The sequence below is a fragment of the Streptomyces sp. SCSIO 30461 genome (assembly GCF_037023745.1).
Taxonomy (GTDB): Bacteria; Actinomycetota; Actinomycetes; order Streptomycetales; family Streptomycetaceae; genus Streptomyces.
In genome coordinates this window covers 7,222,909-7,338,251 of sequence record NZ_CP146101.1, presented here as the reverse complement: position 1 = coordinate 7,338,251, position 115,343 = coordinate 7,222,909, and the positions used below count along the sequence as shown (strand labels likewise).

General features: G+C 70.5%; 96 protein-coding genes, 2 pseudogenes and 1 riboswitch (2 of these 99 only partly in view). Of the genes and pseudogenes, 71 read left to right on the top strand and 27 right to left on the bottom strand.

Features of this window, described 5'->3' with window-relative positions:
* The 3 genes from V1460_RS32885 to truA all read left to right on the top strand — a co-directional run.
* Positions 1-24, top strand: the 3' portion of a protein-coding gene (locus V1460_RS32885; RefSeq protein WP_023587013.1) for a DNA-directed RNA polymerase subunit alpha. The gene continues 999 nt to the left of window position 1, outside the view; 24 of the gene's 1,023 nt are visible here — the last part of the coding sequence; its start codon lies off the left edge, out of view; its stop codon occupies positions 22-24.
* 119 nt (positions 25-143) lie between these two features.
* Positions 144-638 carry a 50S ribosomal protein L17 gene (gene rplQ / locus V1460_RS32880; protein WP_338677239.1) on the top strand — a complete coding sequence of 165 codons (495 nt, stop codon included), beginning with the start codon at positions 144-146 and terminating at the stop codon, positions 636-638.
* Positions 639-723: 85 nt separating this feature from the next.
* The gene (truA, locus tag V1460_RS32875; RefSeq protein WP_338677238.1) at positions 724-1,599 is read left to right on the top strand and encodes a tRNA pseudouridine(38-40) synthase TruA; all 876 of its coding nucleotides are present in this window, start codon (positions 724-726) and stop codon (positions 1,597-1,599) included.
* Between the two features lie 128 nt (positions 1,600-1,727).
* On the opposite strand, the gene V1460_RS32870 is transcribed toward truA, so the two are convergent.
* Entirely contained in the window at positions 1,728-2,651 is a 924-nt protein-coding gene (locus V1460_RS32870; protein ID WP_338678309.1) for a UTP--glucose-1-phosphate uridylyltransferase, read from the bottom strand.
* 237 nt (positions 2,652-2,888) lie between these two features.
* Positions 2,889-3,824: a hypothetical protein gene (locus V1460_RS32865; RefSeq protein WP_338677237.1), complete on the bottom strand. Its 936-nt coding sequence runs from the start codon at positions 3,822-3,824 to the stop codon at positions 2,889-2,891.
* 55 nt (positions 3,825-3,879) lie between these two features.
* Here V1460_RS32865 and V1460_RS32860 point away from each other — a divergent pair, with 55 nt between their 5' ends.
* From V1460_RS32860 to V1460_RS32840, 5 genes are all read left to right on the top strand, one after another.
* The gene (locus V1460_RS32860) at positions 3,880-5,499 is read left to right on the top strand and encodes an ATP-binding cassette domain-containing protein (RefSeq protein ID WP_338677236.1); all 1,620 of its coding nucleotides are present in this window, start codon (positions 3,880-3,882) and stop codon (positions 5,497-5,499) included.
* Positions 5,500-5,896: 397 nt separating this feature from the next.
* The gene (gene rplM / locus V1460_RS32855; protein WP_338677235.1) at positions 5,897-6,340 is read left to right on the top strand and encodes a 50S ribosomal protein L13; all 444 of its coding nucleotides are present in this window, start codon (positions 5,897-5,899) and stop codon (positions 6,338-6,340) included.
* A 41-nt stretch (positions 6,341-6,381) separates the two neighbouring features.
* Positions 6,382-6,900, top strand: a complete 519-nt coding sequence (gene rpsI, locus V1460_RS32850) for a 30S ribosomal protein S9 (RefSeq protein ID WP_338677234.1) — start codon at positions 6,382-6,384, stop codon at positions 6,898-6,900.
* Positions 6,901-7,114: 214 nt separating this feature from the next.
* Positions 7,115-8,473, top strand: coding sequence for a phosphoglucosamine mutase (gene glmM, locus V1460_RS32845; RefSeq protein WP_338677233.1), 1,359 nt, complete (start codon positions 7,115-7,117; stop codon positions 8,471-8,473).
* A 117-nt stretch (positions 8,474-8,590) separates the two neighbouring features.
* On the top strand, positions 8,591-9,994 hold the full coding sequence (locus V1460_RS32840) for an alpha/beta fold hydrolase (protein WP_338677232.1): 1,404 nt from the start codon (positions 8,591-8,593) through the stop codon (positions 9,992-9,994).
* A 24-nt stretch (positions 9,995-10,018) separates the two neighbouring features.
* Here the strand turns inward: V1460_RS32840 and V1460_RS32835 are convergent, their stop codons facing one another.
* Positions 10,019-10,261, bottom strand: coding sequence for a hypothetical protein (locus tag V1460_RS32835; protein ID WP_338677231.1), 243 nt, complete (start codon positions 10,259-10,261; stop codon positions 10,019-10,021).
* Between the two features lie 14 nt (positions 10,262-10,275).
* Entirely contained in the window at positions 10,276-11,268 is a 993-nt protein-coding gene (coaA, locus tag V1460_RS32830) for a type I pantothenate kinase (protein ID WP_338678308.1), read from the bottom strand.
* 67 nt (positions 11,269-11,335) lie between these two features.
* Between coaA and glmS the strand changes: the two genes are divergently transcribed.
* From glmS to V1460_RS32795, 7 genes are all read left to right on the top strand, one after another.
* A complete protein-coding gene (glmS, locus tag V1460_RS32825; RefSeq protein WP_338677230.1) occupies positions 11,336-13,183 on the top strand; it encodes a glutamine--fructose-6-phosphate transaminase (isomerizing) in 1,848 nt (615 codons plus the stop codon).
* Complete coding sequence (locus V1460_RS32820) at positions 13,180-13,548, top strand: holo-ACP synthase (RefSeq protein ID WP_338677229.1); 369 nt, start codon at positions 13,180-13,182, stop codon at positions 13,546-13,548. Before glmS ends, V1460_RS32820 begins: the two co-directional genes overlap by 4 nt.
* 68 nt (positions 13,549-13,616) lie before the next feature.
* A complete protein-coding gene (locus V1460_RS32815) occupies positions 13,617-15,050 on the top strand; it encodes an NAD(P)H-hydrate dehydratase (protein WP_338677227.1) in 1,434 nt (477 codons plus the stop codon).
* 210 nt (positions 15,051-15,260) lie between these two features.
* Positions 15,261-16,418 carry an alanine racemase gene (gene alr, locus V1460_RS32810; RefSeq protein ID WP_338677226.1) on the top strand — a complete coding sequence of 386 codons (1,158 nt, stop codon included), beginning with the start codon at positions 15,261-15,263 and terminating at the stop codon, positions 16,416-16,418.
* A 43-nt stretch (positions 16,419-16,461) separates the two neighbouring features.
* Positions 16,462-17,688, top strand: a complete 1,227-nt coding sequence (locus tag V1460_RS32805) for an alpha/beta hydrolase (RefSeq protein ID WP_338677225.1) — start codon at positions 16,462-16,464, stop codon at positions 17,686-17,688.
* The gene (gene tsaE, locus V1460_RS32800) at positions 17,663-18,217 is read left to right on the top strand and encodes a tRNA (adenosine(37)-N6)-threonylcarbamoyltransferase complex ATPase subunit type 1 TsaE (RefSeq protein WP_338677224.1); all 555 of its coding nucleotides are present in this window, start codon (positions 17,663-17,665) and stop codon (positions 18,215-18,217) included. Before V1460_RS32805 ends, tsaE begins: the two co-directional genes overlap by 26 nt.
* Positions 18,218-18,422: 205 nt before the next feature.
* The gene (locus tag V1460_RS32795; protein WP_338677223.1) at positions 18,423-18,644 is read left to right on the top strand and encodes a hypothetical protein; all 222 of its coding nucleotides are present in this window, start codon (positions 18,423-18,425) and stop codon (positions 18,642-18,644) included.
* Between the two features lie 84 nt (positions 18,645-18,728).
* On the opposite strand, the gene V1460_RS32790 is transcribed toward V1460_RS32795, so the two are convergent.
* Positions 18,729-19,292, bottom strand: coding sequence for a L,D-transpeptidase (locus V1460_RS32790; RefSeq protein WP_338677222.1), 564 nt, complete (start codon positions 19,290-19,292; stop codon positions 18,729-18,731).
* Between the two features lie 104 nt (positions 19,293-19,396).
* Here V1460_RS32790 and tsaB point away from each other — a divergent pair, with 104 nt between their 5' ends.
* From tsaB to V1460_RS32765, 5 genes are all read left to right on the top strand, one after another.
* Positions 19,397-20,050 (top strand): tRNA (adenosine(37)-N6)-threonylcarbamoyltransferase complex dimerization subunit type 1 TsaB, encoded by a 654-nt coding sequence (tsaB, locus tag V1460_RS32785; RefSeq protein ID WP_338677221.1) that lies wholly within the window; start codon positions 19,397-19,399, stop codon positions 20,048-20,050.
* A gap of 62 nt (positions 20,051-20,112) precedes the next feature.
* On the top strand, positions 20,113-20,649 hold the full coding sequence (gene rimI / locus V1460_RS32780) for a ribosomal protein S18-alanine N-acetyltransferase (RefSeq protein ID WP_338678307.1): 537 nt from the start codon (positions 20,113-20,115) through the stop codon (positions 20,647-20,649).
* Positions 20,642-21,811, top strand: a complete 1,170-nt coding sequence (tsaD, locus tag V1460_RS32775) for a tRNA (adenosine(37)-N6)-threonylcarbamoyltransferase complex transferase subunit TsaD (RefSeq protein WP_338677220.1) — start codon at positions 20,642-20,644, stop codon at positions 21,809-21,811. Before rimI ends, tsaD begins: the two co-directional genes overlap by 8 nt.
* A complete protein-coding gene (locus V1460_RS32770) occupies positions 21,808-22,077 on the top strand; it encodes a hypothetical protein (RefSeq protein ID WP_338677219.1) in 270 nt (89 codons plus the stop codon). The genes tsaD and V1460_RS32770 overlap by 4 nt, the downstream gene beginning before the upstream one ends.
* Positions 22,078-22,164: 87 nt before the next feature.
* Positions 22,165-23,040 (top strand): polysaccharide deacetylase family protein, encoded by an 876-nt coding sequence (locus V1460_RS32765; protein ID WP_338677218.1) that lies wholly within the window; start codon positions 22,165-22,167, stop codon positions 23,038-23,040.
* A 166-nt stretch (positions 23,041-23,206) separates the two neighbouring features.
* Here the strand turns inward: V1460_RS32765 and V1460_RS32760 are convergent, their stop codons facing one another.
* A complete protein-coding gene (locus V1460_RS32760) occupies positions 23,207-24,436 on the bottom strand; it encodes a THUMP-like domain-containing protein (RefSeq protein WP_338677216.1) in 1,230 nt (409 codons plus the stop codon).
* 118 nt (positions 24,437-24,554) lie between these two features.
* Between V1460_RS32760 and V1460_RS32755 the strand changes: the two genes are divergently transcribed.
* The 3 genes from V1460_RS32755 to groL all read left to right on the top strand — a co-directional run bounded on the left by V1460_RS32755 (position 24,555) and on the right by groL (position 27,909).
* Positions 24,555-25,463 carry a polysaccharide deacetylase family protein gene (locus tag V1460_RS32755; RefSeq protein WP_338677215.1) on the top strand — a complete coding sequence of 303 codons (909 nt, stop codon included), beginning with the start codon at positions 24,555-24,557 and terminating at the stop codon, positions 25,461-25,463.
* A 373-nt stretch (positions 25,464-25,836) separates the two neighbouring features.
* Entirely contained in the window at positions 25,837-26,145 is a 309-nt protein-coding gene (gene groES / locus V1460_RS32750; protein ID WP_190121666.1) for a co-chaperone GroES, read from the top strand.
* 141 nt (positions 26,146-26,286) lie between these two features.
* On the top strand, positions 26,287-27,909 hold the full coding sequence (gene groL / locus V1460_RS32745; RefSeq protein WP_338677214.1) for a chaperonin GroEL: 1,623 nt from the start codon (positions 26,287-26,289) through the stop codon (positions 27,907-27,909).
* Between the two features lie 151 nt (positions 27,910-28,060).
* Here groL and V1460_RS32740 read toward each other — a convergent pair whose 3' ends face one another.
* On the bottom strand, positions 28,061-28,753 hold the full coding sequence (locus V1460_RS32740) for an ester cyclase (protein WP_338677213.1): 693 nt from the start codon (positions 28,751-28,753) through the stop codon (positions 28,061-28,063).
* A gap of 73 nt (positions 28,754-28,826) precedes the next feature.
* Positions 28,827-29,600, bottom strand: a complete 774-nt coding sequence (locus tag V1460_RS32735; protein WP_338677212.1) for an SDR family oxidoreductase — start codon at positions 29,598-29,600, stop codon at positions 28,827-28,829.
* A 646-nt stretch (positions 29,601-30,246) separates the two neighbouring features.
* On the opposite strand from V1460_RS32735, the gene V1460_RS32725 reads away from it, so the two are divergent.
* Positions 30,247-31,143: a LysR family transcriptional regulator gene (locus V1460_RS32725; RefSeq protein ID WP_338678306.1), complete on the top strand. Its 897-nt coding sequence runs from the start codon at positions 30,247-30,249 to the stop codon at positions 31,141-31,143.
* Positions 31,144-31,261: 118 nt separating this feature from the next.
* On the opposite strand, the gene V1460_RS32720 is transcribed toward V1460_RS32725, so the two are convergent.
* Entirely contained in the window at positions 31,262-31,594 is a 333-nt protein-coding gene (locus V1460_RS32720; protein ID WP_338677211.1) for a WhiB family transcriptional regulator, read from the bottom strand.
* A 381-nt stretch (positions 31,595-31,975) separates the two neighbouring features.
* On the opposite strand from V1460_RS32720, the gene V1460_RS32715 reads away from it, so the two are divergent.
* The 4 genes from V1460_RS32715 (at position 31,976) to V1460_RS32700 (ending at position 36,498) form a co-directional block, all read left to right on the top strand.
* Positions 31,976-32,587, top strand: coding sequence for a response regulator transcription factor (locus V1460_RS32715; RefSeq protein WP_003948568.1), 612 nt, complete (start codon positions 31,976-31,978; stop codon positions 32,585-32,587).
* A gap of 391 nt (positions 32,588-32,978) precedes the next feature.
* Positions 32,979-33,566, top strand: coding sequence for a sigma-70 family RNA polymerase sigma factor (locus V1460_RS32710; protein WP_338677210.1), 588 nt, complete (start codon positions 32,979-32,981; stop codon positions 33,564-33,566).
* 187 nt (positions 33,567-33,753) lie between these two features.
* Positions 33,754-35,256: an IMP dehydrogenase gene (guaB, locus tag V1460_RS32705; RefSeq protein WP_338677209.1), complete on the top strand. Its 1,503-nt coding sequence runs from the start codon at positions 33,754-33,756 to the stop codon at positions 35,254-35,256.
* Between the two features lie 117 nt (positions 35,257-35,373).
* Positions 35,374-36,498, top strand: a complete 1,125-nt coding sequence (locus V1460_RS32700; protein ID WP_338677208.1) for a GuaB3 family IMP dehydrogenase-related protein — start codon at positions 35,374-35,376, stop codon at positions 36,496-36,498.
* Positions 36,499-37,027: 529 nt separating this feature from the next.
* On the opposite strand, the gene V1460_RS32695 is transcribed toward V1460_RS32700, so the two are convergent.
* Entirely contained in the window at positions 37,028-38,269 is a 1,242-nt protein-coding gene (locus tag V1460_RS32695; protein WP_338677207.1) for a nucleotide sugar dehydrogenase, read from the bottom strand.
* A 221-nt stretch (positions 38,270-38,490) separates the two neighbouring features.
* Between V1460_RS32695 and V1460_RS32690 the strand changes: the two genes are divergently transcribed.
* From V1460_RS32690 to V1460_RS32660, 7 genes are all read left to right on the top strand, one after another.
* The gene (locus V1460_RS32690) at positions 38,491-40,206 is read left to right on the top strand and encodes a glycerol-3-phosphate dehydrogenase/oxidase (RefSeq protein WP_338677206.1); all 1,716 of its coding nucleotides are present in this window, start codon (positions 38,491-38,493) and stop codon (positions 40,204-40,206) included.
* A 303-nt stretch (positions 40,207-40,509) separates the two neighbouring features.
* Entirely contained in the window at positions 40,510-42,864 is a 2,355-nt protein-coding gene (locus tag V1460_RS32685; protein WP_338677205.1) for a serine/threonine-protein kinase, read from the top strand.
* A gap of 123 nt (positions 42,865-42,987) precedes the next feature.
* Entirely contained in the window at positions 42,988-45,693 is a 2,706-nt protein-coding gene (locus V1460_RS32680) for a serine/threonine protein kinase (protein ID WP_338677204.1), read from the top strand.
* A gap of 230 nt (positions 45,694-45,923) precedes the next feature.
* Positions 45,924-47,642 carry a serine/threonine-protein kinase gene (locus V1460_RS32675; protein ID WP_338677203.1) on the top strand — a complete coding sequence of 573 codons (1,719 nt, stop codon included), beginning with the start codon at positions 45,924-45,926 and terminating at the stop codon, positions 47,640-47,642.
* A 223-nt stretch (positions 47,643-47,865) separates the two neighbouring features.
* Positions 47,866-49,491, top strand: coding sequence for a succinic semialdehyde dehydrogenase (locus V1460_RS32670; RefSeq protein ID WP_338677202.1), 1,626 nt, complete (start codon positions 47,866-47,868; stop codon positions 49,489-49,491).
* A gap of 81 nt (positions 49,492-49,572) precedes the next feature.
* Positions 49,573-51,492: a GMC family oxidoreductase gene (locus tag V1460_RS32665; RefSeq protein WP_338677201.1), complete on the top strand. Its 1,920-nt coding sequence runs from the start codon at positions 49,573-49,575 to the stop codon at positions 51,490-51,492.
* Between the two features lie 412 nt (positions 51,493-51,904).
* Positions 51,905-53,635 (top strand): peptidase, encoded by a 1,731-nt coding sequence (locus V1460_RS32660; protein ID WP_338677200.1) that lies wholly within the window; start codon positions 51,905-51,907, stop codon positions 53,633-53,635.
* A 299-nt stretch (positions 53,636-53,934) separates the two neighbouring features.
* Here the strand turns inward: V1460_RS32660 and V1460_RS32655 are convergent, their stop codons facing one another.
* Positions 53,935-54,228 carry a chorismate mutase gene (locus V1460_RS32655; protein WP_338677199.1) on the bottom strand — a complete coding sequence of 98 codons (294 nt, stop codon included), beginning with the start codon at positions 54,226-54,228 and terminating at the stop codon, positions 53,935-53,937.
* Positions 54,229-54,571: 343 nt separating this feature from the next.
* Between V1460_RS32655 and guaA the strand changes: the two genes are divergently transcribed.
* The 5 genes from guaA (at position 54,572) to V1460_RS32630 (ending at position 59,834) form a co-directional block, all read left to right on the top strand.
* Complete coding sequence (gene guaA, locus V1460_RS32650; protein ID WP_338677198.1) at positions 54,572-56,185, top strand: glutamine-hydrolyzing GMP synthase; 1,614 nt, start codon at positions 54,572-54,574, stop codon at positions 56,183-56,185.
* A gap of 113 nt (positions 56,186-56,298) precedes the next feature.
* Positions 56,299-56,883 carry a Uma2 family endonuclease gene (locus V1460_RS32645; RefSeq protein ID WP_338677197.1) on the top strand — a complete coding sequence of 195 codons (585 nt, stop codon included), beginning with the start codon at positions 56,299-56,301 and terminating at the stop codon, positions 56,881-56,883.
* A gap of 58 nt (positions 56,884-56,941) precedes the next feature.
* Positions 56,942-57,772 carry a class II aldolase/adducin family protein gene (locus V1460_RS32640; RefSeq protein WP_338677196.1) on the top strand — a complete coding sequence of 277 codons (831 nt, stop codon included), beginning with the start codon at positions 56,942-56,944 and terminating at the stop codon, positions 57,770-57,772.
* Positions 57,773-57,949: 177 nt separating this feature from the next.
* Positions 57,950-59,206 (top strand): hypothetical protein, encoded by a 1,257-nt coding sequence (locus V1460_RS32635; RefSeq protein WP_407077646.1) that lies wholly within the window; start codon positions 57,950-57,952, stop codon positions 59,204-59,206.
* Between the two features lie 91 nt (positions 59,207-59,297).
* Positions 59,298-59,834 (top strand): DoxX family protein, encoded by a 537-nt coding sequence (locus V1460_RS32630; protein ID WP_407077566.1) that lies wholly within the window; start codon positions 59,298-59,300, stop codon positions 59,832-59,834.
* Positions 59,835-59,843: 9 nt separating this feature from the next.
* On the opposite strand, the gene V1460_RS32625 is transcribed toward V1460_RS32630, so the two are convergent.
* Positions 59,844-61,235, bottom strand: coding sequence for a PspC domain-containing protein (locus V1460_RS32625; RefSeq protein WP_338677193.1), 1,392 nt, complete (start codon positions 61,233-61,235; stop codon positions 59,844-59,846).
* A 150-nt stretch (positions 61,236-61,385) separates the two neighbouring features.
* Between V1460_RS32625 and V1460_RS32620 the strand changes: the two are divergent.
* Positions 61,386-62,657, top strand: a pseudogene (locus V1460_RS32620) (PspC domain-containing protein); the annotation flags it as partial.
* 77 nt (positions 62,658-62,734) lie between these two features.
* Positions 62,735-63,430 (top strand): response regulator transcription factor, encoded by a 696-nt coding sequence (locus V1460_RS32615; RefSeq protein ID WP_338677192.1) that lies wholly within the window; start codon positions 62,735-62,737, stop codon positions 63,428-63,430.
* 31 nt (positions 63,431-63,461) lie between these two features.
* Here V1460_RS32615 and V1460_RS32610 read toward each other — a convergent pair whose 3' ends face one another.
* The gene (locus V1460_RS32610; protein ID WP_338677191.1) at positions 63,462-64,514 is read right to left on the bottom strand and encodes an NlpC/P60 family protein; all 1,053 of its coding nucleotides are present in this window, start codon (positions 64,512-64,514) and stop codon (positions 63,462-63,464) included.
* A gap of 252 nt (positions 64,515-64,766) precedes the next feature.
* Here V1460_RS32610 and V1460_RS32605 point away from each other — a divergent pair, with 252 nt between their 5' ends.
* On the top strand, positions 64,767-65,120 hold the full coding sequence (locus V1460_RS32605) for a hypothetical protein (protein ID WP_338677190.1): 354 nt from the start codon (positions 64,767-64,769) through the stop codon (positions 65,118-65,120).
* Positions 65,121-65,214: 94 nt separating this feature from the next.
* Here V1460_RS32605 and V1460_RS32600 read toward each other — a convergent pair whose 3' ends face one another.
* On the bottom strand, positions 65,215-66,351 hold the full coding sequence (locus tag V1460_RS32600; protein ID WP_338677189.1) for an NlpC/P60 family protein: 1,137 nt from the start codon (positions 66,349-66,351) through the stop codon (positions 65,215-65,217).
* A gap of 6 nt (positions 66,352-66,357) precedes the next feature.
* Positions 66,358-66,548: riboswitch (cyclic di-AMP (ydaO/yuaA leader) on the bottom strand.
* A 251-nt stretch (positions 66,549-66,799) separates the two neighbouring features.
* Here V1460_RS32600 and pcrA point away from each other — a divergent pair.
* Positions 66,800-69,295: a DNA helicase PcrA gene (gene pcrA, locus V1460_RS32595; RefSeq protein ID WP_338677188.1), complete on the top strand. Its 2,496-nt coding sequence runs from the start codon at positions 66,800-66,802 to the stop codon at positions 69,293-69,295.
* An 86-nt stretch (positions 69,296-69,381) separates the two neighbouring features.
* Here pcrA and V1460_RS32590 read toward each other — a convergent pair whose 3' ends face one another.
* Both V1460_RS32590 and V1460_RS32585 read right to left on the bottom strand, forming a co-directional pair.
* On the bottom strand, positions 69,382-71,019 hold the full coding sequence (locus tag V1460_RS32590; protein ID WP_338677187.1) for a M23 family metallopeptidase: 1,638 nt from the start codon (positions 71,017-71,019) through the stop codon (positions 69,382-69,384).
* A gap of 226 nt (positions 71,020-71,245) precedes the next feature.
* Positions 71,246-72,124, bottom strand: coding sequence for an alpha/beta fold hydrolase (locus tag V1460_RS32585; RefSeq protein ID WP_338677186.1), 879 nt, complete (start codon positions 72,122-72,124; stop codon positions 71,246-71,248).
* A 390-nt stretch (positions 72,125-72,514) separates the two neighbouring features.
* Between V1460_RS32585 and V1460_RS32580 the strand changes: the two genes are divergently transcribed.
* On the top strand, positions 72,515-72,928 hold the full coding sequence (locus tag V1460_RS32580; RefSeq protein ID WP_338677185.1) for a cobalamin B12-binding domain-containing protein: 414 nt from the start codon (positions 72,515-72,517) through the stop codon (positions 72,926-72,928).
* 210 nt (positions 72,929-73,138) lie between these two features.
* Here the strand turns inward: V1460_RS32580 and V1460_RS32575 are convergent, their stop codons facing one another.
* Together V1460_RS32575 and V1460_RS32570 are read right to left on the bottom strand one after the other, a co-directional pair.
* Positions 73,139-74,779, bottom strand: coding sequence for a DUF5691 domain-containing protein (locus tag V1460_RS32575; protein ID WP_338677184.1), 1,641 nt, complete (start codon positions 74,777-74,779; stop codon positions 73,139-73,141).
* A gap of 207 nt (positions 74,780-74,986) precedes the next feature.
* Entirely contained in the window at positions 74,987-76,351 is a 1,365-nt protein-coding gene (locus V1460_RS32570) for an SWIM zinc finger family protein (RefSeq protein WP_338677183.1), read from the bottom strand.
* Positions 76,352-76,557: 206 nt separating this feature from the next.
* On the opposite strand from V1460_RS32570, the gene V1460_RS32565 reads away from it, so the two are divergent.
* From V1460_RS32565 to sucD, 7 genes are all read left to right on the top strand, one after another.
* Positions 76,558-77,670 carry an AAA family ATPase gene (locus V1460_RS32565; protein ID WP_338677182.1) on the top strand — a complete coding sequence of 371 codons (1,113 nt, stop codon included), beginning with the start codon at positions 76,558-76,560 and terminating at the stop codon, positions 77,668-77,670.
* Positions 77,667-80,045 (top strand): DUF5682 family protein, encoded by a 2,379-nt coding sequence (locus tag V1460_RS32560; RefSeq protein WP_338677181.1) that lies wholly within the window; start codon positions 77,667-77,669, stop codon positions 80,043-80,045. Before V1460_RS32565 ends, V1460_RS32560 begins: the two co-directional genes overlap by 4 nt.
* A complete protein-coding gene (locus V1460_RS32555) occupies positions 80,042-81,226 on the top strand; it encodes a VWA domain-containing protein (RefSeq protein WP_407077565.1) in 1,185 nt (394 codons plus the stop codon). The genes V1460_RS32560 and V1460_RS32555 overlap by 4 nt, the downstream gene beginning before the upstream one ends.
* Positions 81,227-81,323: 97 nt before the next feature.
* Entirely contained in the window at positions 81,324-82,355 is a 1,032-nt protein-coding gene (locus V1460_RS32550; protein WP_338677180.1) for a hypothetical protein, read from the top strand.
* Positions 82,356-82,439: 84 nt separating this feature from the next.
* Entirely contained in the window at positions 82,440-83,351 is a 912-nt protein-coding gene (locus V1460_RS32545) for a hypothetical protein (RefSeq protein ID WP_338677179.1), read from the top strand.
* Between the two features lie 312 nt (positions 83,352-83,663).
* Positions 83,664-84,842: an ADP-forming succinate--CoA ligase subunit beta gene (sucC, locus tag V1460_RS32540; RefSeq protein WP_338677178.1), complete on the top strand. Its 1,179-nt coding sequence runs from the start codon at positions 83,664-83,666 to the stop codon at positions 84,840-84,842.
* Between the two features lie 25 nt (positions 84,843-84,867).
* On the top strand, positions 84,868-85,752 hold the full coding sequence (sucD, locus tag V1460_RS32535; protein ID WP_338677177.1) for a succinate--CoA ligase subunit alpha: 885 nt from the start codon (positions 84,868-84,870) through the stop codon (positions 85,750-85,752).
* 134 nt (positions 85,753-85,886) lie between these two features.
* Here the strand turns inward: sucD and V1460_RS32530 are convergent, their stop codons facing one another.
* Positions 85,887-87,404, bottom strand: a complete 1,518-nt coding sequence (locus V1460_RS32530) for a sigma factor-like helix-turn-helix DNA-binding protein (RefSeq protein ID WP_338677176.1) — start codon at positions 87,402-87,404, stop codon at positions 85,887-85,889.
* A 130-nt stretch (positions 87,405-87,534) separates the two neighbouring features.
* On the opposite strand from V1460_RS32530, the gene V1460_RS32525 reads away from it, so the two are divergent.
* A complete protein-coding gene (locus V1460_RS32525; RefSeq protein ID WP_338678303.1) occupies positions 87,535-89,259 on the top strand; it encodes a DUF6350 family protein in 1,725 nt (574 codons plus the stop codon).
* Here the strand turns inward: V1460_RS32525 and V1460_RS32520 are convergent, their stop codons facing one another.
* Entirely contained in the window at positions 89,260-90,093 is an 834-nt protein-coding gene (locus tag V1460_RS32520) for a hypothetical protein (RefSeq protein ID WP_407077564.1), read from the bottom strand. It abuts the gene before it with no gap.
* Positions 90,094-90,355: 262 nt separating this feature from the next.
* On the opposite strand from V1460_RS32520, the gene purN reads away from it, so the two are divergent.
* On the top strand, positions 90,356-90,979 hold the full coding sequence (gene purN, locus V1460_RS32515) for a phosphoribosylglycinamide formyltransferase (RefSeq protein ID WP_338677175.1): 624 nt from the start codon (positions 90,356-90,358) through the stop codon (positions 90,977-90,979).
* A gap of 11 nt (positions 90,980-90,990) precedes the next feature.
* A complete protein-coding gene (gene purH / locus V1460_RS32510) occupies positions 90,991-92,541 on the top strand; it encodes a bifunctional phosphoribosylaminoimidazolecarboxamide formyltransferase/IMP cyclohydrolase (RefSeq protein WP_338678301.1) in 1,551 nt (516 codons plus the stop codon).
* A 94-nt stretch (positions 92,542-92,635) separates the two neighbouring features.
* On the opposite strand, the gene V1460_RS32505 is transcribed toward purH, so the two are convergent.
* Positions 92,636-93,364 (bottom strand): RDD family protein, encoded by a 729-nt coding sequence (locus V1460_RS32505; RefSeq protein ID WP_338677174.1) that lies wholly within the window; start codon positions 93,362-93,364, stop codon positions 92,636-92,638.
* A gap of 221 nt (positions 93,365-93,585) precedes the next feature.
* Between V1460_RS32505 and V1460_RS32500 the strand changes: the two genes are divergently transcribed.
* The 10 genes from V1460_RS32500 to V1460_RS32455 all read left to right on the top strand — a co-directional run bounded on the left by V1460_RS32500 (position 93,586) and on the right by V1460_RS32455 (position 106,559).
* Positions 93,586-94,452, top strand: a complete 867-nt coding sequence (locus V1460_RS32500) for a bifunctional methylenetetrahydrofolate dehydrogenase/methenyltetrahydrofolate cyclohydrolase (RefSeq protein WP_338677173.1) — start codon at positions 93,586-93,588, stop codon at positions 94,450-94,452.
* A 6-nt stretch (positions 94,453-94,458) separates the two neighbouring features.
* The gene (locus V1460_RS32495; protein WP_338677172.1) at positions 94,459-95,148 is read left to right on the top strand and encodes a DUF3017 domain-containing protein; all 690 of its coding nucleotides are present in this window, start codon (positions 94,459-94,461) and stop codon (positions 95,146-95,148) included.
* A 716-nt stretch (positions 95,149-95,864) separates the two neighbouring features.
* The gene (locus V1460_RS32490; RefSeq protein ID WP_338677171.1) at positions 95,865-96,902 is read left to right on the top strand and encodes a helix-turn-helix domain-containing protein; all 1,038 of its coding nucleotides are present in this window, start codon (positions 95,865-95,867) and stop codon (positions 96,900-96,902) included.
* Between the two features lie 313 nt (positions 96,903-97,215).
* Complete coding sequence (locus tag V1460_RS32485) at positions 97,216-98,205, top strand: malate dehydrogenase (protein ID WP_338677170.1); 990 nt, start codon at positions 97,216-97,218, stop codon at positions 98,203-98,205.
* 112 nt (positions 98,206-98,317) lie between these two features.
* Positions 98,318-98,863 carry a histidine phosphatase family protein gene (locus V1460_RS32480; protein ID WP_338677169.1) on the top strand — a complete coding sequence of 182 codons (546 nt, stop codon included), beginning with the start codon at positions 98,318-98,320 and terminating at the stop codon, positions 98,861-98,863.
* A gap of 426 nt (positions 98,864-99,289) precedes the next feature.
* Positions 99,290-100,771, top strand: coding sequence for an aldehyde dehydrogenase family protein (locus tag V1460_RS32475; RefSeq protein ID WP_338677168.1), 1,482 nt, complete (start codon positions 99,290-99,292; stop codon positions 100,769-100,771).
* Positions 100,772-100,797: 26 nt separating this feature from the next.
* Positions 100,798-102,345 (top strand): GMC oxidoreductase, encoded by a 1,548-nt coding sequence (locus V1460_RS32470; protein ID WP_338677167.1) that lies wholly within the window; start codon positions 100,798-100,800, stop codon positions 102,343-102,345.
* Positions 102,342-103,490, top strand: coding sequence for a glycine betaine/L-proline ABC transporter ATP-binding protein (locus V1460_RS32465; protein ID WP_338677166.1), 1,149 nt, complete (start codon positions 102,342-102,344; stop codon positions 103,488-103,490). The genes V1460_RS32470 and V1460_RS32465 overlap by 4 nt, the downstream gene beginning before the upstream one ends.
* A 64-nt stretch (positions 103,491-103,554) precedes the next feature.
* A complete protein-coding gene (locus V1460_RS32460) occupies positions 103,555-105,537 on the top strand; it encodes an ABC transporter permease subunit (protein ID WP_338677165.1) in 1,983 nt (660 codons plus the stop codon).
* Between the two features lie 50 nt (positions 105,538-105,587).
* The gene (locus V1460_RS32455; RefSeq protein WP_338677164.1) at positions 105,588-106,559 is read left to right on the top strand and encodes an ABC transporter substrate-binding protein; all 972 of its coding nucleotides are present in this window, start codon (positions 105,588-105,590) and stop codon (positions 106,557-106,559) included.
* A gap of 75 nt (positions 106,560-106,634) precedes the next feature.
* Here the strand turns inward: V1460_RS32455 and V1460_RS32450 are convergent, their stop codons facing one another.
* Together V1460_RS32450 and V1460_RS32445 are read right to left on the bottom strand one after the other, a co-directional pair.
* Entirely contained in the window at positions 106,635-107,027 is a 393-nt protein-coding gene (locus V1460_RS32450) for a VOC family protein (protein WP_338677163.1), read from the bottom strand.
* Between the two features lie 111 nt (positions 107,028-107,138).
* Positions 107,139-107,330, bottom strand: a pseudogene (locus V1460_RS32445) (carboxymuconolactone decarboxylase family protein); the annotation flags it as partial.
* Here V1460_RS32445 and V1460_RS32440 point away from each other — a divergent pair.
* A complete protein-coding gene (locus tag V1460_RS32440) occupies positions 107,317-108,597 on the top strand; it encodes an MFS transporter (RefSeq protein ID WP_338677162.1) in 1,281 nt (426 codons plus the stop codon). The pseudogene V1460_RS32445 and the gene V1460_RS32440 sit on opposite strands and share 14 nt — an antisense overlap.
* A gap of 12 nt (positions 108,598-108,609) precedes the next feature.
* Here V1460_RS32440 and V1460_RS32435 read toward each other — a convergent pair whose 3' ends face one another.
* Positions 108,610-109,119, bottom strand: a complete 510-nt coding sequence (locus tag V1460_RS32435; protein ID WP_338677161.1) for a hypothetical protein — start codon at positions 109,117-109,119, stop codon at positions 108,610-108,612.
* A gap of 214 nt (positions 109,120-109,333) precedes the next feature.
* On the opposite strand from V1460_RS32435, the gene V1460_RS32430 reads away from it, so the two are divergent.
* A complete protein-coding gene (locus V1460_RS32430) occupies positions 109,334-111,649 on the top strand; it encodes a hypothetical protein (protein WP_338677160.1) in 2,316 nt (771 codons plus the stop codon).
* A 189-nt stretch (positions 111,650-111,838) separates the two neighbouring features.
* Here the strand turns inward: V1460_RS32430 and V1460_RS32425 are convergent, their stop codons facing one another.
* Both V1460_RS32425 and V1460_RS32420 read right to left on the bottom strand, forming a co-directional pair.
* The gene (locus V1460_RS32425) at positions 111,839-112,045 is read right to left on the bottom strand and encodes a hypothetical protein (protein WP_338677159.1); all 207 of its coding nucleotides are present in this window, start codon (positions 112,043-112,045) and stop codon (positions 111,839-111,841) included.
* Positions 112,042-112,296, bottom strand: coding sequence for a hypothetical protein (locus V1460_RS32420; RefSeq protein ID WP_338677158.1), 255 nt, complete (start codon positions 112,294-112,296; stop codon positions 112,042-112,044). The genes V1460_RS32425 and V1460_RS32420 overlap by 4 nt, the downstream gene beginning before the upstream one ends.
* A 104-nt stretch (positions 112,297-112,400) precedes the next feature.
* Between V1460_RS32420 and V1460_RS32415 the strand changes: the two genes are divergently transcribed.
* The 4 genes from V1460_RS32415 to V1460_RS32400 all read left to right on the top strand — a co-directional run bounded on the left by V1460_RS32415 (position 112,401) and on the right by V1460_RS32400 (position 115,187).
* Positions 112,401-113,240, top strand: a complete 840-nt coding sequence (locus V1460_RS32415) for a helix-turn-helix transcriptional regulator (protein WP_338677157.1) — start codon at positions 112,401-112,403, stop codon at positions 113,238-113,240.
* A complete protein-coding gene (locus V1460_RS32410; RefSeq protein WP_338677156.1) occupies positions 113,237-113,449 on the top strand; it encodes a DUF397 domain-containing protein in 213 nt (70 codons plus the stop codon). Before V1460_RS32415 ends, V1460_RS32410 begins: the two co-directional genes overlap by 4 nt.
* Positions 113,450-113,491: 42 nt before the next feature.
* Positions 113,492-113,704 (top strand): DUF397 domain-containing protein, encoded by a 213-nt coding sequence (locus V1460_RS32405; protein ID WP_338677155.1) that lies wholly within the window; start codon positions 113,492-113,494, stop codon positions 113,702-113,704.
* A 70-nt stretch (positions 113,705-113,774) separates the two neighbouring features.
* A complete protein-coding gene (locus V1460_RS32400) occupies positions 113,775-115,187 on the top strand; it encodes a PLP-dependent aminotransferase family protein (RefSeq protein WP_338677154.1) in 1,413 nt (470 codons plus the stop codon).
* A gap of 110 nt (positions 115,188-115,297) precedes the next feature.
* Here the strand turns inward: V1460_RS32400 and V1460_RS32395 are convergent, their stop codons facing one another.
* Positions 115,298-115,343 carry the 3' end of a hypothetical protein gene (locus tag V1460_RS32395; RefSeq protein WP_338678299.1) on the bottom strand. It continues 800 nt past the right edge of the window, so the window shows 46 of its 846 coding nt (coding positions 801-846); its start codon lies beyond the right edge, outside the window; it ends in the stop codon at positions 115,298-115,300.

Sequence of the window (115,343 nt, the reverse complement as noted above, 5' to 3'; positions counted from 1 at the left end):
TTCGTCGAGACCGAGCAGTACTGAACCGGTGCTGCTCGGGTCCGAGCAGCACCGAATCGCTGATAGCTGCCCGCAGGCGTCCGCCTGCGGGGTCCTGACACCGGTACCTGATACGGCCGGTGCAGATCTCAAGGAGAAACACCATGCCGAAGCCCGCCAAGGGTGCCCGTCTGGGCGGCAGCGCCGCGCACGAGAAGCTGCTCCTCGCGAACCTCGCGAAGTCGCTCTTCGAGCACGGCCGCATCACGACGACCGAGGCGAAGGCGCGTCGTCTGCGTCCCGTCGCCGAGCGTCTGATCACCAAGGCGAAGAAGGGCGACATCCACAACCGTCGCCTGGTGCTGCAGACGATCACGGACAAGGGCATCGTCCACACGCTCTTCACCGAGATCGCCCCGCGCTACGCCGAGCGTCCGGGTGGCTACACCCGGATCACGAAGATCGGCAACCGTCGTGGTGACAACGCCCCGATGGCCGTGATCGAGCTCGTCGAGGGCGAGATCGCGAAGAAGGCGACCGTCGCCGAGGCCGAGGCCGCCACCAAGCGTGCGGTCAAGGAGGCCGATGAGGCCAAGGCCGATGAGGCCAAGGCCGAGGACGCCGCTGAGGCTCCGGCCGAGGAGTCCAAGGACGCCTGAACAGCCTGAGCGTTCTGACTGAGGCCGTGGAACGGGCCCGCCCCCTCATGGGGGCGGGCCCGTTTCCCTTGAGAGGATGTGACATGTGAGCGACGACGTGAAGCCCGGGTTCGTACGGGTGCGCCTGGACCTGTCCTACGACGGCAAGGACTTCTCGGGTTGGGCCCGGCAGACCCGCGGTCAGCGGACGGTGCAGGGCGAGATCGAGGACGCCATCCGTACGGTGACCCGCTCGTCGCAGTCTTTTGAACTGACGGTCGCCGGGCGTACGGACGCAGGCGTGCATGCCCGCGGCCAGGTCGCGCATGTCGACCTTCCCGACGAGCTCTGGCAGGAGCACCGCGACAAGCTGCTGCGGCGGCTCGCGGGTCGGCTCTCCCACGACGTGCGGGTGTGGAAGGCCGAGGAGGCTCCGGCGGGCTTCGACGCGCGCTTCTCCGCGATCTGGCGGCGCTACGCCTACCGGGTGACCGACCGCCCGGGGGGTGTGGACCCGTTGCTGCGCGGCCATGTGCTCTGGCATGACTGGCCGCTGGACCTGGACGCGATGAACGCCGCCGCAGAGCGCCTGCTCGGTGAGCATGACTTCGCCGCGTACTGCAAGAAGCGCGAGGGCGCCACGACCATCCGCACGCTTCAGGAACTGCGCTGGGAGCGGGAGGCGAGCGGGATCCTCACGGCCACCGTGAAGGCCGACGCCTTCTGCCACAACATGGTGCGTTCCCTGGTGGGCGCGATGCTGTTCGTCGGTGACGGGCACCGGCCGGTCGACTGGCCGGGGAAGGTGCTGGCGGCGGGTGTACGCGACTCGGCGGTGCATGTGGTCCGCCCGCACGGTCTGACGCTGGAGGAAGTCGGCTACCCCGCCGACGAACTGCTGGCTGCGAGGAACCGCGAGGCCCGCAACAAGAGGACGCTGCCCCTCGCGGGCCCTGCCGCGGGGGCCGGGGGCTGCTGCTGACACGCCGCCGCCGAACGCTCTGACACGCCGTGAGCATCCGGGTCGGCGTCAACGTGCCCACGGCAGTGCGCGATACGGCCCTCTCCCGGGAACTCCCGGGAGAGGGCCGTACGCGTCCCGGGATCGGGTCAGAGCCCGGCGGCGTACTTGCGCAGCCAGTCGGTGAACGCAGGTCCCAGCTCCGGGTGCTCGCAGGCCAGCCGTACCTGGGCGCGCAGATAGTCGCCCCGGTCGCCCGTGTCGTAGCGGCGGCCCTCGAACACCACACCGTGCACCGGGCCGTAGCGCTTGTCGGAGGCCAGTGTGTGCAGGGCGTCGGTCAGTTGGATCTCGCCGCCCCGGCCGGGTGGGGTCTCGTGCAGCACCGCGAAGATCTCCGGGTCGAGCACATAGCGGCCGATGACCGCGAGGTTGCTCGGCGCGGTGCCGGGCGCGGGCTTCTCCACGAGGCCGGAGAGTACGCGCACGTCGCCGTCGGAGCCGGTGTCCCCGGCCGCCGGCTGCCTGACGATCGCCGAGCCGTAGAGATGGATGCGGTCCTCCGGCACCGGCATCAGCGCCACGACACTGCCGCCGAACCGGCGGCGTACCTCCACCATGCGGGCCAGCAGCGGATCGCGCGGGTCGATCAGGTCGTCGCCCAGCAGCACGGCGAAGGGATTGTCACCGACGTGCGCCTCGGCGCAGAGCACCGCGTGGCCGAGGCCCTTCGGGTCGCCTTGGCGCGCGTAGTGGACGGTGGCGAGCGTGCTGGACGCGCGGACCAGGGCCAGCCGGTCGGCGTCGCCCTTCGCCTGGAGGAGGGACTCCAGCTCATGGGCGCGGTCGAAATGGTCCTCCAGCGCCCTCTTGTTACGCCCAGTGATCATCAGTACATCGGTCAGACCGGCTGCGGCGGCCTCTTCGACCACGTACTGGATGGCGGGTTTGTCGACCACCGGGAGCATTTCCTTGGGGGTGGCCTTGGTCGCGGGAAGGAAGCGGGTGCCGAGTCCGGCCGCGGGTATGACCGCCTTGGTGACGGGTGCGGTGGCGGTGTGGTGCAGGTGCATGTACGTGTTCACGGCCACTGGCGGGGCCGTGGTTCCCCCCATCTTTCTTGTGGTGCCCGCACATGATAGGGACCGCAGCCCCCAGTTCAGGCGGTACGCCGACATTCAGACGACATCGGATATGAATCAGACAGGTCTCTGATTCATATCGATCGCCGGTCGACGTCCATCGGCGTCTTGTGACCGAGATGGACAGGGGGCAGGAGACGGGGGTCGGGCTTCACGGGGCACCCGGACTCACTGAGCCGCCGCGGCCTCCGCCTGCTGCGCACCGCGCGCGACGATCTGCCGGAAGGTGAACTCGGCGAGATCGTCACCGAGCTGGAACGCCTTGCGGTCACCCTTGGTGATGGACTTCCCGTTGAGGTTCCCCGTCGTCGTGAAGTAGGCGTACCTGCCGTAGGAGTTGCCCACGAAGCGGCAGACCGGGCCGCCCTTGCAGAAGGCGCCCACGCCCGATCCCGACAGCGGGACGATGCTCCTGGCCGACTTCCTGACCGCGGCCTGGGCCTTGGCCTCGGTGGGGAAGACGGCGACCCCGACGGTGACGGCCACCCCGTCTTTGGTGTAGGTGGCGCGGATCACCTGGTCGCAGCCGTTGCCGGTGAGGGCGGCACCGAGTGAGCCCTGAGCGACCGACGCGCAGGAAGCGGTCCGCGCCGTGGGGCCCTTGGCGTAGACCCGTCCGCTCATCGTCAGCTTCTTGCCGGGGAAGAGGGTGTCGGCGCTGAGCGGCGCCGTGTCCTTCCTCGCGTCGGAGACGAACTCCTTGGGGTTGGGCGGGGGCGGCTGTGCGACCGAGGAGAACGACGGCTCGGCGCCCTTCTCGCCAGGCAGCGCCGGGGCACTGGGCAGTTCGCTCGCGCTCTTGCCGGACGCGTTGACGCCGCCTTTGCCGTTGTCGCCGTCGTCAGAGACGACGGCCGTGGCCACAAGCGTGGCTATCGCCGCGGTGGCGAGCACGCCGCCGCCCGTCAGCAACCACCTCCTGCGCCGCGTGCGCGCCGCGGAGGCGTCGGCCAGCGCGGCCCAGTCCGGTGTCTGCGACTCGTGGTCCGGCCGGCGGTACTGCTCGAACGGTTCGAAGGCGCCGAACGACCCGGGCCCCGACTGACCCGACTGACCGGACTGCCGGCGTGGCTCCTGCGGCCACTGCGGTCCCCCATAGCTCATGCCGCGCATCCTAAACCTGTTGGGCGAGAGCGTGTCCGACGGTGACAATCCCCGCATGGGACATCTTGAGGCCGGACATCTGGAGTACTACCTGCCGGACGGACGGCCACTGCTGGGCGACGTCTCCTTCCGGGTCGGCGAGGGAAGCGTGGCCGCGCTGGTCGGTGCCAACGGCGCGGGCAAGACCACCCTGCTGCGGCTGCTTTCCGGCGAACTCAAGCCGCACGGCGGCACTGTGTCGTCCAGCGGCGGCCTCGGGGTGATGCCGCAATTCGTCGGCTCGGTACGGGACGGGCGAACGGTCCGCGACCTGCTGGTCTCGGTTGCCCCGCCGAGGATCCGACAGGCCGCGCTGGCGGTGGACGAGGCAGAGCAGCTGATCATGACCGTGGACGACGAGTCCGCGCAGATGCGGTACGCGCAGGCGCTCAGCGACTGGGCCGAGGTGCAGGGGTACGAGGCCGAGACGGTCTGGGACATGTGCACCACGGCCGCGCTCGGCATCCCGTACGACAAGGCTCAGTGGCGTCTGGTGCGCACGCTGTCGGGCGGCGAGCAGAAGCGGCTGGTGCTCGAAGCGCTGCTGCGCGGCCCCGACGAGGTGCTGCTGCTGGACGAGCCGGACAACTACCTGGACGTCCCGGGCAAGCGCTGGCTGGAGGAGCGGCTCGCCGAGACCCGGAAGACTGTGCTGTTCGTCTCCCACGACCGGGAGCTGCTTGCGCGGGCCGCGCAGCGGATCGTGGCGGTGGAGCCGGGACCCGCGGGCAGTGACGTATGGGTGCACGGTGAGGGCTTCGCCACGTTCCACCAGGCGCGGCGTGAGCGGTTCGCCCGCTTCGAGGAGCTGAAGCGGCGCTGGGAAGAGGAGCACGCCCGGTTGAAGGCGCTGGTGCACAAGTTGAGGCAGCAGGCGGCGATCAGCCCCGACATGGCCTCGCGCTACCGGGCGATGCAGACCCGGCTGCGGAAGTTCGAGGAGGCAGGCCCGCCTCCCGAGCCGCCGCGCGAGCAGGACATCCGGATGCGGCTGCGCGGCGGCCGTACCGGAGTCCGGGCCGTGACCTGCGAGGACCTGGAGCTGACAGGGCTGATGAAGCCCTTCTCGCTGGAGGTCTTTTACGGCGAGCGGGTGGCGGTCCTCGGCTCGAACGGCTCCGGCAAGTCCCACTTCCTGCGGCTACTCGCGGGCGAGGACGTGGCGCACAGCGGGCTGTGGAAGCTGGGTGCCCGGGTGGTGCCCGGCCACTTCGCACAGACCCATGCCCACCCCGAGCTGATGAGCCGCACCCTGGTCGACATCCTCTGGACGGAGCACGCCAAGGACCGGGGCGGGGCGATGAGCGCCCTGCGCCGGTACGAGCTGGAGCGGCAGGGCGACCAGACCTTCGACCGGCTCTCCGGCGGGCAGCAGGCCCGGTTCCAGATCCTGCTGCTGGAACTGCGCGGCACCACGGCGCTCCTGCTGGACGAACCGACGGACAACCTGGACCTGGAGTCGGCCGAGGCGCTCCAGCAGGGCCTGGAGGCGTACGAGGGCACGGTGCTGGCCGTCACCCACGACCGCTGGTTCGCGAAATCCTTCGACCGCTTCCTGGTCTTCGGCTCAGACGGCCGGGTCCGCGAGACGGCGGAACCGGTCTGGGACGAGCGGCGGGTCGAGCGGGTGCGGTAGCCGGGCGGGGTGCGGTACGCGGTGGTCGGGCGGGTGAGTCAGCGCAGGACCGCTGTGCGGTGACCGGGCGGTCGCGCACCGCGTCCGACCGCCCCGCTTCCCCGTGTTCCCGGGCCTCGCCGCGCCGCTCCGTGCCACCGGGGCCGGGGCGTTTTGACCCGTGCGGGGGACGATGGGTATTCTGCTGGTTCGTTATGCGTATCGGCTTGCTCTATCTCACGTGAGGGGCCCTTACGCAGGTCCGCCGGGCCGATGACCAGCGGTCTGCACTTGGGTTGCGTCGCCCGATGTGCGGCCAGGGCTGTCGTGATCGTCCGGGTGGCCTTGTCAGGACCCCCGTCCTCCGTCCCTCGCGGGCCGGTGGACCCCCATCACTGAAGAAGCGAAGGCTACGACCGTGCGTACGTACAGCCCCAAGCCCGGCGATGTGACGCGCCAGTGGCACGTCATCGACGCTCAGGACATCGTCCTGGGACGTCTGGCCACCACTGCTGCCACCCTCCTGCGGGGCAAGCACAAGCCGATCTACGCCCCCCACGTTGACGCTGGCGACTTCGTCATCATCATCAACGCGGACAAGGTGCACCTGTCCGGCAACAAGCGGACCCAGAAGATGGCGTACCGCCACTCCGGTTACCCGGGTGGTCTGCGTTCCGTCCGCTACGACGAGCTGCTCGACAAGAACCCTGAGAAGGCGATCGAGAAGGCCGTCAAGGGCATGCTCCCCAAGAACTCCCTGGGCCGTCAGATGCTCTCGAAGCTGAAGGTCTACGCGGGCGAGAACCACCCGCACGCTGCTCAGCAGCCGGTTCCGTTCGAGATCACCCAGGTCGCGCAGTAAGTCCGGCCACCCCCTAAGACGAAAAGAATCTGAGGAGCATCGTGGCCGAGACCACCGCTGAGTACCCCGTCGAGGGCGAAGAGACCTACGCCGAGGTCACCACCTTCGAGTCGGAGGTGCCCGTCGAGGGCGAGTACACCTCCGAGTCCCTCGCGTCCCGCTTCGGCGAGCCGCAGCCGGCCGCCGGCCTGGGCCGCCGCAAGAACGCCATCGCCCGCGTCCGGATCGTCCCGGGCACCGGCAAGTGGAAGATCAACGGTCGCACCCTTGAGGACTACTTCCCCAACAAGGTGCACCAGCAGGAAGTCAACGAGCCCTTCAAGGTGCTCGAGCTCGACGACCGCTACGACGTCATCGCCCGTATCGCGGGTGGCGGCGTCTCCGGCCAGGCCGGCGCCCTGCGCCTCGGCGTGGCCCGCGCCCTGAACGAGGCGGACGTGGAGAACAACCGCGGCCCGCTGAAGAAGGCCGGCTTCCTGAGCCGCGACGACCGTGCGGTCGAGCGCAAGAAGGCCGGTCTCAAGAAGGCCCGTAAGGCCCCGCAGTACAGCAAGCGCTAATCGGCTGCTTGTACGGCATACGTTCGCCCCGGCGGCACTCGGTGCCCGCCGGGGCGTTCTGTTTCAGCGGCTCTTCGGGGATGCTTCTCCGGAGCCGCACCGGGGGTACAGCCCGGCGATCCCGGGCGTATAGACGGCAAGAAGGCACGGAGCTCCAAGCGGCTCGCGTTCTCGGAGCGACCGGAGCCATCCGGAGTGATTTCGGAGGAAACCAGTGGGACGACTCTTCGGCACGGACGGTGTACGCGGTGTCGCCAACGCGGATCTGACGGCTGAGCTCGCGCTCGGTCTCTCGGTCGCTGCGGCGCACGTGCTCGCCGAGGCGGGCACGTTCGAGGGCCATCGGCCGACCGCGGTGGTCGGGCGTGACCCCCGCGCGTCCGGGGAGTTCCTGGAAGCCGCCGTCGTGGCGGGACTCGCGAGTGCGGGCGTGGACGTCCTGCGGGTCGGCGTGCTGCCGACCCCGGCGGTGGCGTACCTCACCGGCGCGCTCGGCGCCGACCTCGGCGTGATGCTGTCCGCGAGCCACAACGCCATGCCCGACAACGGCATCAAGTTCTTCGCGCGCGGCGGCCACAAGCTGGCCGACGAGTTGGAGGACCGTATCGAGTCCGTCTACGAGGAGCACCGCACTGGCGCCCCGTGGGACCGGCCGACCGGCGCGGGCGTGGGCCGGGTGCGCGACTATGACGAGGGCTTCGACAAGTACGTCGCCCATCTGATCGCGGTCCTGCCGAACCGGCTCGATGGACTCAAGGTCGTCCTGGACGAGGCACACGGCGCGGCTGCCCGGGTGTCGCCCGAGGCGTTCGCCCGGGCGGGCGCCGAGGTCGTCACCATCGGGGCCGAGCCGAACGGCCTCAACATCAACGACAACTGCGGCTCGACCCACCTGGACCTGCTCAAGGCCGCGGTCGTCGAGCACGGCGCGGACTTCGGCATCGCCCACGACGGCGACGCCGACCGCTGCCTCGCCGTGGACGGCCGGGGCAACGAGATCGACGGCGACCAGATCCTCGCCGTGCTGGCACTCGCGATGCGCGAGGCGGGCACCCTGCGTGGGAACACCGTGGTCGCGACCGTCATGTCGAACCTGGGCTTCAAGCTGGCCATGGAAGCCGAGGGCATCGAGCTGGTGCAGACCGCCGTCGGCGACCGGTACGTCCTGGAGTCGATGAAGGAGCAAGGCTACGCACTCGGCGGCGAGCAGTCCGGCCATGTCATCGTGCTCGACCACGCCACCACGGGCGACGGCACCCTGACCGGACTGATGCTGGCGGCGCGGGTCGCGGCGACCGGGCGCTCGCTGGCCGAGCTGGCCGCGGTGATGGACCGCCTCCCGCAGGTCCTGATCAACGTCCCGGATGTCGACAAGTCGCGCGTCTCGACCTCCGCCGAGCTGGCCGCCGCCGTGTCCGACGCCGAGCGCGAGCTGGGCACCACCGGCCGGGTGCTGCTGCGCCCGTCCGGTACGGAGCCGCTGGTCCGCGTGATGGTCGAGGCGGCGGACATCGAGCAGGCCCGCGCGGTCGCGGGCCGCCTCGCCGACGCGGTGAAGTCCGCGCTGGGCTGATCCGGCGCACGGGAGTTCCACGGGGTGCCCGCGCCCCGTGGAACTCTGACCCCGTTCGGGGGAAGCGCGGGTGTCGCGGAGCGGAGAGCGACCGCGCCGGTCGTACCTTCGGCCGGTATGACGTACGACTCCGCATCGGGTCCCAGCCGCCGCGCCGCGCTCCTCGGTGGCGCCGGCGCCCTGATGGCCGCCTCGGGGTGCACCTCGTCGGGCGGTGCCCCGCCCGCTCGGGCGCCGACGCCGAGCCGTTCCGGGCCGTCCTCTCCGCCGACGGGTGTCGACGCGACGCCGGGGGCGATGACGCTGTTCAAGGACCCGGGGTACAACTTCAACGGACTGCTGGCGCTGGGCGGAGCCGGGTTCGGGGCCGGTGAGGTGGGCGAGGTGCTCACCGCCGTCAACGCGATCAACGAGGCGGGCCTCTCCGCTCAGACGTACGTCGAGACCTTCAAGAAGCTCGGTGACCGGCTCAGGAAGGCGCCGCCGGGCAGCAAGGCCGACGCCCAGACCACCCGCTTCCGGGCGTTGCGGGCCGCGCAGTACTACGGCCAGGCGCTGTTCTTCGTCCTCGGCTCCGACGATCCCGGCAGCGAGGAGCAGCTCTACAAGGCCGGACGCGCCGCCTGGGACGCGTTCTGCGACGGATGCCGGCCGCCCCCGGTCACGGCGGACATCCCATACCAGAAGACCCCGCTGCCGGTGTGGTTCTTCCGGCCGGACACCGCCGACGAGCGCCGCCCGACCGTGATCCTCACCAACGGCAGCGATGGGCAGAACGTCGACATGTGGACGTACGGCGTCTCCGCCGCCATGGACCGGGGCTGGAACGCGCTGGTGTACGACGGCCCGGGCCAGGGCCAGATGCTCTTCGTGGACCAGGTGGTCTTCAGCCCCACCTGGGAGAAGGTCGTGACCCCGCTCGTGGACTGGTTGGTCGCCCGTCCGGATGTGGACCCCGGCAAGATCGCCCTCACCGGCCTCAGCATGGGCGGCGACCTCGCGCCCCGTGCCGCGGCCTTCGAGGAGCGGATCGCCGCGCTGGTCGCGATGCCCGGCTGCCTGGAGCCGTGGCTGGGATTTCCCCCGCAGATCCGCGAGATCCTCACCCCCAGCAAGGAGGAGACCAACAACATCTGGAACAAGGAGGTCGTCCCCGAACTGCCCCCGGACGCGGCGGCGGTGATGAAGAAGCGCATCGAGCCGTTCTCGATCCCGGCGATGCTGGCGGCCCGCCAGGGCAAGATGTTCACCGACTTCTACACCCCCGCCACGCGCATCGAGGCGCTGACGATCACGGGCATCGTCGGCCGTATCAAGGCGCCGACGCTGGTGCTGGACTACGACGACGAGCAGTTCTATCCAGGCCAGCCGCGTGAGATGTACGAGAAGCTCACGGCCCCCAAGGACTATCTGAAGCTGACCAGGGCCGAGGGCGCCCAACTGCACTGCTCGCCGATGGCCCCGCAGACGCACTGCGAGGTCGTCTTCGACTGGCTGGGCGAGACCTTGTCGGTGAGCTGAGGGCTTTCCGTGATGCCCGGCGGATCAGTGAGCGGGGCGCCCGAACACGGCCTTCATCCACCGCCCCGACGCGTTCTCGTTCGTCTTCGCCGTGCTCGCGGGCATCGCCGGCACGTTGTCGCCGGCATCGCAGAGCACCGGATCAGCCGCTCGGAGTGCGTGCGGCGCCCGGGACCACGGCGAGGTGGGTCGTGCCGACCGTCTTCTCCAGGTGCGGACCGCGTCGTCGGTCCGCTCGGGCGGGACGATCATGCGCGGATGCAGCACGCGGGGGCTCCTCCTCAGAGTTTGCGCAGGGAAAGCCGCTGGACCTTGTGGTCAGGACCCTTGCGTACGACGAGCGTGGCACGGCCCCGGGTGGGTGCCACGTTCTCCAGCAGATTGACCTTGTTGATCGTGCGCCACATGGTGCGGGCGTACTCCAGCGCCTCGTCCTCCGAGACCTGGGTGTACTTCCTGAAGTACGAGAACGGGTTCTGGAACGCCGTCTCGCGCAGCTTCCGGAAGCGGTTGAGGTACCAGCGCTCGATGTCCTCGGGGCGGGCGTCCACGTAAACCGAGAAGTCGAAGTAGTCGGCGAGGCCGACCCTGGTGCGGCCGTCCTGGCCGGGCAGGGCCGGCTGGAGCACGTTGAGGCCTTCCACGATCAGGATGTCAGGACGGCGCACGGTGAGGCGCCGGCCCGGCACGATGTCGTAGATCAGGTGGGAGTAGACGGGTGCGCTGACCTCTTCCCTGCCCGCCTTGATGTCGGCGACGAATCGGGTCAGGGCCCGTCGGTCGTAGGACTCGGGGAAGCCCTTGCGGGACATCAGCCCGCGGCTCTCCAGCTCCTTCATCGGGTATAGGAACCCGTCGGTGGTGACCAGTTCCACCCGCGGGTGCTCGGGCCAGCGGGCCAGCAGGGCCTGGAGCAGTCGGGCGACCGTGGACTTGCCGACGGCGACCGAGCCTGCCACGCCTATGACGAAGGGGGTGCCGCGCTGGGTGCCGTGGCCGTTCCCGGCTTCGCCGAGGAAGGTGTTCAGCGCCCCGCGGAGGTTCGCGGTGGCGCCCACATACAGATTGAGCAGCCGGGACAGCGGCAGGTAGATGTCCCTGACCTCGTCGAGGTCGATGACATCCCCGAGCCCGCGCAGTTGCTCGACTTCGGCCGCGGTCAAGGGCAGCGGCGTCCTCTCGCGCAGCGCGCTCCATTCCGCGCGGGTGAGGTCGACATACGGGGACGACTCGGCCCGGTCGGTCTTGCGGCTTCGTGGCGGCGAGGTGATCACATGCTCATTGTCGGTGCAGCGGCGTCCGAACGCGGCGTGGTATCGCTCACGCCGTAGGCTGCGGGGCATGTGCGGAATCGTGGGTTACGTGGGAGCGCAGTCCGCGCTCGATGTCGTCATCGCCGGACTCAAGCGGCTGGAGTACCGGGGCTATGACTCGGCCGGCGTCGCCGTGCTCGCCGACGGCGGTCTCGCGGCAGCCAAGAAGGCGGGCAAGCTGCTCAACCTGGAGAAGGAGCTGACCGGCCGGCCGCTGCCCAGCGGGACGACCGGCATCGGGCACACCCGGTGGGCCACCCACGGCGGCCCCACGGACGCCAACGCCCACCCGCACATCGACAACGCGGGCCGGGTCGCCGTCGTCCACAACGGCATCATCGAGAACTTCGCGGCGCTGCGCACCGAGCTGGCCGACCGAGGCCACGAACTGGAGTCCGAGACCGACACCGAGGTGGTGGCGCATCTGCTCGCCGAGGAGTTCTCGTCCTGCGGTGAGCTGGCCGAGGCCATGCGGCTGGTGTGCAAGCGGCTCGAAGGCGCCTTCACTCTGGTCGCCGTGCACGCGGACGACCCGGAGGTGGTGGTGGGCGCCCGCCGCAACTCGCCGCTGGTGGTCGGGGTCGGGGAGGGCGAGGCGTTCCTGGCGTCCGACGTGGCCGCGTTCATCGCGTACACCCGTTCGGCGATCGAGCTGGGTCAGGACCAGGTCGTCGAGCTGCGCCGCGACAGCGTGGCGGTCACCGACTTCGAGGGCTCCCCGGCCGAAGTCCGCTCGTACCACGTGGACTGGGACGCGTCCGCGGCCGAGAAGGGCGGCTACGACTACTTCATGCTCAAGGAGATCGCCGAGCAGCCGAAGGCGGTCGCCGACACCTTGCTCGGACGGATCGACGCGGGCGGCTCGCTCACCCTGGACGAGGTGCGGATCCCCGCCTCCGTGCTCAGGGAGGCCCAAAAGGTCGTGATCGTGGCGTGCGGTACGGCGTTCCACGCCGGGCTGATCGCCAAGTACGCCATCGAGCACTGGACCCGTATCCCTTGCGAGGTGGAGCTGGCCAGTGAGTTCCGCTACCGGGACCCGATCCTGGACCACCGCACCCTGGTGATCGCGATCTCGCAGTCCGGCGAGACCATGGACACCCTGATGGCCCTGCGGCACGCGCGCGAGCAGGGCGCGAAGGTGCTGGCCATCTGCAACACCAACGGATCCACCATCCCCCGCGAATCGGACGCGGTGCTCTACACCCACGCGGGCCCCGAGGTCGCCGTCGCCTCCACCAAGGCGTTCCTCACCCAACTGGTGGCCTGCTACCTGGTGGCGCTCTACCTCGGGCAGGTACGCGGCACCAAGTGGGGCGACGAGATCCGCGCGGTGATCCGCGACCTCTCCGAGATCTCCCGCGAGGTGGAGCAGGTCCTGGAGACCATGGAGCCGGTCCGCGAGCTGGCCCGCTCACTCGCCGACAAGAACACGGTGCTGTTCCTCGGGCGGCATGTGGGCTATCCGGTCGCCCTGGAAGGCGCGCTCAAGCTCAAGGAGCTCGCCTATATGCACGCGGAGGGCTTCGCGGCGGGCGAGCTCAAGCACGGCCCGATCGCGCTCGTCGAGCAGGACCTGCCGGTCGTGGTCGTCGTCCCGTCCGCGCGCAGCCGCTCGGTGCTGCACGACAAGATCGTGTCGAACATCCAGGAGATCCGGGCCCGGGGTGCCCGCACCATCGTGATCGCCGAGGAGGGCGACGAGGCGGTCGTGCCGTATGCGGACCATCTGATCCGCATCCCCGCGACGCCCGCGCTGCTCCAGCCGCTGGTGGCGACCGTGCCGCTGCAGGTGTTCGCCTGTGAGCTGGCCACGGCCCGGGGCAACGAGGTGGACCAGCCGCGCAACCTGGCGAAGTCGGTCACCGTCGAATGATCATCGGGGTGGGGATCGACGTCGCCGAGATCGACCGTTTCGGTGAGGCGCTGCGCCGCACACCGGCACTCGCGGACCGTCTCTTCCTCGACAGCGAGCTGCTGCTGCCCAGCGGTGAGCGCCGCGGTACGGCCTCCCTCGCGGCTCGCTTCGCCGCGAAGGAGGCTGTCGCGAAGGCGCTGGGCGCGCCTGCCGGACTGCTGTGGACCGACTGCGAGGTCTACGTCGAGGAGTCGGGACAGCCGCGGCTCAGGGTCAGCGGCACCGTGGCGGCCGCCGCGGCGAAGCGGGGGGTGCGGAGGTGGCACGTATCGCTGAGCCACGACGCGGGTGTCGCCTCCGCGATGGTGGTGGCGGAGGCGTAGGTGTGGTGGCGTGACCGGCCCGGCATGGGCCGGCCGCCAAAAACCCGTACACGGGGGAGACTCTGAGCATGCGTCATGCGTACCGCGTGGACACCGTCCGCCAAGCCGAAGCCGCCCTCATGTCCCGCCTCCCCGAGGGCGCGCTCATGCAGCGCGCCGCCGCGGGCCTCGCCGCCGCGGTCGCCGGGCTGCTCCAGCGGGTGTACGGGGCCCGTGTCGTCCTGCTGGTGGGCAGCGGGGACAACGGGGGCGACGCCCTCCACGCGGGGGCCAGGCTCTGCCGCAGGGGGGCCCGCGTGGATGCCGTGCTCCTCGCGCCCGACAAGGCGCACAAGGGTGGGCTCGACGCGCTGCTGAAGGCCGGTGGCCGGGTCGCGGACGACCCGTACCAGGTGCTCGCCTCCGCCGACCTGGTGCTCGACGGCGTCACCGGCATCGGTGGTCGCGGCGGCCTGCGCCCCGACGCGGTCCCGCTCGCCCGGGCCGCTCGCGGCTGCGGCGCGCCCGTTGTCGCCGTCGACCTGCCCAGCGGTGTCGAGGCGGACACGGGGGAGGTCAGGGGGGAGTCGCTGCGGGCCGACGCGACGGTCACGTTCGGTACGTACAAGCCCGGGCTGCTGATCGATCCGGCCCACGAGTACGCGGGTGCCGTCCGGCTCATCGGCATCGGCCTGGAGCCGTACCTGCCATCGGTGCCCGATGCAGAGGCGCTGCAACACGCGGACGTGGCCCGGCTGCTGCCGCGCCCCACCGCCGAGAGCGACAAGTACCGCCGTGGCGTCATCGGCGTGGTCGCCGGGTCCGTCCGCTATCCCGGCGCGGCCGTGCTCGCGGTTGCCGGCGCACTGCGCGCCGGTGCCGGTGCGGTGCGGTACGTGGGCCCGGCGGCGGACGCCGTCATCGCCCGTTTCCCGGAGACCCTGGTGCACGGCTGGCCCCCCGCGAAGGCGGGACGGGTGCAGGCCTGGGTCGTGGGCCCCGGCCTGGGCGACGGACCCGGGGTCGCGGAGGTACTGGACACGGATGTGCCGGTGCTGGTGGACGCCGACGGGCTGCGGGCGCTCGACCCGGCGGCGGTCCGGGCCCGAACCGCCGCCACCCTGCTCACCCCCCACGCGGGCGAGGCCGCCGCGCTGCTCGGCGTGTCGCGTGAGGAGGTCGAGGGCGCCCGGCTCGCCTCCGTTCGGCGGCTGGCGGAGACCTACGGCGCGACGGTGCTGCTCAAGGGCTCGACCACCCTTGTCGCCGACCCGGATCCGCGCCGCCCGGTCCGGGTGAACGCGACGGGCACGTCGTGGCTGGCGACCGCCGGCAGCGGGGATGTGCTGTCCGGGCTGACGGGCTCTCTGCTCGCCGGGGGCCTCGAACCGTTCGACGCCGCGTCGGTGGGCGCGTATCTGCACGGGCTCGCGGGCCGGATGGCTTCCCGCGGCGCCCCCCTGTCGGCGCATGACGTGGCCGATGCGATCCCCCGGGCGTGGCGTGACACGGCCGCGCCGTGACCGCCGCGGACCTCTTCGCGCGATGAGGCGCGACACGACCTGGCCGTGGAAGCGGCCCGCGCGCTGCGCGGGCCGATGGCACCCCGAGGCGTGAAACGACCACAGTTCGCCGGGCGGCGGGACCACATCCTGATACGCGCGGGTGACCAGCACCACTCGCGGTCGTTGCCGTACGAACTATGCCGGGGGCCTCTGAGACACTGGGCCGCGATGAACCAGAACGCACCCTTCCGAGCCCGGGCCGAGATCGACCTCGCCGCCCTGCGCGACAACGTCCGCGCACTGCGCGCGAGGGCGCCCCGTGCCGCCGTCATGGCCGTGGTGAAGTCCGACGGGTACGGGCACGGGATGGTGCCCTGCGCGAAGGCCGCGCTCGCCGCGGGCGCGACCTGGCTCGGCACCGCCACCCCGGAGGAGGCGCTTGCCCTGAGGGCCGCCGGGATCGACGCCAGGGTGCTGTGCTGGCTCTGGACCCCGGGCGGGCCTTGGCGCGAAGCCGTCGAGGCGGATGTGGACATGGGGGTGAGCGACCCCTGGGCGCTGGGTGAGGTGGTGCGGGCCGCGCGTGAGGCGGGCCGTACGGCCAGGATCCAGCTCAAGGCCGACACGGGGCTCGGCCGGAGCGGCTGCCAGCCGGCGGACTGGGCCTCGCTCGTCGCCGAAGCTCGCGCCGCCGAGGCGACGGGCAGCGTCAGGGTCACCGGGCTGTGGTCGCACTTCGCCTGCGCGGACGAGCCTGGCCACCCCTCCATCGCCGCTCAACTGTCCGTCTTCAGAGATCTGGTGGCCTACGCGGAGAAGGAGGGAATCGAGCCGGAGGTGCGGCACATCGCCAACTCCCCGGCCACGCTGTCCCTGCCGGAGACCCATCTCGACCTGGTGCGTACGGGGATCGCGATGTACGGCATCTCGCCCAGCCCGGAACTCGGCACACCGGCCGACTTCGGTCTGCGGCCGGTGATGACGCTCAAGGTGTCCGTGGCGCTGGTCAAGGGCGTCCCCGCAGGCCACGGGGTCAGTTACGGGCACCACTACATCACCGACACGGAGACCGCGCTCGGCCTCGTCCCCGTCGGTTACGCGGACGGTATCCCGCGCCATGCGTCGGGCCGCGGCCCGGTCCTGGTGGGCGGTGCCTGGCGGCGAGTGGCCGGCCGGGTCGCCATGGACCAGTTCGTGGTGGACCTCGGTCCGGACGGCGCGGCCCGGGTCCAGGAGGGGGACGTCGCGGTGCTGTTCGGCCCCGGCGACCGGGGCGAGCCCACCGCGGAGGACTGGGCGGAGGCGGCGGACACGATCGCGTACGAGATCGTGACCCGGATCGGGGCGCGTGTAACGCGCGTCCATCTCAACGAGCTCGACGGGTAACGGGCAAGCGACCCCAACCGACCGACCTATAGGAGCAGGCACGGTGAGCGAGAGCAGCGCGGGGGACGTGGCGGCGGCGGTGACCGACGCGGCCACGGGCAACTGGCGCCGGGCGGGCTTCGCCGGCGCCGCCATAGGGGTGATCGCCGCCGGTGCGGCGGCGGGCGTCGCCATAGAGCGGATGACCGTGGGCCGCGGGATGCGACGCAAGGCACGGCTCGCGCTGGACGCCTCGGGCCCCTATGGGTCGCTGCGCGGCACACCGGGCCGGGCCACGTCGGACGACGGTACGACCCTCTACTACGAGACCGACGAGGTCGATCCGGACGCGGGAGGTGTCGGACCGCGCAGGCGCAGGCTGTTCGGCCGCAAGTCGCCGGCGCCGGTCACCGTCGTGTTCAGCCACGGCTACTGCCTCAGCCAGGACTCCTGGCACTTCCAGCGAGCCGCGCTGCGCGGGCTGATCCGCACCGTCCACTGGGATCAGCGCAGCCATGGGCGTTCGGGGCGCGGCATGGACCAGTCCGGGCCGGACGGGACCGCGGTCTCGATCGACCAACTCGGCCGGGATCTGAAGGCGGTCATCGACGCGGCGGCTCCCGAGGGCCCGTTGGTGCTGGCGGGCCACTCGATGGGCGGGATGACGATGATGGCGCTGGCCGAGTCGTACCCCGAGCTGATCCGGGAGCGGGTGGTCGGCGTCGCGTTCGTGGGGACGTCGGCCGGACGGCTCGGCGAGGTGAACTACGGCTTGCCGGTCGCGGGTGTGAACGTGGTGCGGCGGGTGCTGCCGGGAGTGCTGAAGGCGCTGGGCTCCCAGGCGGATCTGGTCGAGCGCGGGCGGCGGGCGACGGCGGATCTGTTCGCGGGGCTGATCAAGCGCTACTCGTTCAGCTCGAAGGACGTGGATCCGGCGGTGGCCCGGTTCGCCGAGCGCATGATCGAGGGCACCCCGATCGATGTGGTCGCCGAGTTCTACCCGGCTTTCGCCGAGCATGACAAGGCGGCGGCGCTGGAGGTCTTCCAGGAGGTCCCGGTGCTGGTCCTGGCCGGGGATCGGGATCTGGTCACGCCCAGCACGCACAGTGAGGCGATCTCGGATCTGCTGCCCGACTCCGAACTGGTGATCGTCCCGGATGCCGGCCATCTGGTGATGCTGGAGCATCCGGTGGTGGTCACCGACCGGCTTGCCGACCTGCTGGTGCGGGTCGGGGCGGTTCCGGCAGCGGCTAACGTTGGCACGTATGGAAGCACCGCAGAGCCAGGCTGACACGACCGCGACCGCGACCGCGACCGCGGCCGCCGTACCGACCGCGGCCGCCGCCCGTCTCACCCTCACCTCCCCGGACCGGATGCAGGAGCTGGGCCGCCGACTGGCCGGGCTGCTGCGGCCCGGTGACCTCGTCATGCTCAGTGGTGAGCTCGGCGCGGGCAAGACGACCCTGACCCGCGGACTCGGCGAGGGCCTCGGGGTGCGCGGCGCCGTGACCTCGCCGACGTTCGTCATCGCCCGGGTGCACCCGTCACTGGTCGGCGGCCCGGCCCTGGTCCATGTGGACGCGTACCGGTTGGGCGGGGGGCTGGACGAGATGGAGGACCTGGACCTCGATGTCTCGCTGCCGGATTCCGTGGTGGTCGTGGAGTGGGGCGACGGCAAGGTCGAAGAGCTCTCCGACGACCGGCTGCATGTGGTGATCCACCGGGTCGTCGGCAGCACGGACGACGAGCGCCGCACGGTCACCCTCACGGGGATCGGTCCCCGCTGGACCGGCGCCGGTCTTGCCGGGCTCGCCGCCTGAGAGTCCGAACGGCCTGCGTCCCTTGCTCTGCCTCCGTCGAGCCGCGTCCGTCGAGCCGCGTCTTCGTGGCGCGGTCCGTTTGTGTACGTTCCGACAAGACGTCGGCAAAATGTTGCGCCCCTGGCTGCGGGCGTGGTCACATGGATGATGAGATCAGGTTAGGTCTACCTAACCGTGCCTGCCCCCGGAGCACCAGGAGGCATCCATGTCCGCGCCCGAGCACGAGGCGACCGGTCCCCGCTCGCGGCCCCGGTCCCCGTCCGCACCCTCTGCCGTGTCGATGCGGGATCTGCTGGCGTCGTGCGCGGCTGCCAGCGCGGTCTCGACCCCGCCACGCGAGCACGGAGGCGGCTCCGCAGATCCGTCGTCAGGCGCCGTGAGGCCCACGAGCGCCGCGGAACACGAGGAGCAGCGCCACGCGGCGTAGCACGATCGGGTGGTTTGCGCCGCCGCTCCCGCCTGATGACCAAGGCCCTGGGTCCGCCTCCTGGGGAACCGGGAGCAGCGGGCGCTACGGGACGACGACGACCTTGGTCTCGATCACCGCGAAGTCCCACATGGCGTCGCCGTCCGCGCGCTTCATCCGCACGCCGCCGGTCTTGCGGGACGGGTCCGGATACGGCATCGACCCGTCCACCGCGGCACTGAACCCGATGCTCACCCCGTCGACGGTCGCGAACCGCACGACGTGCTCGATCGGCACCCCGTCCGAGCCGCGGATGTCGGCGCTGCGCGAGGTCACCTCATACGTCCCGGGCAGCGGGCTCACCGTGCTCGGCGCGACGGGGAACGTATGCGTCGCCTTGCCGTCGGCGCCGACCAGCCAGACCCGCCGCTCGCCCAGCGCGTACACCACCCGCACGCCCTTGCCGGACTTCGCGGGCACGGCGAGGGGATCGGGCCGCGGCTGGTCCGCGGCGCTGCCGGGCGGCTCCGCGCCGGGGGAGTGCCCTGCCGTGGCGGGCCGACCGAGGTCGTCGGGGACGTTCGCGGACGCCTGGTAGGCGAGGAAGCCGACCACGGCGAGCGCCGCCGCGGTGAGCCCGGCCACCATTCCCGAGCTGCTCCTGGCCACCCTGCTCCCCTTGTCTGCTCTGCTGCGTACGCGGCTGACGGTAGCAGCAGGGGCCGCCCGTCACAGGACGCCGTGCCCGGCTGTCGTGGCCGTAGGCTGTTCGCGTGCTCTTGCTCGCCGTTGATACCGCCACCCCAGCCGTCACCGCCGCCCTCCACGACGGCACATCCGTCGTCGCCGAGGCCACATCGACCGACGCCCGCCGACATGGGGAACTCCTGCTGCCCGCAGTCGACCGCGTCCTCGCGGACGCGGGGCTGGCGCTGGACGCCGTCACGGAACTCGTGGTCGGCATCGGTCCAGGACCGTACACCGGGCTGCGGGTCGGCCTGGTGACGGCCACGACCTTCGGCTCGGCACTCGGCGTTCCGGTGCACGGGCTGTGCACGCTGGACGGCCTCGCCTACGCCGCCGGGATCGAGGGGCCGTTCGCGGTGGCGACCGACGCGCGCCGCAAGGAGGTCTACTGGGCGCGCTACGACGGCTTCCGCAACCGGGTGGGCGAACCGGCCGTCGACCGCCCCGCGGAGATCGCCGACCGTCTCGCCGGGCTGCCGGTGGTCGGCGCGGGCGCGCTGCTCTACCCGGAGTCCTTCCCCGACGCCCGCGGCCCGGAGCACCAGTCGGCCGCCGCGCTGGCGTCGCTCGCCGCGGAGAAGCTCACCTCCGGTGAGGAGCTGCTGCCGCCCAGGCCGCTCTATCTGCGCCGTCCGGACGCCCAGGTGCCCAAGAACTACAAGGTGGTCACGCCGTCGTGAGCGGCGGGCACGACACGACCGCCGCGCTGCGGCCCACCGGGGCGCCGGCGGTACTGCGTGAGATGCGCTGGTGGGACATCGAGCCGGTGCTGAAGCTGGAACACGACCTCTTCCCCGAGGACGCCTGGTCCCCGGGGATGTTCTGGTCGGAGCTCGCCCACGCACGCGGACCCGGCGCCACCCGCCACTACGTCGTCGCCGAGACGGGAGCGCCCGGGAGCGGCCGGATCGTCGGCTACGCGGGCCTGGCCGCCGCCGGTGGGCTCGGGGACGTACAGACCATCGCCGTCGCCCGCGAGCAGTGGGGCACCGGACTCGGCGCGCGGCTGCTCACCGACCTGCTCCAGCAGGCCACCGCGAGCGAATGCGAAGAGGTGCTCCTGGAAGTGCGCGTCGACAACACCCGGGCGCAGAAGCTGTACGAGCGCTTCGGCTTCGAGCCGATCGGGTTCCGCCGCGGCTACTACCAGCCCGGCAACATCGACGCCCTCGTGATGCGCCTGAGCGTCCGCGACGCGGGCGCCCCCGACACCCTCTCGGGCGCTCCCTCGGACCGACCCGTACACGGCCACGTACAAGGAACTGATAACCATGGCTGACGAACCGCTCGTGCTCGGCATCGAGACGTCCTGCGACGAGACGGGCGTCGGCATCGTCCGCGGCACCACCCTGCTCGCCGACGCCATCGCCTCCAGCGTCGACGAGCACGCACGCTTCGGCGGAGTCGTACCCGAGGTCGCCTCGCGCGCGCACCTGGAGGCGATGGTCCCGACGATCGAGCGCGCCCTGAAGGAGGCCGGGGTCACCGCGAGGGACCTGGACGGGATCGCCGTGACGGCCGGCCCCGGGCTCGCGGGTGCGCTGCTGGTGGGGGTGTCGGCGGCGAAGGCGTACGCGTATGCCCTGGGCAAGCCGCTCTACGGGGTGAACCACCTAGCCTCGCACATCTGCGTGGACCAGCTGGAGCACGGGCCGCTGCCCGAGCCCACCATGGCGCTGCTGGTCTCGGGCGGTCACTCGTCGCTGCTGCTCGCTCCCGACATCACCAGCGATGTACGGCCGATGGGCGCCACCATCGACGACGCGGCGGGTGAGGCCTTCGACAAGATCGCACGCGTGCTCCAGCTGGGCTTCCCGGGCGGGCCCGTCATCGACCGGCTGGCGAGGGAGGGAGATCCGGGGGCGATCGCGTTCCCGCGCGGTTTGAGCGGTCCGCGCGACCCCGCGTACGACTTCTCCTTCTCCGGGCTCAAGACCGCTGTGGCCCGCTGGATCGAGGCCAAGCGCAACGCGGGCGAGGAGGTGCCCGTACGGGATGTGGCCGCCTCCTTCCAGGAGGCCGTGGTGGATGTGTTGACCCGCAAGGCGGTCCGGGCCTGCAAGGACGAGGGCGTCGACCATCTGATGATCGGCGGCGGTGTGGCGGCGAACTCGCGGCTGCGCGCCCTGGCCCGGGAGCGGTGCGATGCGGCCGGTATCCGGCTGCGGGTGCCGCGTCCCAAGCTGTGCACGGACAACGGTGCGATGGTGGCCGCGCTGGGCGCGGAGATGGTGGCACGCAACAGGCCGCCGTCGGACTGGGAGCTGTCGGCCGACTCGTCGCTGCCGGTGACCGATCCGCATGTGCCGGGCGCGCATTCCGCTCAGGCTCACGGCCATGACCACGGCCATGACCACGGCCATGACCACGGCCATGACCACGGCCATGACCACGGCCATGACCATCTGCATGAGCTCAGCAAGGACAATCTGTACTCATGACGGTCGTCACCTTGATGTGGGAGGCGCGCGCGGCCGATGGCCGGGGCACCGAGCTGCTCGACTGGGCCCGCGCGAGCGAGCTGCCGGGTGTGCCGCCCCTGCGTCGTGAGACCTTCCGCGCGCCTGGGGGCCGTGTTCTGGTCCTGACCTGGTGGGCGGCGCGGCCCGAGTCGGAGGCGCTGCCCGAACTGCCCGACCCCGCACCGGAGCTGATCAGTCGGCCGGTGCACCGCTGGCGCTTCGAGTCCGTCGACTTCCCCATGTGACGCACACTCAAGCAACCCCGCACGCCTGTTCGTCATCCATCAGAGCGGAGAGATCGGTCGAACGGCGTACGAACATGGGGTGCTGGGGTGGGCGGGAACAGCGTGGGACGGCGGTGGACCGCGGGGGTGCTTCTCGCGGCGGTGCTGATACCGGGACTCATATCAGGGTGTTCGACCACATCGGAGGCCACTCCGTCGTCACGCGCGAGCCGACCGGGCGCCGACTCCGCGTCGCAGCCTGCCGAGGGGACCTCCTCCCAGGGCGCCGACGCGGTGGGCAGCGCCGCGGCGTACCGGAAGTGGGGCATCCCGCCGCTGGCCGCGCCGCCCGCACCGCCGAAGACCAAGCCGTTGATCCTGCGCGCGGGTGGCGGGATACCCGTGATCAGCGACATACCGGTGAAGGACAAGGTCGTGTTCATCACCGTCGATGACGGGGCCGAGAAGGACCCGGAGTTCCTGACGATGATGAAGGAGCTGAAGGTCCCCTTCTCGATGTTCCTCACCGACTCGGCCATCAGCAGCGACTACGGCTATTTCGACCGGCTCCGGAAGCTGGGCAACGGAGTCCACAATCACACCCTGACCCACCCCGACCTGCGGACCCTGGACGCGGCGGCTCAGAAGCGTGAGATCTGCGGCCAGCAGGACAAGCTCAAGGCCCGCTACGGAACGGCACCGCGCCTCCTGCGCCCGCCCTACGGCAACTGGAACGAGGACACCCGCGCCGCCGCCATGGCCTGCGGAGCCGAGGCGATCGTGCTGTGGCGCGAGTCGATGCAGATCAAGAACATGCAGTACCAGCGCGGCGACAAGAAGCTGCACCCCGGCGACATCATCCTGGCCCACTTCCGCGGCCCGTCCGACCTCAAGGGGACGACCATGACCGAGATGACGGCGCATCTGCTGCGCCGCATCCAGGAGCAGGGCTTCACGGTCGCGCGCCTGGAGGACTACCTCTGAGGCACGGGGGCGATGCCCGGGCCGGCGGGCCGATCTGCCGACCCGCATCGGACTGGACCTGAAGCGCGTTGCGGAAGTTGCTCGCCGATCGGGCGGCGGTGCTCGGGGGTCTCACCACGCGGCCGATCGGGGTACGCGGGCTGCTGGCCCCCGGTCGTGACCCGGGCTACGCCACCGGCCCGCCGATCAGCATCGTCGGCGCCCCGGCCACCCTCGTCAGGAACACGGTCGCCGCGTTCGGCCCGCTCGGCTTGACCTTGCGGCGCACCTCCTCCGGCTCGACCGCCGAGCCGCGCTTCTTCACGGTCAGGTTGCCGACGCCGCGTTCGCGCAGCAGCGCCTTCAGCTTCTTGAGATTGAACGGCAGTTCGTCGGTGATCTCGTAGGCCGTCGCATACGGGGTCGGGCGCAGCTCGTCGGCGGTGACGTAGGCGATGGTCGGGTCGATCAGCCCGCCCCCCAGCTCGTCGGCGACCTCGGCGACCAGGTGCGCGCGGATCACGGCGCCGTCGGGCTCGTACAGATAGCGGCCCATCGGGCGGACCTCGGGATCCGGCAGTCCACGGCCGACCAGCGTCGCACCCGATGGGAGGAGGGTGGCGCGGCGAGCCCCCGGAGTGATGGCCTCGGGGCGGCCCTCGTCGTGCCAGAGCACGGCTTCCTTCACGTCGCCGCCGTCCGAGATCCACTCCGCCTCGAAGTCGGCGGGGATCAGCTCGTGCGGGACACCGGGGGCGATCTTGACGGCTCCGGTGCCGACCCGGCGCACCGCGTCGATCGCCCAGGACAGCGGCGGGGAGTAGCCCTCCGGGTCGAAGATCCGCCCGCCACCGCCGCGCCCGCCCCGACTGCCGCCTTTGCCGCCGCGCCTGGCCGGGTCGATGAAGACCGCTTCCGTGCCGGTCAGGTCGTACTCCAGGACGTCCGTGCAGCTGACTGTGATCAGCGGGGTCCCTTCCACCACCATGCCTACGTTGATCAGGGCGGCCTCGGCGGTCAGCGGGTCCATGTCGACCGCTTCGACGACGAAGCCTTCGCGGGCCAGTGCGATCGCGTCGCCGCCGATTCCGCAGCAGAGATCGGTCACCTGGACGGGGCCGATGTCCCGGAACCGCGAGGCGCGGTAGGCGGCCACGGTGCGACGGGTGGACTGCTCGACCCCGTTCGGAGTGAAGTACATCCGGTACGCGTCGTCGGCGCCGAACTTGGCCACCGCCCGCTGCCGCAGCCGTGCCTGGGCGAGCGCCGCCGAGACCAGCTCGGCCGGGTGCTCGCGGCGGAGCCTGGTGGCCACGGCGAGCTCCTGGGCGGGGTCGTGGTCGCGCAGGACGGCCAGCAGTGCCTGCCCTTCGGTGCTCAGCAGCGGCCCGAGGTGGGGGAAGGAGACGTCGTTCACACGGCCATTGTCGGCCAGTCGGGGGATGGCGCGGCGTCCGGTGGCGGTGTCGGAGCCGTATGGGCGCCCGGCGCTGACAGGATGCCCGGATATGGGACTAGTACGACAAAACGCAAAAATGACGAAAGGTTGGCGGCGTGGGGCGCTGGTGCTGACCGCGCTGGTCGTCGCCGCGATCGGTGGGAACTGCGCCGTCAGCGGGAGCTGTACGAGTGGGAACACGTCGGGTCCCGGGTCCCACACCTTGTACGGGGCACCGGGTGCCGCGGGGGCGCCCGGGGCGCCCGGCGGGCGCATGGGGAAGCCGGCGTCCGGCGCCCAGGCGGCGGCGGCCAGGTACTGGGGACTCGACGAGCCGCCGCTCGTCCCGCCCCCGCCGCCGGACGAGAAGCCGGAGCTCACCACCCGCGAGGGCTTCGAGGTCCGCGACCACGACGGCCTCCCACCGGTCTTCACCACCGTCCCGACCGACGACCGGGTCGTCTTCCTCACGATCGACGACGGAGCCGAGAAGGACCCCGCGCTGTTGCGGATGATGAGTGATCTGGGGATCCCGTACAGCGCCTTCCTCACCGACTACCTGGCCCGGGGCGACTACTCTTACTTCGGCCGGATGCAGGAACGCGGGGTGGTGCTGAACAACCACACCCTCACTCACGCCTATCTGCGCGGGCGGCCCTACCAGGCCCAGCGCCGGGAGATCTGCGGCCAGCAGGACCGGATGGAGGAGGAGTTCGGTGAGCGGCCCCGGCTCTTCCGTCCGCCCTACGGCGCCTACGACCGGAACACGCTGCGGGCCGCCGAATCATGCGGGATCGAAGCCGTGCCGCTCTGGGCGGCGGAGGCGTTCGCGGACCGTATGGAGTGGCGGGAGGCGGACCGGGAACTCCGCCCCGGCGACATCATCCTCACCCACTTCAGGGGCGAGGCGGAGTGGCGGACCCGGATGCCGGAACTGATCCGGCGGGTCATGAACCTGATCACCGAGCGGGGATACGCGGTGGCGCGGCTGGAGGACTACGTCTGAGGGCTGCCCCCTGAAGCCGGCGTCGTGATGCCCGTCCGCTGGGGATCAGGGGCATTCGGGGGCAGCACTCAGTCGGGGAGCCGTGAAACGGGGACTTCGGGTGGCATGGAACGCGGCCGCCGGCCCGGCCGTTGTGCAGACCGGACACGCCCTCGGGAGCCCCCCGAGGGTAGACGGTGCGAACCGCCACACGGCGCTGATTGGCACTCCGCTTGACCGAGTGCTAATCGCGGCCATAGTCTCGGCTCTGGCACTCCCCGCAGGAGAGTGCCAACACAGCGACGGGCAGGTCCGGCACCCGCGACGACGGATCCACCTGGTCGCCACCTCAGACAGTTAACCCCGTGAGATCTCCGAAGGGGGAGGTCGGATCGTGACGACCACCAGCTCCAAGGTTGCCATCAAGCCGCTTGAGGACCGCATCGTGGTCCAGCCGCTGGACGCCGAGCAGACCACGGCCTCTGGCCTGGTCATCCCGGACACCGCCAAGGAGAAGCCCCAGGAGGGCGTCGTCCTGGCCGTCGGCCCGGGCCGCTTCGAGAACGGCGAGCGCCTGCCGCTCGACGTCAAGACCGGCGATGTCGTGCTCTACAGCAAGTACGGCGGCACCGAGGTGAAGTACAACGGCGAGGAGTACCTCGTCCTCTCGGCTCGCGACGTGCTCGCGATCATCGAGAAGTAAGTCACCCGGCAGTTTTGCCCTGAGCCGCGCCCTGGCCCCCGTGTCTGAGAAGCCGGGTCGCCGGGGCGCGGTTCGTTTTTCGCGATGGCGGCTGTCCCAGGAGGCAGCCGGGGATCGCAACGAGAGGACTTGAGAAGCTCCATGGCGAAGATCCTGAAGTTCGACGAGGACGCCCGTCGCGCCCTTGAGCGCGGCGTCAACAAGCTCGCCGACACGGTCAAGGTGACGATCGGCCCCAAGGGCCGCAACGTCGTGATCGACAAGAAGTTCGGCGCCCCCACCATCACCAACGACGGTGTCACCATCGCCCGTGAGGTGGAGATCGAGGACCCGTACGAGAACCTCGGCGCCCAGCTGGTGAAGGAGGTGGCGACCAAGACCAACGACATCGCGGGTGACGGCACCACCACCGCCACCGTGCTCGCCCAGGCCCTGGTGCGCGAGGGTCTGCGCAACGTCGCAGCGGGCGCCTCCCCGGCCGCCCTGAAGAAGGGCATCGACGCCGCCGTCAAGGCCGTATCCGACGACCTGATCGCCACCGCGCGCCCGATCGAGGAGAAGTCCGACATCGCCGCCGTCGCCGCGCTGTCCGCCCAGGACCAGCAGGTCGGCGAGCTCATCGCCGAGGCGATGGACAAGGTCGGCAAGGACGGTGTCATCACCGTCGAGGAGTCCAACACCTTCGGTCTGGAGCTGGACTTCACCGAGGGCATGGCCTTCGACAAGGGCTACCTGTCGCCGTACATGGTCACCGACCCGGAGCGTATGGAAGCCGTCCTCGACGACCCGTACATCCTGATCCACCAGGGCAAGATCTCCGCGATCACGGATCTGCTGCCGCTACTGGAGAAGATCATCCAGGCCGGTGGCTCCAAGCCGCTGCTGATCATCGCCGAGGACGTCGAGGGCGAGGCCCTGTCCACGCTCGTCGTCAACAAGATCCGCGGCACCTTCAACGCGGTCGCGGTCAAGGCGCCCGGCTTCGGCGACCGCCGCAAGGCGATGCTCCAGGACATGGCCACCCTCACCGGTGCCACCGTCATCGCCGAGGAGGTCGGCCTCAAGCTCGACCAGGCCGGTCTGGACGTGCTGGGTACCGCCCGCCGCATCACCGTCACCAAGGACGACACCACGATCGTCGACGGCGGTGGCAAGAGCGAGGACGTGTCCGGCCGCGTCGCGCAGATCAAGGCCGAGATCGAGACCACGGACTCCGACTGGGACCGCGAGAAGCTCCAGGAGCGCCTCGCGAAGCTGGCCGGCGGCGTGTGCGTGATCAAGGTCGGCGCCGCCACCGAGGTGGAGCTGAAGGAGAAGAAGCACCGTCTGGAGGACGCCATCTCCGCGACCCGCGCCGCGGTCGAGGAGGGCATCGTCTCCGGTGGTGGCTCCGCGCTGGTGCACGCCGTCAAGGTGCTCGAGGGCAACCTCGGCAAGGACGGTGACGAGGCCACCGGTGTCGCGGTCGTCCGCCGCGCCGCCGTCGAGCCGCTGCGCTGGATCGCCGAGAACGCCGGCCTCGAGGGCTACGTCATCACCGCCAAGGTGTCGGAGCTGGAGAAGGGTCAGGGCTTCAACGCCGCGACCGGCGAGTACGGCGACCTGGTGAAGGCCGGAGTCATCGACCCGGTCAAGGTCACCCGCTCCGCGCTGGAGAACGCCGCGTCGATCGCCTCCCTGCTGCTCACCACCGAGACCCTCGTGGTGGAGAAGAAGGAAGAGGAGCCGGCGGACGCGGGCCACGGTCACGGCCACTCCCACTGAGCTGAGCCGCCGCGCTGAGCTGAGCCGCCGAGGCGGCCCCGCCCCGTAGTGGTGTGCACGAGCCCCCGGTCCCTGGAGTCTCCAGGGACCGGGGGCTCGTGCCGTATTCCCTGCGGCGCACCGCGTGCACGCTGCGCCGCCTGTGTGACGCCTACATCTCCAGCACCCCGAGCTGGCCCATCAGGCCCAGCCGGTCGTACTGCCACCAGCTCTCGCAGATCATGCCTTCGCGGAACCGATGGGTGGTCGTCCCGGTCATGGTGCACTGCCTGCCGGTCGGCTCGACGCCCATGAACTCCCCGTTGTGGCGCCCGTTCCAGGTCCAGCGGGTGGTGACGCGATCGCCTTCCGCGATCTGGTCCTCCAGCTCGATGGTGAAGTCGAACCCCGCGCTCCACCGGGCGACTTCGCGCAGGAAGGCGTCGATGCCGACGAGGTCGGCGGGGTTGGACGGATCGTGGTTCCGGTAGTCGTGGGTCAGCAACTCACGCAGCAGCTCCGGATTCCCCGCGATGCAGTCCAGGAAGAACCTGCGGCTCGCGCCCTTGTTCAGCTGCTCGTCCCTGACCACGTCCAGATCGGTGAACGTCGGCATGCCGTCGCACAGCTCCACCATCTTCTGGAAGTTCCGTTCGGTCTCGGGCAGGTTCGAGTTCCTCATCGCGTCTTCGTACGAGGGGAACTCGACCAGCTCGATCACATGGGCCGAATCAGAGCGGTCCTTGGCGACCAGGCTGTGGGTCGCGGTGCGCTTGCCGCCGGTCTGCTCGACCCAGGTGTCCAGGAGCCGGTTGAGCTCGTCCAGGCGCTCCGTTTTGCATTCGATCATTTGCACGAACGTCATGGCGTCCCCCTGAGGGTCGCTGGGGATCACTGGGATACGTCCATTTTAGTGAAGTTCGCGCTGGTTGGTCTGATCAGTTGGGTCCGTACTTGCGGCCCGCCCGTGAACTGAACCCGCCCAGCAGTCCCCGGGGCGCCAGCTTCACCACGCCCATCAGCGCCTTGTAGCGCGGATCGGGGATGGACAGCGACTTCCCGCGCGCCAGATCGGACACCGCCGTTGCCACCAGCTTGTCGGCGTCCAGCCACATCCAGTCGGGAATGTTGGACGTCCCCATCCCGGCCCGCTCATGGAACTCGGTGCGGACGAATCCGGGGCACAGCGCCATCAGCCGCACCCCGGTACCCGCGAGGTCGCGGGCCGCGCCCTGGGTGAACTGCACGACCCAGGCCTTGGACGCCCCGTAGGTGCCCCGGGGCAGGAACGCGGCCACCGACGCCACGTTCACCACTCCGCCGCGGCCTCGCTCCCGCATCGGCTGGACGGCCGCCGAGGTCAGCCGCAGCACCGCCTCGCAGTGCACCTTCAGCATCCGGAGCTCGTCCGCCATGGGCACTTCGAGATAGCGCCCCTTGTTGCCGAACCCTGCGTTGTTCACCAGGAGGTCCACCGGGCGTCTGCGATCGCCGAGCCGGGCCTCCACCGACTCGATGCCCGCCTCCTCCGCCAGATCGGCGGTCAGCACTTCCGCCTCGATGCCGTGCCGGTCGTGCAGTTCGGTCGCCTGCTCCCGGAGCCGCTTGGTGTCGCGGGCCACCAGGACCAGGTCGTGTCCGTCCGCGGCCAGTCGCCGCGCGAACGCGGCGCCGATGCCGGCGGTCGCGCCGGTGATGAGTGCTGTCGTCATGTACGGCACGTTAGTGCCCGCTGCGTATGTGCGGCATACGGGCAGTCGCGCTGCGCCGTACAGGTGACACGGCCCGGCGCACGCCTCATGGTGCCTATGCGGAGCCGCACTTGGCCGCGTACTTCCGCGCGGTGTCGAGCAGCTCGGACCCCATGCACTCGGCCGCCACCGGGGTGCGCGGCGGGAGGGCGCGTGCGGGGGCCTCCCGGGCGAAGGCCCGGGGGAGTCACGGCCGGGACCAGCAGGGCCACCGCGATGTCGTGGTCCGGGCGGTGCGCGACCTCGATCGGATCGCCGGCCCGGACGGTCCCGGGCTCGATCGCCCGGAGCGGCGCCCCCGGTGCCGCCGTCCGGGTGAATCGCCGGACCCAGCCCCGCTCGCCGAGGTGCCCCTGGAGCTGGCGAAGTCCGCCTCGGCGCCGCTGCGGGCGACGCCTTCGGGGCCGGGCGCGAAAACCCGTACGGCGCCGTCGGCCGGGCGTTCGTCGATGCCGGTGATGCCGCCTGTGGCATCGGTGTCCTCGACGGCTTCGGCCCGGCCCGCATCCGCTGGCAGGAGCTTCGTATGTATGACGCCAACCCAGCGTTCTCAAAGTCTCCGTCGAATAAAGAGCTGGAAGTCCAAGCAGGTCTTATGCTTCCTACTGTGATCGAAGCCCGACATCTCCGCATCCTGCGTACGGTCGCCGCGACCGGCTCCTTCTCGGCGGCGGCCCGCGAGCTGGGCTGCACCCAGCCCGCGGTCAGCCAGCAGATGAAGGCGCTCGAAAACTCGGTCGGCACACCTCTGCTGGTCCGGGCGACCGGTCGCGAGATGCGGCTCACCGAGGCCGGTGAGGTGCTGGTACGCCACGCGGTGGGCATCCTCGCCGGGCTCACCGCCGCGGAGGAGGAGGTGGCGGCGATTGCGGGGCTTCGTGCCGGCCGGGTCCGGCTGGTGTCGTTCCCGAGCGGCAACTCCACCCTGGTGCCGACCGCGCTCGCCGCGCTGCGAGCGGCGCATCCGGGCACCCGGGTCTCGCTCGTGGAGGCGGAGCCGCCGCGCTCGGAGGCGATGCTGCGTGAGGGTGACGCGGACGTGGCCCTCGCCTTCCGCTACGGCGGCGGCGCGGCCGCCGAGTGGGAGGACTTGGTGGTCCGCCCGCTGATGGGCGACCGGCTCGTCGGCTTGGTGCCCGACGGCCACCGGCTGGCCGGTGCCGGCACGGTGGCCATCGCGGATCTGGCGGACGAGCCCTGGATCGCGGGCTGCCCGCGTTGCCGCCGCCAGCTTGTCGCCGTCTGCGAGGAGGCCGGGTTCACCCCGAGGATCGATTTCGCCACGGACGACTACCCGGCCGTGGCCGGACTCGTGGGCGCCGGCCTCGGTGTGGCCGTACTCCCCGAGCTCGCGCTTGATTCGGTGCGGCCCAAGGGGGTCCGCACCGTCACCGTGGAGCCCGCCGTGCACCGTGAGATCGTCGCGCTGACCCTGCCGGATCTGGTCCGGGTACCCGCGGTGGCCGCCATGCTGGAGCGGCTGGCCGGTGCCGCGGCACGCTGAAGCGGCGCCGCACCGCCTTGCCGTGAGGGGTGGCGAGTTCAGCACGAATTCCCGGCGGGCGCGGAAGCGGACGCCGTTGCAGGAACGTTTCTTCGTCTATTCGGTGCCGGCTGATGGATCAGGTGGGCCCACCGCCCGTCGCGCCGCCTGCGCTCGATGCCGGAATCAGCCGATTCCGTGCCCGCCCCATGAGCTCCTCACGCTCGTCCTCGGTCAGTCCGCCCCACACCCCGTAGGGCTCCCGCACCGCCAGCGCGTGCGCCGCACACTCGGCGCGCACCGGACATCTCATGCAGACCTCTTTCGCCGAGTTCTCGCGCGCGCTCCTCGCCGCGCCGCGTTCCCCCTCTGGATGGAAGAAGAGTGAGCTGTCTACCCCACGGCACGCTGCGAGCAGCTGCCAGTCCCACAGATCGGCGTTCGGTCCGGGAAGGCGGGAGAAATCTGCCATAGCGCATGTCCCCTTGTAGCCGTGCTGAGTGGATGTCTGAAGCTCCGACCGTACATCTACGGTGTTAGTAGATGTAAATATGACTCATTGCGAATCTAGCCACAGACACCAGCAAAAGGGAAGAAAAGCCGCTAAATGGGGCATAGGCCCCGCCGGGCTGGCTGCTGAGCCGTGTTGCTCTCCTCCGTACGTGGCTCCTCACGTAGAGTGCCGAAGGCGCTCGTCGCACCCGTAACTCTTTCGAGTGACCGTCGTTGAGAGTGCGGAGGCGGTTGAGAGAACAAGCACTCGGGCAGAGTCCGGGTGCGTCAACCGCACAGGTGACGATACGTAACCAGCCTGGAGGCTCAAGGTGACGCGCATCAGCTGCGGAGGGCGGCCATGACATCCGTCCTCGTCTGCGACGACTCCCCGCTCGCCCGAGAGGCGCTCCGCCGCGCGGTCGCAACCGTGCCCGGCGTAGAGCGCGTGACGACCGCGGCCAACGGCGAGGAAGTCCTCCGCCGATGGGGCGCCGACCGCTCGGACCTGATTCTGATGGACGTACGCATGCCCGGCCTGGGCGGCGTCGAGACGGTCCGTCGGCTGCTCTCCGCCGACCCCGGTGCCCGGATCATCATGCTCACGGTCGCCGAGGACCTCGACGGGGTGGCGCTCGCCGTGGCCGCCGGCGCCCGGGGTTATCTGCACAAGGACGCATCGCGCGCCGAGTTGCGGGCCACGGTGACCCAGGCGCTGGCCGACCCGACCTGGCGGCTTGCCCCGCGCAGGCTGCGGTCGGCCGAGATGGGTGCGGCTCCCACGCTGACGGCGCGGGAGATCCAGGTGCTCGAAGGCATGAGCCACGGCCGGTCGAATGCCGAGATCGGGCGCGAGCTGTTCCTCTCCGAGGACACGGTGAAGACCCACGCCAGGCGACTGTTCAAGAAGCTGGGCGCCTCGGACCGGGCGCACGCGGTGGCGCTCGGATTCCGCTGGGGCCTGGTTCGCTGAGCGGTGCCTGGTGAGGCCGGGTCCGTACCCGGTGAGCAGGTCCATGGTGCGCGCCCCTCGTGGTGGGGGCGCCACCGGGGAGTGGCAGTCACGGGGCGGGGCGCGGCGCAGGGAAGGGTGTCCGGCACGGCGCCCTGGGCCGTGCCATGAGTGTCGCGGCGAGTGGCATCGCCCACGCCCGCCGGTCGGCGGGCGTGGCGACCACGGGCCGTGGGCACACGTTTCCCGTGGGATGCCGCATCCTTGAGGTGTGGAGCTACTCGGGGACAGGTCGTTCGAGCGCAAGGGGAGGGCGCAGGAGATGACGTCCGGCGCACCTGCTCATAACGCTTCGGTGCACAACTATGGACGCGGTGCCATGGACCAGCGGCAGTCAAGGCACCATGGACCGATGCGCAGCGACGAGGCGGTGGATGCCCGCGGGGTGATCGGTGCACTCGTTCTGCGCGCCGTCGAAGGCGATGAGCAGGCGACACACGATCTGCTCGCGCATGTGCATCCCCTCGCGCTGCGCTACTGCCGTACGCGGCTCAGCCGGCTGCCTGGTGATGCTCGTCACTTCGTGGAGGACCTGGCACAGGAGGTCTGTGTCGCCGTCCTCATGGCGCTGCCTCGCTACCGCGATACGGGAAAGCCGTTCGAGGCGTTCGTCTTCGCGATCGCCGCCCACAAGGTCGCCGATCTCCAGCGTGCCGCCATGCGGCACCCGGGCTCCACGGCCGTACCGTCCGATGAGATGCCCGAGCGTCCCGACGATTCGCTCGGCCCCGAGGAGCGGGCGCTGCTCAGCGACGACGCGGAGTGGGCCAAGCGGCTGCTCGCCAATCTGCCGGAGAACCAGCGGGAGCTGCTGGTGTTGAGGGTGGCTGTGGGGCTGACCGCCGAGGAGACCGGGCAGATGCTGGGGATGTCGCCGGGTGCGGTACGGGTGGCCCAGCACCGGGCGCTCAGCAGGCTGAGGGCGCTCGCTGGACAGTAAGCAGCAGGGGCGGCCGAAGGGGTAGGGGGGAGGGCGAGTGAGCGGCGGCTGAGTGCAGCGGGATGAGCAGCCGTATGAACGTATGAACGTACAAAGCTGCTCGCTGATCTTGATCGTGGAATGGGACACGGGCGGATCCCGTTAGCATGGACATCCGCACCGATCAAGGCCATCTGGGGAAGGTGTCATGACTGCCAACGTCGACGGAGTGCCCGAGAAATTCGCGACACTCGGGCTGACCTACGACGATGTGCTCCTGCTGCCGGGCGCTTCGGAAATGGCGCCCGACCAGATCGACACCTCCTCGTTCATCTCGAAGAACGTCCGGGTGAACATCCCGTTGCTGTCCGCGGCCATGGACAAGGTCACCGAGTCGCGGATGGCCATCGCCATGGCCCGCCAGGGCGGCGTCGGCGTGCTGCACCGCAATCTCTCCATCACCGACCAGGCCAACCAGGTCGACCTGGTCAAGCGCTCCGAGTCCGGCATGGTCACCGATCCCGTCACGGTGCACCCGGACGCCACGCTGGCCGAGGCCGACGCCATCTGCGGCAAGTTCCGCATCAGCGGTGTCCCGGTCACCGACCAGGCGGGGAAGCTGCTCGGCATCGTCACCAACCGCGACATGGCCTTCGAGACCGACCGCTCCCAGCAGGTGCGGGACGTCATGACCCCGATGCCGCTGGTCACCGGCAAGGTCGGCATCTCCGGCGTGGACGCCATGGAGCTGCTGCGCCGCCACAAGATCGAGAAGCTGCCGCTCGTGGACGACCACGGCATCCTCAAGGGTCTGATCACGGTCAAGGACTTCGTCAAGGCCGAGAAGTACCCGAACGCGGCGAAGGACAAGGAGGGCCGACTGCTGGTCGGCGCTGCCGTCGGTGTCGCGGGCGATGCGTTCGAGCGTGCCCAGGCCCTGATCGAGGCCGGTGTCGACTTCATCGTCGTGGACACCGCCCACGGGCACTCCAAGCTGGTCGGCGACATGGTGGCCAAGATCAAGTCAAATGCGCCGGTGGATGTCATCGGCGGCAATGTCGCGACCCGCGACGGCGCCCAGGCGCTCATCGACGCCGGTGTCGACGGCATCAAGGTCGGCGTCGGCCCCGGTTCGATCTGCACCACCCGCGTCGTCGCCGGTATCGGCGTCCCGCAGGTCACCGCGATCTACGAGGCGTCCCTCGCCGCCAAGGCGGCAGGCGTCCCGGTCATCGGTGACGGCGGCCTCCAGTACAGCGGCGACATCGCCAAAGCCCTCGTCGCCGGTGCCGACACGGTGATGCTCGGTTCGCTGCTCGCGGGCTGCGAGGAGTCGCCGGGCGAGCTGCTGTTCATCAACGGCAAGCAGTTCAAGTCGTACCGCGGCATGGGCTCGCTCGGTGCCATGCAGTCCCGTGGCGAGCAGCGTTCCTTCTCCAAGGACCGCTACTTCCAGGAGGGCGTGGCGTCCGACGAGAAGCTGGTCCCCGAGGGCATCGAGGGCCAGGTGCCGTACCGCGGCCCGCTCTCCGCCGTGGTCCACCAGCTCGTCGGCGGCCTGCGCCAGTCGATGTTCTACGTCGGCGGGCGTACGGTGCCGGAACTCCAGGAGCGCGGCCGGTTCGTACGGATCACGTCCGCGGGGCTCAAGGAGAGCCACCCGCACGACATCCAGATGACGGTCGAGGCGCCGAACTACAGCAGGAAGTAACAGGAAGTAGCGGCGAGGTCGTTTCACCGGGGCGGTTCCTGGGATTCCCGGGACCGCCCCTGGCGTACGCGTCGGGGATACTGGTAGGCGCAGACGTAGAGGGAAAGGCCACACATCGTGACTGAGATCGAGATCGGGCGCGGCAAGCGCGGCCGCAGGGCGTACGCGTTCGACGACATCGCCGTCGTACCGAGCCGGCGCACCCGGGACCCGAAGGAGGTCTCGATCGCGTGGCAGATCGACGCCTACCGCTTCGAACTGCCCTTCCTGGCCGCCCCGATGGATTCGGTCGTCTCCCCGCAGACCGCGATCCGCATCGGTGAGCTCGGCGGTCTGGGCGTGCTCAACCTCGAAGGTCTCTGGACCCGCTACGAGGACCCGCAGCCGCTGCTGGACGAGATCGCGGAGCTGCCGGCCGAGAGCGCGACCCGCCGTCTCCAGGAGATCTACGCCGCGCCGATCAAGGAGGAGCTGATCGGGCAGCGCATCAAGGAGGTCCGCGATGCCGGGGTGGTCACAGCCGCCGCCCTGTCGCCACAGCGGACCGCCCAGTTCTCCAAGGCCGTCGTGGACGCGGGCGTGGACATCTTCGTCATCCGCGGCACCACGGTCTCCGCCGAGCACGTCTCGGGAGCCGCCGAGCCGCTCAACCTCAAGCAGTTCATCTACGAGCTCGACGTCCCGGTCATCGTGGGCGGCTGCGCCACCTACACCGCCGCGCTGCACCTGATGCGCACCGGTGCCGCGGGCGTCCTGGTCGGCTTCGGCGGCGGCGCCGCGCACACCACGCGGAACGTGCTGGGCATCCAGGTGCCGATGGCCACCGCGGTCGCGGATGTCGCCGCGGCACGCCGCGACTACATGGACGAGTCCGGCGGCCGGTACGTCCACGTCATCGCGGACGGCGGTGTCGGCTGGTCCGGCGACCTCCCGAAGGCCGTGGCCTGCGGCGCGGACGCCGTGATGATGGGCTCCCCGCTGGCCCGCGCCACCGATGCCCCCGGCCGGGGCCACCACTGGGGCATGGAGGCCGTCCACGAGGACGTCCCGCGCGGGAAGCTGGTCGACCTGGGCATCGTCGGTACGACCGAGGAGGTCCTGACCGGTCCTTCCCACAGCCCGGACGGGTCGATGAACTTCTTCGGCGCGCTGAAGCGTGCGATGGCGACGACGGGCTACAGCGAGCTGAAGGAGTTCCAGCGCGTCGAGGTGACCGTCGCGGACTCCCAGCACAAGCGCTAGCGCTCGGCGCCGTGCGGTGCGAGGCGGCAGTCGCCCCGCACCGCACGGCTAGGGCGTGTTGCGAAAGTTCCTCCTGACCCGCGACGCCTGGCACGCACGCTCGCTGCGTTGCCGGAGTCATCCACGTACGTCCAGTACGAGGATGATCCTCCGCCTTGCGATCGCACGCACCAGACGCCGCAGGCCCCGCCCTGCGGGCGGACGGAGCTACTTTCGCAACACGCCCTAGGTGGCACGGTGTGCGCCACGCCACGAAGCCGCGTGTCCTGCCCGAGCCGCGGCCCCTGGGGCCGCGTCGGGCGCGCTACGGGACCGGTGGGACGCGCTCGTACACGGTCACCCTCCGGCCGCGGAGCTGCTCGTCCGCCACCGGAGTGAAGTGCTCCTCCAGCACGGTGCTCCGTCGAGATGTTCTCGGCTACCTCTTCCGGTACTGCGCCCTGATCGAGAACGCCTCGGTCGGGGGCATCTCGAGGTGGCGGCCAGCCCCGCAAGTCACTGACGGGGTGGCAACCTTGGTGGCCGCGCCTCAGAGGCGGTGCGCCGCGCCCGCCGGGGACACCCCCCTGGTGTCGAGCAGCAACTGCGCCTTCACCGAGAGGCCTTGGAGGTCGTAGGTGCGGTGGTGCTGGAGCAGGATCGTCAGATCGGCGTCGGCGGCTGCCTCGTAGAGGAAGTCCGCACGGGGGACCGGGCGGCCTTGGACGCGCCAGTCGGGGACGTACGGGTCGTGGTAGCAGAGGGAAGCGCCCAGCTCCCGCAGCCGTTCGGCGATCTCGGGTGCGGGCGAGCCTTCGAGTCCGGCGAGGTCCGCGGTGCCGGTGACGCCCAGGAGCAGTACACGCGCGCCGCGCACGGACTTCCCGTGGTCGTTGAGCAGCGCGGCGCAGCGCTGGATGACATAACCGGGCATGCCCTCGTTGATCCGGCCGGCCAGTTCGACCAAGCGCAGGGGTCGGTGCGTGCCGATGGTGTCCAGAGGTTTGTCGTGCCCCCCGACACCGGGCCCCGGCCGGAAGGCATGGAAGCCGAACGGCTTGGTCTCGACGCAGCGGATGACGTCCCACAGATCGATGCCGAGGTCGTGGCAGAGCACCGACATCTCGTTGACCAGGGCGATGTTGACGTGCCGGAAGTTGGTTTCGAGCACCTTGACGGTCTCCGCCTCGCGTAGGCCGCGTGCCCTCACCACCTTGTCGGTGATACGCCCGTAGAACGCGGCGGCGGCTTCGGTGCAGGCCGGGGTGAGTCCCCCGATCACCTTGGGGGCCGCGGCGCAGCCGGGTGGGCGGTCGGCGGGGTCGAGCCGGCTCGGCGAGTGGGCGAGGGCGAAGTCACGACCCGCGCGGAGTCCGGATCCGCTTTCGAGGATGGCCCGCAGTCGGCCTTCCGTGGTGCCGGGCGGCACGGCGGACTCCAGCACCACGGTGGTGCGCGGGCGCAGTCGTGCGGCCAGTGCGTGAGCGGCCTCGTCGACGGCGCTCAGATCGGGGCGGCGGTCGGCGCCGAGTGGGGTGGGAGCGCAGATGACCGCGGTCCGGATCCGGCCGAGAGCACTCGGGTCGGTGGTCGGCCGGAAGCCGCCTGCGAGCATCCGGCGGATTCCGGCGGCGCTGAGTGAACCGTCCGCCGGAGAGCGCCCGGCGGCCAGTTCGGCGACGGGGCGTGGATCGGTGTCGTAGCCGATGGTCTCGATGCCGGCGGCCACGGCCGCGTGGGCGAGAGGCAGTCCGAGGTGGCCGAGTCCGATGACGGCGAGATCTGCTGGCATGGCCGTGGGCCGTCCTTCCCTGTAACCGAAGGGGACGCTGCTCGCAACTTCTGTGAGCCGGAACGAGCATGTGCAATGTCAGACTAGGAGTAAATATGACCGAAGTATGGCATTGCGCGTCGCTGGTGCTCCGAGTGTTGTCCACAGGCGGTGGCTGAAGCGGGGGAGTGCGGACAGAATCGAGGTGTGAGTCCCACCGATGGGGGCGACTGGAGGCAGCCGTGAGGACAGCGACACTGGGGCCCGCCGAGCGGGCGGAGGCACTCGCCGCGCTGGCGGAGCATGAGCTGGATGTGCTGGTCGTCGGCGCGGGTGTGGTCGGCGCGGGCACCGCATTGGACGCGGCGACGCGCGGGCTCTCCACCGGCCTGGTGGAGGCCCGGGACTGGGCGTCGGGCACCTCCAGCAGATCCAGCAAGCTCATCCACGGCGGACTGCGGTATCTGGAGATGCTGGACTTCGCACTCGTTCGGGAGGCGCTCAAGGAGCGGGGACTGCTGCTTGAGCGGCTTGCCCCGCACTTGGTGCGGCCCGTGCCCTTCCTGTATCCGCTCCGGCACAGGGGTTGGGAGCGGCTCTACGCCGGATCGGGTGTCGCGCTGTACGACGCCATGTCGGTTTCATCGGGCCGCGGCCGCGGCCGCGGTCTGCCCCTCCACCGCCACCTCAGCCGCACGCACGCCCTGCGCGTCGCGCCGTGCCTGCGCAAGGATGCGCTGGTGGGCGCTTTGCAGTACTACGACGCCCAGATGGACGACGCCCGCTTCGTGACCACCCTGGTGCGCACCGCGGCGAGCTACGGCGCCCTGGTCGCCAGCAGGGCGAGGGTCGTCGGTTTCCTGCGGGAGGGCGAGCGGGTCGTCGGCGCCCGTGTGCAGGACGTGGAGGCCGGCGGGGAGTACGAGATCAGGGCCAAGCAGATCGTCAACGCCACGGGGGTGTGGACCGACGACACCCAGGCGCTGATCGGCGAGCGCGGGCAGTTCCATGTCAGGGCTTCCAAGGGCATCCATCTGGTGGTGCCCAAGGACCGTATCCACTCCAGCACAGGGCTGATCCTGCGCACCGAGAAGTCCGTGCTCTTCGTCATCCCCTGGGGCCGGCACTGGATCATCGGGACCACGGACACCGACTGGGACCTGGACAAGGCGCACCCCGCCGCCTCAAGCGCCGATATCGACTATCTGCTCGAACACGTCAACTCCGTGCTGGCCGTGCCGCTCAGCCGTGACGACGTCCAGGGGGTGTACGCGGGCTTGCGACCGCTGCTCGCGGGCGAGTCGGAGGCCACAAGCAAGCTCACCCGGGAGCACACCGTGGCCCATACCGCCCCGGGGCTGGTCGTCGTCGCCGGCGGCAAGTACACGACCTACCGGGTGATGGCGAAGGACGCCGTGGACGAGGCGGTGCACGGCCTCGACCAGCGGGTCGCGTCCTGTGTCACGGAGGACGTGCCGCTGCTGGGGGCCGAGGGCTGTCGGGCGCTCTGGAACTCCCGGGCGAGGATCGCCGAGAGCACCGGGATCCATGTCGCCAGGGTGGAGCACCTGCTGGACCGCTTCGGTTCGATGACCGAGGAAGTGCTGGAACTCATAGCGAAGGATCCCGGGCTCGGCGAGCCGCTCGCCGCCGCCGACGACTATCTGCGGGCGGAGATCGTCTACGCCGCCTCTCACGAGGGCGCCCGCCATCTGGACGACGTTCTCACCCGGCGTACACGGATCTCGATCGAGACCTTCGACCGGGGCACGCGCAGCGCCAGGGAATGCGCCGAGCTGATGGCGCCGGTGCTCGGCTGGGACAAGGACCAGATAGAGAAGGAGATCGCGCACTACGAGAAGCGGGTGGAAGCAGAGCGGGAGTCCCAGCGGCAGCCGGACGACCTGACGGCCGACGCCGCACGGCTGGGGGCACCCGACATCGTTCCGCTCCAGTAGGCGGGATCAGCGTGTCCGCAGGGGTGTGTTGGGCTCGGTGTGCCCGGGCAGGTGTGTGCCACTCGGGCAGACTCCTGACGTACCGGCCGGTTCCCTCGTCTCCCGGTGTTTCGGATCGCGCCGCGGACCCCAACTCCTGGGAGGCGTGCGGAGTGCCCCTCCGCACGCCTGTACTGACGCACGGCGGACCCGGGAGCACCGGCGGTCCTGGAATAAGAGAGAATGAGGACTCTTCCAGGGCGCGTTACCGCATCGCGTGGAGCGGCATACGCGGGCGGGGATCAGGGATCGCAGAGGGGACGCATGTCGGAGGCGGAGCAGTCGCGGGACACGACACCGGAGCCCTTGCGGGACGCTGACCAGGACGCCGATGGCGCCGGTGCGAAGAGCTCTGACGTGGGCTCGGGCACGGAAGCGGACAAGAAGGCGGCGGACGCGAGGCCATCGGATGGCGCCGGGTCGGCCGGAAGCGTCGCGGACGCGGACGTGAAGGTCGCCGAAGCGCCCAAGGACGCCGGGGACGCTGAGGAGTCCACGGGCGTCGAAGAGCCCGATGATGTCAGGAAGTCCACGGTCATCGAGGAGTTCAAGGACGTCGAGAAGTCCACGGACGTCGAGAAGTCCACGGATACCGGCGGCGCGGATTCGAGGACGGGCGCCGAGGGTCCGCGGGTGGGCAAGGGCGGAGCCTCATCCGTTGCCGGACGCGGCACGCCCGCCGCGATGAGGCCATCGGCCGAAGGCCGGTTGCTCGGTGGGCGCTACCGGATCGGCGGGGTGCTCGGGCGAGGCGGCATGGGCACCGTGTGGCGTGCCGTCGACGAAACGCTCGGACGCACCGTCGCCGTGAAGGAGCTGCGCTTCACCAGCAGCATCGACGAGGACGAGAAGCGCCGGCTCATCACCCGGACCCTGCGCGAGGCCAAGGCGATCGCCCGGATCCGCAACACCAACGCGGTGACGGTCTACGACGTGGTGGACGAGGATGACCGCCCCTGGATCGTGATGGAGCTCGTCGAGGGCAAGTCGCTCGCGGAAGTGGTCCGCGAGGACGGGCTTCTGACGCCGCGCCGGGCTGCCGAGGTCGGTCTCGCGATCCTCGATGTGCTGCGCTCAGCGCACCGCGAGGGCATTCTGCATCGGGATGTGAAGCCGTCCAACGTACTCATCGAGACCGACGGACGGGTCGTCCTCACCGACTTCGGCATCGCACAGGTCGAAGGCGACCCGTCCATCACGTCCACCGGCATGCTCGTCGGCGCGCCCTCCTACATTTCGCCGGAGCGCGCCCGCGGCCACAAGCCCGGCCCCGCTGCGGACCTCTGGTCGCTCGGCGGTCTGCTGTACGCGAGCGTCGAGGGCTGCCCGCCGTATGACAAGGGCTCAGCGATCGCCACCCTCACCGCCGTCATGACCGAGCCGCTCGACCCGCCCAAGAACGCGGGCCCGCTGGAAGAGGTCATCTACGGGCTGCTGGCCAAGGACCCGGCACAGCGGCTCGACGACGCGGGTGCCCGTGCCCTGCTGCTGGACGTCATCCGGATGCCCGAGGCCCCGGCTGTCGCCGAGCCCGAGCCGTCACCCGAGGCGACCCGGGTGGTGGGCCTGCCGCCGCTGCCGCCCGAGCCCACCGCACCGGCGAAGGAGCGTGGCGGGGACGGCGCCAAGGACCGGGCCAAGGAACGCACCAAGGACGCGGCCGACGCGGCTGCCGAAAGGGTGCGCAGTGCCCTGCGCTCCGTGCGGAACGCGGCGGCGAAGCCCGACCAGGAGCCCGTGCCCGAGTCAGCGACGGTTGCTGCGACGGGCACCCGGACGGCACCCGTTCGGGCTCCGATCACCGATGTGGTGCCCCGCCGCACCCTGGTGGTCATCGCGCTGGTCGCCGCGCTGGCCGTGCTCGCCACGGTGCTCGCCGTCGCGTTCAACGGCGACGACGACAAGACCGGGGGACAGGGCAAGGCGGGTAACGGCACGGCCGCCGGAGGCGCCGCCGCCGGCGGCGAAGGCGGGAACAAGGGCGGCAGCGGTGCCGACGGCACCAAGGGCGACCCGGAGCAGGGCGTCGACGGCGGAAAGGCCACCGCGGGCGGCGATGCGACGGGCAAGGACACGGCGGGAGGCACCGCGGGTACGCAGCCGTCCGGCGGCCCCACCACGGGCGACTCCGCGGGTGGTGGCGGTGCGTCGGGCGGACTCCCGGCCGGATACGCCATGGTGACGAACGACCAGTTCAACTTCTCCATGGCCATGCCGGTGAACTTCCGGATGACCAATATCGCGGGCGAGAACTCGGGCGGCATTTTCAACACCGCCAAGGGCGCCTTCCCCCGGGTCCAGGTCGACTTCACCGGCAGCCCCGGCGGGGACGCGAAGCTGGCATGGACCCAGGCGGTCGCGGCCGTGAGCGCCAGCAGCGACGGCTACAAGACCCTCGGCATCGGTTCCGTGGACTACAAGGGCTATCCGACGGCAGCCGACTGGAGCTTCGAGCGCAACCAGGGCGGACAGCGCGTGCGGGTGCTCAACCGCGGTTTCAAGGTCGACGCCGGCCACGGCTACTCGATCATGGTCAGCTGCAAGGCGAGCGAATGGGATGGGAAGGAGTGCGCAACGCTGCGCGATACGGCGTTCGCGACGTTCTCCCCCAAGTACTGAACAAGCCACGTATCGTGAGAGACCGAAGACCATACGCAGTCGCAAGCGGCCGTGCGGGTGAACGGTTTTGACGGTTCGTAGCGTCTTCGAGACCGGGGGGCTGTGCGCTGGTGGGGAGGCGTCGTGGACGACTACGCGGGACGGGTGCTCGCTGAGCGCTACCGTCTGCCGCTTCCACCGTCCGATGGGTACGAACTCGTGGAGACCCGCGCCTTCGACACCTACAGCGGCCAGGAGGTCGTCGTCCGGCAGCTGCCGCTGCCGGAGGTCGTGGACGCGGAAGTGCTCGACACCACGGGCCAGACGGCAGGCTACGGGCAGGGGCACCGGCAGGGCTACGGATACGTGGGATCGCCGCGCGCCGCCGCGGGTGCCACCCGGCGCCCCGCCGATCCGGCGGTGCGACGGGCCGTCGAGGCGGCCCAGGCCGCCGCCCAGATCCCCGACCACCCGCTGCTCGACCAGGTCTTCGACGTGTTCGCCGAGAGCGGTTCGCTCTGGATAGTGAGCGAACTGATCGCGGCCCGCCCGCTCGCGGCGCTGCTCGCCGAGAGGCCGCTGAGCCCCTACCGGGCCGCCGAGATCGGTTCGGACGTCCTCACCGCGCTGCGAGCCCTGCACGCTCATGGCTGGACACACCGCAACGTCACCGTTCGCACGGTCCTGGTCTGCGACGACGGCCGGGTGGTTCTGACCGGCCTCGCCGCGGGTGCCGCTGAGGAGGCCCTGTGCGGCTACGCCCCGGTGCCGGACCCGGGCGGCGAGGTGATCGAAGCGCAGCCGGACCACCTGCCGCGCTCGTCCGCCCCGTTCGACCTGCCGGACCGTTCGGACCGTTCGGACCGTTCGGACCCTTCGGCTCCGTCCGCCACTGACCGGTCCGGCCCGCCCGCGCTGCCCGCCGAGACCGCACCGCTGCCCTGGCAGCCCGGTGCGAGGGCCCCGTACACATCCCAGGACTACGGCTACGGCTTCGGTGAGGGCTCCGACGCCACGAGCGACACCCGTGCCCCGCACGCCGGGGAACCGCGACAGGGCGGTGGCCGCGGTGTCGGGCGTCTGCACCACCCGGGTGTGTCCGACGGGCCCGCGTCGGCCCCCGTACCCGTGCCGGGTCCCAACTGGTGGTCGCGCCCGGCAGCAGGCGGCGGCGCGCACGACCTGGTGGACGACGCCTGTGATGCCTACGACGCCGACGCCGACGCCGACGACGACGGGGACTTCGAGGGGTACCCGAGCGGGCCGCCCCGCGCCCGGTTGGCCGGTACGTGGCGCGATGGCCCGCATGTCGGCGTGGACGGCTCCACGCCGGTCGCCGCCGGGGGCGGTGCGTCCCCGTACGGCCGTGGTGCCTCCGGAGCCGACGCCCTGCGTGCTGACGCCCAGCGGCTGCCCGTCCAGGCGTCGCACGGCGCGCGACCCGGTGCCACCGGTGTCCCCGGCTCCACCTCCGGCACCGGCCGCGGCGCCGCGGCCTGGGACGAGGCCGTCGCCGCGGAGGGCTCGTCGGCTCCCGGGTACCGGGGCCCCGCGACCCCCCTCGCCGCCGAACGCGCCCGTCAGGCGAGGATCGCCGTCGTCGGCGCGGTGACCGAACGCTGGGCGCCCGAGCAGGCCGGCCCCGTGCACGGGACCTGGCAACTCGCCCCACCGGTCGGACCCACCACCGACCTCTGGGCATTGGGCGCACTGCTGTTCCGCGCCGTGCAGGGCCACGCCCCGTACCCGGAGGAGAGTGCGACCGAGCTCGTCCAGATGGTCTGCGCCGAGCCGCCCGCGTTCGCCGAGGAGTGCGGACCGCTGCGCCCGGTCGTCGAGTCGCTGTTGCGCCAGGACCCCACCGAGCGCCCCGACTTCGAGGAGCTGCGCGGCTGGTTGCGCTCGCTGATCAGATCCGCGCCAGAGCCCGACGCGGGCGTGGCGGTGATACCGCTGCCGTCGGCGGACGGTACGCGGTTGCCCGTCGTGCGCCGCCGCGGTGAGTTGGTCCGGCGACGCCGCGGCGGTCTGCCCGACGCCACTCACGGACGGCACCGCCACAGAAAGCCGAGGCAGGCAAGGCAGGCGGCAGAGCCTGCGCGGTTCAGGGAGCCGCGTGGTCCGCGCTCGGGCCGCAGCCCGCGTTCGCTCGGCCGGCTGCTGCTGGTGCTGATCCTGCTGGTACTCGCGGCGGCCATCGCGTACGCCGTGCTGTTCATGCCCAAGGCGGGGGGCCAGAAGCCGTCGTCGGGGCAGTCCGGAGGGGCTTCCGACCAGGCCGTCGCCGGCAGCGTGCTCCCCGGCCCCGGCAGCCCGCCCTCCGAGGCCGGGACCCGACAGCCCTCGCAGACCCCGGTCGGCGGGAAACCGGAAGCCTCGGGTCCGGCCGTCGAACTCGCCGACGGATATGTGCTGCGCGACGACCCGGAGGGCTTCCGGATCGCGGTCGACGAGACCTGGCAGCGGCGGTCCCTCAACGACAGCGGCCAGGTCCGCTACACCGGCGGGGACTTCACGCTCATCGTCGTGCCAGGCCGTGACACGGTCCAGGAGAACGGGTCGGACCCGATGGCCTATCAGCGCGGCACCGAGCGCGAGTTGCAGCCCTTCCGGGAATCGACCTGGTCGTCGGCTTCCGGGCTGCGCCGTATCGACGTCGGCAAGCAGGCCATGGCCGAAGGGCAGTTCACCTGGCAGGACAGCGGCGGACGCGAGGTCTACGTCCGCAACCTCGCGATGATCGTGGGCGATCGGTACCACGTCATCCAGGTCATCGGACCCGAGGGCCAGCGCGACGACATCACCGAGATCTACCAGCAGGCGACGAAGTCGTATCGTCCGGGCCGCTGACGCTTGTCCCGGCGACCCGCCTTTGTGACGTTGCGTGTTCAACGGCATCAGTCGCGCATCCCACTTGACCGCAATGAGTGCCATCGTCCCCTCGGTGTCCGGGCGGAGGTGACCGCGAGTCGCAACCATCGAGTAACGGTGCGAGTTGGTGAGCCGCCCTCTGTTCCCTGGATGTACCTCCCCTTCGTAACCTGTCATTCCAAGGAACGGGGCGGGGACGCGTGGAGAGCATGAGTACAGGAGCGGGACTGCTGCTGGCCGGGAGGTACCGGCTCACGGAGAGCATCGGTCGCGGCGGCATGGGCAAGGTGTGGCGCGCCCAGGACGAACTCCTCCACAGAACCGTCGCGGTGAAGGAACTCACGGCCGGTCTCTACGTCTCCGAGTCCGACCGGGCCGTGCTGCATGCCCGCACCCAGAAGGAGGCCCGGGCGGCCGCACGCATCTCCCACCCGGGTGTCGTCACCGTGCACGATGTCCTCGAGTACGACGGGCGCCCCTGGATCGTCATGCAGTACGTCGACGGGCCGTCACTCGCCGACGCGGCCAAGGAGTCGGGCCCCATGCCGGTGGCCGAGACGGCCAGGGTCGGTCTGCATGTGCTGGGCGCACTGAGCGCCGCGCACGCGGCCGGGGTGCTGCACCGTGACGTCAAGCCGGGGAACGTGCTGCTCGCTTCGGACGGCAGGGCCCTGCTCACCGACTTCGGGATCGCCGCCATCGAGGGTGATTCCACCATCACCAGGACCGGTGAGATAGTCGGTTCCATCGACTATCTCGCCCCCGAGCGGGTCCGTGGCGCCGACCCGGGGCCCGCCTCCGACCTGTGGTCACTCGGCGCCACGCTCTATACGGCGGTCGAGGGCACCTCGCCGTTCCGCCGTACCTCGCCGCTGTCGACGATGCAGGCCGTGGTGACCGAGGAGCCCACGCCCTCGGGGAAGGCCGGTGCGCTGGGACCGGTCATCACGGCCCTGCTGTGCAAGGAGCCCGAGGACCGTCCGTCGGCCGCCGAGCTCGAACGGATGCTGCTGGAGGTCATGGAGGGACGCAGGCCCCAGTCGGCGCAGGCGTATGTGCCGACGCGGTCGGTGAGTCGGGGGGACGCGGGGGTCGCGACCGCGCAGCTTCCCGCCCCGGGCGGACTGACCCCGACCGTGAACCCCTCCGTACATCCGTCCGCGCATCCGTCCGTGAGTCATTCGCGGACCGCACCCGGCGCCCATGGTGTGCACGGCGCGCCCGGTGCCCCGCTGGGCGGCCCGCCCGGGCACCCCGCCCGGCAGCGACCCGCGAAGCGCCCAGGCCGCTGGCGCAGGGCGCTGCTCTCCGTGACCGTGGTGGCGGCCGTCGCCGGAGGAGCCGCATACGCAGCCGTCGAGTACGCCGACCGCGGCACGGGTACGGAGGCCGACGGGCCCGGTTCGTCCACCACGCCCCGGTCCCAGGACCCCACCGGGAGCACGGGAGGGGTCCCGTCCGGAGAGTCCCCGGACGGCTTCACCCGGACCACGGACCCCGAGGGCTTCAGTCTGCTCGTACCGAACGGCTGGGTGCGCCAGCTGGACGGCAACCAGATCGACTACACACCCGACAACGGCCGCCACCGCATCCGTGTCAGCATCGATCCCTCGCCTGACTTCGAGAACCCGTACATGCACATGCTCGACGTGGAGAAGACCGTCGAGAAGCGACTGCCCGAGTACAAGCGGCTGACCCTGCACTCCAACGTCTTCCGCGACCACGCCGAGTCGGCGCTCTGGGAGTTCACCTGGACCGAGACCAAGGACCACCCCGGCAAGCGCCGTGCGATCGACCAGGTGTACTACGCGGATGACGGCACGGAGTACGCCGTCTACATGTCCGGCCCGGCCGGGAACTGGTCCAAGATCAGACAGCAGTTCGACATCGTGCTCCGGAGCTGGCAGCCCCCTCCGTCGGACGACTGACCCCCGTCCCGCCGCCGCGTCCGCCGTGTCGACTCCCGCCGCCCTGCCCGCGCGCCCTACCTCTGCCCGGTGAGTGTGAAATGTGATCTGCCAGCGCCCGCTACAGCGGTAAGCCCCTGATCAGGGCTTATTTGCCAGCGATCACTGGCGTGATGTGTGGAGCTCTCGAAAAGCTGTTACCGACGGGTACCCAAAGGTGGGATTGCGTCATACTCTCGCCCTCATGACGGACTCGCAGGCCCTCGCTCCCCACTCCAGCCCCCTCGGCACCAACCCGGTCGCCGCCGCCCCGGCCGGGGCGCGCACCGCGGCCGATGTGGTCACGCCCGAGGTGGTCGCCCAGCTCACACGTGGTGTCGTCGGTACGGGCCGCACCGCCAATCACACACCCTTCACCGGGGAGAAGCTCGCAGATCTGCCCGAGTCCACGCCCGACGACGTGGCCGAGGCGTTCGTCCGTGCCCGCGCCGCCCAGCCGGCCTGGGCCGCGACCTCCGCGCGAGCCCGAGCCGCCGTGCTGCTGCGCTTCCACGACCTGGTGCTCGCGCGCCAGGCCGAGGTGCTGGACCTGATCCAGCTGGAGACCGGCAAGGCCAGGCTGCACGCCCAGGAAGAGGTGCTGGGTGTCGCCATCGCGGCCCGGCACTACGGGCGCATGGCGCCGGCGTATCTGAAACCGAAGCGGCACACCGGCGCCGTGCCGCTGCTCACCAAGACCACCGAGCTGCGCCAGCCGCGCGGAGTGGTCGGCCAGATCGCTCCCTGGAATTATCCGTTCGAGCTGTCCGTGGGCGACGCCCTGCCCGCGTTCGTCTCGGGCAACGCCGTCGTGATGAAGCCCGACACCGAGACCGCGCTCACCGCGCTGTGGGCCCGCGACCTGCTGATCGAGGCGGGGCTCCCGGCCGGGGTCTTCCAGGTCGTGCTCGGCGAGGGCCCCGTCATCGGCCCCGAGGTCGTCAAGCACGCCGACTACGTCTCGTTCACCGGCTCCACCCGCACCGGACGCGAGGTCGCACAGGGTGCCGCCGCCCGTCTCGTCGGGGTCACCCTCGAACTCGGCGGCAAGAACGCGATGCTGGTGCTGCACGACGCCGACGTGGACAAGGCCGCGGCCGGCGCCATCCGCGCCTGCTTCTCCTCTGCCGGACAGCTCTGCATCTCCATCGAGCGGCTGTACGTGCACGAGTCGATCGCCGATGCCTTCCTGGAGCGCTTCGCGGCCCGCACCAAGGCGATGCGCCTCGGCCGCTCCCTCGCCTACGGCGCCGAGATGGGTTCCCTGGTCGGCGAGCGCCAGCTCGAGAACGTCAAGCGCCATGTCGAGGAGGCCGTGGCCAAGGGCGCGACCGTCGTCGCGGGCGGTGTCCACCGTACCGACATCGGCCCGTACTTCTACGAGCCGACCATCCTCGACGGCGTCGAGGCGCCGATGGCCGTATGCGGGGAGGAGACCTTCGGGCCGGTCGTCTCGATCTACCGCTTCACGGACGAGGACGACGTGATCGAGCAGGCCAACGCCACCGCCTACGGGCTGAACGCCAGTGTGTGGACGAAGGACGGCCGACGCGGCCACGCCGTCGCCGCCCGGCTGCGTACCGGCACCGTCAACATCAACGAGGGCTACGCGCCCGCGTACGGCAGTGTCCGGGCGCCGATGGGCGGCATGAAGGACTCCGGCCTCGGCCGCAGGCACGGTTCGGAGGGCATCCTCAAGTACACGGAGGCCCAGACCGTCGCCCACCAGCGGCTGATGCCGCTCGCCCCGTCCTTCGGTATGGACGACGAGAAGTTCGCCGCCCTGATGACCACGTCCCTGAAGGCGATGAAGGCCCTGCGCCTCCGGTAGTCCCTCCGGGCCCCGCAGCCGCCCCGTACCCGCCGCGCCACCGCGTACCAGCCGTACCCCGCACCCGCACCGAGGAGAGCCATGTCCGATCTTCCTGCGTCCTCAGCAGCCCGGAACCAGGACGGGAACGACGGGAACGACGGGAGCGACGGGAACGACGGGAACGACGGGAGCGACGTGAACGACGGGAACGACGGGAGCGACGTGAGCGAAGCCGACTCCGCATACGACTACGACGTCGTCGTCATCGGCTCCGGATTCGGCGGCTCGGTCTCGGCCCTGCGCCTCAGCGAGAAGGGCTACCGCGTGGGCGTCCTCGAGGCGGGCCGCCGCTTCACCCGCGAGACCCTGCCCAAGAACTCCTGGGACCTGCGCAACTACCTGTGGGCCCCGGCCCTCGGCCTCTTCGGCATCCAGCGCATCCATCTGCTGGGCAATGTGATGGTGCTGGCGGGCGCGGGGGTCGGCGGCGGCTCCCTGAACTACGCCAACACGCTGTACGTGCCGCCCGCCCCGTTCTTCAACGACCCGCAGTGGAAGGACATCACCGACTGGCAGGACGAGCTGAAGCCGTACTACGACCAGGCCAAGCGGATGCTGGGCGTGCGACTCAACCCGACCATGACCTTGTCCGACGTGCACCTCAAGGCGACCGCCGAGGCCATGGGCGTAGGTGACACCTTCCACATGGCGCCGGTGGGCGTCTTCTTCGGCGACGGCAAGGACGCCGCCACCGAGGACGGCACCGGCACCGCGAAGGTCCAGCCCGGTGCGGAGGTGCCCGACCCGTACTTCGGCGGTGCGGGCCCCACGCGCCGTGCCTGCACCGAGTGCGGCGAGTGCATGACCGGCTGCCGCCACGGAGCCAAGAACACCCTCAACGAGAACTACCTCCACCTCGCCGAGCAGGTGGGTGCGGTCATCCACCCCATGACCTCGGTCGTCGCCGTCACCGAGGACTCGCGCGGCGGCTTCGCGGTCAGGACCCTGCCCACCGACAAGAAGCGCAAGGGCCACGGGCGCACGTTCACGGCGCGGCGGGTCGTCGTCGCCGCCGGGACGTACGGCACCCAGAGCCTGCTGCACCGGATGAAGGACACCGGTCTGCTGCCTCGGATCTCGGCGCGGCTCGGTGAGATGACCCGCACCAACTCCGAGGCGATCGTCGGCGCCCAAACCGACAACCGCCGTTACCGGAAGGCGCACGGCGCGAAGAAGGTCGACTTCACCCGCGGTGTTGCGATCACATCGTCGATCCACCCGGACGCCGACACCCACATCGAGCCGGTCCGCTACGGCAAGGGCTCCAACGCCATGGGCGGCGTCACCGTGCTCCAGGTGCCCTTCAGCGCCAAGCACCGGGTCGCGCGCTGGACCGGGCGCATCGCCCGGCATCCCTGGCTGGCGATGCGCGCTCTCTCGAACCGCCGATGGTCCGAGCGCTCCATCATCGGCCTGGTCATGCAGTCGCTGGACAACTCGTTGACCACGTACCGCAAGCCGAAGGGCCTCGGCAAGGGCCTGCTCACCGCCCGCCAGGGACACGGAGCGCCGAACCCCACGCAGATCGCCATCGCCACCGAGGCAGCCACGCTGCTCGCCAAGGAGATCAACGGCTTCGCCGGCTCCAACATAGGTGAGCTGGTCGGCGCCCCGATCACCGCGCACTTCCTGGGTGGCTGTCCGATCGGCGCCTCCGCCGAGTCCGGAGTGATCGACCCGTACCACCGGCTCTACGGCCACCCGGGAATCTCGGTCGTCGACGGTGCGGCGGTCTCCGCGAACCTCGGTGTGAATCCGTCCCTGACGATCACGGCCCAGGCCGAGCGGGCGATGTCGTTCTGGCCCAACAAGGGCGAGGAGGACACCCGCCCGGAGCAGAGCGCGGCATACGAGCGACTGGCGCCGGTGGCGCCGAAGGCCCCGGCAGTGCCGGCGGATGCCTTCGGCGCGCTGAATCTGCCGTTCCTGGGGATTCCGGCGGTCCCGCCGAAGAAGTGACGCGCCGGGCGAGGCTCGGGACGGCCCACCGACCGCGGACATGAGAGAGGCGCTGCACCCCCCTCCGAGTGCAGCGCCTCTCTTGCTTTGTGGCCTCCGCGGTCCTGTCCGGTGGTCGGCGAGGTGGCACGTGTCGGGTGCACCGTGCCGGCCTGGGCCGGGGCGAGGCGTGAAGGGGAGCCGGAAATGTTGGTTCCGCATGCATGACGTGTGACCGGCGTGAAGGGTTGCCCCGGAACTCACACAAAACTTATGTGACTGGTGTCACAGCCCTTGGCTGGGGCGGTCGTAGTCGTTCCGTGACCTATACACGGACAACCATGTGCACCTCATGCGGGTCGAACTCAGCGCTGACACAGCTGACACACGGGTAGTGCCTGCCGCACCCGTCGCACCGATCACGAGGTCGTAGATGAGACGCCTTTCCGCCCCGGCCGGGCTGCGCCGCGGCGCAGCCGGCCTGGCTGCCGCCGGGCTGCTGGCCGTAACCGGTCTCGCCGCCGTACCCGCCCAGGCGGCCGAGTCGGACCCGGTCTTCACCCTCAGCGGCCCATCCGATGTGGGCCTGCACGCGTACCCCGCGTCCGGCAAGCCGAGGAAGGCGGTCGTCGACTTCACTGTGGACAACCCCTCCGAGGACGAGGAAGAGGGCTTCTTCGAGGGTGAGTACACCGTCACCCTCGACCTGAGCGGTCTGGCCGGTGTCGCGGACGTCCGCTTCGACCCCGAGGGCGCGGGCAGCGCCGACTGCAAGATCACCGGGACGCTCGGAGTCTGCCACGACTGGGGTGTCTGGCCGGGGCTCAGCAGTGTCGCCCGCCTGGAGATCACCGCGGCGAAGGGAAGCGAGGTCGGCGTGTCCGGGACCATCAAGGTCACCGGCCAGGCCGAGGGCGCGACCTTCACCTCCCACTCGACCAGGGTCGAGGTCGGTGGTGTGGACCTGGTCATGAAGCCGCTCAAGCTGAAGGAGGAGGTCAAGCCGGGCGATGCCCAGCCCGCCAGGCTCGCCTTCGCCAACAGCGGCACCTCCGCCGCCCAGGGCGTCCTGATCACGCTCATGTACTCGCACGGCATCGAGATCCCCGAGCGCTACACCAACTGCGAGTACGCCAAGGACGGAGATGACTTCTTCGGGACGGCGTACTCGAAGGCGGTCTGCGTGCTCGACGGGCCCTTCGAGGCGGGCGCGGTCTACGAGCTGACGGAGCCCTTCACCGTCAAGGCGACCAAGCACGCCTTCTACGAGGACTTCATCTACCGCGTCGAGGAGATGAGCCCGAGCGCGCTCAAGGAGGAGCGCGGTGGGGCCTCGTTCACCAGGGGCACCGGTGCGCCCCTCACGCTGAAGAAGATGTCGGCCGCGGCGCGCGGCGCGGACCTCGACCCCTGGGACAACCAGCAGGAACAATCGATCCGCGCCGAGAACACCGCGGACTTCGTCGCGTACGGCGCGAGCGTCGAGAAGGCGGCGGCCGGTGAGACGGTCAGGACGACCATCGGCTTCCGCAACAACGGCCCCGCCTGGATCGCCTACCTGCGCTCCGGTGAGGCCATCGGCACCGTCGACGTAAAGGTGCCGCAGGGCGCCAAGGTCACCGAGAAGCCGAAGATCTGCCGCGCCGCCACCGCCTCCGGAGACCTGCGCGAGAAGCAGCTCGGCGCGTCCCGCTACTTCTGCGCCGTCCCGATGGTGGTGCTGGAGAAGGAGAACTTCGCGCTGCCCTTCGAGATGAAGATCGAGAAGGTCGTGAAGCAGGCTACCGGCTCCGTCACCGTGCGTAACTGGTACGACGAGCAGCCCGCGCTGCACTTCGACCCGGACATGCGCAACAACACCGCCAAGATCGTCCTGAACGGCAAGGACGAATCGGGAGCCACCGCCGGCTCCAGCGGTTCCACGGGTGGCTCGACCGGCGGTTCCGCCGGCGGTTCGAGCACCGAGGGCGCAACGAGCGGCGGCACCGAGGAATCGGGGGGCACGTCCGGCTCGGGCTCCACCTCCGGCTCGGGCTCCGGGACCGGCGGCGGGCTCGCCTCGACCGGCACCACGGTCCTGCTCACCGGCGGCGCCGCCGCGGCGGCGCTGGCACTCGGCACCGTCCTGTACGCCAAGAACCGCAGGCGCGCCGCACAGCGGTAGAGGCCGTACGGCGACGGCGAGCGGCGAGTAGCGGACAGTGACCCGACTGCGGTCGGTCCCGGGCGTGCCCGGAGCCGACCGCAGTCGGGGTGACCGGGCTGCTGTCCCCTGCCGACCGGTCACGCACGCCGGGGCGAGGTCCCACGACACACCTGAGGTGTGCCACACGCCCCGGCGGAGCCATGCGTGGTTCTTCCATCGGGCCCGCCGCCGGCTGGGACGGACACCGGGACCAACGAAGCCCGCAGGTCCCCGGTCACGCGCCGTACGGGTGAGAACGGGGCCCGGAACACCTGGCGTCAGACACGACCGCGGCACAGTTCGAGCAGCGTCATCGCCAGCGGCGTACCCGGCTTGCCCAGCGCGCCCCGGTACCTGCTCAGCACCTCCATCTCGCGGGCGAGGTTCACCCGGCGGCCGCCCGAGGCGATCCTGGCCGCCTGGATGACAGCCGAGACGGCCATCCGTTCCTGGATCAGGCCGATGATCCTGTCGTCGAGTGTGTCGATGCGCTCACGCGCGTCATCGATGAGCGCGGCTGCCTCGGGGGTGCGCGCGCCGGTCTCGGGTGCGGAGGTGGTGGTGAGGGCCATGGCGGAGGTCTCCTTGGTGGATGGTCCAAGACGCCCCGGAAGCGCCGGACGACACCGCCCGCAACGCAGAACGCCCCGGGCCTTGTCGGCCCGGGGCGCCTGGGAAGTCGCTTGTCAGTTGCTCAAGCAGCACGACCATGGCAGCCGGCGGGCCGGATGCCATAGGTAAAGACGAAGGTCGGGTGCTTGCGCATAGCCCCAGTATGCCTTCAGGGCCGCTTCGGAGCCAGCCGGGCGGCCGGGCGATTCGGATGGTGATACGAACAGGGGCCCGGCGAGGCTCGGCGCCGCCGGTAGAATCAACAAACAGAACCCCCGCCCAGCACGCCGGAAGGCCGCCGTAGTGTCCTCAGCGCCCACCGCTGCCGCGCCCGACAACGACAGCCCGGACGATGTCCGCGCCGTCCTCGTTGTCGACTTCGGCGCCCAGTACGCCCAGCTCATCGCCCGCCGAGTCCGCGAGGCCCGGGTCTACAGCGAGATCGTGCCGTCCACGATGCCGGTCTCCGAGATGCTGGCGAAGAACCCGGCCGCGATCATCCTCTCCGGTGGTCCCTCGTCCGTGTACGAGGAGGGTGCCCCGCAGCTCGACCGTGCGCTCTTCGAGGCCGGCGTGCCCGTCTTCGGTATGTGCTACGGCTTCCAGCTGATGGCGCGGACCCTCGGCGGCACCGTCGACAACTCCGGCGCCCGCGAGTACGGCCGTACCGGCATGCACGTCAGCAAGCCCGGCTCCACCCTCTTCGAGGGCACCCCGGCCGAGCAGCCGGTGTGGATGTCGCACGGTGACGCCTGCTCCGCCGCGCCCGAGGGCTTCACCGTCACCGCGTCCACCGACGTGGTCCCGGTCGCCGCCTTCGAGAACGACGCGAAGAAGCTCTACGGCGTGCAGTACCACCCCGAGGTGATGCACTCGACGTACGGCCAGCAGGTCCTGGAGCACTTCCTCTACCGGGGTGCCGGCATCGAGCCGACCTGGACCACCGGCAATGTCATCGAGGAGCAGGTCGCCGCGATCCGCGAGCAGGTCGGCGCCAAGCGCGCCATCTGCGGGCTGTCCGGCGGGGTGGACTCGGCCGTCGCCGCCGCCCTCGTGCAGAAGGCCATCGGCTCCCAGCTGACCTGCGTCTACGTCGACCACGGTCTGATGCGCAAGGGCGAGACCGAGCAGGTCGAGAAGGACTTCGTCGCCGCGACCGGGGTCTCCCTGAAGGTCGTCGACGCCCAGCAGCGTTTCCTCGACGCGCTGGCCGGGGTGTCCGACCCCGAGCAGAAGCGCAAGATCATCGGCCGGGAGTTCATCCGGGTCTTCGAGCAGGCGCAGGCCGAGATCGTCGCCGAGGCGGGCGCGCACGGCGACGAGCCCGTCCAGTTCCTGGTGCAGGGCACGCTCTACCCCGATGTGGTGGAGTCCGGAGGCGGCACCGGTACCGCGAACATCAAGTCCCACCACAATGTCGGCGGCCTCCCCGAGGACCTCGAGTTCGAGCTGATCGAGCCGCTGCGCAAGCTGTTCAAGGACGAGGTCCGGATGGTCGGCCAGGAACTCGGCCTCCCGGAGGAGATCGTCCACCGCCAGCCGTTCCCTGGCCCCGGCCTCGGCATCCGCATCGTCGGCGAGGTCACCAAGGAGCGGCTCGACCTGCTGCGCGAGGCCGACGCCATCGCCCGTGAAGAGCTCACGACGGCCGGTCTCGACCGTGAGATCTGGCAGTGCCCGGTGGTCCTGCTCGCCGATGTGCGTTCGGTCGGCGTGCAGGGTGACGGCCGCACCTACGGCCACCCGATCGTGCTCCGCCCGGTCTCGTCCGAGGACGCCATGACGGCGGACTGGACCCGGATGCCGTACGAGGTGCTGGCGAAGATCTCCACCCGCATCACCAACGAGGTCGCCGACGTCAACCGCGTCGTCCTCGATGTGACCTCCAAGCCCCCGGGCACCATCGAGTGGGAGTGAGCCTCCCCGCCGGTCAACGCCGACGCCGTCGCTCATTCGTTTGAGCGGCGGCGTCGGCGTTCGCGGTGGGTAGTCTGATCGCACGGACCAGAATCACGGCCATGGGAGCACTCATGAGCGCAGAGATCTCGCACCACTGGCCGGTGCCGCCGCGCGACGGCTACACGGTGGACGACCTGCTCACCCTGTCCGACCTCCCGCCGCACACCGAGCTGATCGACGGGAGCCTGGTCTTCGTGAGTCCGCAGCGGGATTTCCACAGCATTGCGATCGACCTGCTGGTGAACGGACTGCGGAGCACCGCGCCACCCGAGCTCAAGGTCCGCCGCGAGATGACCGTGGTGGTCGACAAGCGCAACGGTCCGGAGCCGGATGTGTCGGTGGTCCGTGCGGCAGCGGCGCGCAGCCGGGCGCAGACGTACTTCCAGGCACGGGACGTGCTGCTGGCGGTCGAGGTGGTCTCTCCCGACTCCGAGGCCCGCGACAGCGACACCAAGCCCCACAAGTACGCCGGGGCCGGCATCCCCTATTTCTGGCGAGTCGAGATGACGGGCGAGGACGAGCGGCCGGTGGTCCATGTCTTCGAACTCGACAAGGTGTCGCGCGCCTATGTGTCCACCGGCATCTTCCAGGACCGCCTCAAGATCTCCGTCCCCTTCGACATCGACATCGACCTCACCGAGATCGACAAGCTCTGATCCCCGAGGCGCGTCGCCTCTCTGGCCAGTTGGGGTGAGCGGCGCTACCTTCCGCCGCATGGACGAGACCCCGGCGAAGGCACCCGCCCCTGCTCCTGCTCCCGGCCCTGCTCCCGTTCCCGTGTCCGCCGACCGGCTGCGGTTCGCCCTGCCGCCCTTACACGAGTCCATCGCCGAGGAACGTGCCCACCGCAAGCAGCGGCTCGCCGGGGCACTGCGGGTGTTCGCGGGGCTCGGGTACGAGGAAGGGGTCTCCGGGCACATCACCGCGCGCGATCCCGAATTCGACGACTGCTTCTGGGTGAACCCCTTCGGGGAACCGTTCGCCACGATGACCGCGGGCAGACTGGTCCTGGTCAACGAGGAAGGGCAGGTCGTCGAAGGCACCCAGCGCGTCAACCAGGCGGCGTTCGCCGTGCACGCCGAGGTGCACCGGGCACGGCCCGGGGTCGTGGCCGTCGCGCACACGCACTCCGTGTACGGACGGGCGCTGGCGGCGCTGGGGGAGTTCATCGAACCGATCACCCAGGAAGCCTGTGCCTTCTACGAGGACCACGCGCTGTACGACGCCTACACGGGGGTGAACGTCAACCCCGCCGAGGGGCGCGGTATCGCCCTCGCGCTCGGCGTTGGCAAGGGGATCATCCTGCGCAACCACGGGCTGCTGACCGTAGGCGACTCCGTCGACGCCGCCGCCTGGTGGTTCATCGCGATGGAGCGCTGCGCCCAGGTGCAGCTCGCGGCGAGGGCGGCGGGGAAGCCGGTGCCCATTGCGCATCGGGACGCGGTGGCCACGCGCGAGCAGCTCGGTGGCGATCTGGTCGCGTGGATCAGCTATCAGCCGTTGTGGCGGCGCGTGAGCGATGCCGAACCCGAACTCATGTCGTAGTACGTCAATTTGATCGTTCGTCAATCACCCTCGCATTGCCCGCGTATCGTCTTGTAAGGCACTTCCGGTGACCACCGGTACGGCACAATTCCTTTTCAGCAAAAGGTTGTTGCTCAGCTGCTCAGCTCTGGTGGAAGGGTGCGACGCGCCGTGGCGGTGCAAGAGGCGGGGTACAGCGTGCACGGCGGCGGTTGCAGTTGCGGGGACTGTCCGCATGGCGCGCGTCAGGGGCACCGGCGTGCGGTGGCCGAGTTCGGTGCGCGCCGGGACGAGCTCGCTTCGGGGCATGGGCTGCCCGCGCAGGTCGCCTACTCCGAAGGGGCCTCCCGCCAGTGGATCTCGGATGAGCTGACGGCGTCGGCCCGTACGGTCGCCGAACGCGGCAGGGCGGCGGGGGCGGCTTGGCTCCACCGAGTCTGGCGGCGCACGCTGCTCGTGGTCTGGGGCTGTGCAGGGTTGTCCCTGGTGCCTCTCGCCGGGACCGCCATCGGCACCGGCTGGGGACCGACCCGTACGGCCGCGCTGGCGGCCGTACTCTCCTGCGCTGTGCTGCTCACCGGTACCGCCTGCCTGCACCGGGCCCACGGCGGTCTGCTCGCCCCACTGGTCGGCGAGGACAACCGCCTGTCCACCTCGCGGGTGGTGGCCGGATCCTGGGTGTTCTTCGCGGCTGCCGCCGTGCTGTTCCTGGCTCTGCGGCTGGCTGCGACGGGTGCGCCGCAGGCCGGGCCCGCGGTGGCGGCCGGTGGCGGCTCGGGTGGCGGGTCCGGGCTCGTGCCGGGTGCCGCCCTGCTGGTCGTGGTGACCGTGGTGTGCCTGATCGCCGTGGTCGTGCGCCGGGTCGTCCTCGTGCGCGTGCTCACGCAGCGGGTGCAGAAGGTGCAGGCCGACCATCCGCGCCCCGCCGATCTGCTCTGCGACGACGCCGGGCGCGGTAGCTTCACGGACGCCCAGTATGTGCTGGTCACCGCGGCGAGCCTGAGCTATGCGGCGGTCCTGCTCGTCCGGGACCCTGGCGGGCTGCCGAGGCTCCCCTGGAGCGTGACCGCCCTGGCGCTGGTCTCCGCCTTCGTCTATCTGGCCGGGAAGTACGCCGAGGGCTCCCGGCCCGTCGTGCTCTCGGTCGTGCGTGCTCGTGAACCAGGCGACCTCGACGGTCCCATCAGGACCGGGGACGACATCGAGATCCGCGGTGCGGGCTTCGTCCCCCCGGGCGCGGGCACCCCGGACCGGCTGGCCCGGATGACGGTGCGCATCGGCTCGGTCCATGTGCATGTCCCGCTGGTGCCCGTGGCCGGAGGGTTCACCAATCCGACCGACACCAGCATCAGGGTTCCGGTCCCGGTCGATGTCGAACCCGGACGGGTCGATGTGCAGGTGGTGACGGCGGTGGGTGCCGAGTCCAACCGGATGAGCATCGACGTGACGGACTGAACCACGCTGAGCCATACGGCCGTCAGTTGCGTAGTCATATCTGCGGATCGTGGGAAGAATCGTTCCAGCCGGGTACGACGCGGAGGCGACGATGGCGCATATGGACCGGACGACGACGATGACAACGTACGGGCTGATCGACGAGCGGCGGGCCGGCGACGACGGTTGGAAGAGCACCGCGCAGCGCTACGCACTGCTGCCCCTGAGGCTCTTCCTCGGCGTCACCTTCATCTACGCCGGGCTCGACAAGCTCCTCGACCAGGCGTTCCTGTCGGCGAGCGGGACGGGCTCGATCGGCGAACTCATGAGGTCGGTCCGAGGCTCCTCGGCGATCCCCGGGCTGGTCGACCTGGCCCTGAAGAACCCCTCGGGCTTCGGCTACGCCATCGCCGTCGGTGAACTCGCCGTCGGCATCGGCACCCTGATCGGACTCCTGGCACGGCTCGCCGCATTCGGCGGCGCGCTGATCTCACTGAGTCTGTGGCTGACCGTGAGCTGGCAGACGTCGCCGTACTACTACGGCAATGATCTCCCGTACATGTTTTGCTGGGTGCCACTGGTGCTGGCCGGTGCCTCGGTGCTCTCCGTCGATGCCGCCATCGCTGATCGGCGCCGCCTGAGCCGCTGAGGCCTGAACTCATGGCATGGCACGGGTCACCTCCACCAGTCCGAGGCCGACCTCGAGATCGAGCGTGAGCGTCCCCGTCGGAGCCGGCTTCTCGTCTGGTCTGTCACCCGGCTTCCCGGCTGCCTGCCCGGCCGGGGACAGCGTGACCGTCCGTCGGCGGTCCGGGCCCACGTCCACGTCCTCGCGGTGCTCGTCCGACAGCCTGAGCACCCCGAGCCCGGCCTTGGCGGTGATCTTCACCGTCGCGTCCTGCGGTATCACCACCCTCAGCCTGCCCGCACCCACCTCGACCGTGGTGTTCACGGTCGACCGGGCCGGGACGGCGAGGCCGCCCAGGTCGAGCCGGGCGTCGCCGCTGCCGAGTTCATAGCGCGGGGCGATCGCCGCGATGGTCGTCGGCTGCCAGTCCGTGCGCATCCACCGGGTGCCGATCTCCTTCGGCAGCAAGGACGAGCCGAACAGCAGCAGGGCGGTGACCACGGTCAGCAGGATGGTGCCCCCGCGCCTGCGCCCGAGAAGACTGCTCGTCAGCAGCCCCAGGCAGAAGACCGCGAGAGCGCAGGCGAAGCCGATCTCCAGGCTGGTGCCCAGCGGCTTTGACTCCCAGCTCAGCCGAGCGCCGAGGGCGCCCGCCAGCAGCGCCAGCAGGAACACCGGTCCCCCGATGCCGCGCGGCCCGCGTGGCGGTGCTGCGGCAGGGCCTCCCACCGGGCCCGGGAACCGGCCGGATATCGGCTCCTGAGCGTGGTCGCCGTCCCCTCGCACCCCCGGCTGTCGGGGCGTCGCCATGGTCCGGTCAGCGGCCACCGCTTCCGGTGGCCCCCACAGATAGCCGGTGGCCACCGGCCCTGTCGAGCCGTCCTTGACGATCGGGTCACGCCACCATGACGGCCCACCCGGTGCCGGCGGGGCTTTGGTCTCCGGCGGTGCTTCCTTCACGGCGTGCGCCGTAGCGGGGTCGAGCCGGCCGCCGTCGGACGTCGCCAGGCTGCGCCGCTGCGACCAGACCGCAGCGGCAGCCATGGCGATCGACAGCATCGCGGCGAATCCGAGCATGGTGCCGTTGCCGATCATCGACAGGAACAGCGCGCAGCCGAGCAGGGCCATCAGCACCGCGATCAATGCCGCGCCGTCCACCCGGCCGGACAGGGCCCTGCGGGCCTCGTTCTCCTCCTCCCCGTCCAGGGGCAACATCAGCCAGGCGAATCCGTAGACGATCAGACCGACGCCGCCCATCACCGCCAGCACCGCGATGACGATCCGGAAGATCACCGGGTCGATGTCGCAGTAGCGCCCGAGCCCGCCGCAGACACCGGACACGACCTTCTGCCGCGGAGTCCGGCGCAGTTGGGGCTGCTGCTCCCGCGGTGGCGCCGGGGAAGGAGCGGTCGGCTGAGTCATGACTCCATGGTGACCGGCTCCGACGCCCGGCGGCAGTCGTCCCGACCCTGGCCCGTCCCTGATATTCCCCCTCCGGGAATCCGGGGATCAGGGACGGTCTCGGGGACGGCCCTGATGCCCGGGGCAGGGCGGACGTGTGACCATCGGGGCATGCCAGCCGCAGTCACCCACCTGCCGGAAGCCGACGAGCCGTCCGTCCGCAAGCTGTACCGCAGCGCCGATGGACGGTGGCTCGGCGGTGTCGCGCGCGGCCTCGCGGGCCATCTCGGGCTGCCAGTGGTCTGGGTCCGGCTGATCTTCTTCTGCCTCTTCATGGCCGACGGACTGGGCGCGCTGCTGTACGCGGTGTTCTGGATCGTCGTGCCACTCGGCGTCGGCGGCCGGTCCGCCGAGTCGAAGCCGGTGTTCGAGACCACGTCCGATGGCAGACGACGGCTGCGCAAGCCCGACAAAGGCCAGCTGTTCGCGTTGTTCGGCCTGCTGATCGGGGCGGTCTCGTTCGTTGTCAACGTCGACCTGGGCGGCCCCGTCAACCGCTATGTCTGGCCGGTACTCCTGATAGGCACCGGCCTCGTCCTGGTGTGGCGCCAGGCGGACAACGCACGCCGAGCCCGTTGGACCGGCGACGGCACCCGCCGTCGGCTGTTCCAGCTGGCACGCGGTCTCGCCGGGGTCGCTCTGGTCGGGATGGGCCTGACCGTCTTTGTCGTCGTCCGGGGCTCGGCCGCCCAGTTCGGCAACGTCATGACGGCGGCGATCGCCGTGATCGTCGGGGTCGGGCTGCTTGTTGGCCCCTGGCTGGTGCGGATGACCCAGGACCTGTCCGAAGAGCGTCTGATGCGCATCCGCGCCCAGGAGCGCGCCGAGGTCGCGGCCCATGTGCACGACTCCGTCCTGCACACCCTCACCCTGATACAGCGGAACGCGGACGACGCCGGTGAGGTACGCAGACTGGCCAGGGCCCAGGAGCGTGAGCTGCGTAACTGGCTCTATCGCCCCGAGGGAACCGGCAAGGAGGCGGACGAGGAGCCCGCCACCGTGTCGGACGCGGTGAAGAAGGCCGCCGCCGAGGTGGAGGACAAGCACGGCGTACCGCTGGAGGTCGTCGTCGTGGGCGACTGCCCGCTCGATGAGCGGCTGGTGGCACAGATGCAGGCCGCGCGCGAGGCGATGGTGAATGCCGCGAAGTACGGTGGCGAGGGTGGCGCTGTGCAGGTCTACGCGGAGGTCGAGGGTCGTACCGTCTTCGTCTCCGTACGGGACAGAGGACCGGGCTTCGACCCCGATACGGTTCCCGAGGACCGGATGGGCGTAAGAGAATCGATCATCGGGCGGATGCAGCGCAATGGCGGCACGGCGCGGTTGCGCTCGGTGCCCGGCGGGGGCACCGAGGTGGAGCTTGAGATGGAGCGGGAGACGGAGACCCGCGAAGGGACTCCGCACGGCACCCCCCAGGACACAGCCCACGGGGCATCCCCAGGACAGCGAGAGGCGGACGGATGACCGAGCAGACCGATGGGGGCGAGCGGGGTGCGGAGCGTCGCGTACGGGTCGTGCTCGTTGACGACCACCGGATGTTCCGGGCAGGTGTGCAGGCCGAGATCGGCCGCACGGATGAGACCGGCGTCGAGGTGGTCGGCGAGGCCGCCGACGTCGACCAGGCGGTCACCGTGATCACGGCCACCCGCCCCGAGGTCGTGCTCCTCGATGTCCACCTTCCCGGCGGCGGCGGGGTGGAGGTGCTGCGCCGCTGCGCGGGACTGATGGGCGGGGAGCATCCGGTGCGCTTCCTCGCGCTCTCGGTGTCGGACGCGGCGGAGGACGTGATCGGGGTGATCCGCGGCGGCGCGCGCGGCTATGTCACCAAGACCATCACCGGCAGCGACCTGGTCGACTCGGTCTTCCGGGTCCAGGACGGGGACGCGGTGTTCTCACCACGGCTCGCGGGTTTCGTGCTGGACGCGTTCGCCTCGACCGACGCGCCTCCGGTGGACGAGGATCTCGACCGGCTCACCCAGCGGGAGCGGGAGGTGCTGCGGCTGATCGCCCGCGGATATGCGTACAAGGAGATCGCCAAGCAGCTCTTCATCTCGGTGAAGACCGTCGAGTCGCATGTGTCGGCGGTCCTCAGGAAGCTCCAGCTGTCGAATCGCCATGAGTTGACGAGGTGGGCCACGGCACGACGGCTGGTGTGACCCCACCTGGCGAAGGGCACGGCGAGACGACTCAGGCGACGCGTGTCGCGCCGGCGAACGGCATCTCGTCGATGGGCGCGACCCGCACGGGTGCGCCCGGCCGTGGGGCGTGGATCATCTGGCCGTTGCCGATATAGAGGCCCACATGCGAGACACCGGAATAGAAGAACACCAGGTCACCGGGTGCGAGCTGGGAACGCGGCACCCTGTGTCCGGAGTCGATCTGGGTGTAGGTGGTCCGGGGCAGGGACACTCCGGCCGAACGCCAGGCTGCCTGGGTGAGCCCTGAGCAGTCGTATGCGGAGGGCCCCGTCGCGCCCCAGACGTAGGGCTTGCCCAGCGCTCCGTATGCGTACGCGATGGCCTGAGCCGCCCGGGGATTGGGGGCGTCGGCGACGACCGCGCCGCCGGGTGCGTCGTCGCGGTCGGCCCGGCCGGGCGGCGTGCTGTCCCCGCTCGCGTAGGCGACCTGCTCAGCGGGAGCCATCCGGGCCAGGACGGATTGGGCGGCGGCGAGCTTCTCGCGTACGGCCTTGCGGTGCCGGGCGAGTTCATCCTGGCGTGCCGTCAGCTCGGCGAGGCGCCCGTCGGCCTCCGCGCGCAGCTGGGCCAGCTCCCGGTTCTCCTCGCGGATCCCGGCCAGCGTGGCGACCTGCCGGGATCCGGCCCGCTCGGCGTATTCCGCGCCTGCGAGATAGGCGTCCGGGTCGGAGCTGAGGGCCAGTTGTACGGCAGGGTCGATACCACCCGCCCGATACTGGGCGGTGGCGATCGAGCCGAGCGCGTCGCGGGCGGCATTGAGCCGTGCGGTGCGCCGGGCGGCCTCGTCACGCAGTCCGTCGAGCGCGGTCCGGGCTTCTGCGGCGGCCTCCTTGGCGCCGTTGTACCGCTCGGTCGCCTCCTCCGCCTCCCGGTACAGGGTGTCTGCCTTCGCCTTCAGTCGTTCCGGGGTGGAACCGGGGTCGGCGTGTCCTGCGCCCTCGAAGAGAGTGCCGGTCGCGGCACCCGCCAGCGCGACGGTGAGAGCGGTGCGGGCGGCGGTGCCGCCCAGGTTGCGCTGCTTGGGTCTGCGGTGCGCTGCCACGAAGGCCAGTCCTTCCGGTGTCCGGTAGGTCGTTCCGTACGGTTCCGGCGGCGGTCCGCCCAGGGGAAGCGGCCCGCCGCCGGATCCTTCGGCGCGGCGGTCGAGTCTGCTGACCGGTATGAAGCCGGCAGGTCGATCACCTGGGGGAGGACGCTAGACCGACCTGGTGAGCGGATGGGTCGACATGACCGGTATTGATGGAAGTCGGCCCGCTATAGTCGGTTTCCGATCGGGGGGCTAGGCTCCGGTGCCATGGACGTACTCATCAATGTCTTCGTCGCGCTGCACATCATCGGTATCGCCGCGCTGCTCGGTGGTTTCCTGACCCAGATGAAGGCGATGGGCGCCGGGACGGCCCGCTTCACCCCGGCGATGCTCCACGGGGCACTGACGATGCTGGTCACGGGTGTGGCGCTGGTGGGGCTCAATGAGGCGGACGACCAGACGGTGAACAACCTCAAGGTCGGCATCAAGCTCGCGGTGCTGGTGGTGATCCTCGGGCTCGTCTATGTGAAGCGGGACGAGGAGCGGGTGGACAAGGCGGTGTTCGGCGCGGTCGGCGTCCTGACCGTCGCCAACATCTTCATCGCGACTCTCTGGACCTGAGCCGAGCTGACCCGTCCTCGACCTGACCTGGCAGGCAACGGGCGCCCCTCACGACGAGGGGCGCCCGTTGCGTCGTTCGGGGCGCGGTTCGGGATCAGACCGGCCGCACACTCCCGTGGATCGGCATGTGGTAGATCGACTCCTCGCGGATGTTCGCACCCGGCTTCGGGGCATGGATCATCTGGCCGTTGCCGACATAGATCCCGACGTGGCTGATGTCGTCGTAGAAGAACACGAGGTCACCGGGCACGAGGTCCTTGGCCGCCACCCGCTGCCCCACCTCGACCTGATCCCAGGTGGTGCGGGGCAGATCGACACCGGCGGCGCGCCAAGCGGCCTGGGTGAAGCCGGAGCAGTCGTAGGAGCTGGGGCCCGTCGCCCCCCAGACGTACGGCTTGCCCAGCTGGGTGCGTGCGAAGGACAGCACCTTCTGAGCCTTGGCGGCGTACGAACCGGCGGCCGTGCTCGTGCCGGTGCCCTCCTGCTGCGGTTGTGCCCGCTGTTCGGTTTCGGCCTCGGCCGCCGCCCTGGACTCAGCTTCGGCCTGGGCCTTCGCCTCGGCCTTGCGACGGGCCTTCTCCTCCTGCCGGCGCTCAAGCTCCGCGAGCCGTGCCTTCTCCTCCGCCGTCAGCGTCCCCAGCAGCTCCCGCGCGTCGGCGAGCTTGCGCTGCACCGTCTCCTTGGTGGTGCGCAGCGACGCCTGCGAGGCGCTGAGCGCATCCAGGCTCCAGGTCGCCTCCGCGCGTTGCTCCGTCGCCGCGGACCGCTGCTCCTCGAAATCGGTGACCGCCTCGCGCTGCTCCTCGGAGAGCCGGTCCGTCAGACGCGTCTGGTCGAAGTACTGCTGGGGGCTGTCCGAGAGGAGCAGCGCGGCGGTCGGCGTGACCGTGCCCGCGCGGTACTGGGCGGTGGCGTACGATCCGAGCGCGCGCCGGGCTTCGTTAAGGGACTCCGTGCGCTCCGCGTCGTCGTCGAGTAGCCGGTCCACCTTGCGGCGCTGCTGCGCCGTTTCCTCTTTCGCGCGGTTGTACTGCTGAGTCGCGGTGCCGGCCTGGCGGTAGAGGTCGTCGACCTTCTTCTGGACCTCGTCGACACTGGGCCGCGGTTCGGCCCGGGCACTCTGCGCGGAGAGCAAGGTCACTCCCGCGATGGCCGCCGTCGTGAACCCGACGGCGGGACTCTTCGTGCGTGTACCCGTACGGGCATGCGTCGCCTTGCGGTGCGATGCCAAGACGGCATCTCCTTCCGTTTGCCGCCTACCGGGTTAGCTGTCGGGTTCGGACGGAACGGAAGGTTGTCCTACGGGCCTTGCTGGGCTTGGCCCGATTCACCCCGGTGGAGCCCCTCTTGTGCTGGTCGGCGCAGGAGGGTTGGGTCCCCGGTTCCTCACTTTCCTTGCGGAATGGTCGGATTCGGCGCGAGCGGCCCGATTGGCGTTTGTCGCCGCGGGGGTACGGGCTGCCTGGGCGAGCACGCTAGCCAAACTGTGGCGCTCTTGTGAAGGTCGGTGCGCATTATGTCCGATACATTTCCGTGACCTTGGCGTGTCGTGGCCGCAACTTCACTTATCGTGACCGGGGTAGCCGGGTCGGACATCGGTGGGACTTTGGCGGGATCGAAGCGGGGGATCGGGGGGAAGGCGACGGACTGTCGGTGCGGCGGCCTAGACTCGTAGAGCGATGAGCAGCCTCTTTGACGAAAGCTTCCTGGCCGGCCTCCAGCGCTCGGCGGCCTCGGAGGAACCCCCGCCTCCGGAGCGCGACGAGTACGACGAGCCGGACGAGCCGGACGAGCATGGCCCCGCCGAAGAAGTCCCGCACGACCTCTTCGACGGGCGCTTCGACGTGCCTCCGACCAGGGACGAGTACTACCGCAGCGGTGTTCCGCGCCCGGCCGTGGACCCCGCCGCGCTGCTCGACGGGCTGAACGAGCAGCAGGGTGCCGCCGTCGTCCACACCGGCTCGCCCCTGCTCATCGTCGCCGGAGCCGGCTCCGGGAAGACCCGGGTGCTGACCCACCGGATCGCGCATCTGCTGGCGACCCGCAATGTGCACCCAGGGCAGATACTGGCCATCACCTTCACCAACAAGGCCGCCGGCGAGATGAAGGAACGGGTCGAGCAGCTCGTGGGCCCGCGCGCCAACGCGATGTGGGTGTCCACCTTCCACAGTGCCTGCGTCCGCATCCTGCGTCGCGAGAGCAAGAAGCTCGGTTTCACGTCGTCGTTCTCGATCTACGACGCCGCCGATTCCAAGCGGCTGATGGCCCTGGTCTGCCGTGATCTCGACCTCGACCCGAAGAAGTTCCCGCCGAAGTCCTTCAGCGCCAAGATCTCGAACCTGAAGAACGAGCTGATCGACGAGGAGGCCTACGCCGATCAGGTCGCGGGGGGCGCCCTCCAGGCCGGAGGCGGCTTCGAGAAGACCCTGGCCGAGGCGTACCGGATGTACCAGGCGCGGCTGCGCGAGGCGAACGCCCTGGACTTCGACGACATCATCATGACCACCGTCCATCTGCTCCAGGCGTTCCCTGACGTCGCCGAGCACTATCGGCGCCGCTTCCGCCACGTCCTGGTGGACGAGTACCAGGACACCAACCACGCCCAGTACACCCTGGTGCGCGAGCTGGTCGGCGAGGGGTACGAGGACCTGCCCGCCGCCGAACTGTGTGTCGTCGGTGACGCCGACCAGTCGATCTACGCCTTCCGTGGTGCCACGATCCGCAACATCCTCCAGTTCGAGGAGGACTACCCGGACGCCACCACGATCCTGCTGGAGCAGAACTACCGCTCCACTCAGACGATCCTCTCCGCCGCCAACGCGGTCATCGAGCGCAACGAGAGCCGCCGCCCCAAGAACCTGTGGACCAATGCGGGTGCGGGCGCGCAGATCACCGGCTATGTCGCCGACACCGAACACGACGAGGCGCAGTTCGTCGCCGACGAGATCGACCGGCTGACGGACGCAGGCGATGCCAAGGCGGGCGATGTCGCCGTCTTCTACCGGACCAACGCCCAATCCCGTGTCTTCGAGGAGATCTTCATCCGTGTCGGCCTGCCCTACAAGGTCGTCGGCGGGGTGCGCTTCTACGAGCGCAAGGAGGTCCGGGACGTCCTCGCCTATCTGCGGGTCCTCGCCAACCCCGAGGACAACGTCCCGCTGCGCCGGATCCTGAACGTCCCCAAGCGCGGTATCGGTGAGCGCGCCGAGGCGATGATCGATGCCCTCGTGCTGCGCGAGAAGATCACCTTCCCCCAGGCGCTGCGGCGCGTGGACGAGGCGTACGGTATGGCCGCCCGTTCGGCCAACGCGGTCAAGCGCTTCAACACGCTGATGGAGGAGCTGCGCACGATCGTGGAGTCGGGCGCGGGTCCGGCCACGGTTCTTGAGGCGGTGCTGGAGCGCACCGGCTATCTCGCCGAGCTTCAGGCGTCCACGGATCCGCAGGACGAGACCCGTATCGAGAACCTCCAGGAGCTTGCGGCGGTCGCTCTCGAGTTCGAACAGGAGCGCGGAGCCGACGGGGGTTCCGGCACGCTCGCCGAGTTCCTGGAGCAGGTCGCACTGGTCGCCGACTCCGATCAGATCCCGGACGAGGACGAAGAGGGCAGCGGAGTCATCACGCTGATGACGCTGCACACGGCGAAGGGCCTGGAGTTCCCGGTCGTGTTCCTCACCGGCATGGAGGACGGGGTTTTCCCGCATATGCGGGCGCTGGGTCAGACCAAGGAGCTGGAGGAGGAGCGGCGCCTGGCGTACGTGGGAATCACCAGAGCTCGTGAGCGGCTCTATCTGACCCGTTCTTCGCTGCGCAGCGCCTGGGGTCAGCCCTCGTACAACCCGCCGTCGCGCTTCCTGGAGGAGATCCCGGACGCGCATCTGGACTGGAAGCGGACGGGGCCGATGTCCGCCCCGGCAGGGCCGGTCTCGGGGATCACTTCGTCGCTCTCCTCGTCGCGGTCGCGTTCCGGCCCTTCGGGCTTCGCGACCCGTCGTGCGGCCGACAAGCCGGTGATCGCGCTGGCGGTAGGCGACCGGGTGACGCATGACCAGTTCGGTCTCGGCACGGTGATGGCGGTGACGGGATCGGGCGCGGACGCCCAGGCGACGATCGACTTCGGCGATGCCAAGCCGAAGCGGTTGCTGCTGCGGTACGCACCGGTCGAGAAGTTGTAGCGGAGGAGTCCCGTGGCGGGGGTGCCGCGGTGGTCGCCGCACCCCCGAAGACGGCGCGGAGTCGGCTTTCCCCCAGTGCGGTGGGATCAGGTCGGGTCGAGCCCGTGGCTGCGCAACCACGACAGCGGGTTTATCGCGTCACCGCCGCCCGGTCGGACCTCGAAGTGCAGGTGCGGTCCGGTGGAGTTGCCCGAGTTGCCGGAGAAGGCGATGACATCACCGGCTTTGACCGATCCGGAACGGATTTTGGTGCTACTGAGATGGCAGTACCAGGTTTCCGTGCCGTCGGCGGCTGTGACGATGGCCATGTTGCCGTAGGCGCTGTTCCACTGGGTGCGCACGGTGCCGTCGGTGGCGGCCTTCACCGGCGTCCCGTAGGAGACGGGGAAGTCGATGCCTGTGTGCATGGACATCCAGTTGACGCCTGCCTGGCCGAAATAGGCGCTGAGCCCGGACTGGCTGACGGGGAGGGCGAACTTGGGGCGCAGCGCCTCACGGCGGGCGGCCTCCGCCTCGCGCTTCTTGCGGTCAGCCTCCTGGCGCGCCTTGAGGTCGATGCGCTCCTGGGTGCGGCTGGCGCGATCGCCGAAGTCGCGGGCGTCCGCGCTGAGTGCGGCGAGCTGGGTGTCGAGCTTGCTGTTGGCCGGGACCGACTGCACCGATGTGGGATCGGCGGCTGTGACCGTGGTCTTGCCGGTGCTCTCCTTGTCTCCGGAGAGTCCGCCCACCGATGCCGCTGCCACGCCGGCGACACCCATGACACACACGGAGGGCACGGCAACGGTGAGCATCGCGGAGCGCTTGGCCGGGGTGCGCCGACGGCCGCGGCTGCCACCGCGGCGGGCGGGCCTGGGCGCGGGGATGGACACCGCCGGGGCGGTCACGGTCCTGGCCGCGGCGACGATCTCGGCCTCGTCGTAGCCCTCGAAGTGCCGGCCGCCCGGGAGATCGTGGTGGCCATCCGGCGACTCGGTGTCCAGGTCGCGGTCGCCGGCGCCCGGCGAGGTCTCGAAGTGTTCGGCACCGGGGTCTTCGGTCCCGGCATCTTCGGTCCCGATGTGCCCGGTTTCGTAGCGGTCCGCCTCGTGGAGGCCGGGTGCGGCCTGGAAGCCGTTCTCGGGGGAGAACTGCTCGGGCAGGGGGGCGTGCTCGGTGTAGTAGCCGGTGTGCTCGGTGTACTCGCCGGGGTGCCCCGTGTACTCGGCGTATTCGGCGTGCTCCGGGTGGCCGGTGGGCGCCGAATACTGGCCGTATTCGGCGTACTGGGTCTGAGTCTGCGTATGCGTCTGGTAGGCGTCGATGCCCTGCTCCGCGCCGAGGCCGACACCGCTGCCCGTGCCCGAGTTCCAGGCGGTCGCGTCGTATGTGCCGGTTTCATGGGACGTGGTGCCGTATCCGCCCGCTGAGGGCCACTGGCCCGTCGCGTCATAGGCGAAGGCGGCCGCTGCGGTCTCGAACTGGCCTGTCTGGTTCCAGACGTTGGTGTCCCACTGGCCGGTGGTGTCGTACTGCTGGTGTTCCTGTCCCTGGGCGGTCGCGTAGCTGTCGTAAGTCGCCGTCGCCGACTGCCACTGCGTCGTGTCGTGCTGCCCCGTGCTGCCGGTATCTCCGGTGGTTCCCGTGGCGTACGCGTAGTCGCCGGGAAGCGAGCCGAAGAGCGGATCGGTGTCGAAGCTGCCGGTGGGGTAGGAGTCGTACCCGGCGTCGGGGTGCTGGTCGTTCACCAACTTCTCTCTCGCCTCGACAGCAGGACCAGGATCCGGAGTCACCCACTCTGGGGACCCGAGGAACGCAGTGGGCGCGACTGTACCCGGCAGTATGCGACGCCGACAATCTTCCGTTGGTTCCGCGCAGGCGGGAAACGGGCATTCGGCCGTCTTTCGGTGGGGACCAGGAAGAGCTTTGGCCTTACGTTCGATGACTGTTCGAAGTCTGTTCAGGTGTCGGGCGTCAGGCGACGGACACGGCTCCGGCCGTCCCCGACCCGGCTTCCGCGCCCGACTCCGATGGCTCAAGTGCCTCCCGGATGCGTGCCGCGACGGTCGGGTGCACGGGGAGGGCGAGGTGGCCGATACCGCTCACACGCACGTTCATCACCCGTAGATCCGGGTGATCGATGCGGGCCGTTTCGAGCGGAACCATCAGTTGGTCCAGGTCGCTCCAGAATCCGACGAAGCGAGTCCGGCAGTCCGGGGCGGGCAGCTTGAGCTCCTCCACCACGTCCGAGCCGGGGCGCATTTGGCGCACCAGGGGGTGAGCGCTCGCGATCGGGACGACGCTGGTCCCGGAATGGGGAGTGCCGAGGGTGACCAGCGTGCGGACCCTGCGGTCGCCACCGAGGCGCTGGACGTAGTAGCGGGCGATCAGGCCGCCGAGGCTGTGCCCGACGATGTCCACCTCGGGACGGCCGGTGCGGGCGCAGATCTCCTCGACATGGCGGCCCAGCAGTTCGGCGGCGCTCCGTATGTCACAGGTCAGCGGCGAGTAGTTGAGCGACTCTATGGAACGTCTTCCGTCGCGGGCCAGATGGCGGCGCAGCAGGACGAAGACGGAACGGTTGTCGATGAAGCCGTGGAGGAGCACGGTCGGCGGAAGCTCGGCCGTCTGCCGGCCGGGCAGGGCGTGCGCGTCCGTCACGGCACATGCCGGTTCGGTCGTGCCGCATCCATCGGGGCGCCCCGGCCTCGGGTGGTCTGGCCGCTCCTGACCGATGCCCGACGGATACAGCACCAGATGCCCGGCCAGGATCGTCAACTCGAGGACGGTGGCGCGGAGCAGCGTGACCGGCAGACGGAAGTGCGGCAAGCGCAAGAGCGGCAGCAACCCCATGGCCGACCTCCCGAATGGCGCACGGGTCGACGGCTCCGTCCCCCGTGGCCCTCGTAGGGAGACCGGCAGACCGCGTCGCGCGAGTCATACGGTGCGCGGTGCGGCTGTATGGCGGTGCGACCGTACGGCGCTGCGGCGATGGCCTGACGGCTCCCTGGCGCTCGCAGACTCCCGGTGCGATCCGGCCCGACGACTGCGGACCGCTCGGTACGGGGTCGGATGCGGCGCGTGGCGAATATGTCCCACGTGTGATTTCCCCCTCCCTGTCCACCGCGAAACGAGCGGTTGCGGGATGCTGTAGATAACGTTCGTTCACCCCCGCCGGGTCCTTCCGGCGTCGGGGTGCGGGGCTCGTGCCAACGGCGGCACAGTCGGGATGTGGAGGCAGTGATGGGTGTGACCGGTCCGATCCGCGTGGTGGTGGCCAAGCCGGGTCTCGACGGCCACGATCGCGGCGCGAAGGTGATCGCGCGGGCGCTGCGCGACGCTGGAATGGAGGTCATCTACACCGGGCTCCACCAGACCCCGGAGCAGATCGTGGACACCGCGATCCAGGAGGACGCCGACGCGATCGGGCTTTCCATCCTCTCCGGCGCGCACAACACGCTCTTCGCCAAGGTGCTGGAGCTGCTGAAGGAGCGAGACGCGGAGGACATCAAGGTCTTCGGTGGCGGAATCATTCCGGAGGAGGACATCCCCCCGCTCAAGGAGAAAGGCGTGGCCGCGATCTTCACCCCGGGTGCCACGACGGCCTCCATCGTGGAATGGGTCAACGCGAACGTCCGGCACCCGGCCGACGCCTGACCTGTGGCAGGCCCACCCCGCAACGCCCCCGGTGCGGTGCCGGACCCTGGCCATCCCGTTTCCGTCCGCCCGTGGACGGTACGGACTCGGAGCCTGCCCGCAGGGCCTGCCCCCGACGCTGGCGGCGCGCCCGACGGGGGCGACGGCCCCGGCGCCCGCGCATACAGCACGTCCCTCCGGGACCCTGTGAACAGCGCCCCGGCCCTGCGGCTACCCCTCCGTTGCCAGCTCGGCGTGCATCACCGCCCGCAGCCGCAGGGTGGAGACCAGTCGCTGGAAGGCCTCCGACCAGTAGCCCCCCGCCCCCGGTGACGAGCCTTCCGCCTCGTCCGGTGTGGCGGTCAGCAGTTCGAGGCGAGCCGCTTCCCCGGGGTCCAGGCAGCGTTCGGCGAGGCCCATCACACCGCTGAAGCTCCAGGGGTAGCTGCCGGCGTCGCGGGCGATGTCGAGCGCGTCCACCACCGCGCGGCCCAGCGGACCAGCCCACGGCACTGTGCAGACACCCAGCAGTTGGAACGCCTCCGACAGCCCGTGCGCGGATATGAACGCCGCGACCCAGTCCGCCCGCTCCCGCTCCGACAGGGCGGCCAGCAGCTTAGCCCGCTCAGCCAGGGACGAGGTGCCGGGGCCGTTCGCCGGTGGTGCGGCTGGTGCGCCGAGCAGTGCGCGGGACCACTCCGGGTCCCGCTGGCGTACTGCCGCTCGGCACCAGCCGGCGTGCAACTCGTCTCCCCAGCCGTCGGCGACGGGCAGTGCCACGATTTCGCCCGGGGCGCGCCCGCCGAGCCGCTGCTGCCAGATCGCCAGCGGGGCGGACTCGACCAACTGTGCCAGCCACCATGATCGTTCACCCCGGCCAGACGGGGGTACCGGCACGACGCCGTCCCGCTGCATCGCGGCATCGCATTCGTGCGGTGCCTCGACGGTGATGGTGGCCGTGCCGTCGGATCTGTCCAGTGCGACGCAGCTGATCACCCGTTCCGCCATCCGCTCGGCGAGAGCCGAGTCGGGTAGGGCCGAGAGCAGCTCGGCTGCCGTGGCTCGTACATTGCGGCTGCGGTCGGAGAGCGCCAGCTCGAGGAAGGGCTCGTCCGAGTCGGACAGTCCCGTGCGCAGTGCGTCGAGGAACATGAGGCGGTCCTCGGCCCGCTCGGTCGACCAGGTCTCGGACAGCAGGGCCAGGGCCGCGGCCGGGTCATGGGCCCGTACGGACGTGAGGACGCCGACGCGTTCGGCGAACAGGCCCTCGTCCCACAGCTTCCGCACACCCGCGATGTCCTCAGGGGCGGGCAGCGCGGCACCTCCCCCGGGACCGCCCGCCGTGGCAGGACCCCATGCCCCGCGCAGGGCGAACTTCCAGTCGCTGTTGAGCCCCGCGAGCCAGAGCCCCCGCGGTCCGGCGAAGCGCAGTGCCGCGGGGCGCAGGTCGGTGCGGGCACGCGCGGCTTCGAGCAGTGCCGGCAGGGCGGAGGCCGGCGCGCGATACCCCTTCTCGTTGGTGGCGGCCAGCCACTGCGGCAGCAGTTCCGTCAGATCGGGCGCGGTGCCGCGGCGGCCTCCGGCTCCTCCGGGCACGGCGCGGTCGGCCAGCAACTGCGCGAGTCGCTGCCGGGCGGGCTGGGGCAGTGGTGGCCGGGTGTCCTGCGGGGCCGGCTGCGGAATCGGGCGTGCGGGAGCCGGCGTGAGTCCGGCCCGCCGCCGCACGGTGTGCACGGCGGCCATGTCCAGCAGAGCCACGGGAGCTTCCACGCCGGGCGACAGGACGGTGGTGGGCGGGGTCCGCCGATCGGTGCCGAGAAGAGCCGATGTGACGAGCTCTTCCCAGTCCGTGGCGCGGGTGGTGCCGGTCATCGGTCCTCCGTGGTGCGTCATGCGGTTCGGGCGTTCGGGCGTCTGGCCGTTCGGACGAGACCGCGTGATGTGGTCGGTCTTCGGACTCGGTCTTCCTGCCGGCGATCGGCGGGAAGCAGCGCGAGGCAGGTGGGACGCGCCCCGAGTCGGCTCGTGCCTTCCCTCCGAAGGCGGAGCCCCGACCGCAGGGCGCTTCCCCGCTCCGGCTCACTCGCCGGTGAGGGCGACCGTCTCGGCGTTTCCGTCCGACCATGCGGCCAGGGGTGTGAAGCCCCGGTGGCCGAGCTCGCCGAAGACCGTGACGGGGCCGCCGCCCGAGAGGGCGGCGAGTCGCCACAACCCGGTGCGGGACAGAACCGGCGCGGCGACCGGCAGCGCGGAGCGGCCGTCGGCGTCGGCCAGTTGCCAGTGGTCGTCTCCGGGTATCGGGACCACCCCGGACAGCGTGCACGGCCAGGAGTCCAGCCAGGGGTCCTCGCTCAGAGCCGCGCCGTAGGCGGCGATCCCCTCCGCCGCGGTGTGCCCCGGAGGCGGCGCCGTGATCGGGGACGGCTGCCCGAACCGCTGCCCGACATCGGCGCGCAACTGCCTGGCTCCCGCATGCGGAGTCAGCTCGGCGTCGATCGTCAGTCCCACCGGAAGGGCCAGTTGCGGCGCCCGCCCGGCCGCTCCATAGGAGAGGAGCAGTGCCGTGCGGCCGGTGCCGCGGCCGTGCAGCCATATCCGACGAGTGGTGATCTTGCCGTCCGAGGTGTCGTACTGCGCGAGCACCAGCCAGTCGTCCCTGACCGCGGGGGCTTCAGGGGGCGAGGTCAGTCCGACCTTGGTCCGCACGGTCGCCGCCAGTGGCTCCGGCAGCCGTGCGCGGTCCAGCCACGCCCGGTCCAGGAGGTGGAGCAGCGCGCACTCCTCGAGCAACCGCACCGGCCAGCCCGGCCCGGAGCCCGGCACCGCACCCAACTCGCGGACCCGTGAAGCGAGTCCGGGAGCCTGGGCGTCGACCATGCGGGCGGCCGTCTCCTCCCACAGCCCGTATCCGGCCTGTTCGGCCTCGGCCAGCCCGCCGCGCAGCACATCGGCCAGCCGCTGCTCCAGTTCCGTCGCCCCGGCGGTGATACGAGCCGCCCGGCGATCGGCCCGCCGTCGTGCCGCCTCCGGGTCGGCCGACTTCGCGGACCGGCCGCCGCTCGCGCCCCCCTCCTCCTTCCGGGCGGCGCGCCCGCGCCGCCCGCAGAGCCACTCGTCGGCCCAGTCGGGCACCTCCCCGTCCGAGACCGCCGCTTCGTCGCCCGACCAGAGCAGCAGCAGTCCCAGCGCGTGCTTGCAAGGGAACTTCCGGCTCGGGCAACTGCACTTGTACGCGGGGCCGGTGGCACCGGCGATGTCGACGATCGTCTGATACGGCCTGCTGCCGCTGCCCTTGCACAGGCCCCAGACGGCTCCGGACGCGCCGCAGCCCGTGCCCGACCACGGGCCGGCAGTGCCGAGTTTGCTTCCCGCCTTGCGTGACGCGACGTCAGGAGACAGTGCGAGCACCTGCTCCGCAGTCCAGCGAACCCCCTGCTGATTCATGGGAACGACGCTACGACCCGCCACTGACAATCGTGCCGACCAGCGCGTTCCCCCGATCCGGCGGTGTGGGCGGCTCGGCGCCCGGGCTCGCGGCAACCCCGCGCGCACACCCCCGACTTCGGCCGCGCTCCAGGGAAGCGGCCCGATTGTCAGTGCCGTGGTGCACCGTGGAATCCACATCCGGTCGAACGATCTGGAGGGGATACATGACCATGCCCGAAAACCGAGCCGAGGCAGACACCGAGGTCCTGCGACCCCATGCCGAAGACGCCTTCGCCGATGAGCTCAAGGCCATTGCCGCGGCAGACGACCGGCCGCGGCCGGCCCACTGGCGGCTGTCGCCGTGGGCCGTGGCCACGTATCTGCTCGGCGGCATCCTGTCCGACGGGACGGTGATCACGCCGAAGTACGTGGGACCGCGCCGGATCGTCGAAGTCGCGGTCACCACGCTCGCCACCGACCGCGCTCTTCTTCTGCTCGGCGTGCCCGGCACGGCCAAGACCTGGGTCTCCGAGCACCTCGCCGCGGCCGTCAGCGGAGATTCCACGCTGCTGGTGCAGGGCACGGCGGGCACTCCGGAGGAGGCCATCCGCTACGGGTGGAACTACGCCCAGTTGCTCGCCCACGGCCCGAGCCGGGACGCCCTGGTGCCCAGCCCGGTGATGCGGGCCATGTCCGAGGGCATGACGGCACGCGTCGAGGAGCTCACCCGCATCCCCGCGGATGTTCAGGACACGCTCATCACCATCCTGTCGGAGAAGACCCTGCCGATTCCCGAGCTGGGCCAGGAAGTGCAGGCGGTCCGCGGATTCAACCTCATCGCCACGGCCAACGACCGGGACCGTGGGGTCAATGATCTGTCGAGCGCGCTGCGCCGCCGGTTCAACACGGTGGTGCTGCCGCTGCCCGCCACCGCGGACGACGAGGTCGACATCGTCTCCCGGCGAGTCGACCAGATAGGGCGCTCGCTCGATCTGCCCGCCGTGCCCGAGGGCGTCGACGAGATCCGCCGGGTCGTCACGGTCTTCCGCGAGCTGCGGGACGGGATGTCCACCGACGGCCGGACCAGGCTCAAGTCCCCCTCGGGAACACTCTCCACGGCCGAGGCGATCTCCGTCGTCACCAACGGCCTCGCGCTGGCCTCCCACTTCGGTGACGGCGTGCTGCGGCCCGGTGATGTGGCGGCGGGCATCCTCGGCGCGGTGGTCCGCGATCCGGCGGCGGACCGTGTCATCTGGCAGGAATATCTGGAGACGGTCGTGCGTGAACGGGACGGCTGGAAGGACTTCTACCGCGCCTGCCGTGAGGTGAGCGCATGACGACAGCCGTCACCACGGCGGGGCACGGCACAGGACCCGCGGCCGTCACCGCTTCCGGAGGGGAGAAGCGGTGGCCGGGGCGTGAGCCCTTGGTGCTGGGGGTACGGCACCACGGCCCGGGTTCGGCGCGGGCCGTGCGGGCGGCACTCGACGCCGCCATGCCTCGTGCGGTGCTGATCGAGGGGCCGCCCGAGGGCGACACCCTGCTGCCGCTCGCCGCCGACCCGGCCATGGTCCCGCCCGTCGCCCTGCTCGCCCACGCCGTGGACGATCCGGGACGTGCGGCCTTCTGGCCCATGGCCGCGTTCTCGCCGGAATGGGTCGCCATCCGCTGGGCCCAAGGACACGACGTGCCGGTCCGGTTCATCGACCTACCCGCCGCCCACTCGCTGGCCGCGGCCGCGGACCCCACCTGGGGCGACGACGAGGACGAGGCGCACCCCGGTGGCGACGACGAGGCGGCGTCGCTGCGGATCGATCCGCTCGCGGTGCTCGCCGAGACCGCCGGATACGACGATCCGGAGCGCTGGTGGGAGGACGTGGTCGAGCACCGCGGCGAGAGCGGTGGGGCCGCCCAGGTCGACCCGCTCGCGTCGTTCGCGGTGGTCGGCGAGGCCATGGCCGCTCTGCGTGAGGAGTACGGGCACGGTGGGCGGGACCGTGACCTGGTGCGTGAGGCGTATATGCGGGTCCAGCTGCGCGCGACACGCAGGGAGTTCGGCCATGAGGTCGCCGTCGTCTGCGGCGCCTGGCACGTCCCCGCGCTCACCGCGAAGTCCACGGTCACCGCGGACCGTGCCCTGCTGAAGGGCCTGCCCAAGGTCAGGACCGAGACCACCTGGGTGCCCTGGACCCACCGCAGGCTCGCCCGGCGCACGGGCTACGGAGCGGGAATCGACTCGCCAGGCTGGTACGCGCACCTGTTCGGCGCGACCGACCGTCCCGTCGAGCGCTGGATGACCAAGGTCGCCGGACTGCTCAGGGACGAGGACCGGTTCGTCTCGTCGGCGCATGTCATCGAGGCCGTACGGCTCGCCGGGACACTGGCCGCGATGCGCGGCCGTCCGCTCGCCGGTCTGGGCGAGACGACCGACGCCGTACGCGCGGTGATGTGCGAGGGCTCCGATGTGCCGTTGGAGCTCGTCCGCGACCGGCTGGTCATCGGCGATGTGCTGGGAGAGGTGCCCGACTCCGCGCCGGCCGTCCCGCTCCAGCGCGACCTGGCCCGGCTCCAGCGCGGTCTGCGGCTTAAACCGGAGCTGCTGGAAAGGGAGTTGGAGCTCGATCTGCGCAAGCAGACCGACGCCGCTCGCAGCAGGCTGCTGCACCGGCTGCGGCTGCTGGGTGTCGACTGGGGTGCCCCGGCGGCCGGCCGGGGCTCCTCCGGCACCTTTCGGGAGACCTGGCGGCTGCGCTGGGAACCCGAGCTGTTCGTCAAGGTCGCCGAGGCGGGGGTCTGGGGCACCACGGTGCTCGGCGCGGCCACCGCGCGAGCCGAGTCGGATGCCGCGTCGGCGACCGCGCTCGCCGACGTGACCACCCTGGCCGAGCGCTGTCTGCTGGCCGAACTACCGGACGCCCTTCCGGTGGTGATGAAGGCGCTCGCCGACCGGGCGGCTCTGGACGCCGATGTAGGCCACCTCGCCCAGGCTCTCCCCGCGCTCGCCCGCTCCCTGCGCTACGGGGACGTGCGGGCCACCGGTACGGCGGCACTCGGGGAAGTGGCGACCGGGCTCGCCGAGCGGATCTGTGTGGGCCTGCCGCCTGCGTGTACGGGACTCGACACGGATGGCGCCGTCGAGATGCGCGGCCACCTCGACGGCGTGCACACCGCTATCGGTTTGCTGGCCGGCAGCGATGAGCTGAGCGCGCGCTGGACGGAGGTGCTGCGCAAGCTGGCGGTGCGCGACAGCGTGCCCGGGGTGATACGAGGGCGCGCGGCACGGCTCCTGCTGGACGAAGGCCGCCTCGACGAGGACGAGGCGGCCCGGTTGATGAGCCTCGCGCTCTCACCCGGTACCCCGCCCGCCGACGCCGCCGCCTGGATCGAGGGCTTCGTCGGCGGTACGGCGGGCGGGGGGATGCTGCTGGTCCATGACGAGCGGCTGCTCGGACTGGTCGACGCCTGGCTGACGTCCGTGCCCCCGGACGCGTTCACGGACGTACTGCCGCTGCTGCGGCGTACGTTCTCGGCGTATGAACCCGGTGTCCGGCGCACCCTCGGGGAGCTGGTGCGCCGCGGCCCGGCGGCTTCGGGCACGGTGCCCGCCGCGGGGGAGCCCGGAGCGCCTGGTTTCGGCGCCGGAATCGACGAGGCACGAGCCGATGCCGTGCTGCCCGTACTGAGACTGATCCTGGAGGGGGACCGCGTATGACCGCGGCAGCGGCCGATGCCATGCAGACCGGTGACGAGCGCCTCAGGCGCTGGCGTCTGGTGCTCGGCGGCGGGGTGGCCGACGGCACCGGCTGCGCCCTGGCCGGTACGGACGTCGGCATGGACGCGGCACTGGGCGCCCTCTACGGCAAGGGGAACAGCCAGGAGCGCGGCACCGGAAAGCGCTCGGCCGGCCTTGAGGGATCGGCACCCAATGTGGCGCGCTGGCTCGGGGACATCCGTACGTACTTCCCGAGCTCCGTCGTCCAGGTCATGCAGCGCGACGCGATCGACCGGCTCGGCCTCAGCACCCTGCTGCTGGAACCGGAGATGCTGGAGGCGGTCGAGGCCGACGTACACCTGGTCGGCACGCTGCTCTCCCTGAACAAGGCCATGCCCGAGACGACCAGGGAGACCGCCAGGGCCGTGGTGCGCAAGGTCGTGGACGACCTGGAGAAGCGGCTGGCCACGCGCACCCGCGCGACCCTCACCGGAGCGCTGGACCGCAGCGCCCGCGTCAACCGGCCGCGCCACCGGGACATCGACTGGGGCCGCACGATACGGGCGAACCTCAAGAACTACCTCCCGGAGCACCGCACGGTCATCCCCGACCGACTCATCGGTTACGGTCGCGCGGCGCAGTCCGTGAAGAAGGACGTCGTGCTCTGCATCGACCAGTCCGGCTCCATGGCGGCATCGGTGGTGTACGCATCGGTGTTCGGCGCCGTGCTCGCGTCGATGCGTTCGATCGCGACCCGGCTGGTGGTCTTCGACACGGCTGTCGTGGATCTGACGGACCAGCTGGACGACCCGGTCGATGTGCTGTTCGGCACCCAGCTCGGTGGCGGCACCGACATCAACCGCGCGCTGGCCTACTGCCAGTCGCAGATCACCCGCCCCGCGGACACCGTCGTCGTCCTCATCAGCGACCTCTACGAGGGCGGCATACGCGACGAGATGCTGAAGCGGGTGGCGGCGATGAAGGCGTCCGGAGTGCAGTTCGTCGCCCTGCTTGCACTCTCCGACGAAGGCGCTCCGGCGTACGACAGGGAGCACGCGGCGGCGCTGGCCGCACTGGGAGCGCCTGCCTTTGCCTGCACCCCCGACCTCTTCCCAGAGATCATGGCTGCCGCGATAGAAAAGCGGCCCCTGCCCATACCGGACATGGCGACCCATCAGTAACAAGGGACTTGCGTGACCCCCGCAGTCCCATGCGAGCATCGTCCCGTTGCCATCGGAGGGCCACCCTCCGCTACCGGGGAGGGCTTGACCCGTTTTGTTGTCCACCGCTGCGCTGCCCGCAGCCGCCGCGCGCCCTGTGCGTGAGGTGGCACGGCGCTATGCGGTGTGCGCTGTGCGGGTGTTGCTGCTCGTCGCCGGGCTGACGGTGCTGGGGCTGGCCCTTGGCACCGAGGCGCAGGCGGCGGAACGGCCCGGTGCGGAGAAGCTGCTGGAGCGCGTGGTCGCGAACGAACCGATGGACAGGGCCGATGACACCGGCCTGGAGGCCTCCCGGCCGGACGGCACAGAGTTGGACGGCGGTGGGCTGGACGGTACGTCGATGGCGAGGCAGGAGACACCGCGGCAGCCGGTGGACCTTGAGTCGTCGGTGGGTTCGGAGCCGTCGGCGGATTCGGTGGAGCCGTCGCGGTCGACGGCCGGACGTGACGGGGCCGCGGTGGCGACCCGGGCCGGAGCGGCGGCTGTCGGGACGGCGGTCAAGCGGGCCGTCACGCCTGTTGCCCTGCGGGTGGTCGAGCCGGTCGCGGAGGCCGAGCCCTTCCGTGAGGCCGTCACCACGACCACCCGTACAGCCGGTCGGCTCATGGCCGGGCGGACGTGCCCGGTGGCCGTCGGGGACGGGCTTGGCGGGGGGCAGTTCGTGCCCGTCGCCGTGACCGTCCCGGTGGCGACCGTTGTTCCGGTGCCGGGGCGCAGTCCGGTTTCCGCAGGGTCCGCGGCGGAGGGTCAGCTCGTCGCACCCGCACCCGCACCCGCACCCGAGTTCTCGGACATGGCCCCGCGAACCGCCCCGCCGGGCCCTCCTGCGCAGTACCTCGCCGACGCCTTTCTCGGGCGCGGCGGGAGCCTTCCGACGGCGCCCGGTCGCGCACCGGGCGCACCCGGAGGGCCGGGTGGAAGCGCCGTACTCCAGGTCGCCGGTGACGGTCACCCGCACCGCTCGGGTGACCCTCAGGGCGCATGGTTCTCACGTGGTGCGGCGTTCGTCCTCATGCGTGGATCCAGGCAGCCGGCCGATGGCGCCGGGCTGCGTGAGTGCCACCGCGACATCCTCGAATTCCCCGGATAGGGCAGGCCTTTCCCCCGCCTGAGACCTGCCGCGCGGGGGCGGAGCAGGTCTGCCCGACCCTCGGATCCGAAGGAAACACCCGATATGAACAAGAACATCCGCCGTTCCATCGCCGTCGCGGCCGGTGCCGCCGGTATGTGGGCCGTCGGCACCGCCGCAGCCGCTGCGGACGAGCTGTCCTCGCCGTCCCTCTCCACCCCGGACCAGGCCGCCGACCTGGCCCAGGACAAGTCCGCGGACATCCGGGACCTCGCGGAGGCCGCAGACGTCGACCGCTCGCGGGCCGTGTCCGCGGCCACCGGTACGGCGCGGGACGCTGCCGCGTCCAAGCCCGTGGCGTCGGCGCCCGCGGCTTCGGCGGTGTCGGCCGCGGACCGGGCACGGGACCGGGCACGTGGCGAAGTCCGTCAGCGCATCGAAGCCACGGCCGAGTCGACGTCGATCGACACCGAGATCGACTACCTGTTCGGTCCGCTGTCCGCGTTCGTCTCGGAGTTCGAGCAGGCGCCGGCGCACGCCCACTCCGCGATCGATGCGGCCGGCCCTGCCGTGGACGAGACGGCGCAGGACGCCCTGCCTCCGATAGCGGGCCGGGCCGTGGCCAGTGTCGCCCCGGTCGCCGGTCAGGCAGTCGGTGACGCCGGTGGTCTCGCCACGGGCGTCACCGCAGACGTGCCGCTCTTCGCGCGCGGGGTCGTCGCCGAGGTGGGGCCGTTCGCCGGTGGGGTGACCGGGTCGGTCGCACCGCTTGTCGGAACCGTCGCCGATCAGGTCAGGCCCGTCGCCCACGGTGTGGGTGATTCGACCGGCTCCTTCGCCGGCGGGGTGGCCGGTGAGTCGCGGCCATTCGCCCAGGACCTGACCGACACGGCCGTCGCCACGCCTGTCGTGTCCCACGCGGTCTCCGGCGCCCAGGACGCTGTCACGGCCACTACCCCGAGTTACGCCGACAGTGCCACCCGGCACGTCACCGAGCATGTGATCCACGTGCGCTGAGTCAGCCCCCGCTGACCTGCGCCGGGCGATTCGGCGGTTCCCCGCTCTGCGGCTTCACGGGCGGCCTCCATTGGGGTGGGGGCCGCCCGCTGCGTACGCTGCCTGTGACCGGTATCACCGCCGCTCTGTGATCTGCGATTTAGGGACCCAAGGCCCTCGGGGATACGCTGCGAGACGGACATGCCGCGTGCCCGGCCACCGTGTACGCCTCCCTAGTGACAGCGCAGTCACGTTGCCCTTCGCGGCACGCCCACGCAGACAACGAACCGCGAATCACAACTGCGACGATTAGAAGCAAAGGGACGGACGCGCGTGGACCTGTTCGAGTACCAGGCGAGGGACCTCTTCGCCAAGCACGGTGTACCGGTGCTGGCCGGTGAAGTCATCGACACGCCTGAGGCGGCGCGCGAGGCGACCGAGCGAATGGGCGGCCGTTCGGTCGTCAAGGCACAGGTGAAGGTGGGCGGCCGCGGCAAGGCCGGTGGCGTCAAGCTGGCCGGCACGCCGGACGAGGCCGTCGCCCGCGCCACGGACATCCTCGGTATGGACATCAAGGGCCACACGGTCCACAAGGTGATGATCGCCGAGACGGCTCCCGAGATCGCCGACGAGTACTACGTCTCGTACCTCCTCGACCGCACCAACCGCACCTTCCTGGCCATGGCCTCGGTCGCGGGTGGCATGGACATCGAGGAAGTCGCGGCGACGACCCCCGAGAAGCTCGCCAAGATCCCGGTCGACGCCAACGACGGCGTGGACCGGGACAAGGCCCGCGAGATCGTGGAAGCCGCCAAGTTCCCGGCCGAGGTGGCCGAGCAGGTCGCCGAGATCCTCGTGACGCTGTGGAAGACCTTCATCGCGGAGGACGCCCTCCTCGTCGAGGTCAACCCTCTGGCCAAGCTCGCCGACGGCCGTGTCCTCGCCCTCGACGGGAAGGTGTCCCTGGACGCCAACGCCGAGTTCCGGCACCCCGAGCACGCCGAGCTGGAGGACAAGGCCGCGGCCAACCCGCTCGAGGCCGCCGCCAAGGCCAAGGGCCTCAACTACGTCAAGCTCGACGGTGAGGTCGGCATCATCGGCAACGGCGCGGGTCTGGTCATGTCGACCCTTGACGTCGTCGCGTACGCCGGTGAGAACCACAGCGGTGTGAAGCCCGCCAACTTCCTCGACATCGGTGGTGGCGCCTCCGCCGAGGTCATGGCCAACGGCCTGGAGATCATTCTCGGCGACCCGGACGTCAAGTCCGTCTTCGTCAATGTCTTCGGCGGCATCACCGCCTGCGACGCGGTCGCCAACGGCATCGTGCAGGCCCTGGAGCTCCTCGAGTCCAAGGGCGAGGCCGTCACGAAGCCGCTGGTCGTGCGGCTCGACGGCAACAATGCGGAGCTGGGTCGCCAGATCCTGGACGACCGCAACCACCCGCTCGTGCAGCGTGTGGACACCATGGACGGCGCGGCCGACAAGGCCGCCGAGCTGGCTGCTGCCAAGTAACAAGGGACGAGGTCACAGACTCACCATGGCTATCTTCCTCACCAAGGAATCCAAGGTCATCGTCCAGGGCATGACCGGCTCCGAGGGCCAGAAGCACACCAAGCGCATGCTGGCTTCCGGCACCAACATTGTCGGTGGCGTGAACCCGCGCAAGGCGGGCACCACGGTCGACTTCGATGGCACCGAGGTCCCCGTCTTCGGCTCCGTCGCCGAGGCCGTCGAGAAGACCGGCGCCGACGTGACGGTCATCTTCGTCCCGGAGAAGTTCACCAAGGACGCGGTCATCGAGGCGATCGACGCCGAGATCGGCCTCGCGGTCGTCATCACCGAGGGCGTCGCGGTGCACGACACCGCCCAGTTCTGGGCGCACGCGGGCGCCAAGGGCAACAAGACCCGCATCATCGGCCCGAACTGCCCGGGTCTGATCACCCCCGGTCAGTCGAACGCCGGCATCATCCCGGCCGACATCACCAAGCCCGGACGCATCGGCCTTGTGTCCAAGTCCGGCACGCTGACCTACCAGATGATGTACGAGCTGCGTGACATCGGCTTCAGCTCCTGCGTCGGCATCGGCGGTGACCCGATCATCGGCACCACCCACATCGACGCCCTGGCCGCCTTCGAGGCCGACCCCGACACGGACCTGATCGTGATGATCGGCGAGATCGGTGGCGACGCCGAGGAGCGTGCGGCCGACTTCATCAAGGCGAACGTCACCAAGCCGGTCGTCGGCTACGTCGCGGGCTTCACCGCCCCCGAGGGCAAGACCATGGGCCACGCGGGTGCCATCGTCTCCGGCTCCTCCGGCACCGCACAGGCGAAGAAGGAGGCCCTGGAGGCCGCCGGCGTGAAGGTCGGCAAGACGCCGACCGAGACGGCCAAGCTGGCGCGCGAGATCCTCGCGGGCTGAGCCTCGTCCGACCGAGGCCGGCAGGCCCCAGCGGCCCAGGACAGGAAGGGGCCCGCGCTCCGGGAGACCGGGCGCGGGCCCCTTTACGCGTTCCCGGGCCTTGGTCGTCCCGCGTCCCCTCGCGTCGAGGTCGATCAACCGATACACGGGGTGAGCCGCCCCGGTCCGTTCAGCGGATGGTCCCGGAGCAGCTGACGCAGTTCGGTGCTGTCCGGAGTCTCCGCCATCGGCCCCGGGTTCGACGGCACCCCGCCGACCGAGTGGCCCGGGCTCCCGGTGGCCTCGCGGACACCGCTGAAGATCATGCTCAGCAACGAGGCCCCTAGTATGGCGGCGGCGAGTCCGTACGAGGCGCGGGTCCAGAACTGCGTGCGCTTCTCGCTGCACGCCCGCATCTCACTCGCGGGTGCGAACTCGGGTGCGGGCAGGGCCGCTGCGAGTCCGGCCAGTCCTTCGTGCAGCGCGTCCGGCTCCCGCAGCTCGGGAACACGCTCGGCGACGGCCGCGCGCGCGTTCAGCAGCCGGGTGGCGGCAGCCGGGGTGCTCGCCTCCGTCTCCGCGGCGGTCTCGGGAAGGTCGAGCCCGAGCCCGTCGTACAGCAGCAGGGCGCGACGGTACGAGGGCGGCAGCGAGAGCAGGGCGTCGCGGAGCGTCCGGCTGGCCGACGGGCCGGTGCGTGCCGGGCTCTCCGGGCCTTCGGGGCGGTCGGGCTCCGTGCGGTGGCCGCGGCGGAGCCGGTGCCAGGGCGACATCGCGTACTCGTACGCTGCTACCCGCAACCAACCTGCAGGATCGGGGTCGACGGCCACTTCGGGCCAGCGTTGCCACGCTCGGTGAAAGGCGTTCTCGACCGCCTCCAGGGAGAATTCCCGGTTGCCGGTGAGCAGATAGGTCTGTCGTACCAGGCAGGAGATCGTGCGTCTGTACAGCAGGTCGAATGCTTGCTCGGAGGTCCTGGGTGCGGGTTCCCCCACGGGGTGCGGCGAGGGGTGCAGCAGCTCGGCGGCGAGCTGGGCCAGGTGAGGGTGGACGCGGTCCTCGACCGCGTGGGTGCTCGCCGCGGATATGGAAGTGGTCTCGGACGCGGTGGCACGCCCAGGTGTCGGCTCGTGGTCCCGCGCGGCCTCCCCGGGCTCCGCCTCACTCGCCGCCGCTGCCGGTGGCTCCGTGCCGACCTTCGGCAGCACCAGGGTGTCATCGGTGCGGTCGTCCTGGTCCCGGGTGGCCTCCGCCCAGCCGGCTTCCCGCTCCGCCTGGGCGACGGGCGTGTCCTTCGCCGCCAGCTCCGCCTGATACGAGGCGAGCAGCCTGGCGTAGGCCACGCGTTTGCGTCCGCGCGGGCTGATCCGACCGGTTTCCCAGGAGCGGACCGTCGCCCGGGTGACTCCGACGGCCTGTGCGAGCTGCTCCTCGCTGAGGGACTTGGACTCGCGCAGTCGGCGTCGCTCTTTGGGAGGCGGCAGTTTGGCGGCGTGCTTGGTGTGCGTGGCGGGTTCGCCGGTCCTGGGTGGCGGCTTGGGACCCTCGGCCGCTTCGGCGTTCTCGCCCTGCTCGCCCTGCTCGTGCTGCTCGCCCTGCTCGTGCTGCTCACCCTTCTCGCGCTTCTCGGCGTTCTCACGGTTCTCGGCGGGGTCCGGGGTGCTTCGCCTCATGGAGGCTCCATGGGGGTCGGTGACGGTGCCGTTACGAACGGTACATAAAAGTATCTTCTGCGACACCACGGCTATTTGCTCGTTACCCGGATCAATCGGGCCATCTTGGCAGCATGGCCGAGTGACCCAGATGACTGACCGCAGCCCCGCGGAAGCGGTGGCCGTACAGGGTGCCCGGCCGCCCGCCGTCCTGCTCACGGCAGCCGTGCTGCGAGGTGTGATGGCGGCCGGGCTCGGCTTCGGCGCGCTGGCGGTCCCGGTGACCCTGATGTGGATCAGCTCGCCCTATCCGGACAGCGGACCGCGTGGAGCGCTGCATGTGGCCTCCGGGTTGTGGCTGCTGGCGCATGGCGCGGAACTCGTCCGAGCGGACACTCTTTCGGGCGCCCCCGCGCCCGTCGGGGTCGTACCGCTGCTCCTGGTGGTGCTGCCCGTGTGGGCGGCGCACCGCGCGGTGCGTGACACGCTCGAATCGGGGGCAGGCGCCCGAGGCGCGGTGGGGCTGGTGCTGGCCGGGGTGACCTGCGGATATCTGACGATCGCCGCGGTTGTGGCGGTGCACTCCACTGGTGGCGCCCTCGCAGCCGAACCGCTCAGCACTGCGGTGCACCTGCCCGCCGTGACCACCCTGTCGGCGGCGGCAGGTGCCTGGACGGCCTGCGGGCGACCGCTCGGACCACTCCCCGATTGGGTGCCCGAGGCCCTGTGCACCCCCCGCGTACGCATCCGGTGCGTCGTCGCGCTGCGTGCGGCGGGTGCGGCGACCGCGACCCTGGCGGGCGGTGGTGCCCTGTTGCTCGGGGTGTCCCTGGCGTGGCACAGGCAGTCGGCGGGGGAGTCCCTCGTATGGCTCGCGGCGGACTGGCCCGGGCGCATCGCGGTGGTGGTGCTGGCCCTGACCCTCGTGCCGAACGCCGCCGTGTGGGGGGCCGCGTTCGCTCTCGGTCCCGGCTTTGCGCTCGGCACAGGCGGCGCGGCGGGGCCGCTCGCCGTCACGGGAGACCCCGGGCAGCTCCACTTCCCGCTGCTCGCGGCGATGCCGGCGCACGGCCTTGAGGCGCCGCTGATGGCGGCGTGTGCCGCCGTGCCCGTGGCGGCGGGCGGTGTCATCGCCCGGTGTGCGAGCCGTGCGGCGTACGCCGGGCGCGCGGTGGACGGCGGCAACCGGGGTGACGGTAAGGACGGCTCCTGGGGACGCCGTGAGACAGCCCGCGTCGCCCTGCTCTCCGCCGCGCTGTGTGCGGCGCTCATGGCGCTGCTGGCGGCTTGGGCCGGCGGCCCGCTGGGGACAGGGAGGCTGGCCGCCTTCGGTCCGGTCTGGTGGCTCACCGGCGCGGCGGCGTTCGTCTGGACGGCGGCGGTCGGCGTCCCGGCTGCGGTCGGTGCGCACACCTGGCGCATGCGCCGCGAGTCCCGCGGCGACGGGCCGGTGGCTTCGCTCCGCGAGGTCTGCTCGTCGGTGTCGAAGCGGGCGGCGCTGAAGCTCGCGGCTCTGGAGCGGAGCACGGGGGGCGGGACCGGCCCGGAGCTGCCTGCCGCCGGTGCGGAGCCGGTGCCGGGGGCTGGGGTGGGTGCCGGACCGGGGGCTCCGGAGCAGGACGGTTCCGACTCGGAAGCCGTATCCGTATCCGTGTCGGGTTCCGTGTCGGGTTCCGCATCCGCACCCGACTGTGCGGGCGCCGACACGCATACGGAACCCGATACGGAGACGGAACCCGGCGTGGATGCAGCCGCGGGCTGCCCGCATCCCGAAGGGGGTGGGGGCGCGGGTGCGGAGACGGGCTCGGCTCCGGCGGCCCAGAGCCCCAGGCCGGACCCTGATGCCGCCCCTGGGGTCCGGCATGACCGGCCCTGACTACTCCTGGACGCCGATCACCTTGCGCAGTGAATCGGGCAGCAGCTCGTTGCACGCGAGCTGGCCCGACTTGGTGAGGGCGTCGTCCCGGCAGGTGTAGAAGTCCTTGTAGACGAGCTGCATCGTGAAGGTCGTGGCCACCATCAGGAGCGCGACTACCGCCATGACCATGCCGCTGACCGCGGCTGTCACCTGGGGTCTACCCCCACCCGCCTGAGCGCCCGCACCGCCGGCCGCCGCCCCCGAGCCGCCGGCCACGCTCGCTGCGTTCGCCGCCGAGGCCTCGCGGCGCGACTTGGCGCGCAGTGAGCTACCGCCCCAGTACAGCGCCAGCACGCCGAGCAGCAGGGCGATCTCCGCGAGGTCGAAGAGCACGAAGAAGAACGCCCACATGCCCGCGAGCAGGGCGTAACGGGCTCGTCGTTGCGCCGGGTCCGTCGGATCCCAGCGCATACCGCTCCCCGGGCCGCCGCCCTCGGGCCCGCCCTGCCCGCCGGGCCTGCCGCCGAAGCCGCCGCCCGATGAGCGTCCCGGCTGGCGGCTGCTCCACTGGCCGCCGCTCCAGCCCGACGACGAACCCCTGCCGCCTTGGCTGCCGTCGCCCTCGTCGGTGCCGTCTCCCTCGCCCCCGGCTCCCTGCCGCGGCTGCCACGGCCGGTCGGGCGAGCCCTCGGGGGGCGGGGCGAAGGGGTTGCTGTCGTCTCGGGACTCCTCCGTGGGTTCCGCGGACTGGCGATCACGCAGCAGCGTGGACCCCAGCATCAGGGAGCGCTGCTCGCGAGCGAGCGGGAAGCGGAGAGCCATGCGGCGGCTTCGGTCCGGCGTGGACGGCATGTGACGAGTGTCTTCCCCTCTGGCTACTGCTGAGTACCGCCGGGTCTCCGGCTGTGCTCGAGCACTTCCGTCCGCGGAAGTGCCCTGCCCCAGACGCTACCTCCCGGCCACGCCCCCGTCCCGTGGGGGCCGCTTGGTGTGCCGGTATCGTTGCTGACGGTCGACGGCTTCGTAGAGTTCCCCGTATCACCGGACTCGTTTTGTTCGTATGACCATACAAACGCAATCACGCCCGCTGTACCGCAACGCGAAAAGAGTCCCCGTGGCCGTCGCCCGCCTCGTCGTCCTGGTCTCCGGATCCGGCACCAACCTCCAGGCGCTGCTCGACGCCATCCACGCCTATCCCGGGGGGCCCGCAGGCTTCGGCGCCGAGATCGTCGCCGTCGGCGCCGACCGCGACGGGATCGCCGGTCTCGAGCGCGCCGAGCGCGCCGGGCTCCCCACCTTCGTGTGCAGGGTCAAGGACCACGCCACCCGCGAGGAGTGGGACCGCGCGCTGACCGAGGCGACCGCTGCCCACGAGCCGGACCTCGTGGTGTCCGCGGGCTTCATGAAGATCGTCGGCGAGGCCTTCCTCGCCCGTTTCGGCGGCCGGTTCGTGAACACGCACCCCGCCCTGTTGCCCAGCTTTCCCGGGGCTCACGGCGTCCGCGACGCGCTCGCGTACGGCGTCAGGGTCACCGGATGCACCGTCCACTTCGTCGACGACGGCGTCGACACCGGTCCGATCATCGCGCAGGGCGTGGTGCACGTACGGGACGAGGACGATGAAGCCGCTCTTCATGAGCGCATCAAGGAAGTCGAGCGTCAGCTGCTCGTCGATGTCGTGGGGCGTCTGGCCCGCAACGGCTACCGCATTGAGGGACGAAAGGTAGTTATCCCGTGACCGCCGAAACCATGAAGCGGCCCATCCGGCGCGCGCTGGTCAGCGTCTACGACAAGTCCGGCCTGGAGGAGCTCGCCCGCGGGCTGCACGAGGCCGGGGTGGAGCTGGTCTCCACCGGATCGACCGCGGGCCGCATCGCCGCCGCCGGTGTCCCGGTCACCAAGGTGGAGGAGCTCACCGGATTCCCCGAGTGCCTCGACGGCCGGGTAAAGACACTGCACCCGCGCGTGCACGCCGGGATCCTCGCCGATCTGCGCCTCGACGCGCACCGTGAGCAGCTCGCGGAGCTTGGCGTCGAACCGTTCGACCTCGTCGTGGTGAATCTCTACCCCTTCCGCGAGACCGTGGCCTCGGGTGCGAGCCCCGATGAGTGCGTCGAGCAGATCGACATCGGCGGCCCTTCGATGGTCCGCGCCGCCGCCAAGAACCACCCTTCCGTTGCGGTCGTCACCAGCCCCGCGCGTTACGCCGACGTACTGACCGCCGTCGCCGCCGGCGGCTTCGACCTGACCGCCCGCAAGCGCCTCGCCGCCGAAGCGTTCCAGCACACGGCCGCTTACGACGTGGCCGTGGCGTCCTGGTTCGCGTCCTCGTACGCCACAGCCGAGGACAGCGGCTTCCCTGACTTCATCGGCGCCACCTACCGGCGTTCCAACGTGCTGCGCTACGGCGAGAACCCCCACCAGGACGCCGCGCTGTACGTCACCGAGGCGGGTGGCGGGCTCGCGCAGGCCGAGCAACTGCACGGCAAGGAGATGTCGTTCAACAACTACACGGACACGGAGGCCGCGCGGCGCGCCGCGTACGACCACACCGAGCCGTGCGTGGCCATCATCAAGCACGCCAATCCCTGCGGTATCGCGATCGGCGCCGATGTCGCCGAAGCGCACCGCAAGGCGCATGCCTGCGACCCGCTGTCGGCGTTCGGCGGGGTGATCGCTGTCAACCGCCCGGTCTCCGTGGCGATGGCCGAGCAGGTCGCCGAGATCTTCACCGAGGTCATCGTGGCCCCCGGCTACGAGGACGGTGCGGTCGAGGTCCTCGCCCGCAAGAAGAACATCCGCGTGCTGCGCTGCCCCGCTGCCCCCGCGGCACCGGTCGAGGTCAAGCCGGTCGACGGTGGCGCCCTGCTGCAGGTGACCGACCGGCTCCAGGCGGACGGCGACGACCCGGCGAACTGGACGCTGGCCACCGGCGACGCGTTGGACTCTGCTCAGCTGGCGGAACTCGCCTTCGCCTGGCGCGCCTGCCGCGCGGTGAAGTCCAACGCGATCCTGCTCGCCAAGGACGGTGCTTCGGTGGGCGTGGGCATGGGCCAGGTCAACCGTGTCGACTCCGCGAAACTGGCGGTGGAGCGTGCGGGTGAGGAGCGCGCGGCCGGCTCCTACGCCGCGTCGGACGCGTTCTTCCCCTTCCCGGACGGTCTGGAGATCCTGACCGCGGCGGGCGTCAGAGCCGTGGTACAGCCGGGCGGTTCGGTGCGGGACGAGCAGGTCGTCGAGGCCGCGAAGAACGCGGGCGTGACCATGTACTTCACAGGGACGCGTCACTTCTTCCACTGACCGGTGGACACCGAAAGGCCGTAGCCCCTGGAATTCGCCGGATGGCGGGGCTACGGCCTTCATCGCCGCGTCGGGTGGTGACGCGGCGCGGGTGTTACTTCTTGACGACCAGGGTGCCGGCGGCGCGGTCGTGCCAGCCCTGGACCTTGCCCGAGTTGTCGAAGAAGGGGGACAGGTAGACCAGCAGCTGGCCGATACCGCAGAGCAGCGCACCGGCCATCGGGATGATCCATCGGATGAAGCCGCCGCCGACGCCCGGGACCTGACCCGTGTTCTCCTTCACGACCTTCAGCCCGAGGGCCATCTTGCCGACGGTGCCGCCGAAGAACGCGACCATCAGCCACTCGTAGAGCAGCCCGACGAGGGCGAAGATCATGATGAAGCCGAACATCGCGGCGAACACGCCGCCGGCGGCCTCGGAGGCGTCGTTCATGCAGGTCTCGTAAGCAGGGGTCAGCGGATCGAGCTTGCTGCACTCCTGGAGGTCGTTCGCCGCGCTGCTGGCGCCCGCGAGGCCGATCGCGCTGAGGATGAAGTAGACGACTGTGTAAATGACGCCGTCGATCAGTCGGGCGCCGAGTCGGCGTCCCATCGTGGCGATCTCGACGGTGCCCAGCGCCGGGATGTTGATGTAGCCGTTGTTCGCCTGGATCGTGCCGGGGGCCTGCGGAGCCTGCGGGTACTGCCCAGGCTGCTGCGGGTAGCCGTAGCCCTGCTGGGGGATGCCCTGCGGCGCCTGCTGCGGGTAACCGTACCCGGGCTGGCCCTGAGGCGGCTGCTGGGGCTGCTGCCCGTAGGGGTTGTTCGGGTCGCCGAAGCTCATGGCGAGGATTCCTCCGTTGGATTGCGGGGACGGCGCGGTCCTGACGGAGGAGAGTCACGAAAACTAGCGGTTTGCCCCCCGACACTGCGCCAGGACATCGTGGTCGAATGACCGGTTTTTTGTCCAGCCGATAAGAGTATGTGTTGCATAAGTGCAATCTCGTGTCGCCGGGTGGTGACCCGAATTGGAACAGGACAGGGGTCATCCGCGAGGATGGGCTCATGACCGCCCAGATTCTCGATGGCAAGGCCGCTGCAGCCGCTATCAAGTCCGATCTGACCGCCCGCGTGGCGGCGCTCAAGGCTGCGGGCGTCACGCCCGGCCTGGGAACGCTGCTCGTCGGTGAGGACGTCGGCAGCCAGAAGTACGTGGCTGGAAAGCACCGTGACTGCGCGCAGGTGGGCATCGCGTCCATCCAGCGCGAACTGCCCGCCACCGCCTCGCAGGAGGAGATCGAGGCGGTCGTCCGGGAGCTCAACGACAACCCCGAGTGCACGGGCTACATCGTGCAGTTGCCGCTGCCCAAGGGCATCGACACCAATCGTGTGCTGGAGTTGATGGACCCGGCCAAGGACGCGGACGGGCTGCACCCCATGAACCTGGGGCGCCTGGTGCTCAACGAGAAGGCGCCGCTGCCCTGCACCCCGGCGGGCATCATTACGCTGCTGCGCCGTCACGGCGTGGAGATCAACGGTGCGCATGTCGTGGTCGTGGGGCGTGGGGTCACCATCGGGCGACCGATGCCGCTGCTGCTGACTCGCAAGTCCGAGAACGCGACGGTGACGCAGTGCCACACCGGCACCCGCGACCTGTCCGCCCAGATTCGGCAGGCCGACATCATCGTCGCCGCCGCGGGTGTGCCGCACCTGGTGAAGCCGGAAGACGTGAAGCCGGGCGCCGCTGTGCTCGACGTGGGTGTCAGCCGCGACGAGAGCGGGAAGATCGTCGGCGATGTGCACCCCGGTGTCGCGGAGGTGGCGGGCTGGGTCGCTCCGAACCCCGGCGGCGTCGGCCCGATGACCCGTGCGCAACTGCTGGTCAATGTTGTCGAGGCGGCCGAGCGGGCCGCAGCCGGCGCCACGGGCTGAGCGGTCATGGGCAAGCCCGCACCGGGGCCGGACACCCCGGATCGTGACGCCGAATCGGAAGACACGGACGAACCGCTTGAATCGCTCGACGGAACGAGTTGCGAGCCGCCGCACGAAGGAACGAGCAGCGAGCCGTTGCTCGACCGAGCGAGTGACGAGCCGAGTGGGGTGGGTCGTGACGAACCACGCGTCCAGCCGGCTGACGCGGTGTCCGGCGTGACGCGTGACGAGCCGTCCCCGGAGGGGCATTCGGACTCCTCCGGAGGCGGCGAAGGGGAAGTCCGGCAGGCGAGCGCGTCCCGGTCCCGTCGTCCGCCCAAGGTCACCCGTGACACCGCCCGCCCGGAGGGCGGCGGGCGGGCGGCACCCGGAGACGCCCCGGCGCCGGCCCGCCAGTGGCCGCTGCTCACGGTGATCGGGCTGGCGGCGCTCGGACTGCTGATCGTCGGCACCGACCCGTTCCCGCAGTCGTTCCGCGTCGGCACGGTGCTCGTCGGTGTCGCCTTGCTCACCGGAGCGGTGCTGCGGCGAGTGCTGCCCTCCGTGGGCATGCTGGCGGTGCGTTCACGGTTCACCGACATGGTCACGTACGGGTTGCTCGGAGTCGTGATCGTGCTGCTCGCGCTGATGGCTCAACCCGAGCCCTGGCTGGAGATCCCGTTCTTGGAGGACGCGGTCCGCTTCACCCTTCGCTAAGGGCTGTCCCGCAGGCCCCGGCGGGCGCACGACGCCGGCTACTGCCTCCCCCGGCGCCAACTCCGCGTCTATCCAGGGAAAACCGACGGCTGGGGATCTTATGGGACGCAGGTCGGCCGAGGTGGTGGCAAACGAGGGTCGAGTCCGGCCGAGCCCTCCCTGGGAGAGGCGGCGGTGTCCGGCGGCCCGCTCGGGGACGGCTCGTTCTGCGGTGGATCGCTCCGGGATCGCCTGCCCGTGGACGGCTCGGGTGCACCGCCGTGCGGGTGTTGTGGCTTCGTTCGTGCTGTCGGCGGCTGGGGTGGCGGGGGTGCTCGTGGCCGCGCTCGTGCTCGTCCGACGCCTGTGTCGTGCTCGTTCGGCTTGTGCGCTGCCGCGCTGTGACGGGCCCGCCCTCTCCCCCGTGGGAGGACGGGCGCCGCCATGGGCAACAGCGTCATGCGCGCGCCAAGCGTGACGCAAGCGCGATCAGGTGTCTGTGGCGCGGAGGTGACGATTCCGCCGTGGTGTGAACGTGGCGCGCGGATGCGAGACTGGGGCGGGCTTTCTGGACGCGAGCACACATGGGCGTGCGTATATGTCCCGAATGCCCCCGTGCGCCCGGGGCATAGGAACTAACATCCTGACTCTGCGCGTCCCTCCCGGCGACCCGGGGTTGTGGCAGGGGCACTACAGCGCGGGGCACATCAGGCACGTCGGGGGGACAAGGGGGAGCAATGCCTCGTTGGAAGGCGCTACCGGAAGAGCTGGACCCTCAGGTCAAGGAATTCGCCAACCAGCTGCGGCGGCTCGTGGACCGCAGTGGGCTGAGCGTCGCGGCCGTCTCGGACCGGACGGGATTCAGCAAGACGTCGTGGGAGCGCTATCTGAACGGCCGGCTGCTCGCACCCAAGCGCGCGATCGTGGCGCTCGCCGAGGTGACGGGTACGAACCCGGCCCACCTCACCACCATGTGGGAGCTGGCGGAGCGTGCCTGGAGCCGCTCCGAGATGCGGCACGACATGACGATGGAGGCCATCCGCATTTCGCAGGCACGGGCGGCGCTCGGGGAGTTCGGCGCGGACGCGCCGGGCCTGTCGGGCGGATCCGGCCCGAGGGCAGGCTTCTCGAGGACAGCGGAAGCGTCCGGCCCTGGCGGTGATGCGTACGGTGATGCCCACGGTCCCGCTCGGGAGGGTGGGCTGCACTCCATTCCCCAGCAGCGTGCCGGAGGGCGTGCCGCCGAGCCGGGTGCGGTGGGTGGGCGAGGCGGTCGCAGCAGGGCGCCGCTGTTCATCGCAGGTGTCGTCGGCGCGCTGCTGGTGGTCGCGGCAGCCGTACTGCTGACGGACCTCGGGGGTGGTGGTGACAAGCCCGAAGGCCGGACCGTGGCCGAGGCGCCGTCCGCCACTCCCCGCATCAGCGCCCCCGAGCTGCCCGCAGGGGTCAAGTGCTCCGGTGCCGACTGCACGGGTCAGGACCCGGAGAGCATGGGGTGTGGCGGTCAGCTCGCCGTGACCTCCGCGCGAGCCACCGTCGGTACGGCCGTGGTCGAGGTCCGCTACAGCGAGACCTGCGCGGCTGCCTGGGCGCGGATAACCGAAGCGGCGGCGGGGGACACGGTATCGATATCGGCGGGCGACGCCGCGGAGAACGGCCTGGTCAACGCGGACGGCGACGCCTACACCCCGATGGTCGCGGCGACTTCGGAGGCGGAGGCCAAGGCCTGCGCGACCCTGACGGCCGGGACGAAGGGATGTACGACCGAGCAGTGAGCAGTGAGCAGTGAGCAGTGCGCGCGGCGCAGGGCGCCCCACGCGTTCCGTGCCGCCGCGCCCCCGAACGCGCCCGCGCGCCCTGCCGGCCGGAGTGCGGCCCGAGTGAGCCGCACCACATGGGGGCGGCACTGCGCAGGGGGCGGCAGTGGGGTGGCTCCGGGTCGGATAGCCTGACGCCGGATATCTCTTCACGTCGAGAGATCGATCACGACGGTGTCTTCATCGCCACGACGCATCGATCACGCCGGTGCGGTGATATCCAGCACCCGGGGCAGGGAACCCCACCGCCAGCTGTCTTACGGAGATCGCTATGACCCGCACTCCCGTGAATGTCACCGTCACCGGCGCGGCCGGCCAGATCGGTTACGCACTGCTCTTCCGCATCGCTTCCGGCCAGCTGCTCGGCGCGGATGTGCCGGTCAAGCTGCGCCTGCTGGAGATCCCGCAGGGTCTGAAGGCCGCCGAGGGCACCGCCATGGAGCTCGACGACTGCGCCTTCCCGCTGCTCCAGGGCATCGAGATCACCGACGACCCGAACGTGGCGTTCGACGGAGCCAACATCGCGCTGCTGGTCGGCGCCCGTCCGCGGACCAAGGGCATGGAGCGCGGTGACCTGCTCTCCGCCAACGGCGGCATCTTCAAGCCGCAGGGCAAGGCCATCAATGACCACGCCGCGGACGACATCAAGGTCCTCGTCGTGGGCAACCCGGCCAACACCAACGCGCTCATCGCGCAGGCCGCGGCCCCGGACGTACCCGCCGAGCGCTTCACGGCGATGACCCGCCTCGACCACAACCGCGCGATCTCGCAGCTGGCCGCCAAGACCGGCGCCGCCGTCTCCGACATCAAGCGCCTCACCATCTGGGGCAACCACTCCGCGACCCAGTACCCGGACATCTTCCACGCGGAGATCGCCGGCAAGAACGCGGCGGAGATCGTCAACGACCAGGCCTGGCTGGCGGACACCTTCATCCCGACCGTCGCCAAGCGTGGCGCGGCGATCATCGAGGCCCGCGGCGCCTCGTCCGCGGCCTCCGCCGCCAACGCCGCCGTCGACCACGTCCACACCTGGGTCAACGGCACCGCCGAGGGCGACTGGACCTCCATGGGTATCCCGTCCGACGGCTCCTACGATGTGCCGGAGGGGCTGATCTCCTCCTTCCCCGTCACCTGCAAGGACGGCAAGTACGAGATCGTCCAGGGTCTGGACGTCAACGAGTTCTCCCGCACCCGTATCGATGCGTCCGTCGCCGAGCTGGCGGAGGAGCGCGAGGCGGTTCGCGGCCTCGGCCTCATCTAGTTCATTCGGATGCCATGCGGCTTCCGCCGCATTCAGTAACTTCGCTCTGGGGCGCCACACCGCGGTGTGGCGCCCCAGAGCGCTTTGACGGGCCCTGTGTCAACCTGGGGCCATGACTCCCGGTAGCGGAAACGAGCAGAGCGGCATCCGTCTGGTGCTGCTGCGGCATGCCAAATCCGCGAGGCCTCAGGGCGTCGAGGACCATGAGCGCCCGCTGGCCCCGCAGGGCCGTGACGACGCCGCGGAGGCCGGCCGGTTGCTGCGCGAGATGGACTGCGTACCGGATCTGGTGATCTGCTCCCCGTCCCGCCGCACCCGCGAGACCTGGGAGAACGCAGCCGCGCCCCTAGGTGGCGGGCAGCTGCCGGTGACCTACGACGACCGGGTGTACGAGGCCGGATCCGATGAGCTCATGGCCGTGCTGCGCGAGGTGTCCCCGGACACGGTCACGGCGCTGCTGGTGGGCCACAACCCCGGCATCGAGGAGCTTGCCGCCGCGCTCAGCGGCGACGCGGACCCGGACTCCCTCGCCTGGATGACGGAGAAGTTCCCCACCTCTGCCTTCGCCGTGTTCGCCGTGGACACCGGCTGGTCGGCACTCGGCGCCGGAGCGGCCCGGCTGGTGTCGTTCGTCGTGGCCAGGGCGTCGCACGACTGACCTGCCGGGCGTTCACGACCCATCGGCGCCGAGTACGAGCGGTGGTGCGCGGTAGCGGTGCGCGGCGAAAGGGCACCGGCACACGGGACGCCGGTGTTCCGCCTCGTCGCTGGTGTTTCCGCCTCCGCTGACCAGGTGGGGTTGCCGGGGCCGCACCGGGTAGCCGTCGAGCCCGGCACCGGCGTATGTGTCACGTAGCGGTAGTGCTCGCTCGCTCTCCGTCGCGCCATACGTGCTGACCTCTGCCGGAGCGCGGCCCCCTCGTGTCGTCGCCCGGCGTCCCAGGCCTCTCGGTCTGCCCGACAGGAGTGAGGCCGGCCACTTCCGGCCAGCCTCCACGCATGCTTTCCCGACCCCGGGGCAGGCGATCCGCTCACCAGTCTTTGCTGGTGGGAGACATACCGGGAATGGAAGGCCAAACGCGACGTGTCGGTACAACTGACCATCCACGTGGACGGAGATTGGCGCAAAGCTGCCTCCGGGGCCACGCGAGAGATCCTCGACCCCGTCGACGCCACCGCCTTCGCCGTCGTGGCGGAGGGTGGCGTCGCGGATACCGATGCAGCGATCGACGCCGCGCGCCGCGCGTTCGACCACGGTGACTGGCCCCGGACTCCGGTGGCCGAGCGGGCCGCCCTGCTGCGGCGGGTCGCGGGGCTGCTGCGCCGTGACCGCGAGCAGCTCGGGCTGCTCGAGAGCCAGGACGCCGGCAAGACGGTGGAGGAAGGTCGGGTCGACATCGACTGCGTCGCCGACGCGTTCGCGTACTTCGCCGACCTGGTCGTGAACGAGACCGGTCGTGTCGTGGACGCCGGTTCCAGCGAGATCCACAGCGTGGTCGTGCATGAGCCCGTGGGCGTGTGCGCGCTGATCACGCCCTGGAACTACCCGCTGCTCCAGGCCAGCTGGAAGATCGCCCCGGCGCTCGCCGCCGGCAACACCTTCGTGATCAAGCCCAGCGAGATCACCCCGCTGACCACGGTCGCGCTGATCCGTCTGCTCCAGGAGGCGGGACTCCCCGCCGGTGTCGCCAATATCGTCACCGGCGCCGGCGACACCGTCGGCGCGCGCCTCGCCGAGCACCCGGATGTCGACCTCGTGTCCTTCACCGGCGGCATCGTCAGCGGCACCAAGGTCATGCGCGCCGCCGCCGACACCGTCAAGAAGGTCGCCCTGGAACTCGGCGGCAAGAACCCGAACGTGGTCTTCGCCGACGCCTGCGCCACCGCCGCGGGCTTCGACACCGCCGTGGACCAGGCCCTCAACGCCGCCTTCATCCACAGCGGCCAGGTCTGCTCGGCCGGTTCCCGGCTGATCATCGAGGAGTCCCTGCGCGAGCGTTTCGTCGACGAGCTCGCCCGCCGCGCCGAGAAGATCCGTATCGGCCGCGGCACGGACGAGGGCGTCGAGTGCGGCCCCCTCGTCTCCGCGCAGCAGCTCGCCAGGACCGAGGACTACGTGGCGTCCGCCCTGACCGAAGGCGCCGTGCTGCGCGCGGGCGGCATCCGGCCCGAAGGCCCCGGCTACTTCTACCGGCCCACCGTCCTCGACCGCTGCCATCGCGGCATGCGGGTGATCCGCGAGGAGGTCTTCGGTCCGGTCCTGACCGTGGAGACCTTCCGCACCGAGGACGAGGCCGTCGCCCTCGCCAACGACACCGAGTACGGCCTCGCGGGCGCCGTGTGGAGCGGCGACCCCGGGCGTGCCAGGCGGGTCGCCGGGCGGCTGCGCCACGGCACGGTCTGGATCAACGACTTCCACCCCTACCTCCCGCAGGCGGAGTGGGGCGGTTTCGGCAAGTCCGGCATCGGCCGGGAACTGGGCCCGGCAGGGCTCGCCGAGTACCGCGAGACCAAGCACATCTACCAGAACCTCGCCCCGCGCCCCGTGCGCTGGTTCGCAGGCTGAGACAGACGCGGAGCGGAAAACACACCATGAACAAGGCCAAGCACATACCCGAGTACGACTATGTCGTGGTCGGGGGCGGTACCGCGGGTTCGGTGATCGCCTCCCGCCTCACCGAGAACCCGGACACCACCGTCGCCGTCATCGAGGGCGGTCCGAGCGACGTCGGCCGCGATGACGTGCTGACCCTGCGCCGCTGGATGGGTCTGCTCGGCGGGGAGCTGGACTACGACTACCCCACCACCGAGCAGCCACGCGGCAACTCGCACATCCGGCACAGCCGCGCCCGGGTGCTCGGCGGCTGCTCGTCGCACAACACCCTCATCGCCTTCAAGCCGCTGCCGTCCGACTGGGACGAATGGGCGGAGTCCGGAGCCGAGGGCTGGAACGCGGCGGCGATGGACCCGTACTTCGACCGGCTGCTCAACAACATCGTGCCGGTGGATGAGGCGGACCGTAACGCGATCGCACGCGACTTCGTGGACGCCGCCCAGTCCGCGCTCGGGGTCCCTCGCGTCGAGGGCTTCAACAAGAAGCCGTTCGACGACGGTGTCGGCTTCTTCGACCTCGCCTACCACCCCGGGAACAACAAGCGCTCGTCGGCTTCGGTGGCCTATCTCCATCCGGTCATGGACGAGCGGCCCAACCTCACCATCCTGCTGGAGACCTGGGCCTACCGGCTGGAGCTGGACGGCACCCGCGCCACCGGCGTCCATGTGCGCGGCAAGGACGGCGAGGAGCGGCTGATCACCGCGCGGCGCGAGGTCATCGTCTGCGCCGGCGCGGTCGACACTCCGCGGCTGCTGATGCACTCCGGAATCGGGCCCAAGTCCGACCTGGAGGCGCTGGGCATCCCCGCCGTCCACGACCTGCCGGGTGTCGGCGAGAACCTGCTCGACCACCCCGAGTCGGTGATCGTCTGGGAGACCCACGGGCCGATTCCGGAGAACTCGGCGATGGACTCCGACGCCGGTCTGTTCGTCCGCCGGGACCCCGAACACCAGGGCCCTGACCTGATGTTCCACTTCTACCAGATCCCGTTCACCGACAATCCGGAGCGGCTCGGCTACGAACGCCCGCCGCACGGTGTGTCGATGACGCCGAACATCCCCAAGCCGCGCAGCCGCGGCCGGGTCTACCTCACCAGCCCCGACCCGGAGGTCAAGCCCGCGCTCGACTTCCGCTACTTCACGGACGAGGACGACTACGACGGCCGCACCCTCGTGGACGGCATCCGCATCGCCCGTGAGATCGCCCAGGCCGAGCCGCTCGCGGGCTGGCTGAAGCGGGAGGTCTGCCCCGGCCCTGAGGTGACGGGCGACGAGGAGCTCAACGAGTACGCGCGCAAGGTCGCGCACACCGTCTACCACCCGGCCGGCACCTGCCGCATGGGTGCCGCGGCCGATGAACTCGCGGTGGTCGCTCCCGACCTGAAGGTCAGGGGCATGGACGGAATCCGTATCGCGGACGCGTCCGTCTTCCCGACGATGCCGGCCGTGAACCCGATGATCGGCGTCCTGATGGTGGGCGAGAAGTGTGCCGAACTGCTGAAGGAAGCGGGGAGTGAGACCCGATGACCGAAACGACCAAAGCCACTGAGGCCACTGCGGCTGCCGAAGCCACCGCGGCCGACAAGGCCGCCGAGGCGACCGCGGCCGATGCCCCGACCGCCGCTGACGACTCACCGGTGTTCGCCGTACGCGACCTGTGGAAGGTCTTCGGACCCAAGGCCGACCGTGTCCCGCAGTCGGCCGAACTCGCCGCTCTCGACCCCGCCGAGCTGCGCGAACGCACCGGCTGCACCGCGGCTGTGCGCGATGTGAGCTTCGACGTGCGCCGGGGCGAGGTGTTCGTCGTCATGGGTCTGTCGGGCTCCGGAAAGTCGACACTCGTCCGCTGCCTGACCCGGCTGATCGAACCGACCTCCGGTTCGATCGCCATCGACGGCGAGGACGTGCTGTCCATGGACAAGGCGCGGCTGCGTGAACTGCGCCGGCACCGGGCGTCGATGGTGTTCCAGCACTTCGGCCTGCTGCCGCACCGCTCCGTGCTCGACAACGTGGCCTACGGCCTGGAGATCCAGGGCGTCGGCCGCTCGGCCCGCCGCGCCAAGGCTGCCGAGTTCGTCGCCAAGGTCGGGCTCGAGGGCATGGAGCACCGTCGCCCCGGCCAGCTCTCGGGCGGTCAGCAGCAGCGCGTCGGCCTCGCCCGCGCCCTCGCCGTCGACCCCGAGGTGCTGCTCTTCGACGAGCCGTTCAGCGCGCTCGACCCGCTGATCCGGCGCGACATGCAGGATGAGGTCGTCCGGCTGCACCGCGAGGAAGGCCGCACGATGGTCTTCATCACCCATGACCTGAGCGAGGCGCTGCGCCTCGGCGACCGGATCGCGCTGATGCGCGACGGCCGGATCGTGCAGCTCGGCACGCCCGAGGAGATAGTGGGCTCGCCCGCCGACGACTACGTACGGGACTTCGTCCGCGATGTGCCGCGCGAGCAGGTACTGACCGTCCGTACGGCGATGCGCCCGGTCGACGACGCCAAGGAGACCGAGGCCGGTCCCGCGGTGTCTCCCGACGCCACCGTCTCCGAGGCCATCGAGGCGGTCGCCCGTGTGGGCGTGCCCGCCCGGGTGATGGACGAGGGCCGCTGCGTCGGTGTGGTCGACCACGCCGCGCTGCTCGCCGTGGTCGCCGGTGTCGACCCGAAGGCGGTGGCGGCATGACAGGCAAGGACGGACCGGGACGAACGGCCATGACCTGGCAGGCTCAGAAGGCGAGGTGGTGCGGATGAGCGGCATCACAGTGGACTCAGTGACGAAGGCCGACAGGCCTGGAGCCGCGGACGCGGCACCCGGGCAGGCCGGCGGACTCGGCGACTTCGTACGCCGTCGGCGCGGACTGCTCGCGGGCGGCGGCGCCCTCGCCGCGCTCATCGTGCTCGGCGCACTGCTGCTCGGCGGGGGGGCCTGGCCGACGGCGCTGACCGTGGACATCTCGGCGCCGCTCGACGGCGCCAACGACTGGGTGATCGACAACCGAGACACCCACCCCCTCTTCCTCTACTTCCTGCTGCACCTGTCCAACACGGCGACCGAGGCGGTCAACGGCGTGTACCAGGGCCTTGACGCGCTCGGCTGGCTGGGCGTGGTCGCCGCCGGAGTGCTGGTCGCCTGGCGTGCCGCCGGACTCGGCGCGCGCGGCGCCCGTGTGGCGCTCACCGCGCTCGGCGCGTTCGCCGTGTGCGGACTGCTCGGCATGTGGGACGCCACCCTGATCACCATCGCGCTCATGGTGGTGGCCGTGGCGGTGGCGGCCTTGCTCGGCGCGCTGATCGGACTGCTCGCCGGAGTCTTCGACCGCTTCGACCGGGCGCTGCGCCCGGTGCTGGACACCATGCAGGTGCTCCCGGCGTTCGCTTACCTGCTGCCGTTCGTGCTGGTCTTCGGCACCGGGACGCCCGCCGCGCTGTTCTGCACGGTGATCTACGCGGCTCCGCCGATGGCGAGGCTCACCGCGTTGGGCCTGCGCGGCGCCGACGCGGGCGCCCTGGAGGCCGCGCAGTCGCTGGGCGCCAGCGGCTGGCAGCGGCTGTGGACGGCCCGGCTGCCGCTGGCCCGCAAGCAGATGCTGCTCGGTCTCAACCAGACGATCATGATGGCGCTGTCGATGGTCGTCATCGCCGCCCTGGTCGGCGCCGGAGGCCTCGGCGAAGAGGTCTACTCGGCGCTGTCCACGACAGACGTCGGCAAGGCCTTCGCCGCGGGTGTCCCGATCGTGCTGATCGCGATCTGGCTGGACCGTACGACGGCCGCCGCGGGTGACCGCCTGGCCGCCACGGAACCGGGCGGCGGCTGGCTGCACGGCGGGCGGGCCTGGGCGCTGGTCGCCCTGGGTGCCGGCGCCGCCGCCGCCGTACGCACCAGCACCTGGCCCGAGGCGTGGACGTACGAGATCTCCACGCCGGTGAACCAGGTGCAGGAGTGGATCACCGGCAATCTGGCCTTTGTGGAGGTCTGGGCACGCGAGTTCACACTGTGGATCCTGAACCCGCTGCGGGACACGCTGATGTGGCTGCCATGGTGGTCGGTGCTGCTGCTTGTGGCGGCTGCGGCCTGGCTGGTGGGCAACTGGGTCTCCGCGCTCACGGCGACCGCGGCGATGGGCGCCATCGGCGCGCTCGGTGTCTGGAGCAGGTCCCTGGACACGCTGTCCCAGGTACTGGCCGCGCTCGTGGTCACGCTGGTGCTGGGCATCCTCATCGGTGTGCTCAGCGCACGCGCCGGATGGGTGGAACGGTTGCTGCGTCCGCTGCTGGACGCGATGCAGACGATGCCGCAGTTCGTGTATCTGATCCCGGTGGTCGCGCTGTTCGGCGCCACCCGCACATCGGCGATCGTCGCCGCGGTCGTGTACGCGCTGCCCGCTGTCGTACGGATCACCACCCAGGGCCTGCGCGAGGTCGACCCTGGCGCGATGGAGGCCGCGCGTTCGCTCGGCTCGTCCGCACGCCAACAGCTCTTCGGCGTTCAGCTGCCGCTGGCTCGCCCGGCGCTGCAACTCGCCGTCAATCAGGGCGTGGTGCTGGTGCTGGCCGTGGTCGTCGTCGGCGGTCTCGTCGGTGGCGGTGCGCTCGGGTACGACGTCGTGAAGGGCCTGTCCCGGGGCGAGATGGGCCTCGGTATGACGGCCGGTATCGCCATCGTCTGCCTGGGGCTCGTCCTGGACCGGATCACCCAGCCTGCGGCGCGCGGCGCGCGCAAGCACAACTGACCCCCGCACAGCCGTTCCTCTTTGCCTGAACGACAGGAGTATCAAGTCCCATGCGTACTGTTCGAAACTCACGCACCACCCGCACCGCCATTGCACTCGTCGGCGCCCTCGGTGTCCTTTCCCTCTCCGCCTGCAGCGCCGCCGAGACCGGCAAGAGCAGTGACGTCGGCGGCGACAAGACGGTGAAGCTGACCGTCCCCTCGTGGGTCGGCGCCCAGGCCAACGTGGCCGTGGCCAAGCACATCCTGGAGAAGGAGCTCGGCTACAAGGTCAAGACCCAGCAGATGGGCGAGGTGCTCGCCTGGGACGCAATGTCCAAGGGCGACATCGACGCCGTGCTGGAGGACTGGGGCCACCCCAAGGAGGAGAAGCAGTACGTCGAGACGAAGAAGACCGTCGTCAGCGGTGGTGACATGGGCGTCACCGGCCACATCGGCTGGTACGTCCCCAAGTACTTCGCCGACAAGCACCCCGATGTCACCGACTGGAAGAACCTCAACAAGTACGCCAAGGAGTTCAGGACGGCGGAGAGCGGCGACAAGGGCGAACTGCTGGAGGGCTCGCCGGACTACGTCACCAACGATGACGCGATCATCAAGAACCTGAAGCTGGATCTGAAGACCAACTACGCCGGTTCCGAGGCGGCCCAGATCACGGCGATGAAGAAGTACGCGAAGGAGCAGAAGCCCTTCCTGACGTACTGGTGGACGCCGCAGTGGCTGAACGCCGAGATCGACATGGTCGAGGTCAAGCTGCCCGAGTACAAGGAGGGTTGCGACGCCGACCCGGAGAAGGTCGCCTGCGCCTACCCGCACACCCCGCTCCAGAAGTGGCTCAACGCCGACTTCGCCGAGAAGGGCGGCGACGCGGCCCAGTTCCTGAAGAACTTCAAGTGGACGACAGAGCAGCAGAACGCGGTCGCGCTGATGATCGCGGACCAGAAGATGGCGCCGGAGGCGGCGGCTGAGAAGTGGGTCAAGGAGAACGAGGCCACTTGGAAGGCATGGCTCCCGAAGAAGTAGCGGCCGTCTGCGTGCGAGCGGGCGGACCTGGGCCAACTCCCACTGTCCCGGGCTCGCCCGCCCGCACGAGGACGGCTACTGCGGCTTGGTAGCGAGCTGGATCAGGTTTCCGCAGGTGTCGTCGAACACGGCGACGGTGACGGGTCCCATCTCCGCGGGCTCCTGGGTGAACCGCACGCCGAGGCCGCACAGGCGCTCGTACTCCGCCCGGACATCGTCAACGGCGAACTGTGCGAGCGGGATGCCGTCCTTGACCAGTGCGTCGCGGTAGGTCCTGGCGGCCGGGTGGCGTGCCGGTTCCAGAAGGAGTTCGGTGCCGCCCGGCTCGTCGGGCGATACGACGGTCAGCCACCGGTCCTGCGCGCCCACCAGGACGTCGTGCTTCTTCACGAAGCCCAGGATCTCGGTGTAGAAGCTCAGCGCCCTGGCCTGGTCATCGACGAAGACACTGGTCAGATGGATCTTCATGAGGTGCTCTCCGCTGTGAGACGGTCGTCGGCCACGACGCCAGGATAGGCCGGAGCACCCCCGTGTCCCCGGCTTGTCCTCGGCCCCGTGCCCGCAGTCCGCTCAGGCCGCTCAGTGCGCGAACTGCCCCGGTGTGTAGTGCCCCGGCACAGCCCGCGTGGTGACACCGAACCGGTTCCAGGCGTTGATCACCGTGATCGCGGCGATCAACTGCGCCAGCTCCGCCTCCTCGAAGTGCTCAGCCGCCCTCTCGTACACCTCGTCCGGTACGAAACCGTCGGTCAGCACGGTGACCGCCTCGCTCCCTCGCTCCCTCGGCCCGCATGCCGCCGACCACCTCGTTGCCGTCGGGCAGTCGGGCTACGTCCTCGCCCTGGTCCTCGTCGTCCCACTCGGCGACATCGTCCCCCGCCGCCCCCTCGTGACGGTCCTGCTCGGCTTCGGTGCCGCAGCCCTGGCGCTGACCGCCGCCGCCCGCAGCGCGGCTTTCCTCCTCACGGCCGGGGCCGTCATCGGACTCACCTCCGCAGCCGTCGTCAACACCCTCGTCCCGTACGCCGCCGCACTGGCCGCGCCCGCCGAACGCGGGCGCGCCATAGGGACGATGCTCACCGGCGGCCTCGCCGGACTGCTGCTGTCCCGGACGGTCGGCGGCCTGGTGGCGCAAGCCATCGGCTGGCGGGCTCTGTTCGCGGGAGCGGCGGCCGTCACCGTGCTGCTGGCCGCCGTGCTGACCCGCGTGATGCCGCAGGCGCCTTCCGACCTGGCCGTCCCGTACCGGGACCAGATGCGCGCCACCGTGCGCCTGGCCGCCACCCACCGCCGACTGCGGCGGCGCTCGCTCATCGGGGCGTGCTCGTTCGGAGCGTTCGCCGTGTTCTGGTCGACCGTCGCCCTCCACCTCGCCGAGCCGCCCTATGCGTACGGCCCCGCGCAGATCGGCCTGCCGGCCCTGGCCGGCGCCGCCGGAGCGCTCGCCGCCCGCCGGCTCGGCGCCGCTGCCGACCGTGCGGACGGGGACCGGGCGGCCGGAGACCAGGCCACCCGGGTAGCGCTCATCTCCGGTGTCGCGTCCTTCGCCGCACTGTGGGCAGGAGGCCGCCATCTCGGCTGGCTGATCGTCGGGCTTCTGGTCCTGGACACCGCCGCCAACGCCACCCACCTGCTCAACATGCGCGTCGTCTACGGAATCGAAGACGCCCGGGGCCGCCTCGCCTCGGCCTATATGACCCTCTACACGCTCGGCGGCGCAATCGGCGCGGCCACCGGACCGCTCCTCTACGCGGTCGGCGGCTGGACCGCCACCTCCCTGCTGGGCGCCGCGTCATTCGGCATGGGCCCCTCCGAATGCGTGGTCATCGAGGACAGTCCCAACGGAATCCTCGCCGCGAGAGCCGCCCGTATGCCTGTCATCGGCTATACGGCCCTTACGCCCGCGAGCAGGCTCGCAGGGGCGACGGCCCTGGTGCCCCGACTGGTCGAGGTTCTCGACCACCTCGACCACCTCGACCGCCTCGACCGTCTCGATGACGCCCGGCAGCGGAGGAGGGGGACGCGCACCATCCGCTGAAGGCTGGTCATGTCACCCTGTCTTGGGCCGCTGTACGCCGTCTTCCTCCTTCACCGGACACCAGGTGGGATCCTTCTCCCGCTGCGCATCGGCGGCGATCTGCATCCATCCGTGCTCCTCGGCGAACACTTCGCCGGTTCCTTCACCCAGGGCCCGTCGGACGATTTCGCACACGTGGACCGGTCCCGCCTTGTGGACGGGATCGACGATCACGACAGGATCGTCGTCCTCATGACCGGACCGGTCCCAGTGGCCTCCGGCGGTGAAAAGGATGGTTTCCCCGAGGTAGGCGCCCAGCCCGCGGATGTAGAGGTTGATTCCGGCTGCGTTGCCTGGCTGATCCTGGTAGGCGAGGGCGGCGGCTTCCAGGGCGGGCAGGCTCGCGGGGCTGTAGTCGCAGACGAAGTCACCGGGCAATGGCAGGCCGTCGTGTGCGATGAGTTTGCTGATTTCGATGGCGATCTCGTCCAGCCATACGGTCTGGGCTTGGCTGGAGCTGTGGGGATATTCGCTGAGGGGCATGGATTGAGCGTAGGGGTCAGGTGTGACGAAGGAGTAAGTGAACTGCAAACGTGACGTGTTGGGTCGGAGTGTGGCGATCTATCGCCTGTTGCCAATGGGTTGATGCGAATTAGGGTGGCGATTCGTGGTCGCATCAACGGGGGGCGTGCGCCACGCCATTCGGGGGTCCTGCCCTCGGATCGTTGTTTCCCTGCCCCCGTAAGGGGACCGATTCATGCACTCCGCGATACGTGTGCGCGGCCGCTCCTGGCTGCGTGCGGTGGCTGTCGTGCTCGGCGCCGCCACTTTGGCTGCCGGGCCGTTACCGGGCCTGGGTGGGGCCGCTGAGGCAGCCCCCGGGCCGGACCGCTGCCAGGACAAGTACGGCACCGGCCCGACCCCGCCGCCCCGCTCCACACTTCCCGGCTATAAGCCCGCGGGTCCCGACAGGTGGCAGACCCCGAACGCGGCAGACAAGTTCTATGACTACGATCATCTCGCTCTCGGGTACGGCGACCTGGACGACCCCGACAAGATCACCATTCCCCCGGGCAAGACGAAGAAGGACTTCGCATGGGGAAGCCCTGAGCACTCGGTGCTGTCCTGGAAGGAGAACCAGGCCACCAGTAAGAAGTACGAGGGTTCTTACAACGAGTGGCTGAACAACGTCTACGCCCGCAACGAGGGAAACAACAAGCGTGGCGCCGGGTTCGAACGCGAAGTCGTCCGGCACTTCAACCTCGGCGGCGTCGACTGGCTGTGCCAAAAGCGGCTCAAGGACATGGACCCCAAGCTGCACAAGGAACTCGAACGCGTCCTCGGCAAGAACGTGATGAAGGACGGTCGTACCTTCGACGCGGTCAATCCGCGCACCAGGACCATCTATGAGATGAAGTCCGGGATCGACCAGTCCCGCCCCGGTCAGCTCAAGATCGACGCCGAACTCGTCAAGCGCGGATGGCGCGTGGTCTACATCAACGGCCAGCACCCCGACCCCACCACCGTCGGCAAGTACAAGGCTGCCGGCGTTCAGTACTACCGGCACGGCGCCACCCCCAATCCGCGGTTCGAGACCGGCCGTTGGACCCCTCGTAGCACCACGCTGCTGACCCCGGACCCGAACAGGCCGTCGTTCGGTGCCGGCGCCAACACCGTCAGGCAGTCGCCGCCCACCCCGGCAGATGTCCGGCGCATGCAGGAACGCGCGGCCGGCAGGGTTACCGACCCCGGTCAGAACATGCGCTCTTACGGCGGTATCGACTTCTCGACGCTCGACATCTCCTACATCGGGCAGACGGCCGGGGGAAACGTTTCCTACGCCTTCAGCGCGAAGAACACCGAGGAAGGCGAAGGCGGCTGGGGAGGCAAGGAGAAGGCGCAGCTCATCAATGACGCGTTCTTCACCTGGCTCGCCCTCACCCCGGATCACTTCTGGGTCAACCTCAACCCCGACGACCCCGACACCATCATGAAGGCGCCGTTCGACAAGACCGACGCTGGGCGCATCCTCCTTGAAGCCGACATGGAGATGAAGCGCGACTTCGGTCGTGCCCAGGACCCCGAGACCGAATCCGGCCGTCGCTTCTGGAACGAGATCTCCAAGGTCGACGGCGCCCCCTGCATGGGCTCGACCCGGAACTGGATCACGCCGAAGAAGGCCAAGGTGCGCCAGGAGGACGACGGCCTCTACATCCTGGACGCGCCGTTGGATGTCAAGGCGGTGAACGAGGACTACAGCACCCCCGGCCCCGGCGGCGCGATGCCCTGTGAGCTGACCGAGGCACAGAAGCGGCACAACATCCGCGTCTACCGGGACACGCTGGTGCCGGTGGTGACCAAGCTGGTCAACCAGGATGCCAAGTACGCCGACCTGCGGCGCGTCTACAAGGCACGCATCGCGGCCGAGTACGTGCGCCAGACCGTCACCAAAAACCCTGATGCGTTCGGCGGCTCGTTCGCCGAGATCGTCAACAGCGACAACGTCAAGCGCTGGCCGCTGCGCGGGAAGAACGCCGACTGGGACAAGATGACCGTCTGGCGCGAGATGAGGAAGTCGTACACCGAAGGTGACTTCAAGTACGAGATCCCTGTCGGCGGCCAGGTGTGGACGTACACCGTAGGCGGCGTCGATATGACCCAGCAGCCCCAGCAGCCCATCAGCAAGGCCGACTTCCAGGCCGAGAAGCCGAACCTGCCGTCAGTGACCAAGGGTGCCCGGAACGAGGTACTCGGCTACCAGGACACAGGGACCACGCTGCTCGGTGGCGACAACTCCGGTACGGCTGGAGGCGGGAAGCCCACCCCGACTCCGACCCCGACCGGGCCGGACGCCCCCACTCCGAGTGACGGTCCCTCCTCGCCCCCGGCCCCCGATCCGTCGACCAGCACGCCTGGAGGTGAACCTACCCAGGGGCCGAGCGATCCGGACGGCGACCTCGCCGGCACCGGATCCAGCCTCCCGGTCAAGCTCCTCTCCGCACTGGCCGCGGCCCTCCTCTGCTCCGGCGCGGCCCTGGTGTGGTGGAAGAACCGCCGTAGCGCCGGAAGTTAGCTCACCTCTGCACTCCGATGGCATGGGAAGGCCCCGCGTTGGCGGGGCCTTCTGTGCGCCGGAGGCGAAGACCTTGATCGTCTTGAGCATCTCGAGGTGCTCGGAGCCGATGACGGGGGTGCTCGCCGTACCGGGGCTTCATGCTGCGCCTTCCCGCCACATGACCCAGGGACGCTCGATCACCTCGGCTTAGCTGGTGTGTTCGGGGTGCTCGCGGAGGTGTGTGAACGCCCAGGTCTGCGGTGCGGTGGGGTCGTCGCCGGGGGGCGAGGTGGCGGCGCATTCGTTGTCGTCGTCGGTGAGTGCGAGGCACCGCAGCGCGTACGTGGTCGGCGGGGCGTCGTCATCCCGGTCCGGCCGCAACGTCCAGTCGACGAACGCGAGCCGGCGCCTCAAAGGTACTCATCCCTGCTGCGCGCGTTCGCCCGCGTAGTCTCGGCGCGCAGCCGCTGCTCGGGGCCGGCCGGCCGGGCGTCCTCCGGGCGCACGCTCCACTCGCACCCTCCGGTGATCGGACGCAGGTACCAGAGCCCGTGCGCCTCACCGCGAAACTCACCGATCTTGTCCTGCGCGTCCACCAGGAGCGTGCCACGGGTCGGAACGTGTGGGGGGTCCTGCGGCTCAGCGGGATTGCTCGTGTCATGCACAGGCCGCTCCTCTCTGTAGTGATTCCACTACCAAGTGACACCAGGGTGCTTTAGAGTTGGCTGCCGCTCAACGTGTCAACTCGAAACGGAGAGTTGGTGGCGAGTTGGTCAATCTCAAGGAACTGAACCCGGAGGGCTGCCCGTCGGAAGCCTTCGGTGCACGTCTGCGGCAGCTGCGCGAGGTGCGCGGCTGGCGCCAAGAAGACCTCGGCTTCGAGATGGGTTATTCCGGCACGCATGTTTCGGCCGTCGAAACTGGTCGCAAGATGCCGACTCTTCGGTTCGCGCGCAAGGCGGACATAGCCTTCGGTCTGGTCGGAACGGCCGACACATTCGAACGCCAGTGGCGTGAGCTCCGGAACGGGAGTCTGCTGGAAGGCTTTCCGGAGTTCCTCGGGTATGAGGGCCGGGCCGCCGAGATCCGGCTGTATGAGGTGGGGGTCATACCGGGTCTGCTCCAGACGCCGGAATACGCCAAGGCGCTTGCGCACAGCGTCGTGAAGCGGGGCGCGATCACCAGCGAGCAGGCGGATGAGCGCGTCGCGCTCATCGCGGAGCGTCAGTCCGTGCTGCTGCGGACGAATCCGCCGCTGGTGTTCGTGGTGCTGGACGAAGGCTGTATTCGCCGCACCGTTGGTGGATCAGGCGTCATGGACGCTCAGTTGGCTCGGCTGCTGGAGTTCGCCGAGCTGCCGAACAGCGTGCTCCAGCTCGCGCCATTCGCCATGGGGGAGCGGCGCCCGCTCAGTCTGCCGCTCTACCTGCTCACGATGGCGGATCGCTCGCTGATGTCGTACGCGGAGTCCTCCCATCGAGGGCATCTGGAGCGTGAAAGCACTTTCGTCCTGCCCTTGCTGACGGCCTACCATCAGCTTCAGGCCCACGCCCTCTCGCAGGATGGGACCGTGGCCTTGATCAGTCAGATACGAAAGGGCACCTCGTGACGACGACCGATTCCCCCCGCTGGTTCAAGTCCTCCTACAGCGAAAATGGCGGCGCCTGCGTCGAGGTCGCCGCGAACCTCGTCGCCTCGCGCGGTGTGGTCCCTGTCCGTGACTCCAAGGATGCGGCGGGCCCGGTTCTGGACTTCGCCGCTGAGTCCTTCCGCGCGTTCGTGACGGGTGTCAGGACGGGTGAGTTCGACTCCCGCTGACCCTTCATTCCTCCGCAAGTCCCGGCTACGGAAGGGCACCTCGTGACGACGACCGATTCCCCCCGCTGGTTCAAGTCCTCCTACAGCAGCAACGGCGGCGCCTGCATCGAGGTAGCCGCGAACCTCGTCGCCTCACGTGGTGTGGTCCCGGTCCGTGACTCGAAGGACGCGGCGGGCCCCGTTCTGGACTTCGCCGCCGACTCCTTCCGCACCTTCGTGGCCGGTGTCAGGACGGGCGGGTTCGGCACCGTCTGACCCGCTCCCGTTCACGCCCGGCCGGGCTTCCCGGCCGGGCGTTTCGCGTGGGCGAGTAGGGTCCACGTCCATGGCGGACGAATGGGCGGGCTTCGGGGCTGACCTGCACCTCGAACTGCGTGGACAGGGGCTGCGCGCCGGGCTCGTGGAGGCGTTGCGGGAGGCCGCGCGCACCGGGCGGCTCGCGCCTGGGACGCGGTTGCCGTCGTCCCGTACGCTCGCCGCCGATCTGGGCATCGCCCGCAACACCGTCGCCGAGGCCTACGCCGAACTCGTCGCCGAGGGCTGGCTCACCGCCCGCCAGGGCTCCGGAACTCGGGTCGCCCAGCGTGCGGCCCCGCGCAGGACCGCGCACCAGAAGGCGGCTTCGCCTCGCGTCGAACGGGTCACCCAGCGCCCCGCGCACCGCCTCGTGGCCGGCGCACCCGATCTGGCCTCCTTCCCGCGTGCCGAGTGGCTCAAGGCGGCGCGGCGGGCGTTGACAGCCGCTCCGCATGAGGCGTTCGGGTACGGGGATCCCTACGGGCGCATCGAGTTGCGTACCGCCCTCGCGGGCTATCTGGCGCGGGCGCGCGGGGTGTACGCCGAGCCCGAGCGCATCGTGATCTGTTCCGGTTTCGTCCACGGGCTGACGCTGCTCGGCACCGTGCTGCGGCGGCAGCGGAAGGTGCGGGAGGTGGCGGTGGAGGCGTACGGGTACGCCGTGCACCGCAAGCGGCTGAGCGATACCGGCCTTCGGCTGCCCGCGCTGTCCTTCGACACGCTGGGCAGCCGTACCGGCGAGCTCGCCGCCATGAAGGACGTCGGCGCCGTGCTGCTCACACCCGCGCACCAGTTCCCGATGGGGGTCGCGCTGCATCCCGACCGGCGGGCGGAGGCCGTCGACTGGGCGCGGCGTTCGGGCGGGCTGGTGCTGGAGGACGACTACGACGGGGAGTTCAGATACGACCGGCAGCCCGTCGGCGCGCTTCAGGGACTCGATCCGGACCGGGTGGTGTATCTCGGCACCGCCAGCAAGTCCCTGGCCCCGGGCTTGCGGATCGGCTGGCTGGTGCTGCCGCCGGGGCTGGCGGGCGAGGTGGCCGCGGCGAAAGGGCCGATGGACTGGGCGACGAGCGCGCTGGACCAGCTCACGCTCGCCGAGTTCCTCGTGTCGGGGGCATACGACCGGCATGTACGCGGAATGCGGCTGCGCTACCGCCGACGCCGCGACCAGTTGGTGGCGGCACTCGCCGAGCGCGCCCCGGAGGTCACGGTGAGCGGTATCGCGGCGGGCATGCACGCGGTGCTCGAACTGCCGCCGGGCACCGAGGCGTCCGTCCTCCAGGCGGCTGCCTGGCAGGGCCTGGCCCTCCAGGGCCTGTCGCACTACCGCCACCCCGCCACCCCGCCCACGCGTGACGCCCTCGTGGTCGGTTACGGCACTCCGTCCGACAGCGCCTGGTCGGGCGCGCTCGACGCGCTGTGCCGGGTGCTGCCCTGAGCGGGCTGTCCGTTCCCCTCGGTCCCCTCGGTCTCCTCGGCCTCCTTGGCCTCCTCGGCCACCTGGACCTCCTCGATCTCCTCGGCTACCCGGCCTCACGACCGGCCGTGTCAGGGCGGCGCCGGGACCCCCGGGCCCTCCCGTGCCGGTCCCGGC

Coding starts and splice junctions, on each gene's coding strand:
- purH (WP_338678301.1), top strand. CDS start 90,991: ATGAAGCGGCCCATCCGGCGCGCGCTGGTCAGCGTCTACGACAAGTCC.
- V1460_RS32660 (WP_338677200.1), top strand. CDS start 51,905: ATGAGACGCCTTTCCGCCCCGGCCGGGCTGCGCCGCGGCGCAGCCGGC.
- V1460_RS32520 (WP_407077564.1), bottom strand. CDS start 90,093: ATGCCGTCCACGCCGGACCGAAGCCGCCGCATGGCTCTCCGCTTCCCG.
- V1460_RS32820 (WP_338677229.1), top strand. CDS start 13,180: ATGATCATCGGGGTGGGGATCGACGTCGCCGAGATCGACCGTTTCGGT.
- V1460_RS32715 (WP_003948568.1), top strand. CDS start 31,976: ATGACATCCGTCCTCGTCTGCGACGACTCCCCGCTCGCCCGAGAGGCG.
- V1460_RS32795 (WP_338677223.1), top strand. CDS start 18,423: ATGTCCGCGCCCGAGCACGAGGCGACCGGTCCCCGCTCGCGGCCCCGG.
- V1460_RS32435 (WP_338677161.1), bottom strand. CDS start 109,119: ATGCCCCTCAGCGAATATCCCCACAGCTCCAGCCAAGCCCAGACCGTA.
- V1460_RS32740 (WP_338677213.1), bottom strand. CDS start 28,753: ATGACGTTCGTGCAAATGATCGAATGCAAAACGGAGCGCCTGGACGAG.
- pcrA (WP_338677188.1), top strand. CDS start 66,800: ATGAGCAGCCTCTTTGACGAAAGCTTCCTGGCCGGCCTCCAGCGCTCG.
- V1460_RS32870 (WP_338678309.1), bottom strand. CDS start 2,651: ATGCACCTGCACCACACCGCCACCGCACCCGTCACCAAGGCGGTCATA.
- V1460_RS32555 (WP_407077565.1), top strand. CDS start 80,042: ATGACCGCGGCAGCGGCCGATGCCATGCAGACCGGTGACGAGCGCCTC.
- V1460_RS32490 (WP_338677171.1), top strand. CDS start 95,865: ATGCCTCGTTGGAAGGCGCTACCGGAAGAGCTGGACCCTCAGGTCAAG.
- V1460_RS32665 (WP_338677201.1), top strand. CDS start 49,573: ATGTCCGATCTTCCTGCGTCCTCAGCAGCCCGGAACCAGGACGGGAAC.
- groL (WP_338677214.1), top strand. CDS start 26,287: ATGGCGAAGATCCTGAAGTTCGACGAGGACGCCCGTCGCGCCCTTGAG.
- alr (WP_338677226.1), top strand. CDS start 15,261: ATGAACCAGAACGCACCCTTCCGAGCCCGGGCCGAGATCGACCTCGCC.
- V1460_RS32645 (WP_338677197.1), top strand. CDS start 56,299: ATGAGCGCAGAGATCTCGCACCACTGGCCGGTGCCGCCGCGCGACGGC.
- V1460_RS32455 (WP_338677164.1), top strand. CDS start 105,588: ATGCGTACTGTTCGAAACTCACGCACCACCCGCACCGCCATTGCACTC.
- V1460_RS32710 (WP_338677210.1), top strand. CDS start 32,979: ATGCGCAGCGACGAGGCGGTGGATGCCCGCGGGGTGATCGGTGCACTC.
- V1460_RS32695 (WP_338677207.1), bottom strand. CDS start 38,269: ATGCCAGCAGATCTCGCCGTCATCGGACTCGGCCACCTCGGACTGCCT.
- V1460_RS32615 (WP_338677192.1), top strand. CDS start 62,735: ATGACCGAGCAGACCGATGGGGGCGAGCGGGGTGCGGAGCGTCGCGTA.
- V1460_RS32815 (WP_338677227.1), top strand. CDS start 13,617: ATGCGTCATGCGTACCGCGTGGACACCGTCCGCCAAGCCGAAGCCGCC.
- V1460_RS32480 (WP_338677169.1), top strand. CDS start 98,318: ATGACTCCCGGTAGCGGAAACGAGCAGAGCGGCATCCGTCTGGTGCTG.
- rimI (WP_338678307.1), top strand. CDS start 20,113: ATGCGCTGGTGGGACATCGAGCCGGTGCTGAAGCTGGAACACGACCTC.
- sucD (WP_338677177.1), top strand. CDS start 84,868: ATGGCTATCTTCCTCACCAAGGAATCCAAGGTCATCGTCCAGGGCATG.
- V1460_RS32770 (WP_338677219.1), top strand. CDS start 21,808: ATGACGGTCGTCACCTTGATGTGGGAGGCGCGCGCGGCCGATGGCCGG.
- V1460_RS32630 (WP_407077566.1), top strand. CDS start 59,298: ATGGCGCATATGGACCGGACGACGACGATGACAACGTACGGGCTGATC.
- V1460_RS32545 (WP_338677179.1), top strand. CDS start 82,440: ATGAACAAGAACATCCGCCGTTCCATCGCCGTCGCGGCCGGTGCCGCC.
- V1460_RS32495 (WP_338677172.1), top strand. CDS start 94,459: ATGGGCAAGCCCGCACCGGGGCCGGACACCCCGGATCGTGACGCCGAA.
- V1460_RS32460 (WP_338677165.1), top strand. CDS start 103,555: ATGAGCGGCATCACAGTGGACTCAGTGACGAAGGCCGACAGGCCTGGA.
- V1460_RS32640 (WP_338677196.1), top strand. CDS start 56,942: ATGGACGAGACCCCGGCGAAGGCACCCGCCCCTGCTCCTGCTCCCGGC.
- rplQ (WP_338677239.1), top strand. CDS start 144: ATGCCGAAGCCCGCCAAGGGTGCCCGTCTGGGCGGCAGCGCCGCGCAC.
- V1460_RS32585 (WP_338677186.1), bottom strand. CDS start 72,124: ATGGGGTTGCTGCCGCTCTTGCGCTTGCCGCACTTCCGTCTGCCGGTC.
- V1460_RS32605 (WP_338677190.1), top strand. CDS start 64,767: ATGGACGTACTCATCAATGTCTTCGTCGCGCTGCACATCATCGGTATC.
- V1460_RS32570 (WP_338677183.1), bottom strand. CDS start 76,351: ATGAATCAGCAGGGGGTTCGCTGGACTGCGGAGCAGGTGCTCGCACTG.
- V1460_RS32525 (WP_338678303.1), top strand. CDS start 87,535: ATGACTGACCGCAGCCCCGCGGAAGCGGTGGCCGTACAGGGTGCCCGG.
- V1460_RS32530 (WP_338677176.1), bottom strand. CDS start 87,404: ATGAGGCGAAGCACCCCGGACCCCGCCGAGAACCGTGAGAACGCCGAG.
- tsaE (WP_338677224.1), top strand. CDS start 17,663: ATGGAAGCACCGCAGAGCCAGGCTGACACGACCGCGACCGCGACCGCG.
- V1460_RS32565 (WP_338677182.1), top strand. CDS start 76,558: ATGACCATGCCCGAAAACCGAGCCGAGGCAGACACCGAGGTCCTGCGA.
- V1460_RS32470 (WP_338677167.1), top strand. CDS start 100,798: ATGAACAAGGCCAAGCACATACCCGAGTACGACTATGTCGTGGTCGGG.
- V1460_RS32430 (WP_338677160.1), top strand. CDS start 109,334: ATGCACTCCGCGATACGTGTGCGCGGCCGCTCCTGGCTGCGTGCGGTG.
- V1460_RS32400 (WP_338677154.1), top strand. CDS start 113,775: ATGGCGGACGAATGGGCGGGCTTCGGGGCTGACCTGCACCTCGAACTG.
- V1460_RS32735 (WP_338677212.1), bottom strand. CDS start 29,600: ATGACGACAGCACTCATCACCGGCGCGACCGCCGGCATCGGCGCCGCG.
- V1460_RS32500 (WP_338677173.1), top strand. CDS start 93,586: ATGACCGCCCAGATTCTCGATGGCAAGGCCGCTGCAGCCGCTATCAAG.
- guaB (WP_338677209.1), top strand. CDS start 33,754: ATGACTGCCAACGTCGACGGAGTGCCCGAGAAATTCGCGACACTCGGG.
- V1460_RS32865 (WP_338677237.1), bottom strand. CDS start 3,824: ATGAGCTATGGGGGACCGCAGTGGCCGCAGGAGCCACGCCGGCAGTCC.
- V1460_RS32755 (WP_338677215.1), top strand. CDS start 24,555: ATGACGAAAGGTTGGCGGCGTGGGGCGCTGGTGCTGACCGCGCTGGTC.
- V1460_RS32720 (WP_338677211.1), bottom strand. CDS start 31,594: ATGGCAGATTTCTCCCGCCTTCCCGGACCGAACGCCGATCTGTGGGAC.
- V1460_RS32580 (WP_338677185.1), top strand. CDS start 72,515: ATGGGTGTGACCGGTCCGATCCGCGTGGTGGTGGCCAAGCCGGGTCTC.
- V1460_RS32450 (WP_338677163.1), bottom strand. CDS start 107,027: ATGAAGATCCATCTGACCAGTGTCTTCGTCGATGACCAGGCCAGGGCG.
- V1460_RS32675 (WP_338677203.1), top strand. CDS start 45,924: ATGAGTACAGGAGCGGGACTGCTGCTGGCCGGGAGGTACCGGCTCACG.
- V1460_RS32485 (WP_338677170.1), top strand. CDS start 97,216: ATGACCCGCACTCCCGTGAATGTCACCGTCACCGGCGCGGCCGGCCAG.
- glmS (WP_338677230.1), top strand. CDS start 11,336: ATGTGCGGAATCGTGGGTTACGTGGGAGCGCAGTCCGCGCTCGATGTC.
- V1460_RS32505 (WP_338677174.1), bottom strand. CDS start 93,364: ATGAGCTTCGGCGACCCGAACAACCCCTACGGGCAGCAGCCCCAGCAG.
- V1460_RS32685 (WP_338677205.1), top strand. CDS start 40,510: ATGTCGGAGGCGGAGCAGTCGCGGGACACGACACCGGAGCCCTTGCGG.
- tsaD (WP_338677220.1), top strand. CDS start 20,642: ATGGCTGACGAACCGCTCGTGCTCGGCATCGAGACGTCCTGCGACGAG.
- V1460_RS32840 (WP_338677232.1), top strand. CDS start 8,591: ATGACGTACGACTCCGCATCGGGTCCCAGCCGCCGCGCCGCGCTCCTC.
- V1460_RS32575 (WP_338677184.1), bottom strand. CDS start 74,779: ATGACCGGCACCACCCGCGCCACGGACTGGGAAGAGCTCGTCACATCG.
- V1460_RS32560 (WP_338677181.1), top strand. CDS start 77,667: ATGACGACAGCCGTCACCACGGCGGGGCACGGCACAGGACCCGCGGCC.
- V1460_RS32860 (WP_338677236.1), top strand. CDS start 3,880: ATGGGACATCTTGAGGCCGGACATCTGGAGTACTACCTGCCGGACGGA.
- V1460_RS32625 (WP_338677193.1), bottom strand. CDS start 61,235: ATGACTCAGCCGACCGCTCCTTCCCCGGCGCCACCGCGGGAGCAGCAG.
- V1460_RS32465 (WP_338677166.1), top strand. CDS start 102,342: ATGACCGAAACGACCAAAGCCACTGAGGCCACTGCGGCTGCCGAAGCC.
- V1460_RS32655 (WP_338677199.1), bottom strand. CDS start 54,228: ATGGCCCTCACCACCACCTCCGCACCCGAGACCGGCGCGCGCACCCCC.
- V1460_RS32670 (WP_338677202.1), top strand. CDS start 47,866: ATGACGGACTCGCAGGCCCTCGCTCCCCACTCCAGCCCCCTCGGCACC.